This window comes from Actinosynnema sp. ALI-1.44 (assembly GCF_001984155.1).
Classification (GTDB): domain Bacteria; phylum Actinomycetota; class Actinomycetes; order Mycobacteriales; family Pseudonocardiaceae; genus Kibdelosporangium.
This window is the reverse complement of sequence record NZ_MTQO01000047.1, coordinates 346030-458880: the sequence shown is the minus strand read 5'-3', so window position 1 is coordinate 458880 and position 112851 is coordinate 346030. Positions and strand designations below refer to the sequence as shown.

At 68.0% G+C, this 112851-nt stretch carries 112 protein-coding genes and 1 pseudogene (2 of these 113 cut by a window edge); 59 read left to right on the top strand and 54 right to left on the bottom strand.

Annotation, left to right across the window (positions count from 1 at the left end):
* Both ligD (ALI144C_RS27275) and ALI144C_RS27270 read right to left on the bottom strand, forming a co-directional pair.
* Positions 1-437: the 5' end (the start) of a non-homologous end-joining DNA ligase gene (gene ligD / locus ALI144C_RS27275; RefSeq protein ID WP_076989994.1), read on the bottom strand. 997 nt of this gene lie to the left of the window's left edge; 437 of the gene's 1434 nt are visible here — the first part of the coding sequence; its start codon is at positions 435-437; its stop codon lies beyond the left edge, outside the window.
* Positions 438-454: 17 nt separating this feature from the next.
* Positions 455-955 carry a hypothetical protein gene (locus tag ALI144C_RS27270; protein ID WP_076989993.1) on the bottom strand — a complete coding sequence of 167 codons (501 nt, stop codon included), beginning with the start codon at positions 953-955 and terminating at the stop codon, positions 455-457.
* Between the two features lie 195 nt (positions 956-1150).
* Between ALI144C_RS27270 and ALI144C_RS27265 the strand changes: the two genes are divergently transcribed.
* Positions 1151-1600, top strand: coding sequence for a hypothetical protein (locus tag ALI144C_RS27265; RefSeq protein ID WP_076990090.1), 450 nt, complete (start codon positions 1151-1153; stop codon positions 1598-1600).
* Complete coding sequence (locus ALI144C_RS27260) at positions 1597-2376, top strand: SigB/SigF/SigG family RNA polymerase sigma factor (RefSeq protein WP_076989992.1); 780 nt, start codon at positions 1597-1599, stop codon at positions 2374-2376. Before ALI144C_RS27265 ends, ALI144C_RS27260 begins: the two co-directional genes overlap by 4 nt.
* 15 nt (positions 2377-2391) lie before the next feature.
* Here the strand turns inward: ALI144C_RS27260 and ALI144C_RS27255 are convergent, their stop codons facing one another.
* Positions 2392-2631 (bottom strand): hypothetical protein, encoded by a 240-nt coding sequence (locus ALI144C_RS27255; protein WP_076989991.1) that lies wholly within the window; start codon positions 2629-2631, stop codon positions 2392-2394.
* A gap of 290 nt (positions 2632-2921) precedes the next feature.
* Here ALI144C_RS27255 and ALI144C_RS27250 point away from each other — a divergent pair, with 290 nt between their 5' ends.
* The gene (locus tag ALI144C_RS27250; protein ID WP_076989990.1) at positions 2922-3173 is read left to right on the top strand and encodes a hypothetical protein; all 252 of its coding nucleotides are present in this window, start codon (positions 2922-2924) and stop codon (positions 3171-3173) included.
* 8 nt (positions 3174-3181) lie between these two features.
* Here the strand turns inward: ALI144C_RS27250 and ALI144C_RS27245 are convergent, their stop codons facing one another.
* Complete coding sequence (locus ALI144C_RS27245) at positions 3182-3484, bottom strand: WhiB family transcriptional regulator (protein WP_076990089.1); 303 nt, start codon at positions 3482-3484, stop codon at positions 3182-3184.
* Positions 3485-3670: 186 nt separating this feature from the next.
* Here ALI144C_RS27245 and ALI144C_RS27240 point away from each other — a divergent pair, with 186 nt between their 5' ends.
* Positions 3671-4246 (top strand): nuclear transport factor 2 family protein, encoded by a 576-nt coding sequence (locus ALI144C_RS27240; protein WP_076989989.1) that lies wholly within the window; start codon positions 3671-3673, stop codon positions 4244-4246.
* 106 nt (positions 4247-4352) lie between these two features.
* On the top strand, positions 4353-4532 hold the full coding sequence (locus ALI144C_RS27235; RefSeq protein ID WP_076989988.1) for a hypothetical protein: 180 nt from the start codon (positions 4353-4355) through the stop codon (positions 4530-4532).
* Between the two features lie 113 nt (positions 4533-4645).
* Here ALI144C_RS27235 and ALI144C_RS27230 read toward each other — a convergent pair whose 3' ends face one another.
* Both ALI144C_RS27230 and ALI144C_RS27225 read right to left on the bottom strand, forming a co-directional pair.
* The gene (locus ALI144C_RS27230) at positions 4646-4828 is read right to left on the bottom strand and encodes a DUF397 domain-containing protein (protein ID WP_076989987.1); all 183 of its coding nucleotides are present in this window, start codon (positions 4826-4828) and stop codon (positions 4646-4648) included.
* Between the two features lie 6 nt (positions 4829-4834).
* Positions 4835-5683, bottom strand: coding sequence for a helix-turn-helix domain-containing protein (locus ALI144C_RS27225; RefSeq protein ID WP_168211361.1), 849 nt, complete (start codon positions 5681-5683; stop codon positions 4835-4837).
* Between the two features lie 107 nt (positions 5684-5790).
* Here ALI144C_RS27225 and ALI144C_RS27220 point away from each other — a divergent pair, with 107 nt between their 5' ends.
* Complete coding sequence (locus ALI144C_RS27220) at positions 5791-6093, top strand: hypothetical protein (protein ID WP_143230892.1); 303 nt, start codon at positions 5791-5793, stop codon at positions 6091-6093.
* A 114-nt stretch (positions 6094-6207) separates the two neighbouring features.
* Here ALI144C_RS27220 and ALI144C_RS54685 read toward each other — a convergent pair whose 3' ends face one another.
* The 3 genes from ALI144C_RS54685 to ALI144C_RS27205 all read right to left on the bottom strand — a co-directional run bounded on the left by ALI144C_RS54685 (position 6208) and on the right by ALI144C_RS27205 (position 10437).
* The gene (locus ALI144C_RS54685; protein ID WP_143230891.1) at positions 6208-6633 is read right to left on the bottom strand and encodes a hypothetical protein; all 426 of its coding nucleotides are present in this window, start codon (positions 6631-6633) and stop codon (positions 6208-6210) included.
* 412 nt (positions 6634-7045) lie between these two features.
* Complete coding sequence (locus ALI144C_RS27210; protein ID WP_076989983.1) at positions 7046-9208, bottom strand: 3-hydroxyacyl-CoA dehydrogenase NAD-binding domain-containing protein; 2163 nt, start codon at positions 9206-9208, stop codon at positions 7046-7048.
* A gap of 14 nt (positions 9209-9222) precedes the next feature.
* Positions 9223-10437 carry an acetyl-CoA C-acetyltransferase gene (locus ALI144C_RS27205; protein ID WP_076989982.1) on the bottom strand — a complete coding sequence of 405 codons (1215 nt, stop codon included), beginning with the start codon at positions 10435-10437 and terminating at the stop codon, positions 9223-9225.
* Between the two features lie 134 nt (positions 10438-10571).
* On the opposite strand from ALI144C_RS27205, the gene ALI144C_RS27200 reads away from it, so the two are divergent.
* From ALI144C_RS27200 to ALI144C_RS27190, 3 genes are all read left to right on the top strand, one after another.
* Entirely contained in the window at positions 10572-11777 is a 1206-nt protein-coding gene (locus ALI144C_RS27200) for a TetR/AcrR family transcriptional regulator (RefSeq protein WP_076989981.1), read from the top strand.
* Positions 11740-13137 carry a cytochrome P450 gene (locus ALI144C_RS27195; protein ID WP_237774327.1) on the top strand — a complete coding sequence of 466 codons (1398 nt, stop codon included), beginning with the start codon at positions 11740-11742 and terminating at the stop codon, positions 13135-13137. The genes ALI144C_RS27200 and ALI144C_RS27195 overlap by 38 nt, the downstream gene beginning before the upstream one ends.
* A gap of 146 nt (positions 13138-13283) precedes the next feature.
* Complete coding sequence (locus tag ALI144C_RS27190; protein ID WP_076989979.1) at positions 13284-14180, top strand: hypothetical protein; 897 nt, start codon at positions 13284-13286, stop codon at positions 14178-14180.
* 105 nt (positions 14181-14285) lie between these two features.
* On the opposite strand, the gene ALI144C_RS27185 is transcribed toward ALI144C_RS27190, so the two are convergent.
* Positions 14286-14762 (bottom strand): RICIN domain-containing protein, encoded by a 477-nt coding sequence (locus ALI144C_RS27185; protein ID WP_143230889.1) that lies wholly within the window; start codon positions 14760-14762, stop codon positions 14286-14288.
* Between the two features lie 330 nt (positions 14763-15092).
* Between ALI144C_RS27185 and ALI144C_RS27180 the strand changes: the two genes are divergently transcribed.
* Entirely contained in the window at positions 15093-15311 is a 219-nt protein-coding gene (locus tag ALI144C_RS27180; protein WP_076989977.1) for a S1 RNA-binding domain-containing protein, read from the top strand.
* Between the two features lie 36 nt (positions 15312-15347).
* Here ALI144C_RS27180 and ALI144C_RS27175 read toward each other — a convergent pair whose 3' ends face one another.
* The 3 genes from ALI144C_RS27175 to ALI144C_RS27165 are packed head-to-tail and all read right to left on the bottom strand — an operon-like array spanning position 15348 to position 18293.
* Positions 15348-15980, bottom strand: a complete 633-nt coding sequence (locus ALI144C_RS27175; RefSeq protein WP_202819066.1) for a TetR/AcrR family transcriptional regulator — start codon at positions 15978-15980, stop codon at positions 15348-15350.
* Between the two features lie 10 nt (positions 15981-15990).
* Complete coding sequence (locus ALI144C_RS27170; RefSeq protein ID WP_076989975.1) at positions 15991-17148, bottom strand: acyl-CoA dehydrogenase family protein; 1158 nt, start codon at positions 17146-17148, stop codon at positions 15991-15993.
* On the bottom strand, positions 17148-18293 hold the full coding sequence (locus ALI144C_RS27165; RefSeq protein ID WP_076990088.1) for an acyl-CoA dehydrogenase family protein: 1146 nt from the start codon (positions 18291-18293) through the stop codon (positions 17148-17150). Before ALI144C_RS27165 ends, ALI144C_RS27170 begins: the two co-directional genes overlap by 1 nt.
* Positions 18294-18392: 99 nt before the next feature.
* Here ALI144C_RS27165 and ALI144C_RS27160 point away from each other — a divergent pair, with 99 nt between their 5' ends.
* Positions 18393-22589, top strand: coding sequence for an HAD-IC family P-type ATPase (locus ALI144C_RS27160; protein WP_076989974.1), 4197 nt, complete (start codon positions 18393-18395; stop codon positions 22587-22589).
* Here the strand turns inward: ALI144C_RS27160 and ALI144C_RS27155 are convergent.
* The 6 genes from ALI144C_RS27155 to ALI144C_RS27135 form a co-directional block, all read right to left on the bottom strand.
* Positions 22564-23535 carry a sucrase ferredoxin gene (locus tag ALI144C_RS27155; RefSeq protein WP_076989973.1) on the bottom strand — a complete coding sequence of 324 codons (972 nt, stop codon included), beginning with the start codon at positions 23533-23535 and terminating at the stop codon, positions 22564-22566. The two genes, ALI144C_RS27160 and ALI144C_RS27155, sit on opposite strands and share 26 nt — an antisense overlap.
* Before the next feature lie 57 nt (positions 23536-23592).
* Complete coding sequence (locus tag ALI144C_RS27150) at positions 23593-24753, bottom strand: cupin domain-containing protein (protein ID WP_237774326.1); 1161 nt, start codon at positions 24751-24753, stop codon at positions 23593-23595.
* Positions 24754-24783: 30 nt separating this feature from the next.
* Entirely contained in the window at positions 24784-24909 is a 126-nt protein-coding gene (locus ALI144C_RS58495; RefSeq protein ID WP_255356715.1) for a hypothetical protein, read from the bottom strand.
* A 78-nt stretch (positions 24910-24987) separates the two neighbouring features.
* Positions 24988-25869, bottom strand: coding sequence for a pyridoxal-dependent decarboxylase (locus ALI144C_RS27145; protein WP_076989971.1), 882 nt, complete (start codon positions 25867-25869; stop codon positions 24988-24990).
* Complete coding sequence (locus tag ALI144C_RS27140) at positions 25866-26816, bottom strand: LLM class F420-dependent oxidoreductase (protein WP_076989970.1); 951 nt, start codon at positions 26814-26816, stop codon at positions 25866-25868. The genes ALI144C_RS27145 and ALI144C_RS27140 overlap by 4 nt, the downstream gene beginning before the upstream one ends.
* A 34-nt stretch (positions 26817-26850) precedes the next feature.
* Positions 26851-28929, bottom strand: coding sequence for a S9 family peptidase (locus ALI144C_RS27135; RefSeq protein ID WP_076989969.1), 2079 nt, complete (start codon positions 28927-28929; stop codon positions 26851-26853).
* A gap of 78 nt (positions 28930-29007) precedes the next feature.
* On the opposite strand from ALI144C_RS27135, the gene ALI144C_RS27130 reads away from it, so the two are divergent.
* The 4 genes from ALI144C_RS27130 (at position 29008) to ALI144C_RS27115 (ending at position 31883) form a co-directional block, all read left to right on the top strand.
* Entirely contained in the window at positions 29008-29973 is a 966-nt protein-coding gene (locus ALI144C_RS27130; RefSeq protein ID WP_237774325.1) for a S1C family serine protease, read from the top strand.
* Positions 29974-30144: 171 nt separating this feature from the next.
* Positions 30145-30513, top strand: a complete 369-nt coding sequence (locus tag ALI144C_RS27125) for a hypothetical protein (protein WP_143230888.1) — start codon at positions 30145-30147, stop codon at positions 30511-30513.
* Between the two features lie 74 nt (positions 30514-30587).
* Positions 30588-30752 (top strand): hypothetical protein, encoded by a 165-nt coding sequence (locus tag ALI144C_RS55755; protein ID WP_168211360.1) that lies wholly within the window; start codon positions 30588-30590, stop codon positions 30750-30752.
* A gap of 12 nt (positions 30753-30764) precedes the next feature.
* Positions 30765-31883, top strand: a complete 1119-nt coding sequence (locus ALI144C_RS27115; RefSeq protein ID WP_076989966.1) for a M50 family metallopeptidase — start codon at positions 30765-30767, stop codon at positions 31881-31883.
* A 59-nt stretch (positions 31884-31942) separates the two neighbouring features.
* On the opposite strand, the gene ALI144C_RS27110 is transcribed toward ALI144C_RS27115, so the two are convergent.
* Entirely contained in the window at positions 31943-33439 is a 1497-nt protein-coding gene (locus ALI144C_RS27110; RefSeq protein WP_076989965.1) for a CoA-acylating methylmalonate-semialdehyde dehydrogenase, read from the bottom strand.
* The gene (locus tag ALI144C_RS27105) at positions 33436-34752 is read right to left on the bottom strand and encodes an aspartate aminotransferase family protein (RefSeq protein WP_076990086.1); all 1317 of its coding nucleotides are present in this window, start codon (positions 34750-34752) and stop codon (positions 33436-33438) included. Before ALI144C_RS27105 ends, ALI144C_RS27110 begins: the two co-directional genes overlap by 4 nt.
* Before the next feature lie 110 nt (positions 34753-34862).
* On the opposite strand from ALI144C_RS27105, the gene ALI144C_RS27100 reads away from it, so the two are divergent.
* Positions 34863-36488 (top strand): PucR family transcriptional regulator, encoded by a 1626-nt coding sequence (locus tag ALI144C_RS27100; RefSeq protein WP_076990085.1) that lies wholly within the window; start codon positions 34863-34865, stop codon positions 36486-36488.
* 35 nt (positions 36489-36523) lie between these two features.
* Entirely contained in the window at positions 36524-36943 is a 420-nt protein-coding gene (locus tag ALI144C_RS27095; protein WP_076989964.1) for an SSI family serine proteinase inhibitor, read from the top strand.
* A 65-nt stretch (positions 36944-37008) separates the two neighbouring features.
* On the opposite strand, the gene ALI144C_RS27090 is transcribed toward ALI144C_RS27095, so the two are convergent.
* Complete coding sequence (locus ALI144C_RS27090; protein WP_076989963.1) at positions 37009-38475, bottom strand: S1 family peptidase; 1467 nt, start codon at positions 38473-38475, stop codon at positions 37009-37011.
* Positions 38476-38715: 240 nt separating this feature from the next.
* On the opposite strand from ALI144C_RS27090, the gene ALI144C_RS27085 reads away from it, so the two are divergent.
* From ALI144C_RS27085 to ALI144C_RS27070, 4 genes are read left to right on the top strand one after another with little or no spacing between them, the layout of a single operon-like run.
* A complete protein-coding gene (locus ALI144C_RS27085) occupies positions 38716-40266 on the top strand; it encodes an NCS1 family nucleobase:cation symporter-1 (protein ID WP_076989962.1) in 1551 nt (516 codons plus the stop codon).
* On the top strand, positions 40217-41059 hold the full coding sequence (locus ALI144C_RS27080; RefSeq protein ID WP_143230887.1) for a nitrilase-related carbon-nitrogen hydrolase: 843 nt from the start codon (positions 40217-40219) through the stop codon (positions 41057-41059). The genes ALI144C_RS27085 and ALI144C_RS27080 overlap by 50 nt, the downstream gene beginning before the upstream one ends.
* Positions 41059-42444, top strand: coding sequence for a dihydropyrimidinase (gene hydA, locus ALI144C_RS27075; protein WP_076989961.1), 1386 nt, complete (start codon positions 41059-41061; stop codon positions 42442-42444). The genes ALI144C_RS27080 and hydA overlap by 1 nt, the downstream gene beginning before the upstream one ends.
* An 8-nt stretch (positions 42445-42452) precedes the next feature.
* The gene (locus ALI144C_RS27070; protein WP_076989960.1) at positions 42453-43442 is read left to right on the top strand and encodes a TIGR03842 family LLM class F420-dependent oxidoreductase; all 990 of its coding nucleotides are present in this window, start codon (positions 42453-42455) and stop codon (positions 43440-43442) included.
* 54 nt (positions 43443-43496) lie between these two features.
* Here ALI144C_RS27070 and ALI144C_RS27065 read toward each other — a convergent pair whose 3' ends face one another.
* Entirely contained in the window at positions 43497-44324 is an 828-nt protein-coding gene (locus ALI144C_RS27065) for a PPK2 family polyphosphate kinase (RefSeq protein ID WP_143230886.1), read from the bottom strand.
* Between the two features lie 129 nt (positions 44325-44453).
* Between ALI144C_RS27065 and rocD the strand changes: the two genes are divergently transcribed.
* A complete protein-coding gene (gene rocD / locus ALI144C_RS27060; RefSeq protein WP_076989958.1) occupies positions 44454-45659 on the top strand; it encodes an ornithine--oxo-acid transaminase in 1206 nt (401 codons plus the stop codon).
* Here rocD and ALI144C_RS27055 read toward each other — a convergent pair.
* From ALI144C_RS27055 to ALI144C_RS27045, 3 genes are read right to left on the bottom strand one after another with little or no spacing between them, the layout of a single operon-like run.
* A complete protein-coding gene (locus tag ALI144C_RS27055) occupies positions 45631-46329 on the bottom strand; it encodes a ceramidase domain-containing protein (RefSeq protein ID WP_076989957.1) in 699 nt (232 codons plus the stop codon). The genes rocD and ALI144C_RS27055 overlap by 29 nt on opposite strands.
* A gap of 29 nt (positions 46330-46358) precedes the next feature.
* On the bottom strand, positions 46359-47849 hold the full coding sequence (locus tag ALI144C_RS27050; RefSeq protein WP_076989956.1) for a phytoene desaturase family protein: 1491 nt from the start codon (positions 47847-47849) through the stop codon (positions 46359-46361).
* Entirely contained in the window at positions 47846-49465 is a 1620-nt protein-coding gene (locus ALI144C_RS27045) for an ABC-F family ATP-binding cassette domain-containing protein (protein WP_076990083.1), read from the bottom strand. Before ALI144C_RS27045 ends, ALI144C_RS27050 begins: the two co-directional genes overlap by 4 nt.
* Before the next feature lie 63 nt (positions 49466-49528).
* Here ALI144C_RS27045 and ALI144C_RS27040 point away from each other — a divergent pair, with 63 nt between their 5' ends.
* Both ALI144C_RS27040 and ALI144C_RS54680 read left to right on the top strand, forming a co-directional pair.
* The gene (locus ALI144C_RS27040) at positions 49529-50203 is read left to right on the top strand and encodes a phosphatase PAP2 family protein (protein WP_168211359.1); all 675 of its coding nucleotides are present in this window, start codon (positions 49529-49531) and stop codon (positions 50201-50203) included.
* A 191-nt stretch (positions 50204-50394) separates the two neighbouring features.
* Positions 50395-50619 (top strand): hypothetical protein, encoded by a 225-nt coding sequence (locus ALI144C_RS54680; RefSeq protein WP_143230885.1) that lies wholly within the window; start codon positions 50395-50397, stop codon positions 50617-50619.
* 19 nt (positions 50620-50638) lie between these two features.
* Here the strand turns inward: ALI144C_RS54680 and ALI144C_RS27035 are convergent, their stop codons facing one another.
* Both ALI144C_RS27035 and zapE read right to left on the bottom strand, forming a co-directional pair.
* A complete protein-coding gene (locus tag ALI144C_RS27035; protein ID WP_076990081.1) occupies positions 50639-51604 on the bottom strand; it encodes an ABC transporter substrate-binding protein in 966 nt (321 codons plus the stop codon).
* Positions 51605-52011: 407 nt separating this feature from the next.
* Positions 52012-53043 (bottom strand): cell division protein ZapE, encoded by a 1032-nt coding sequence (zapE, locus tag ALI144C_RS27030; protein ID WP_076989955.1) that lies wholly within the window; start codon positions 53041-53043, stop codon positions 52012-52014.
* A 24-nt stretch (positions 53044-53067) separates the two neighbouring features.
* Between zapE and ALI144C_RS27025 the strand changes: the two genes are divergently transcribed.
* From ALI144C_RS27025 to ALI144C_RS27015, 3 genes are read left to right on the top strand one after another with little or no spacing between them, the layout of a single operon-like run.
* On the top strand, positions 53068-53805 hold the full coding sequence (locus ALI144C_RS27025) for a pyrimidine reductase family protein (RefSeq protein ID WP_076989954.1): 738 nt from the start codon (positions 53068-53070) through the stop codon (positions 53803-53805).
* Between the two features lie 24 nt (positions 53806-53829).
* The gene (locus ALI144C_RS27020) at positions 53830-54882 is read left to right on the top strand and encodes an ATP-dependent DNA ligase (RefSeq protein WP_076990080.1); all 1053 of its coding nucleotides are present in this window, start codon (positions 53830-53832) and stop codon (positions 54880-54882) included.
* Between the two features lie 29 nt (positions 54883-54911).
* Positions 54912-55895, top strand: coding sequence for an LLM class flavin-dependent oxidoreductase (locus ALI144C_RS27015; RefSeq protein ID WP_143230884.1), 984 nt, complete (start codon positions 54912-54914; stop codon positions 55893-55895).
* Here the strand turns inward: ALI144C_RS27015 and ALI144C_RS27010 are convergent.
* Positions 55892-56605, bottom strand: coding sequence for a S1 family peptidase (locus ALI144C_RS27010; RefSeq protein WP_076989953.1), 714 nt, complete (start codon positions 56603-56605; stop codon positions 55892-55894). The genes ALI144C_RS27015 and ALI144C_RS27010 overlap by 4 nt on opposite strands.
* An 87-nt stretch (positions 56606-56692) precedes the next feature.
* Complete coding sequence (locus ALI144C_RS27005) at positions 56693-58246, bottom strand: alpha/beta fold hydrolase (protein ID WP_237774324.1); 1554 nt, start codon at positions 58244-58246, stop codon at positions 56693-56695.
* 105 nt (positions 58247-58351) lie between these two features.
* Here ALI144C_RS27005 and ALI144C_RS27000 point away from each other — a divergent pair, with 105 nt between their 5' ends.
* Positions 58352-59263, top strand: a complete 912-nt coding sequence (locus ALI144C_RS27000) for an EamA family transporter (RefSeq protein WP_076990077.1) — start codon at positions 58352-58354, stop codon at positions 59261-59263.
* Here the strand turns inward: ALI144C_RS27000 and ALI144C_RS26995 are convergent.
* The 5 genes from ALI144C_RS26995 to ALI144C_RS54675 all read right to left on the bottom strand — a co-directional run bounded on the left by ALI144C_RS26995 (position 59260) and on the right by ALI144C_RS54675 (position 64119).
* On the bottom strand, positions 59260-60864 hold the full coding sequence (locus ALI144C_RS26995) for a PPE domain-containing protein (RefSeq protein WP_076989952.1): 1605 nt from the start codon (positions 60862-60864) through the stop codon (positions 59260-59262). The genes ALI144C_RS27000 and ALI144C_RS26995 overlap by 4 nt on opposite strands.
* A gap of 7 nt (positions 60865-60871) precedes the next feature.
* Positions 60872-61489: a DUF3558 family protein gene (locus ALI144C_RS26990; protein WP_076989951.1), complete on the bottom strand. Its 618-nt coding sequence runs from the start codon at positions 61487-61489 to the stop codon at positions 60872-60874.
* Positions 61490-61501: 12 nt separating this feature from the next.
* Positions 61502-61912 carry a hypothetical protein gene (locus tag ALI144C_RS26985; RefSeq protein ID WP_076989950.1) on the bottom strand — a complete coding sequence of 137 codons (411 nt, stop codon included), beginning with the start codon at positions 61910-61912 and terminating at the stop codon, positions 61502-61504.
* Positions 61913-62035: 123 nt separating this feature from the next.
* Complete coding sequence (locus ALI144C_RS26980) at positions 62036-63178, bottom strand: outer membrane protein assembly factor BamB family protein (protein ID WP_076989949.1); 1143 nt, start codon at positions 63176-63178, stop codon at positions 62036-62038.
* A gap of 113 nt (positions 63179-63291) precedes the next feature.
* The gene (locus ALI144C_RS54675; protein WP_076989948.1) at positions 63292-64119 is read right to left on the bottom strand and encodes a helix-turn-helix domain-containing protein; all 828 of its coding nucleotides are present in this window, start codon (positions 64117-64119) and stop codon (positions 63292-63294) included.
* A 171-nt stretch (positions 64120-64290) separates the two neighbouring features.
* Between ALI144C_RS54675 and ALI144C_RS26970 the strand changes: the two genes are divergently transcribed.
* Positions 64291-65097: a helix-turn-helix domain-containing protein gene (locus tag ALI144C_RS26970; RefSeq protein WP_083753411.1), complete on the top strand. Its 807-nt coding sequence runs from the start codon at positions 64291-64293 to the stop codon at positions 65095-65097.
* Positions 65094-65252, top strand: a complete 159-nt coding sequence (locus ALI144C_RS54670) for a DUF397 domain-containing protein (RefSeq protein ID WP_143230882.1) — start codon at positions 65094-65096, stop codon at positions 65250-65252. Before ALI144C_RS26970 ends, ALI144C_RS54670 begins: the two co-directional genes overlap by 4 nt.
* Here the strand turns inward: ALI144C_RS54670 and ALI144C_RS26960 are convergent.
* Together ALI144C_RS26960 and ALI144C_RS26955 are read right to left on the bottom strand one after the other, a co-directional pair.
* On the bottom strand, positions 65249-65863 hold the full coding sequence (locus ALI144C_RS26960) for a DUF6319 family protein (RefSeq protein ID WP_076989946.1): 615 nt from the start codon (positions 65861-65863) through the stop codon (positions 65249-65251). The two genes, ALI144C_RS54670 and ALI144C_RS26960, sit on opposite strands and share 4 nt — an antisense overlap.
* A gap of 5 nt (positions 65864-65868) precedes the next feature.
* Positions 65869-66087, bottom strand: a complete 219-nt coding sequence (locus ALI144C_RS26955; protein ID WP_330359614.1) for a hypothetical protein — start codon at positions 66085-66087, stop codon at positions 65869-65871.
* Positions 66088-66126: 39 nt separating this feature from the next.
* Here ALI144C_RS26955 and ALI144C_RS26950 point away from each other — a divergent pair, with 39 nt between their 5' ends.
* On the top strand, positions 66127-67119 hold the full coding sequence (locus ALI144C_RS26950) for a PHP domain-containing protein (protein WP_076989945.1): 993 nt from the start codon (positions 66127-66129) through the stop codon (positions 67117-67119).
* A 79-nt stretch (positions 67120-67198) separates the two neighbouring features.
* Positions 67199-67936, top strand: coding sequence for a class I SAM-dependent methyltransferase (locus tag ALI144C_RS26945; RefSeq protein ID WP_076989944.1), 738 nt, complete (start codon positions 67199-67201; stop codon positions 67934-67936).
* Positions 67937-67983: 47 nt separating this feature from the next.
* On the opposite strand, the gene ALI144C_RS26940 is transcribed toward ALI144C_RS26945, so the two are convergent.
* Positions 67984-68922: an ABC transporter substrate-binding protein gene (locus ALI144C_RS26940; RefSeq protein ID WP_168211357.1), complete on the bottom strand. Its 939-nt coding sequence runs from the start codon at positions 68920-68922 to the stop codon at positions 67984-67986.
* A 337-nt stretch (positions 68923-69259) separates the two neighbouring features.
* On the opposite strand from ALI144C_RS26940, the gene ALI144C_RS26935 reads away from it, so the two are divergent.
* From ALI144C_RS26935 to ALI144C_RS26925, 3 genes are read left to right on the top strand one after another with little or no spacing between them, the layout of a single operon-like run.
* Positions 69260-69520: a Prokaryotic metallothionein gene (locus ALI144C_RS26935; protein WP_076989942.1), complete on the top strand. Its 261-nt coding sequence runs from the start codon at positions 69260-69262 to the stop codon at positions 69518-69520.
* A gap of 25 nt (positions 69521-69545) precedes the next feature.
* Complete coding sequence (locus ALI144C_RS26930; protein WP_237774323.1) at positions 69546-70349, top strand: SAM-dependent methyltransferase; 804 nt, start codon at positions 69546-69548, stop codon at positions 70347-70349.
* A gap of 37 nt (positions 70350-70386) precedes the next feature.
* Entirely contained in the window at positions 70387-71193 is an 807-nt protein-coding gene (locus ALI144C_RS26925) for an SAM-dependent methyltransferase (RefSeq protein ID WP_076989940.1), read from the top strand.
* A 7-nt stretch (positions 71194-71200) separates the two neighbouring features.
* On the opposite strand, the gene ligD (ALI144C_RS26920) is transcribed toward ALI144C_RS26925, so the two are convergent.
* On the bottom strand, positions 71201-72205 hold the full coding sequence (ligD, locus tag ALI144C_RS26920) for a non-homologous end-joining DNA ligase (RefSeq protein ID WP_076989939.1): 1005 nt from the start codon (positions 72203-72205) through the stop codon (positions 71201-71203).
* 84 nt (positions 72206-72289) lie between these two features.
* Between ligD (ALI144C_RS26920) and hisS the strand changes: the two genes are divergently transcribed.
* The 10 genes from hisS to ALI144C_RS26870 all read left to right on the top strand — a co-directional run bounded on the left by hisS (position 72290) and on the right by ALI144C_RS26870 (position 82079).
* Positions 72290-73552 (top strand): histidine--tRNA ligase, encoded by a 1263-nt coding sequence (hisS, locus tag ALI144C_RS26915; protein ID WP_076990076.1) that lies wholly within the window; start codon positions 72290-72292, stop codon positions 73550-73552.
* Between the two features lie 18 nt (positions 73553-73570).
* On the top strand, positions 73571-73864 hold the full coding sequence (locus ALI144C_RS26910; RefSeq protein WP_076990075.1) for a hypothetical protein: 294 nt from the start codon (positions 73571-73573) through the stop codon (positions 73862-73864).
* 19 nt (positions 73865-73883) lie between these two features.
* A complete protein-coding gene (gene msrB, locus ALI144C_RS26905; protein ID WP_076989938.1) occupies positions 73884-74324 on the top strand; it encodes a peptide-methionine (R)-S-oxide reductase MsrB in 441 nt (146 codons plus the stop codon).
* Positions 74325-74440: 116 nt separating this feature from the next.
* Positions 74441-75301 (top strand): TIGR04222 domain-containing membrane protein, encoded by an 861-nt coding sequence (locus tag ALI144C_RS26900; protein WP_076989937.1) that lies wholly within the window; start codon positions 74441-74443, stop codon positions 75299-75301.
* Between the two features lie 75 nt (positions 75302-75376).
* Positions 75377-76267 (top strand): TIGR04222 domain-containing membrane protein, encoded by an 891-nt coding sequence (locus tag ALI144C_RS26895; protein WP_076989936.1) that lies wholly within the window; start codon positions 75377-75379, stop codon positions 76265-76267.
* A 63-nt stretch (positions 76268-76330) separates the two neighbouring features.
* Complete coding sequence (locus ALI144C_RS26890) at positions 76331-77125, top strand: DUF692 domain-containing protein (protein ID WP_076989935.1); 795 nt, start codon at positions 76331-76333, stop codon at positions 77123-77125.
* Positions 77126-77144: 19 nt separating this feature from the next.
* Positions 77145-77492, top strand: a complete 348-nt coding sequence (locus tag ALI144C_RS26885) for a hypothetical protein (RefSeq protein WP_076989934.1) — start codon at positions 77145-77147, stop codon at positions 77490-77492.
* 16 nt (positions 77493-77508) lie between these two features.
* Entirely contained in the window at positions 77509-78006 is a 498-nt protein-coding gene (locus tag ALI144C_RS26880) for a hypothetical protein (RefSeq protein ID WP_083753409.1), read from the top strand.
* Positions 78007-78163: 157 nt separating this feature from the next.
* Positions 78164-81415 carry a S8 family peptidase gene (locus tag ALI144C_RS26875; RefSeq protein WP_076989933.1) on the top strand — a complete coding sequence of 1084 codons (3252 nt, stop codon included), beginning with the start codon at positions 78164-78166 and terminating at the stop codon, positions 81413-81415.
* Positions 81416-81542: 127 nt separating this feature from the next.
* Entirely contained in the window at positions 81543-82079 is a 537-nt protein-coding gene (locus ALI144C_RS26870; protein WP_076990073.1) for a DUF6328 family protein, read from the top strand.
* Positions 82080-82086: 7 nt separating this feature from the next.
* On the opposite strand, the gene ALI144C_RS26865 is transcribed toward ALI144C_RS26870, so the two are convergent.
* Both ALI144C_RS26865 and ALI144C_RS26860 read right to left on the bottom strand, forming a co-directional pair.
* Positions 82087-82602: an NIPSNAP family protein gene (locus ALI144C_RS26865; RefSeq protein ID WP_083753407.1), complete on the bottom strand. Its 516-nt coding sequence runs from the start codon at positions 82600-82602 to the stop codon at positions 82087-82089.
* A 64-nt stretch (positions 82603-82666) separates the two neighbouring features.
* Positions 82667-85402: a helix-turn-helix transcriptional regulator gene (locus ALI144C_RS26860; protein WP_076989931.1), complete on the bottom strand. Its 2736-nt coding sequence runs from the start codon at positions 85400-85402 to the stop codon at positions 82667-82669.
* Positions 85403-85625: 223 nt separating this feature from the next.
* Between ALI144C_RS26860 and ALI144C_RS26855 the strand changes: the two genes are divergently transcribed.
* Positions 85626-85811, top strand: coding sequence for a hypothetical protein (locus tag ALI144C_RS26855; protein WP_076989930.1), 186 nt, complete (start codon positions 85626-85628; stop codon positions 85809-85811).
* Between the two features lie 100 nt (positions 85812-85911).
* Here ALI144C_RS26855 and hemQ read toward each other — a convergent pair whose 3' ends face one another.
* The 7 genes from hemQ to hemE all read right to left on the bottom strand — a co-directional run bounded on the left by hemQ (position 85912) and on the right by hemE (position 93185).
* Entirely contained in the window at positions 85912-86604 is a 693-nt protein-coding gene (gene hemQ, locus ALI144C_RS26850) for a hydrogen peroxide-dependent heme synthase (protein ID WP_076989929.1), read from the bottom strand.
* A 2-nt stretch (positions 86605-86606) separates the two neighbouring features.
* Positions 86607-87191, bottom strand: a complete 585-nt coding sequence (locus tag ALI144C_RS26845) for a GTP-binding protein (RefSeq protein WP_076989928.1) — start codon at positions 87189-87191, stop codon at positions 86607-86609.
* Positions 87172-87543, bottom strand: coding sequence for a DUF742 domain-containing protein (locus tag ALI144C_RS26840; protein ID WP_076989927.1), 372 nt, complete (start codon positions 87541-87543; stop codon positions 87172-87174). Before ALI144C_RS26840 ends, ALI144C_RS26845 begins: the two co-directional genes overlap by 20 nt.
* The gene (locus ALI144C_RS26835) at positions 87540-87959 is read right to left on the bottom strand and encodes a roadblock/LC7 domain-containing protein (RefSeq protein ID WP_076989926.1); all 420 of its coding nucleotides are present in this window, start codon (positions 87957-87959) and stop codon (positions 87540-87542) included. The genes ALI144C_RS26840 and ALI144C_RS26835 overlap by 4 nt, the downstream gene beginning before the upstream one ends.
* 12 nt (positions 87960-87971) lie before the next feature.
* Positions 87972-90536 (bottom strand): nitrate- and nitrite sensing domain-containing protein, encoded by a 2565-nt coding sequence (locus tag ALI144C_RS26830; RefSeq protein ID WP_076989925.1) that lies wholly within the window; start codon positions 90534-90536, stop codon positions 87972-87974.
* A 124-nt stretch (positions 90537-90660) separates the two neighbouring features.
* The gene (gene hemG / locus ALI144C_RS26825) at positions 90661-92118 is read right to left on the bottom strand and encodes a protoporphyrinogen oxidase (protein ID WP_076989924.1); all 1458 of its coding nucleotides are present in this window, start codon (positions 92116-92118) and stop codon (positions 90661-90663) included.
* On the bottom strand, positions 92118-93185 hold the full coding sequence (gene hemE, locus ALI144C_RS26820) for a uroporphyrinogen decarboxylase (protein WP_193441230.1): 1068 nt from the start codon (positions 93183-93185) through the stop codon (positions 92118-92120). The genes hemG and hemE overlap by 1 nt, the downstream gene beginning before the upstream one ends.
* Positions 93186-93364: 179 nt before the next feature.
* On the opposite strand from hemE, the gene ALI144C_RS26815 reads away from it, so the two are divergent.
* Positions 93365-93922, top strand: a complete 558-nt coding sequence (locus tag ALI144C_RS26815) for a DUF3000 domain-containing protein (protein ID WP_076989922.1) — start codon at positions 93365-93367, stop codon at positions 93920-93922.
* Here the strand turns inward: ALI144C_RS26815 and ALI144C_RS26810 are convergent.
* Positions 93919-95067, bottom strand: a complete 1149-nt coding sequence (locus tag ALI144C_RS26810) for a dipeptidase (protein WP_076989921.1) — start codon at positions 95065-95067, stop codon at positions 93919-93921. The two genes, ALI144C_RS26815 and ALI144C_RS26810, sit on opposite strands and share 4 nt — an antisense overlap.
* Positions 95068-95323: 256 nt before the next feature.
* On the opposite strand from ALI144C_RS26810, the gene ALI144C_RS26805 reads away from it, so the two are divergent.
* From ALI144C_RS26805 to ALI144C_RS26765, 9 genes are all read left to right on the top strand, one after another.
* Positions 95324-96040, top strand: a complete 717-nt coding sequence (locus tag ALI144C_RS26805) for a response regulator (RefSeq protein WP_037262141.1) — start codon at positions 95324-95326, stop codon at positions 96038-96040.
* A gap of 59 nt (positions 96041-96099) precedes the next feature.
* On the top strand, positions 96100-97344 hold the full coding sequence (locus tag ALI144C_RS26800) for a ribonuclease D (RefSeq protein WP_076989920.1): 1245 nt from the start codon (positions 96100-96102) through the stop codon (positions 97342-97344).
* A 347-nt stretch (positions 97345-97691) separates the two neighbouring features.
* Positions 97692-98921 (top strand): thiolase family protein, encoded by a 1230-nt coding sequence (locus ALI144C_RS26795; RefSeq protein WP_076989919.1) that lies wholly within the window; start codon positions 97692-97694, stop codon positions 98919-98921.
* On the top strand, positions 98918-101011 hold the full coding sequence (locus ALI144C_RS26790) for a 3-hydroxyacyl-CoA dehydrogenase NAD-binding domain-containing protein (protein ID WP_237774322.1): 2094 nt from the start codon (positions 98918-98920) through the stop codon (positions 101009-101011). Before ALI144C_RS26795 ends, ALI144C_RS26790 begins: the two co-directional genes overlap by 4 nt.
* A 237-nt stretch (positions 101012-101248) precedes the next feature.
* Complete coding sequence (locus tag ALI144C_RS26785; protein WP_076989918.1) at positions 101249-101506, top strand: hypothetical protein; 258 nt, start codon at positions 101249-101251, stop codon at positions 101504-101506.
* A gap of 112 nt (positions 101507-101618) precedes the next feature.
* Positions 101619-101867: a sigma factor-like helix-turn-helix DNA-binding protein gene (locus tag ALI144C_RS26780; RefSeq protein WP_202819065.1), complete on the top strand. Its 249-nt coding sequence runs from the start codon at positions 101619-101621 to the stop codon at positions 101865-101867.
* Between the two features lie 59 nt (positions 101868-101926).
* Entirely contained in the window at positions 101927-103504 is a 1578-nt protein-coding gene (locus ALI144C_RS26775) for a histidinol-phosphatase (protein ID WP_076989916.1), read from the top strand.
* Positions 103505-103530: 26 nt separating this feature from the next.
* The gene (locus ALI144C_RS26770; protein WP_076990071.1) at positions 103531-104337 is read left to right on the top strand and encodes a DUF72 domain-containing protein; all 807 of its coding nucleotides are present in this window, start codon (positions 103531-103533) and stop codon (positions 104335-104337) included.
* A 109-nt stretch (positions 104338-104446) separates the two neighbouring features.
* Positions 104447-104812 carry a peptidase inhibitor family I36 protein gene (locus ALI144C_RS26765; RefSeq protein WP_076989915.1) on the top strand — a complete coding sequence of 122 codons (366 nt, stop codon included), beginning with the start codon at positions 104447-104449 and terminating at the stop codon, positions 104810-104812.
* Between the two features lie 79 nt (positions 104813-104891).
* On the opposite strand, the gene ALI144C_RS54665 is transcribed toward ALI144C_RS26765, so the two are convergent.
* Positions 104892-105365, bottom strand: coding sequence for a hypothetical protein (locus ALI144C_RS54665; protein ID WP_143230880.1), 474 nt, complete (start codon positions 105363-105365; stop codon positions 104892-104894).
* A 161-nt stretch (positions 105366-105526) separates the two neighbouring features.
* Between ALI144C_RS54665 and ALI144C_RS53560 the strand changes: the two are divergent.
* Positions 105527-106036, top strand: a pseudogene (locus ALI144C_RS53560) (transposase); the annotation flags it as partial.
* Positions 106037-106085: 49 nt separating this feature from the next.
* On the opposite strand, the gene ALI144C_RS26755 reads toward ALI144C_RS53560, so the two are convergent.
* Positions 106086-106580, bottom strand: coding sequence for a MarR family winged helix-turn-helix transcriptional regulator (locus ALI144C_RS26755; RefSeq protein WP_076990070.1), 495 nt, complete (start codon positions 106578-106580; stop codon positions 106086-106088).
* A 57-nt stretch (positions 106581-106637) separates the two neighbouring features.
* Between ALI144C_RS26755 and ALI144C_RS26750 the strand changes: the two genes are divergently transcribed.
* Positions 106638-107084 (top strand): MarR family winged helix-turn-helix transcriptional regulator, encoded by a 447-nt coding sequence (locus ALI144C_RS26750; RefSeq protein ID WP_202819064.1) that lies wholly within the window; start codon positions 106638-106640, stop codon positions 107082-107084.
* Positions 107085-107406: 322 nt separating this feature from the next.
* Here ALI144C_RS26750 and ALI144C_RS26745 read toward each other — a convergent pair whose 3' ends face one another.
* Genes ALI144C_RS26745 through dxs form a run of 3 tightly spaced genes read right to left on the bottom strand, consistent with a single transcriptional unit; the run spans position 107407 to position 111142 of the window.
* Positions 107407-108534: a sensor histidine kinase gene (locus ALI144C_RS26745; RefSeq protein ID WP_076989914.1), complete on the bottom strand. Its 1128-nt coding sequence runs from the start codon at positions 108532-108534 to the stop codon at positions 107407-107409.
* Complete coding sequence (locus ALI144C_RS26740; protein ID WP_076989913.1) at positions 108531-109208, bottom strand: response regulator transcription factor; 678 nt, start codon at positions 109206-109208, stop codon at positions 108531-108533. The genes ALI144C_RS26745 and ALI144C_RS26740 overlap by 4 nt, the downstream gene beginning before the upstream one ends.
* Positions 109209-109225: 17 nt before the next feature.
* Positions 109226-111142, bottom strand: coding sequence for a 1-deoxy-D-xylulose-5-phosphate synthase (gene dxs / locus ALI144C_RS26735; protein WP_076990068.1), 1917 nt, complete (start codon positions 111140-111142; stop codon positions 109226-109228).
* A 186-nt stretch (positions 111143-111328) separates the two neighbouring features.
* Between dxs and ALI144C_RS54660 the strand changes: the two genes are divergently transcribed.
* On the top strand, positions 111329-112851 hold the 5' portion of the coding sequence (locus tag ALI144C_RS54660; protein WP_076989912.1) for a hypothetical protein. It continues 109 nt past the right edge of the window; the window shows 1523 of its 1632 coding nt (coding positions 1-1523); the start codon lies at positions 111329-111331; its stop codon lies off the right edge, out of view.

Here is a 112851-nt window from a genome sequence, read left to right as displayed (position 1 = left end):
CGCACGATCCAGCCCTCGCTGCGCTTCAGGAATGTGAAGTGGCCGTCGACCCGGCCGCCGTGCAGGACCACGTCGACCTCGTAGTCCTCCCACTTGAGCGTTTCGTACGTACCCCGGTCCCAGATGGTCATCTTCCCGGCGCCGTACTCGCCCTTCGGGATCACGCCCTCGAAGGTCGCGTATTCCATCGGGTGGTCCTCGGTGTGCACCGCGAGGCGCACGGTCTTCGGATCGGTCGGCAACCCCTTCGGCACGGCCCACGACACGAGCACGCCGCCGCGTTCCAGACGGACGTCCCAGTGCAACTGGCGTGCGTGGTGCTCCTGGATGACGAACGTGTCGTCGTCACCGTGCGGAAGCGCGGCATCGGCTGGTACGGGTTCCGGCGTGCGCGCGGCGTCGCGCTTCTTGCGGTACTCCGTCAGATCGCCCGGCACGTCTCCAACCGTACGCGTCAGGCGGCCAGGCCCGCTCCCCTCAGCCAGTCCGGGGCGTCCACGCCCTGCTCCTCGCACCACTCGAGCATTCCGATTGTCCACAGTAGAGCGTGCACGACCACTTCGAGCGTCGCTTCGAGGTCGATGTCACGCAACGCGAGCTCGAGCTGGAACCTGGTGTCATCCGGATGGCCGTTGAGCTCGGCGAGCAGCGCGCGGATGGTCGCGCGCAGTGGCGGGTCGAGGTGGTCGATCGCCACCGCGTTGTCGGTGTCGTCCCTGATGTCGACGGCGAAGAGGGTGTGCGCGGGGACGTCGCCCGCACGCAGCCCCACCATCTCGACCGCGGCGGTGATCAGCTCGCCGACGACCTGGTGCGGCCCCGGCCCGCCCGCCTCACGCTCGGCCAGCAGCCGGTCGAGCGCGTCGACCAGCCCGGTCGTGTCGCCGTCGCGGGCCATCGCGACCAGGGCTCTCGCGCGGGCCCGAATCTGCACGAGCGGACACTCGTCCCTCATTCGTCCACCTCCCCAGGCGTGCGGTTCACCCGGATGATCGGAGCAGGACCCCCAGTAGTTACCCGCTTCATCTCCGGTTCAACCATTCACCGCATCTACCTGCGGTCGCCGCTACCGACGGTCACACGCGTTTGCCGGAACGGGCGTGTGGTTAACCAGCCGACCAGTTGCCATACCAAACGAGGGGCGGTGATCATGACTGCGGCCAACAAGTCCTTCGTGGACAGTTCGGTTGACGTCGGTGACATCGAGCTGAGAGTTCCGGCCGAGGCGCGCTACCTGCCGATCATCCGGTCGCTGGCGGCCACGATCGCGATGCGCGAGGACTTCGACCTCGACTTCGTCGCCGATCTGAAGCTGGCCGTCGACGAGGCGTGTTCGATGCTGGCCGCCGCCGCGTGGCCGGGCACGGACCTGCGCTGCCGGTTCCGCGTCGCCGACGACGCGATCGCCATGCAGGCCACCGCGCTGTCCACAGTGGAGGGGCTGCCGCTGGACACGAACTCCTTCGGCTGGCGGGTGCTGACCACGCTCACCGACAGCGCCAGCACCAGGGTCGAGCAGGTCCCCGGCGGATACCGGGTGCTCATCGAGCTGAGCAAGCGGGGGCCGCACCCCGCTGATCCAAGGATGGGTGGGGCGTGACGACACGAGCGAGAACCAAGAACAGCTACGAGCACCTGGCGCCCCTGTTCGTCGAGCTCGCCGCGCTGGCCGAGGACGACCCGCGCCGCACGGAGCTGCGTGACGAGCTGGTCACCGGTCACCTGCCGGTGGCCGAGCACATCGCCAGGCGGTTCTCGCACCGCGGTGAGTCGAACGAGGACCTCGTCCAGGTGGCGACGGTCGGCCTGATCAACGCGGTCGACCGGTTCGACCCCGAGCGGGGCACGGACTTCCTGTCGTTCGCCGTGCCGACCGTGATGGGCGAGATCCGCCGGTACTTCCGTGACTCCAGCTGGTCGGTGCGGGTACCGAGGCGGCTGAAGGAACTGCATCTGGCCATCACGGCGGCAGGCAACGAACTGTCGCAGCAACTCGGTCGCGCGCCGACGCCGAGCGAGATCGCCACCCGGCTCGGCATGACCAAGGACGAGATCTACGAGGGTCTCGAGGCGGGCAACGCGTACCACTCGGTGTCGCTGGACGACATGCTGACGCAGGACTCGGACAACACCTCCCTCGGTGAGATGCTGGGTGAACCGGACTCGGCGATGGAAGGCGTGGAGAACCACGAGTCGCTGCTGCCGCTTGTCCGCGAACTACCGGAACGGGAACGGACCATCCTGCTGTTGCGGTTCTTCGGCAACCTCACCCAGACCCAGATCGCCGAGAAGGTGGGCATCTCGCAGATGCACGTCTCCCGGCTGCTCGCGCGGACCCTGCAGAAGCTGCGCGACGGCATGCTGGAGCCCGAGTAACCGTCCCCAGCCGTCTCACCGCGCCGACGCGAGCAGGTTCACGTCGGGAATGGCCAGAACCGCGGCCAACGCGAGCAGTCCGCCGACCGTGCCGACGATCGCGATCGTGCCGCCGACCTGTTGAACAGCCAGCAGGCCCTGGCCGGTGGCCAGACCGGCACTGCCACCGAACTGCTTGATCAAGTTGAGTCCCGCCGTGGCGGCACCGATGTCCCCGCCGGTCGACGGCGGTCTGGGCGACCATCGCGATCCCACCCATCGACGGCGCCGCGCCGATGCCGATGAGCGCCGTACAGACCAGGGTGAACCACAGCGTAATCCCGCTGCACAGCAGCGCGAGCGGCGCTGAACCCACCACGACGAGGACCGCACCGGCGGCCGAACACCTGGTGTCATGTCCCTCCGGCACGCCGTCCTGGCCACGCTGTTGCCCGGCCCGCAGAGCGGGTACGACCTGGCGAAGAAGTTCGACGAGGTCATGCGGGGTGTCTGGTACGGGTGCCGCAACCAGATGTACGGCGAACCGGACGGTCCGGGACGAAACGATGCTCAGGGCGCTCCTGGTGTCCACACTGGAGACCGACGACGGGCTGAAAGTGCTGGCGCGTGAGGCGAACGTGCTGCGGACGGAGCTGCACGCACTGCGCGGCTACCTGGAAACCCTGTCAGCGGAGGCGGAAACGGATCCGATGGTGCTGCTGGGCCTGTCGCTGCGCACGCACTTCCTGGAAGGAATGCTCAAATGGACAACGGACGCGGCCCGGCAGTTCCGGGCCGCGTCCGCTGCGCGGGGGTGAGTCCTGGTTTACGCGGCAGGCTGGTGCTGCTGACGGGACCGCTTGGCGAAGATGGCGCGGCGTTCGTCCTCGTCGAGTCCACCCCAGACACCGAACGGCTCTCGCGCCTTGAGCGCGTGCTGCCTGCACTGCATCATCACGGGGCAGTCATGGCACACCTGTTTCGCCCGGGCTTGTCGCATCCGCCGGGCCGGGCCGCGCTCGTTGTCGGGGTGGAAGAAAACCGCAGACTCCTGGCCACGGCAGTTGCCCTGAAGCTGCCAGTCCCACTGCTCGACCACTGGCTTGGGCAGTCGCTTCGTGTAAGTCATGGTGTCTCTCCCCACCCGGTCAACTCCGTCGTGAGGCCCGGGTACCCAAGCACATGCGAGACCTAACCACCCAAAAACCCAACCGGGTGGTGTGACGCCACCCACGGTAATACCGATCGACCGTCATCGCCGATTGCCGCCCACCGGGCCACCATGGAAGTAGGCGTCGAAACGGAGGTAGCAGCGATGAATGCGCGCGTAGAGGACAAGCAGGCCATCTCGGACCTGATGACCGGGTGGATCCACCGCGACCTGGACGAATGGGACCAGGTGCGCGGGCTGTTCCACCCCGGCGCCAGGATGGAGATCGCCTGGTTCGAAGGCCCGGCGACCGACTTCGTCGACGCCTCGGAGCGGATGAGCCACTCGGACCTGCGCAGCAAACACCTCATCGCCAACCCGGCCATCACGTTCAACGGCGACAAGGCCGTAGTGGAGACCAACGCGATGCTGATCGGCGAGAACATCGCGCTGAGCCTGGGCTTCACCGTTCACAGCCGATTCATCGACCGGGTCGAGAAACGCGACGGCGCATGGGCAATCGTGCACCGCTTCAGCGTCTACGACAACGGGACGTTCACCTTCCCGCTCGGCCTCGTCGACATCGACCAGGCCGTCGTCACGAAGTACCCACGCGAATACGCCGCACTCGCCTACGTGCTGGAGAAGTCCGGTTACCCGATCGACCGCGTGTTCCCCACCAGGGGCAGCGACCTGGAACGCGAGATCAAGGACGCCGCGGCCAAGTGGCTGGCCGCCTGAACTCGTCGCGAAGGCCGCTCCTGCGACAAACCACTCGGCAGTCCTCCCAGTCGTACATACGCGGTGGAGGGATGGCCTTGAGGGCCTCGTCAGCGAAGTCGCCGCCATGCGCACGGCGATGGCGCAGGTCGCCGACTCGGTCACCGGTCCGCGGCACGGCATCGCCGACGCGGAGACCGCGCATGAAGTCGCACCCAAGTACGAGTTCGAAACTTCCCTGCGGGTCATCGTCGACCGCCCCGGCGACCACGAGTCACCGTCGCCGACAAGTTCGGTGCGGACCTGATACTGGGCATCAAGATCAACACAGGGCTCGACATGCGGACCGGCTGTCATCTGACAGCTGTCGCGCACCAGCGCGGCACCCCCACCATTCCGGAGTACGGCGGATAGAACGGATCACTTCACGCTGGTCAGGAACCGCTCCCATGACTGTGACGGAATCATCAGGTGACCGGCCTGCCTGGCCTTGGTGTCACGAACAAGGACCTCACTGGGAGGTGTCGCCACCTCAACGCAGTTGGCCGTATTGGGCGAGTAACTGGACGTACGCCAACGTAAAGAGCCAAGGTAGCTCGTCATGCGCAGTCAACTCCTGTGCTCGCGGATCTTCTGCTTCAGGATCGACATCGACTCGTGGAACCCAAGACTGTTGGCTGTCAACTGGGTCCACGCGTACCGGTACGCGTCGACATCAACCTGATCTTCAAGATATAGGCCGCCAAGCAGCGTGTCCAAGCTAGCAAAAGTTGCACCGTCCTTCAGGTTGTAGAGCGAGAACGGAATGCCCATCGCCGCATGTCCAGGCAAGGACAGGGGCAGAATCTGTACCGTCGCGACACGCTCCTCCACGAGTTGTACGACGTGCTCCAACTGAGCCGCCATCACCTCCTTACCGCCAACCGGGTGCATGAGCGCCGCTTCGTTGATGACAGCCCATACCTCGGTGCCAGCCTCCCGCGCCCTGTCTTTGCGTTCCATCCGTAGATCGCCGCGTTGCTCAAGCTGTTGCTTGTCAACAGTCGGATTGGCCAACTGAAGGAGTGCCTCGTAGTACGCACGGGTCTGGAGCAGACCGGTGATCACGTCGATCGTGAAGACGTTGATACTTCGTGAGTCAGCTTCCAACTCAAGCAGATCGGCCAACTTGGGAGTGAGTTCGGCAAGGTACTGGTGCCACCAGCCACGTCGACGGCTCTGCCGCGCAAGCTCGGCGAGGGAGTTCGCCACGTCCTTGTCGACGCCGTACGCCTCGCACAGCGTCAGAACGACATCACCGGTGATACCCATCTCCGCGCGCTCGGTCCGCGACAGCTTGCCCTTGTCGTAGTCCGTGCGTTCAGCGACTTGGTCGAGCGTGAGTCCGGCCTGCGCTCGCAACCGCTTCAACGCTTCGGCGACTCGTCGACGCCTCAACGGCGGAACATTGGCGGCCACGGCAGCACCCCGATCGAGTGAAAACAAGGCTTGTCGATCCACAACTGTTGCGAATCGGCATCATCAGGGTCAGTCTAGTCCCCAGGCATCGACCGACTGGAGGCCCCGTGTCCACAATGAACCAACAGCTCACCGACGACCTGCGCAACGTCGACTTCACCACGCTGGTCAGCCGGTTCGTCACCGATCAGGCGCCGCGCGTGTTCGCGGTCGTGGTCGAGTACGGCGAACAGACCGACGCGGAGATCATCGGCTGGGGCATGGAACTCCCCTGCGGCGCGTACATGGTGACCACCGACGGTCGGAACCAGTACGTGTTGACCGAACCGGAGCACGCACTTCGCTATGTCCACAGCCGTACGAACACCACCCCGCACCTCGTCTGGGCAACACCCAACCCGGACAAGTGACCAAAAAGGACGGAAACGACCGGGAACGCACTCGTCGAGGACGAACTGGCCATCTCGGGGATGACCTCGAAAAACGGCGACCGTCAACTCGGCGCCGCGACCACCGAACGACGATCAATCCTTTCCTGGTTCCAATCCGGCATCGATTCCAGCATCTTCGTATGCCTTGACCTTCTCAAGGCACAGACCGCAGCCACTGCTTCCGTCACAACGAAAATGGCTGTCCAGAATGACGCTACCAGGCTCGTTCGGGGATCGCGGGATCGGCGCGCCTTGGGTAGTTTCGTTCACAACGCCGCGCAGATCACCCAGGACATTCTGCGCTATCCCTTTCTCGCTGCCGACATCGAGCACCTCGACGAGCTCGTTGCCGAACCGGTTGAACGCGCCGACCAACGGATCTACCACCTCACGCCAGTGAGGCCGATTGGCGGTCCACAGACCAGGGGGAACCCGAAGCCAGTCGGCGCGTTCCACTTCGACTGACTCTTTGACCTCCTCGACTATTTCGCCGCCGACCAGCGAGCTGATAACTCCCACGATCGTGGCACCCGCTGCGCCCGCGAGTCCAGCGGTCGCGGCGAACGGCAGCGCGATCAGGGAACCGATGACGGCGTTCGCGATATCCTTGCGGTTTCGTAGCTCTCAAGTTGACCTTCGAACCGAGCAAGCGCATTTCCCCTGTGCTCCTGAGCCGCAAGGCGCAGTTCTTTCGGGTCCGCGTGGATATCAGGCACAGTGCCTCCCCCTGTCCCGCATGCTGTCCGCCGAATGGAAATGTCCGGTCATGATGCCCGAGACGGGTGGGCCATGCGACAACTCCGCTGACGGCGCCCGACAAATGATCATTCGAGCGACGACCGCCTGATTGATCATGGCGCCGACACGTGCTACCAACAAAACCGCCCCGGCGTCACGAGAAGTGACGCCGGGGCGGTGGTCAAAACCAGGCCTACTCGAAGATCTCGCCCTTCTCGGCCTTCTCGACCAGGGAGGCCGGGGGCTCAAAGTGGGCGCCGTAGCGCGAGGCCAGCTCACGGGACCTGGCGACGAAACCCTTCAGGCCGCCGGGGTAGCCGTTGATGTACTGGATCACGCCACCGGTCCACGGCGGGAAGCCGATGCCCATGATGGAGCCGATGTTGGCGTCCGGGATCGAGGTCAGCACACCCTCGTCGAAGCACTTCACCGTCTCCAGCGCCTCGGCGAAGAGCATCCGCTCCTTCATGTCCTCGAAGGGGATTTCCTTCGAGCCCGAGCCGAAGGCCTCAGCCAAGCCTGGCCACAGACCTGTGCGCTTGCCGTCGGTGTAGTCGTAGAAACCGGCTCCTGTCGAACGGCCCTTGCGCTCGTATTCCAGGACCAGCTTGTCGATCACGGCCTCCGACGGGTGCGTCACCCAGGTTCCGCCCGCTGCCTCGATGCCTGCCTTCGTCTCCTCGCGGATCTTGCGGGGCAGGGTCAGGGTCAGCTCGTCCAGCAGTTGCAGCGGCGGGGCCGGGTACCCGGCCTGGCTGCCCGCCTGCTCGATCGACGGCACCGCGAGGCCTTCGCCGACCATGGCCACCGCTTCGTTGATGAACGTGCCGATCACGCGGCTGGTGAAGAACCCGCGGCTGTCGTTCACCACGATCGGGGTCTTCTTGATCTGCTGCGCCACGTCGATCGCCTTGGCCAGCGCCGCGTCGCTCGTCCTCGCGCCCCGGATGATCTCCAGCAGCGGCATCTTGTCCACCGGCGAGAAGAAGTGCAGGCCGATGAAGTCCTCCTGGCGCTGCACGCCCTCGGACAGTCCCGTGATCGGCAGCGTGGAGGTGTTCGAGCCGAGCAGCGCGTCCGGCGCCACGAAGCCCTCGATCTCCTGGAACACCTTGTGCTTGAGCGACGGGTCCTCGAAGACCGCCTCGATCACCAGGTCCGCGCCCGCCGCGTCCTCGGGCTTCTCGGTCGGGGTGATCCTGGCCAGCACCTCGTCGGCCTTCTCCTGCGTGAGCTTGCCGCGGGAGACGGCCTTGGCGAGGATCTTCTCCGAGTAGGCCTTGCCCTTCTGCGCCGCCTCAAGGGAAACGTCCTTGAGCACGACGTCGATCCCTGAGCGGGCACAGGAGTACGCGATGCCCGCGCCCATCATGCCCGCGCCGAGCACGAGGGCCTTGCGCGCGGTGTACTTCTCGTAGCCGTCCGGGCGGGAGCCGCCGGAGTTGATGTGCTGCAGGTCGAAGAAGAACGCCTTGATCATGTTCTTCGCCACCTGGCCGGTCAGCAGGTCGACGAAGTAGCGCGTCTCGATCAGCGACGCGGTGTCGAAGTCCACCTGGGAGCCTTCGACCGCCGCGGCCATGATGTTGCGCGGCGCGGGCATGTTCGCGCCCTTGAGCTGCTTGCGCAGGTTCGACGGGAACGCGGGCAGGTTCGCGGCGAACGACGGGTTCGACGGCGTGCCACCGGGGATCTTGTAGCCCTTGACCTCCCACGGCTGCACGGCCTCCGGGTTGGCCTTGATCCAGGTCTTGGCGTTCGCGATCATCTCGTCCGGCGTGGCCACGACCTCGTGCACCAGGCCGATCTCCTTGGCCTTGGCGGGCTTGTTGCGCTGGCCCTGCAGCAGGACGTTCAGCAGCGCGCCCTGGATACCCAGCAACCGCACGGTCCGCACGACACCGCCACCACCGGGCAGCAGGCCCAGCGTGACCTCGGGCAGGCCGATCTGGCTTCCCTTGGCGTCCAACGCGATCCGGTACTTGCACGCCAGCGCGATCTCCAGGCCACCGCCGAGCGCGGCACCGTTGATGGCCGCGACCACCGGTTTGGGCAGCAGCTCCAGCCTGCGCAGGTCGGCCTTGCCGCCGTTGACGCGCTCGGTGATCTCGGCCGCGTCGGCCTTGGTGGACTTGCTCATCAGCTTCAGGTCGCCACCGGCGAAGAAGGTCTTCTTCGCCGACGTGATGATCACGCCGGTGACCTTGTCCTGCTCGGCGTACAGCCGGTCGATCGTCTCGTGCATCGACCGGAAGTACGTGTCGTTCATCGTGTTCGCCGACTGGTTCGGGTCGTCCATCGTCAGCGTGACGATGCCGTCCGCGTCCTGCTCCCAGCGAATCATGTTCTCGGTCATCGGTTCGCCGCTCCTCAGACGCGCTCGATCAGGGTGGCCAGGCCCATGCCGCCACCGATGCACAGGGTGACCACGGCCCGGCGGGCTTCGCGGCGTTCCAACTCGTCGACCATGGTGCCGGTGATCATGGCGCCGGTCGCGCCGAGCGGGTGGCCCATCGCGATCGCGCCACCGTTGACGTTCAGCTTCTCGTCCGGGATGGCCAGGTCCTTCTGGAACTTCAGCACGACCGACGCGAACGCCTCGTTCAGCTCGAACAGGTCGATGTCCTCGACGCCGAGACCGGCGGTCTTCAGCAGCTTCTGCGTGGCCGGTGTCGGGCCGGTCAGCATGATCGTCGGGTCCGAGCCGGTGACCGCGGTGGCCACGATCCGGGCCCGCGGGGTCAGGCCGAGGTCCTTGCCGACCTGCTCGTTGCCGACCAGCAGCAGTGCGGCACCGTCGACGATGCCGGACGAGTTGCCCGCGTGGTGCACGTGGTTGATCTTCTCGACCCAGTGGTACTTCTGCAGCGCCACCGCGTCGAAGCCGCCCATCTCACCGATGCCCTCGAAGGACGGGTTCAGCTTGGCCAGGCCCTCGCGGGTGGTGTCCGGGCGCATGTGCTCGTCGTGGTCCAGCAGGACGACGCCGTTGCGGTCCTTGACCGGCACGACGGACTTGGCGAAGTAACCGCCCGCCCATGCCTTGGCCGCGAGTTCCTGCGAGCGCAACGCGTACGAGTCGACGTCGTCACGCGAGAAACCCTCGATGGTGGCGATCAGGTCCGCGCCGATGCCCTGCGGCACGAAGTAGGTCTCGTAGCTGGTCTCCGGGTCCATCGCCCACGCGCCGCCGTCCGAGCCCATCGGCACGCGCGACATCGACTCGACGCCACCGGCGATGATCAGCTCGTCCCAGCCGGACCGGACCTTCTGCGCGGCCTGGTTGACCGCTTCGAGGCCGGAGGCGCAGAACCGGTTGACCTGCACGCCGGCGACGTTGTCCGGCAGGCCCGCGGCGATCGCGGCGGTGCGCGGGATCACGGCGCCCTGGTCGCCGACCGGCGACACGACACCGAGGATCAGGTCGCTGACCCGGTCGGTGTCCAGGTTCGGGTGCCGGGTGCGCAGCTCGTCGATCAGCCCGGTCACCAGCGAGATCGGCTTGACCCCGTGCAGTGAGCCGGTCTTCTTCCCCCGACCGCGAGGCGTTCGGATCGCCTCGTAGATGAACGCTTCTGTGCTCACGCCGAAGTTCCTCTCACCCGCACTGGTGTGGCTAATGCTCATTCACATAATGGAACGAATCCGCTGCTTGTCAAGCACATGACCCTGATCTAGCTTTGTTATGGACCGATTACGAGACGGAGGTCACTCCCGCCGTGAACAGCCGACCGCGAAACCGCAGGGCGCAGCTGACCGACGCTGCCGCCGAGCTGTTCCGCAGGCGCGGCTACCACGGGGTGAGCGTCAACGACATCGCCGCGGCGGCCGGGGTGACAGGCCCGGCCGTCTACCGGCACTTCCGCGGCAAGCAGGACGTCCTGGCGCACGTGCTGCTGACCGGTCTCGACCGGTTCGGCCTGGCCACCGACCAGGCGCTTGCCCAGGACAAGCCGCTGCACGCGCTGGTCGAGACGGTCTCCGCGCTGGCCGTGGAACGCCGGGAGATCACCGCGCTGTGGCGCTGGCAGGGCCGCTACCTGGACAAAGCCGACCAGGTCAAGATCCGCAAACGCGGCGCGGAGCTGATGGGCGACTGGATCACGACGCTGCGCGACGCCCGGCGCGAGTTGCCGCTCGCCGACGCCGAGCTGCTGAGCTGGGCGGCGCTGAGCGTGTTCGGCAGCGTCGCCGACCACCACGTGTCGCTGCCCAAGCGCAGATTCGAGCAACTGCTCGGCCGCCTCGCCTGCGCGGTGCTGCGCAGCACGGTCCCGGCCACGCAGGCGTCGGCGCAGCCGGACTGGCAACGCCCGGCCGCTCCGGTGTCCCGGCGGGAGGAACTGCTCACCGTGGCCACGCAGCTGTTCCGTGAGCGCGGCTACCGCGACGTGAGCATGGAGGACATCGGCGCGGCCGCGGGAATCGCCGGACCGAGCATCTACCGGCACTTCGGCGGCAAAGCGGAACTGCTGGTGGCGGCGGGTTACCGGATGGCGGACCGGTTGCACACGGACGCGCGGCGGGTGATCGCCAACGCGGCCACACCGCACGAGGCGCTGACCGACCTGGTCGGCTCCTATGTGGACATCGTGTCCCGGTCGGACGACCTGTTCTCGGTGTTCGCGGGCGAGCTCGGCAACGTCCCCGACCGCGACCGCAAGGAACTGGTCCGCGTGCAACGCGCGTACGTCGCCGAATGGGTGACGTTGCTGCGAACCGTTGCGCCGGAACTGCCCGAGCCGGAAGCTCGGATCGCCGTGCACGCGGCGCTGACCATCGTCAACGACCTGACCAGAACACCGAGGATCACCACCCGGCCAGGCCTGGTGACCGAGCTGACCGGGCTTGCGATGGCCGTACTGGACCAAGCAGCGGAGGCTGGCAGTGACAACGACGCACGTGCCCGGCGCGACGAGGTTTGACGAGTGGCTGCTGAACAAGCGCTGGCGTAGCAGCGAGTTGACGGACACACCGCACGGTTCCAGCCTGACAGCTGTGCCGGGCGACGGCGGGATACCGCTGGTCGGGCACTCGCTTGAAGCGTTGCGGCTCGGCCTGGACTTCGGGCTGAAGCGCTACGAGACGTACGGCCCGGTTTCCTGGATGAACGTGTTCGGCGTGCGGATGGTCATGGTCACGGGCGGCGACGCGACCCAGGTCGTGATGACCAACAAGGACAAGGTCTTCTCCCAGCGGGGCTGGGAGTACTTCATCGGGCCGTTCTTCCGCCGCGGCCTGATGCTGCTGGACTTCGACGAGCACATGTTCCACCGCAGGCTGATGCAGCAGGCGTTCACCCGGCAACGGCTGACCGGCTACCTCGGTCACGTGGCCGCGGCGGCGGCAGGCGGCGTGAAATCGTGGCAGCCCGGCAGGCTGCTGATGTACCCGGCGCTGAAGCGGCTCACGTTGGACATCGCGGGCAGCGTGTTCATGGCCGCGGCGCTCGGCAAGGAGAAGGACGCGCTGAACAAGGCGTTCGTCGACACCGTGCGAGCGGGAACGTCCCTGATCCGCTTCCCGGTTCCCGGCGGCCGCTGGAAAGCGGGACTCCGGGGCAGGCAGGTCCTCGAGGACTTCTTCCGCCGCACGATCCCGGCCAAGCGGGCAGGCGACTCCGACGACCTGTTCGCGGGTCTGTGCCACGCCCGGACCGACGAAGGTTCGGCGTTCAGCGACGACGACGTCGTCAACCACATGATCTTCCTGATGATGGCAGCGCACGACACGACCACCATCACGACGACAACAGCCACCTACTACCTGGCCAAGCACCCGGAATGGCAGGACCGCGTCCGCGCGGAATGCGTCGAGGCAGGCCCCGGCCCGCTGGACATCGACGCGCTGGAAAGCCTGACAGACCTGGACATGGTGATCAAGGAGTCGCTGCGGCTGGTCGCCCCGGTCCCCTCGTTGGCCCGCAAAACCGTGCGGGACACCGAGATCCTCGGCCACTACATCCCAGCGAACACAATGATCTCGTTGACCCCATGGGTGACGCAGATGCTCCCGGAACTGTGGCCGAACCCGACCCGGTTCGACCCGGAACGCTTCAGCGAGCAACGACGTGAGGACAAGGTCCACCGTTACGCCTGGCTGCCCTTCGGCGGCGGGGCGCACAAGTGCATCGGGCTGCACTTCGGCATGCTGGAAGTGAAGACGCTGCTGCACCAACTGCTGGCGAACTACCGGTTGTCGGTCCCGGAGGACTACGAAGTCCGTTGGGACACAACAGCTCTCCCGGCACCGTCGGATGGTTTGCCGATCACCCTGATGCGGTGACATTCCGGGTTTTCCCCGATCGGCGTAACACCTTGGTGCAACCGCAGAGGGAGATTCGGGCAAGGTCTCCGCTGGGGCGTTGATGCCGATGTCAGCGTTATGTCTTGCTTGGTGTCGCGTAATCCCGACAGCAAGTAGGAGATCCTATGCTGAAGTTCCTGAGGGCAGGGGCGCTTGTGGGGCTCGCAGTCGCGGCGACCGTCGTCCCCGTCACGGGTGCCACCGCAGCCTCACCTTCCACCGGCACCAAGGTCGTCGCTGCTGGGCAGAGCACGACGCAGGTCGACAGCTACTGGACGCCGGAGCGGATCGCTTCGGCCAAGCCATATGTCGCCCCCGAAGCACAGACCAACGCGAGTACCACCACTCGGCGCACGCAGGGCGAGCCCGTGCGAATCCCCGGCACGAGACCCAGTTCCGGGCAGGCGGGCGTCCAGGCCAGTGTGTGGGGAACCATCGGCAGGCTGTATTTCTCCATCGGTGACGGCAACTACATCTGTAGCGCCAATGTGGTGGCGTCCGACAACGGCGACACCATCGCCACCGCACGCCACTGCGGGTTCAACGACAACGGCCAGAACTACCGCTTCGCCCCCGCGTACGACAGGGGAAACGCCCCACACGGCTGGTGGTCGTGGCGGCTCGCCGTGGTCGTGCTGGGCGACGGCGACACGGCGTTCGTCGTGTTGAACACCCAGAACGGCAGGCACGTCCAGAACGTCGTGGGGTCCAGCGGCGTCGCGTTCAACCACAATCCCACCTCGGACTACACGTACCTGCTCGGCCTGCCCGGCGACAAGGACTACGCGGTCTGGTGCCACGGCTGGCCGAAGACCCGGGACAACGGACGGACCGTGGCCCTGAGGGACTGCAACGGAATGGGCGGCGGGGCGAGCGGCGGTCCGTTCGCCTACGGCTACAACTCCGGCACAGGCGACGTCTACCAGAACGGAACGTACCTCGGCAGCTGCGGCGGCGAAGCGTGCGGGCCGTGGTTCGCGAACACCGAACTGGAAGCGTGGCAGGGCGCCAAGGGCGCATGACCACGTGACTCGTGAGTGTTGGGTCCGGTAAGAACCGGACCCAACACTCACGATGTCACACGGCGGAATTCTTCAGAGGTCACGCTCTGGCGCGCGGGTCATGTCTCAGTCCAAGTCGTGCACGAACCAGAGCTGGTTCGCGTGGTCGTCGCCACGGCACCAGTACAACTGCACCCTGGTCCCGTTGCCGACATCAGCCCTGGCGTCAGCGTCCAGGCACAGTTCATGGTTGGCACCGTTGCGGAAGCGCTTGCCGTCCCGCCACCACTTCTGGTGCTCCTTGCCGTTGCAGGGCCACAGCACCACGTCGCCGCCCTCGCGCTTGCTGAAGCCGTCCAGGCAGAGGTCGCCTTGCTTGATCTCACCGGTGTCCCTGTCCAGATCCCACCGCTGGTTGTCGTTCCCGTGGCAACCCCACACTTGAACTCGGATCTGTTTGGTGTCGCCTACTTTCTCGTTGCTGTTGTCCAAACACAGCCCTCGGACACCGTTCTCGACCACCTCGCGGTCGTCGGCCATGGCCGGAGTGGCAGGCAGCAGGCCAAGCGCCGCAACGACTCCCGCCAGCAGAAGGCTCCTCATCCTCACCCGGATCACAATCCTTTCGTCGTGTGCCGTTTGGACACACGGGGGACATTACGCCGGATCTCGATTCGATAAACTGTCCAAACAGGAAATGCACACTGGCGGGTTCGTTCCCCGACACGGACGGAGTAGGAGCCGTGACACGGAGAACAGGGAGTCGCCGACCGGCACGCGGACGTGTTAATGTCACCGACGTGACTACCGGGTCGGCCAAGAGCCAAGCACAGACGGGATCCCCGGTCCTGTCATGACCACCCGGCGGGCCAGAGGCCCGCCACCCTCTCCCACTCAGTCGAACGACCTGGTGAAGGGAGAGGAGGTGAGAACATGACAGAACCCTTCGCACCGTACGTCGCCGCACAGCGCGACGGCACAGTCCTGACCGGACACGTGGTGAGCGAGATGCCCTTCGGCGTCTTCGTCGAACTGGCGCCGGAGATCCACGGCCTGCTGGTCGGAGCCAAGCTGCCGGAAGGCACCGAGGTCCAGGTGAAGATCCTGGACGTCGACGTCGAGAAGCAGCGGATGAGCCTCACCCAGGCATGAGCCGGGTAGCGCTCGCGGCAAGGCGCCTTGCCGCGATCACGCCCTCACCCCGCTGTTCGGGACCGCGCTGCTCGAGACGGCACTGTGCAGTGCGGTGTCGAGGATCTCGGCCCACCGGTCGATGATCCCCGCCCGCCGCTTGCTGTCGTCGGTCAGCAGGTTCGCCAAACCCAGACCACGAGCCATGTCCAGCGTCGCCTGGACGATCTCCCGGACGCCCGGCGTGCTCTCGTCGACGCCGAGCAGTTCCAGCGCGAGTTTGTGCGTCTCCCGCCCGAGGTGGGCTTCGAGCGTCACGACGGACTCGCGCAACTGCGGATCCGACGTCGCCGCGACCCACATGTGCAACGCCGCACGAAAAAGCGGCCCCGTGTACAACCGCACGATCAAATCCACCACCGCACGAGTCCGCTCCGGACCGGTCGGCAGGTCGATGCTGTGCTCCCGCGTCCACAACCGCCGAGCGTCACCGACGAACTCGACGGCAGCGGCGAACAGATCCTCCCTGGTCGGGAAGTGGTGCTGAGCAGCACCCCGGGACACACCAGCCCGTTCAGCGACAACAGCGACCGTACTCCCGGCCCAGCCCAGCTCGGCCAGCGCCTCGATGGCGGCCTCCAGCAGCCGCTGCCGAGTGGCACGACTACGGTCCTGTTGCGGCTGACGCACAGCAATGCTCCTAGTAAGACTTCGGCAACCCCAGCGAGTGCTGGGCGACGAAGTTCAGGATCATCTCACGGCTGACCGGCGCGATCCGGCCGACCCTCGAGGCGAGCACCAGTCCCCCAAGACCGAACTCACTGGCCATGCCGTTGCCACCGTGCGTGTGCAACGCCTGGTCGGCAGCCTTCGCCGCGGCCTCGGCAGCAGCGTATTTGGCCATGTTGGCGGCCTCACCGGCAGCCATGTCGTTGCCCGCGTCGTAGAGCGCGGCGGCCTTCTGCGTCATCAACCGGGCCAGCTCGATGTTGATGTGCGACTCCGCCAAGGGGTGCGACAGACCTTGATGGGCGCCGATCGGCTGTCCCCAGACACTCCGGGTCTTGGCGTACTCAGTCGCCTTGTCCAATGCGAGACGGCCGATCCCTGTGGAGAAAGACGCGGCCATGATCCGCTCCGGGTTCAGACCGGCGAACAGCTGCGCCAGCGCCGCGTCCTCCGAGCCCACGAGCGCGTCGGCGGGCAGCCGCACGTCGTCGAGGAACAACGTGAACTGGCGGTCCGGCGACACCATCTCCATGTCGATCTTCTGGTACGTGAAACCCTTCGCGTCCGTCGGCACGATGTACAGCGCGGGCTTGAGCTTGCCGGTCCTGGCGTCCTCGGTGCGTCCCACGATCAGCACCGCGTCGGCGCCGTCGACCCCGGAGATGAACACCTTCTGGCCGGACAGCACCCAGTCACCGCCGTCCCGGCGGCCGGTGGTGACGATCCTGTGCGAGTTCGAGCCCGCGTCCGGCTCGGTGATGCCGAACGCCATCACCACGCTGCCGTCGGCGAACCGCGGCAGCCACTCCTGCTTCTGCGCGTCCGTGCCGAACCTGGCGATGATCGTCGCGCAGATCGCCGGGGACACCACCATCATCAACAGCGGGCACCCGGACGCCGACAGCTCCTCGCAGACAGCCGCCAGGTCACCGATGCCGCCGCCACCGCCGCCGAACTCCTCCGGCACGTTCACGCCGAGGTAGCCGAGTTTCCCCGCTTCCTGCCACAGCTCGGTGGTGTGCCCGCCTTCGCGCGCCTTCTTGACGTAGTAGTCGTGGCCGTACCGCTTGCCCAGGTCGGACACCGCCTTGCGCAGTGCCAGCCGCTCTTCGGACTCAACAAAGCTCATCAGGTGTATCCCAATCGTTTCGCGGCCAGGCCGGTGAGGATTTCGGTGGTGCCACCGCCGATCCCGAGGATCCGCATGTCACGGTACTGCCGCTCGACCTCGGCCTCGCGCATGTAGCCGATGCCGCCGTGCAGCTGTACCGCCTTGTCGACCACCCATTCGCCCGTCTCGACCGCGGTGTTCTTGGCGAAACAGGCCTCGGCGATCACGTCTTCGCCCGCCAGGTACCGCAGCGCGATGCTGCGGGTGTACGTGCGGGCCACGTCGATCTTGCGTGCCATGTCGGTCAGGGTGTGCTGCACGAGCTGCCGGGAGATCAGCGGACGACCGAAGGTCTCCCTCAGCCGCGCCCAGTCCAGCGTCAGGTCCAATGCCCGCTGTGCGGCGGCGTACGCCTGGACCGCGAGCGAGAGCCGTTCGGTGACGAAGTGCTGCGCGACCTGGATGAACCCGGTGTTCTCCGCGCCGACGAGGTTGCCCGCGGGCACCCGGCAATCCACATAGGACAGCTCGGCGGTGTCGGAGCAGAGCCAGCCCATCTTGTCCAGCCGTCGCGAGACCGTGAAACCGGGGGTGCCGCGCTCGACGACCAGCAAGGAGATGCCGTGTGCGCCCGGTTCGCCGGTCCGCACGACCGTGGTGACGAAGTCCGCCCGGCAGCCGGAGGTGATGAACGTCTTGGCGCCGTTGACGATGTAGTCGTCGCCGTCCCGCTTGGCGGTCGTGGCGATGTTGGCGACGTCGGACCCGCCGCCCGGCTCGGTCACCGCGAGCGACCCGATCATGTCCCCGGCCAGCGTCGGCCGGACCCAGCGCTCGATCTGTCCCGCGTCGCCGGAGGAGATGATGTGCGGCACCGCGATCCCGCAGGTCAGCAGGGACGCGATCAGGCCACCGGCGGCACCGGCGTACAGCAGTTCCTCGGCGATGGTCAGCGCGTCGAGGTAGTCGCCGCCACCACCGCCTGCTTCTTCGGGGAACGCGACCCCGAGCAGGCCCAGCTCACCCGCCTTGCGGTGCAGGTCGCGCGGGAGTTCACCGGCGCGTTCCCAGTCATCCTGATGGGGGATCACGTCGGCCGCCATGAACCGGCGCACGGTCTGCCTGAGCGCTTCGCGTTCGGGCGTGCGGAAGGGATCGCTGATGTCGACACCGCTCACAGCACACACCGTGGCACGACCCCGGGACAAAATCAAGCACGCGTGCTTGTTTTAGGGTGTCGACCACCTGGGAAAACCCAGGGGATGAAGCTCCTCGGTATTCCCGTGCCCACGCCGTTCAGCGTCGCTCGCGCCCTGCTCGACCGCACCAGGCGCGCTGTCTGGTCGTGTCCCGGGCGAGTGCACATCGAGGTCCACGGTGTGCAGGGACCGAGTGGGGCCAGGGTGGCCCGGCGAGTGGAGAAACGGCTGGCCGAACAGCCGGGCGTGGTCTGGGCGAAGGTCAACGCGCCCGCGTCCAGGGCGATCGTCCAGGTCGACGCGGACGTGCGGACCGCCGAGCTGGTCAAGGTCGTCGAGCGGGCCGAATCCGAACCGGACAGCGACGAGGAGCGGATCGCCGAGGACGAGCTGCACCACCCCGCCGACGGCGCCACCGGCACGCGGCTGGTGCAGACGCTGGCGGTGGACGCGTTCGGGCTGGTGCTCTCGGCGATCACGAAGATCTCCCCGTGGGCACCGCTGCCCGCCGAGGTGGCCGGTCTGATGTCGGCGATCGACATGCACCCCAAGCTCAAGGCCAAGCTCGGCCAGTACATGAACGGCCACGAACGCGCGGACTCGGCCACGTCGATGCTCGCGGCGGTCGCACATGGCCTCTCCGCACGCAGCGAGAGCACCATGCTGGACGCCGCACAGCGCGTGCAGCAGTACCGGGAAGCCAAGGCGCACAAGGACGCGTGGTGCGAAGCCGAGGCGAAGCTGATCACCGGCCCCGACGACGCGGGCGCGGATCCCGTCGTGACCGAACGGCCGCGGCCGATCCCCGAAGGCCCGGCGGAACGCTACGCCCACCGGGCACTGGTGACAGGCGCCGCCGCGGGAGCCGTCGCGTTGCCGTTCGCCGGACCTCGACGGGCCATGGGCCTGGCGTTGGCCTCGCTGCCGAAGGCCGTGGGGGTCGGCAGGGCCGCGTTCGCGGCGCACCTCGGCCGGGTGCTGGCCAGGCGCGGCACGCTCGTGATGGACCGGTCCGCGTTGCGACTGCTGGACAGCGTCGACGTCCTGGTGCTGGACACGTCGTCGCTGAGTTCGGACAAGTGGCTGCTCAACGATCTGATCCCGTTGCCGGGCAACGAACCCGCGGACCTGGTCGAGCGCGCGTTCGAGCTGTTCGACCCGGCGGACCCGGACACCGTGCGGCACAACGGCGAGTGGTCGCTGGGACCGGTCGACGACCTCGGGCTGGACGGCCGCACAGGCGCACGGCAGCGCAAGAAGCTGGAGTCCCGGGGCAAGGTTCTCGGTCTGGCCCACGGCGGCCACTTGGAAGGGGTATTGGCCGCGAGCAAGGAACCGTCGCCCGCCGTGCACGCGATCACCACAGCCGCACGGGACATCGGACTGGAACTGGTCACGGTGACCGACAACGCGATCGGCACGACCCGGCAACTGCAGGGCGAGGACCGTGTCGTCATGGTTGTTTCCAGTGACCGCAAGGCCCTCGGCACGGCGGACTGCGGCATTGGCGTGCACGACAACGGCACTCCCCCGCCGTGGGGAGCACATCTGTTGGTGGGCACGGACTTGGACGCGGTCGTGATGCTCGTGGAAGCCACGCAGGCAGCGCGGCTGGTCAACCGGGACGGCATCCGTTTCGCGCAGGCGGCCAGCGGGATCGGCGCGGTCGGGTCGTTGAACTCCCGGCGAACCAGCCCGGCGGAGAGCAGCCTGCGCGCGGTGAACGGCGGCGCGACCCTGGCATTCGTGGACGGCGTGTGGCGGGCACGGCAGGTGCGTGGCAAGAGCGCTCCTCCCGACACGGCACGACCGTGGCACCTGATGCCCGTCGACATGGTGCTGAAAGCCGTCCAGTCCGACCCGGACGGCCTGTCGGCGAGCGAGGCCGAGCGGCGGCGACGCGGGACGTCCACCCGGGACAGCGTGCCCAACACGAGCCTGGGCAGCGCCTTCCTGGCCGAACTGGCCAATCCGCTCACCCCGGTACTCGCAGGTGGAGCGGCGCTGTCGGCGGCGGTCGGGTCACCGGCGGACGCCGCACTGGTCGCCGGGATCACCGGTGTGTCCGCGTTGATCGGTGCGGTGCAGCAGGTCAAGACCGAGCGGTCGCTGGCCGAACTGCTGTCCCGGTCCGCGGTCCGCACCACCGTGGTCCGGGACGGGCAGCGAACACCGATCGACGCGGACGACCTGGCGCCGGGCGACATCGTCGACCTCGACGCGGGCGACGTCGTCCCGGCCGACTGCCGCCTGGTCGACGCCTCGGGCCTCGAGGTCGACGAGTCCTCCCTGACCGGCGAATCGCTGCCGGTGGCCAAGAACCCGGCCCCGGTCGTCGCGGAACTGGCCGAGCGCACGTCGATGCTGTACGAGGGCACGACGATCGCGGCCGGTCACGCGAAAGCAGTCGTCGTCGCGGTGGGAGACGCGACCGAGGTCGGCCGCAGCATGGCCGCCGCGCACAAGGACACGCCGGTCACAGGCGTCGAGGCCAGGCTCGCGGAACTGACCAAGCACGCGCTGCCGGTGGCGATCGGGTCCGCTGCCGCTGTGTCCGGCGCGGGCCTGCTGCACGGCGTGCCGATGCGGGAAAGCCTCGGCGCCGCGGTGAACCTCGCGGTCGCGTCCGTCCCGGAAGGGCTCCCCTTCCTGGTCAACGCCGCCCAACTGGCCGCCGCCCGCCGGTTGGCGGACAAGGGCGCGCTGGTGCGCAATCCGCGGACGATCGAGGCACTCGGCCGGGTGGACGTGCTGTGCTTCGACAAGACCGGAACGCTTACCGAGGGCAGGCTCAGCGTCGGCCAGGTCGACGCGGTGGGCAAGTCGAAGCAGGACGTGCTGACCGCGGCGATGCGAGCGACCCCGCACGCCGACGACCCGGAAGACCTGGCGCACCAAACCGATCGCGCGGTCTTGCAGGGCGCGCGCGACGCGCAGGTGCAGACCAATGGCTGGAAGAAGGTCTCCACGCTGCCGTTCGAGCCGTCCCGCGGCTACCACGCGGCCGTCGGGGACACCGGCCACGGACATGTGTTGAGCGTCAAAGGCGCGCCGGAAGTGATCCTCCCCCGGTGCCGCAACAAACGAGGCATGCTGCGGCGCGCGGAGAAGCTGGCCGCCGCCGGGCATCGAGTCCTCGCCGTCGCCGAAAGGCCCGTCGACTCGGACGAAGTGACCGACGACTGCGTGCGGGACCTGAAGCTGCTGGGCTTCCTGGCGTTGACCGACCCGGTCCGCGACAGCGCGCCACCCGCCGCTGCCGCACTGCGGGACGCGGGCGTGCAGATCGTGATGATCACCGGTGACCACCCGGCCACCGGTGAGGCGATCGCGAGCAAGGTCAACGGGTCGAGTGATTCCACTGTGGTCACCGGCGGCGAGCTCGAAGACCTCGGTGACGAGGAACTGGCCGAGCTGTTGCCCGAAGTGGACGTGATCGCCCGGTGCAGTCCGGCGCAGAAGGTCCGGATCATCCAGGCGTACCGCAAGATGGGCCGGGTGGTGGCGATGACCGGCGACGGCGCCAACGACGCGCCCGCGATCCGGCTCGCCGACGTCGGCATCGCACTGGGACGGCGGGGAACCCCGGCGGCGAAGGCCGCGGCCGACCTCGTGGTGACCGACGACCGGCTCGAAACGATCATCGCCGCCCTGGTCGAAGGCAGGGCGATGTGGGCGTCGGTGCGGGAGGCACTGGGCATCCTGCTCGGTGGCAACGCGGGCGAGATCGCGTTCAGCGTGCTCGGCTCGGTCCTCACTGGACGGTCACCGCTGACCGCGCGGCAACTGCTGCTGGTCAACCTGCTCACCGACCTCGCGCCCGCACTGGCCATCGCACTGTCCCGACCGGACAGCGAGGCGGTGCCGGACCTTCTGCGGGAAGGGCCGAGCGCGTCACTCGGCGCAGCACTCGGCCGTGACATCACGTCCCGCGCGATCACCACGACGCTGGGCGCGAGCGCGGCGTGGACCGCCGCACGGTTCACCGGACGGCAACGCCGGGCGAGCACAGTCGCGTTGGCGGCGCTCGTGGCCACCCAGCTTGGACAGACGGTGATCACAGGCGGCTCAGACCGCACCGTGCTCGCGGCTGGGTTCGGTTCGGCGGCCGTTCTCGGCGGGGTGATTCAGACGCCGGGCGTCAGCCAGTTCTTCGGCTGCACACCGTTGGGTCCGATCGGGTGGGGCATCGCGCTGTCCAGCGCGGCCGCCGCCAACCTCGCGGGTCCGCTCGTCAGTCGGCTACTGCCAGCAGGGTGATGTTCTCGGTGATGTAACCACCGGGGGCGACCATCGCGTTGCACCGGCTCGAGCCGCGGCCGATCACGGCGCGCCGCGAAATCGTGACATCGTAGTGGTGCCGTCCCGCGCGGACCTTGACCACGCGCGCCTCGGACTCGAGGTCGGTTTCCACCGGGTGTTCGGAAACCGCGACCACGTCGTCGATGCCCCGCAAGCCGGTGTGCCGGCGCAGAGCGATCTCGGCGTACTGAGCCCATTGGGTTTCTGCGGCTGTCCGGCCACGGAGGTGTTCGGGGTCGACCTGGCCGGCGAGCGCGGCCTTGACGACGGTGTGCGCCTCGTCGGGATCGAGTTGTCCGTGCAGGAACCCGTCCGGCACGACCAGGAGGTTGCCCGCCCACCGGTCGCCACCGACGTGGCTGACCTCCCACGCGCGGCCCGGGTACGTCGCGCCGAGCGAACTGGCCAGCGGCCTGCCGAGCAGCGCGCAGCACATGTCCTTGGTGCCGTGGGTGCAGACGAGGAACATCGGTCCCTGGTAGGACTTGCCGATCCCGCCCCTGCCGTCGACGATCGCGTCGAGGTCCAGGTCGGCGAGGTCGCTGAGCTCGTTGATCCGGAAGGACTCCATCCAGTGGCCGGACGGCCCGGAGGTCCCGCCGACGAACACACGCCTGCCCGCCAGGTTCGGCTCGCGGGTGTGCCTGCCGGGCTGGCGGATCAGCAGCGGACGCAGGCCACGGGCCCGCACCGCTTCCAGATGGTCGTGGCGTTCGCCGGGAAACGCCTCGGCAAGCGCCAGTTCCAGCGCGTCCGACGGCCACGGACCCGGATACTCGATCAACAGCCAGGCCCGCATGTGGGCCGCTGTGCCCGCCGGGCTGCCACCGAGCATCCGCGCCACGACGGCGCACCCCGGCAGCTTCCCCGCGGAAGCTGCGGCGCCGGAGAGTTGCGCGGTCATCCGACCGCCACCCCCTGGCGCTGCGAACTTATCTTAGGCATGCCTAATCTTACATGGCTAAGCCACCGCGAGCAGCCCCTGGGTGATCAACTCGCCGAGGAGTGCCCGGACGGTGTCGCGATCGAGGGTCGGTTCGGCCATTTCCACGAGTGCCTCGACCGCCGTGGGAGTCCCGCTGAGCAGGGCGGACAGCACCGGACCCGCCGCGGCGGCGAAGGTAAACCTGCTACCGGCTGCGAGAAGAGTCACTGTCGAATCCTGGTGCCGCAGGACCGCCCGCGGGGTCAGCAGTTGAACAGCGACCGTGTCCTGAGGCGGCAACAGGTCCGACGTCGCCGCCCACGGCAGGCCGATCCGGGTGTGCGCCGGGCCGTGCGCGTCACGGTCGGTGAGGAACCGGTCGACCACGTCCGGCGTCAGCAGCGCCTCGATCCCGGCCTTGAGCTCGGCGGCGTGCGTGTGCCGCGCCGACTCCGTGCCGAAACGGGGCAGGTCGCGGCGGAACCGCTCGTCCACGCGCAACTGGTCAGCCAGCCAGTTCACCAGGTCGACCCCGGTGGCCGGGTTGAACCCGATGGTCAGGTGCAGCGACTCCTCGCCAATGGCGGACACGTCGTGCCAGTGACCGCGCGGCACGTACAACGCGTCGCCGTCCTCCAGCATGAACTCCGCGATCGGCTCGGCGGGCGGCTGCGGCGGCGGCTCGACGTCCCGGTGCAGCGGTGACGGCCGGGTGGCGCCGTGGATCCGCCAGCGTTTGCGGCCGGAGATCTGCAGGATGAACGCGTCGTGGTCGTCCCAGTGCACGTCGAAGCCGTGCGTCTTGCCCCAGCCCGCGTACAGGTTCACCTGGACGCGTTCCCGCAGGTCGTGTTCCAGCCGGGCGGTCAGGTCGGCCACCGGGTCGACGAGTTCCTGCACGGCGTCCAGCACCAGGGTGGCGCCGTTGCGCAGGTGTTCGGTGAGCGGCGCGGACAGCAGCTTCGGGATCTGCGGGCCGCGCTTGGGCGTCACCATCTCGGTGTATGTGTGAGCGGGGACGACGTCGCCGTCCATGGCGAGCCGTAGCCGGGGGAAGTCGAGGCGGTGCTGACGGAGCACCGTGTTGAGCGTCGACCACGGCATCAACGAGGAGAACCGGCCTGCGGTTCCGGGGAACCGGTGGTGGGACTGGCCTTGCACCGAACCGAGGAACTGGCTGACCTCGAGCGGTGCCACGAGGTCAGCCAGGGTGAACGATCCGGCCACTCAGTCGTTGCCGTCGTTGTCGGTCACGGCACCGTTGGCCTTGCCACGGTCCACGGCGGTGGTGAGCGGCTCGACGCCGATCAGCAGGCCGCTCGCGGGGGGTGTGTTCGCCTGTTCCTGAGCCATCCGTACCTCACAGAGAGTTAGATCGGACCGGACACTGCGTTAAAACACAAGTCAGATTACGTGATCAAGTCCGCGGTTTCATCGGTCATTCGGGGTCGTTCGCATCACCTTGACGTGATCCATCTCAAGCAGCGCCAGGTAGTCCCGCAACGGCCGGTCGGTGACGGTGATCCGCAGCCACGTCCGACCGTCCACAGTGGTCGCTTCGAGGCCGCCGCCAGCCAGGTCGGCGACCACTTCGTCCGGCGCGTCCGCCGGGCGGAACACCACAGTCGCCAGCGCCGGCTGTTCCCACAACGTGAGACCGGGCCGGGCCACGACCGCTTCGGCGACCGCGGATGCCATGTCACACCGCCGTTCGGCAGCGGGCCCGATGTCGGTCCGGCACGCGCGGAACACCGCGGCGACCTCCGGGTGACCCATCATCCGCACCCCGGTCAACGAGCCGACGTCGCGTACGGCGAGCAAACCCGTCGAAGCCCCCAGTTCGGGCAGTTCGACAGTCACCGAGTCGGCCAGGTCGAGCCCGTCGAGCAAGGGCCGCAACCGATCGCTGAACAGCGCCGCTCCCCCGCCCGCGGCATCCACGTGTAACCAGCTGCCCCGGCGGCGGCACACCCTGCCGACGTCCCGCAACGGATCGATCGACCCGGTGTCGGCCGTGCCCGCCGACGCCACGACCACACTGGCGTCGCGCAGTTCGGCGAGCGCCTCGGCGACCTGCGTGATCGAGTCGAGCACGACCGGCGGCGGCAGTTCCAACTGCTCGGCAGCGGCGGTGACACCCGGCCGCGCGCTGCGGGCGCACACCACCCGCACGGGCGCGCCCGCCGCGTCCTTCTTGGCCAGCAACAACCCCAGCAGAGTGGACTCGGTGCCCCCGTTGGTGATCACCGCGCCGGGCACCCCTCGCGGGAAGCACAGCCGTGCGACGCCGGTCTGGATCGAGGGTTCGATCATTCCGGCGCCAGTGCCCTGACCACCTTGCGCGGGTCCTCGCCGGTCGGCAGCACGTTGATCACCGGGGTGTCCAGACCGGACTCGACGTACTGGCCGACGATCTCCCGGCAGCGCTCCGGACTGCCGTGCACGATCAGCGCGTCGACCACCTCGTCCGGGATGACCTCGTTGGCCCGCTGCCGGTCGCCTGCTGCCCACGCGTCGTGCATGGGTTTGAGCGCGTCACCACGGCCGAGCCAGTCGTGGAACGCCGCGTACACGGGCACGGTCAGGTAGCTGGAGATCAACAGCCTGCCCAGGCCACGAGCCGCGGCCACGTCCTCGGTCGGGCAGACGAACACCCTGGCGACCAGTTCGAAGCCGTCACCGACCTCCGCCCTGACCTTCGGGACATCGGACGGCGCGAGCCAGTTGGTGATCGCGCCGTCGGCTTCCTTGCGCGCCAGCCGGAGCATGCCCGGCCGCAGCGCGGCGAGCATGACCTGGGGCGGCGGCTGCGGCGGCCGTTCGAGGCGGAACTTCGAGATCTCGAACGTCGGGTAGCGCTCGGTGACCTTCTCCCCGGCGAACGCGGAACGCAGGAACCGCAACGTGTCCCGAGTACGCGCGTACGGTTCGGTGAACTCCTGCGCGTTCCAGCCCCGCACGATCACCGGCGACGACGTGCCGATACCCAGCACGAACCGGTCCGGCGCGAGTTCGGCGACGGTGGCCGCGGTCATGGCCAGCAGACCGGGGCCGCGCGTGTACACCGGGGCGATCGCGGTGCCGAGGCGCAGTTCAGGCGCCCACTCGGCGACCAGCGCGAGCGGGGTGAACGCGTCCGTTCCCGCGGTTTCGGCTGTCCACACGTCGGTGTAGCCGAGGTCGGGCAGTTCTCTGACCAGGTCGCGGTGCTCGGCGAGCGGAACTGCGGTCAACGGCAGCGTGATGCCCCAGCGGCCCATTCCCATATTCCCTTCTAGCGCCTGCCTCCGGACCTTACCCAAGTGCGTCCTTCAGCCAGGATGTTTGAAGCAGCAGGAAATTCTCCGCGGAGGCCTCGTCCTGGGGCGTCATGTGCGTCACGTTCGGCAACGGCAACAGCGTGTGCGGGCGCCCGGCGGCCACCAGCGCCGCGGAGAGCCGCAGGGAGTGGGCCACGACGACGTTGTCATCGGCCAGCCCGTGGATGATCATCAGCGCACGTTCGAGGTTCGGCGCGTCGGCGGGCAACGAGTTGCGCTCGTACACCTCCGGGTGAGTGTCCGGATGGCCGAGGTAACGCTCGGTGTAGTGCGTGTCGTACAACCGCCAGTCGGTCACGGGCGCGCCCGCTATGCCAGCCTTGAACACATCAGGGCGCCGCAGCACGGCGAGTGCCGCCAGATAACCGCCGTACGACCAGCCCCGGATGCCCACCCTGGACAGGTCGAGATCGGGGTACAGGTGAGCGGCCGCGTGCAGGCCGTCGACCTGGTCGATCAGTGTGGTGTCGGCGAAGTCGAACGCGATCGCCCGTTCCCACACCGGTCCACGACCGGGCGTGCCGCGGCCGTCGATCACCAGGACCGCGAAACCCTGGTCCGCCAGCCATTGCGAGGTCAGGTAGGCGTTGCGCGACGCCAGCACGCGCTGCGCGTGCGGCCCGCCGTACGGGTCGAGCAGGACAGGCAGTTTGCCGCTGCCCGGCTGGTGCCCGGTCGGGAACAGCAACGCGCCCTGCAGTTTTCGCTCGCCGAGCGTCAACCGGATGACCTCCGGTTCCAGTGCCGGCGTGACCGCGAGCGACTCCACCTTCGCGATCGTCTCGCCGTCGCGCGACACCGTGACTTCCGGGCCGGTGGCGTGCATTCGCCACGACGTCAGCACGGTGACAGCGCCACTGCGCGTCGCCGACGACACACCCTCCACAGAGGACACCCGGTGCACACCGCCCGGCCCGGCCCGGTAGACGTGCACCTGCGCCGGGTCCTCAGCGGACGCCGTGAACAACACGTCGTCGGCCACGTCGAGCACCGAACGGACCTGCAACGGCAGATCGGTGACCGTCTTGCCGTCGACGACCAGGCGGTAGGCGTCGTCCTCAGCCACGACCCTGACCAGCCTGCCGTCGGACGTCCACGCCGGAGCACCGGCGACGATGTCCACCCAGTGCGGGTCGTGCTGCTCGTGCACCAGCTCGGTCTCGCCGGTGTCGGGATCGACCGCACGGATCTGCGTGGTCCGCTGGTCACGGGTCTGCACGCTGATCAGCGGCGGGCCGCCCGCCGACCAGTGCACGGTCGCGAGGTACTCCGTGCCGGTCCAGTTCACCGGGACACGGGAGCCGTCCAGGCCCAGCACGACCAGCTGGACCTTGACGTTCGGCGTGCCCGCGGCCGGGTAGTGCACGATGTGCGGCGCCGCGGCGGGGTCGGCCGGGTCCGAGATGTGCCACCTGCGCACGGCCGAGCGGTCGGTGTGGCTGACGATCAGCCGCTGCCCGTCCGGCGACCACCAGTAGCCACGGGACCGGCCCATCTCCTCGGCCGCGATGAACTCCGCGAGACCGTACGCCCTGTTCTCCCCCTCCGGCTCGGCCAGCGCGCGGTCGCCCGTACCGTCCACATTCACCACACGCAGCGCGTTGCCGGAGACGTACGCGACATGGGTGCCCGTCGGGTTCGGGCGCGGGTCGACCACCGGTGTGGCGGTCTCCAGCTGCCGCGTCTGCCCGGTCAGCGCGTCCGTGACATACAGGTGCCCGGACAGGGCGAACGCGACAATCCTGGCGTCGGCGTCGGTCGCGTTGCCGACGATGCCGCTGGCCTGCAGCCTGCTGCGCTCACGGCGAGCACGTTCCTCGGCGGACAGTTCCTCGTCGCCGTCGGCCAGCAACTCGGCGGGGTCGGCCAGCACGGCCTCCTTGCCGGTGGCCAGATCGAGCTGCCAAAGGCTGTGCCTGCGCTCCTCGCCGGACGGTGACCGCAGGAACAACACGCGGTCGCCGTCCGGCGCGACCTTGATCTCCTTGGGTGTGCCGAGCGTGAAGCGTTGGGTGCGGGCCTGCAGCTGGAGGAATGGTGTCTCGCGGTTCACAGCGAAACCCTAACCTTTCTTGGATTACTGAATGGTGATCCTCAGGCTGTTCTCATACGTGCCACGCACAGTGGTCTCATGACAGCGACGCAGGAACCCCAGCAGCAGCACCCCTACGGCTACGGTCCGGCGCAGTACCCGGCAGCGACACCGCCCCCGCCCATGTACGGCGGCGGGCTACCGCCGACGGGCGGACCGGTCCCGCCGGCGCTGGCCGGACCAGGCAAGCCGGGGAGGGCACGCCGGGGAGCGGTGGCGCTGTCGATCGCCGCGGTGGTGGCGGCGGGACTGGTCGGCGGCGTGACCGGCAGCCTCGTCGGCGGCGACTCGGGTGCCGTGCCGCCTGCGTCGACCCCGATCTCCCAGAACGTCGGGAACAACACGGCGGCGGACGTCAGCGCGGTGGCGAGCAAGGTCCTGCCGAGCGTGGTGCAGGTGAACGTCCGGTCAGGCAACCAGCAGGGCCTCGGCTCAGGGGTGATCCTGACCGCTGACGGGCGGATCCTGACCAACAACCACGTGGTCGCGGGTGCGTCGCAGGTGAGCGTGACCCTCAACGACGGCCGGAAGTTCAGCGCGAAGGTGGTCGGCACGGACGCGGCGAGCGACCTGGCGGTCCTGCAGCTGGACGGCGCGAGCGGCCTGACCCCGGCGGCACTGGGCGACTCGAGCGCGGTGAAGGTCGGCGACCAGGTGGTGGCGATCGGCTCGCCGGGAGGCCTGCAGGGAACGGTGACCACCGGCATCGTCAGCGCGTTGAACCGCGACGTGAACGTCTCGGAGGATGAAGGCGACGGCAACCCGTACGCCAGCAACAGCCGCGGCGAACAGACCACCTACAAGGCCATCCAGACCGACGCGTCGATCAACCAGGGCAACTCCGGCGGGCCGCTGGTGAACTCCGCCGGCCAGGTGATCGGCATCAACTCGGCGATCTACTCGCCCGTGTCCACTCCGGACGGACGCGCCGGCAGCGTCGGCATCGGCTTCTCGATCCCGATCAACGACGCCAAGACCGTGATCGACAAGATCGTCAACAGCTGACCGGCGAACCGGGTCACGCGTCCATCCCGCCAGGTGGACGCGTTCGCCGTGGCCGGCCGAGTTGAACGCAGTAATTCACACGAGGAGCTCCGGAAACCGGATATCCTGACCTTGTCGGGTCGTGGTGGCATCAGCGGATCGGGCATGCTCGCGCTCTGAAGGGAGCGGATCATGATACGACGCGATGTCTACTGGTTCGGAAACTACCGAACCGGCGCAAGGCCATCGACAGCCGTATGCGCGGCCATCGGTACCGTGTCGTTGTCGGCAATATTCGGCGTCGTGGCGGGTGATCTCACCACCCGGATCTGCGGCCTCGCGTTCCTGATGGCAGTGCTCGCAAACTGGGCCAAACTTTCCCAGGCAAGCCTGCATTCGCTGAACAACGAACTGGAAAAGCACAAGCAACTGGTTTCGCGCTATTCCAAGGCCCTCGACGAGTCGCACCCCATGTACCGGGTCATCCACTGGGAGCAGGTCGCCCACATCATCAACAGGCGAGGGGACACCAAGGAATTCATCATATCGCGTACCGTATAGTTCTGCCGCCAGGCTTCGACGCGTACCACGAGCCGATCGGCATCGAGCACGACGAGATGCGGACAATCCAGACCTTGACCGAGGACGGACGGCGGCAATACGTCTTCGAGGCGTTCGACCTGCCGATCATGCATCGCGCCGGAGTCCGGCTGCAGTTGGCGGACCGCACCCGCCCTCCGATCATCGGACGAGGTCAAAGCCCGGATGTCTTCCGCACGCCTGCTTCACCTGCCGGGTGAGACAGTCCTGCCGTGGCATACATCGCCGGGATCGTGCTGTTCGCGCTGTGCGTGTGTCTCTCACTGGCCCTGCACGAGGCTGGGCACATGCTCACCGCGCGTGCCTTCGGGATGAAGGTGCGGCGGTTCTTCGTCGGGATGGGGCCGACACTGTTCTCGTTCCGCCGCCGGGGTGTCGAGTACGGGCTCAAGGCCATCCCCATCGGCGGGTTCTGCGACATCTCCGGGATGACCACGCTGGACGAGAACGTCCGCGACGAGCGACCCATGTGGAACTTCAAGACCTGGCAGCGGACCGCCGTGATGGCCGCGGGGCCGCTCACCCACTTCCTGCTCGGGTTCCTCATCCTGTTCGTGATGGCGATGTCGTTGGGGTTGCCCAACACCGCGAGCAAGCCCGTGCTCGCGTCGACCGAGGGTGGTGCGGCCGCCGCGGCCGGGATCCGGCCCGGTGACGAGATCGTGTCCGTCGCGGGCAAGTCCACGCCGACGTGGCAGGAGATGGTCGGCGTTGTCCGTGCGCAGTCCGGGCCGACGCCGGTCGAGGTCAAGCGTGGCGATCAGCTGTTGACGTTCCAGGTGACCATTCCCCGCGTGCACCGTGACGGCGTCGGGGAGATCGGTGTCATCGGCGCGTCCGTCCAGACGGCTTTCCAGTACGGTCCGGTCGACGCCGTCGGCGCGACCGCCGCGTACACCGGGCAGATGTTCACGCAGACTTTCGAGCGGTTGATCGAGATGCCGCAACGGATTCCGGGTCTGGTGAGCGCGGTGTTCGGCGGGGAGCGGGAGCTGAACTCGCCGGTCAGCGTCGTCGGCGCGAGCAGGCTCGGCGGCGAGGCCGCCGAGGCCGGGCTGTGGTCGATCTTCTTCCTGCTGCTGGCCGGGCTGAACTTCTTCCTCGGCGTGTTCAACCTGCTGCCGTTGCTGCCCATGGACGGCGGCCACATCGCTGTCACGTGGTACGAGAAGATCCGCGACAAGATCAGGGGTCTGCGTGGCCGTCCCGCGCTCGGACCGGTCGACTACACGCGGCTCGCGAACGTGACCATGGCGTTGGTGGTGGTCGGCGGGTTGTTCGTCGTGCTGACCATCACGGCTGACATCGTCAACCCGATCCGGCTCACCTAGACAGGTGCGCGTGGTCAGCGAGCAGGCGGAGCCGCTGACCACGCGCGGGCCGGATCGTCCTAGACGTTCCTGGGGAAGCCCAGGTTCACGCCGCCGTGCGAGGGGTCGAGCCACCTGTTGGTGACCACTTTGGACCGGGTGAAGAAGTGGATCCCGTGCGTTCCGTAGGCGTGCGTGTCACCGAACAGCGAGTCCTTCCAGCCGCCGAACGAGTAGTAGCCGACCGGTACCGGGATCGGCACGTTCACGCCGACCATGCCCACCTCGACCTCGTTCTGGAACCGCCGGGCCGCACCGCCGTCGTTGGTGAAGATCGCGGTTCCGTTGCCGTACGGGTTGCTGTTGACCAGGTCCAGCGCCTCGTCGTAGGAGGGCGAACGCACCACCGACAGCACCGGGCCGAAGATCTCGTCGGTGTAGATCGACATGTCCGTGCCCACCCGGTCGAACAGGGTCGGGCCGAGCCAGAACCCCTCGGCCGCTCCGTCCACCGCGTGGCCACGACCGTCGACGGCCAGCGTGGCCCCCGACGCCACACCGGCCTCCACATAGGATTCGACGCGGTCGCGGTGCGCGCGGGTCACCAGTGGTCCCATCTCGCAACCCGTGCGCCTGCCGTCGCCGATGTGCAGCCCGGACATCCTGGACGCGATCTTCGCCACCAACTCGTCGCCGATCGGGTCCACGGCGACCACGACCGAGATGGCCATGCACCGCTCCCCCGCCGAGCCGAACCCGGCCGACACCGCCGCGTCCGCGGCCAGGTCCAGGTCCGCGTCCGGCAGGACGACCATGTGGTTCTTGGCCCCGCCCAACGCCTGCACGCGCTTGCCGTGCTTGGTTCCCGTCTCGTAGACGTACCGGGCGATCGGCGTCGAGCCCACGAACGAAACGGCTTTCACCGTGCGGTGTTCCAGCAGACCGTCGACCGCAACCTTGTCGCCGTGCAGCACGTTCAGCACGCCGTCGGGCAGACCGGCCTCGGCCCAGAGTTCCGCGATGAACACCGCTGCCGACGGGTCCTTCTCCGACGGCTTCAGCACAACCGTGTTGCCGCAGGCGATCGCGTTCGGGACGAACCACAACGGCACCATCGCCGGGAAGTTGAACGGCGAGATCACCGCCACGACACCGAGCGGCTGCTGGATGGAGTACACGTCCACCTTCGTGGAGACGTTCTCACTGAAGCCGCCCTTGAGCAGGTGCGGGATGCCGCAGGCGAACTCGACCGCCTCCAACGCGCGCTGCACCTCGCCCGCCGCGTCGTCGAGCACCTTGCCGTGCTCGGCCGTCACGATCGCGGCGAGGTCGTCCTTGCGCGCCGCGAGCAGCTCGCGGAACTTGAACAGCACGTTGGAACGCTTGGCCAGCGACGCGTCGCGCCACGCGGGGAACGCCGCCGCGGCCGCCGCCACCGCCGAGTCCACTTCGGACTGCGCGGCGAAGTCGACGCGCCCGCTGACCTTCCCGGTCGCCGGGTCGTAGACCTCGCCGGTCCGCTCGGCGACGCCGTCCCACGGCTTGCCGTTGATCCAATGGGTGATCCGCCCGGTCACGCCTTGTTCTCCTTGTCCACGGTCGCGATCGACTCGGTCAGGATGGCGAGGCCCTCCTCGGCCTCGTCCTCGGTCAGGGTCAGCGGCGGCGCCAGCCTGATCACGTTGTTGCGCAGCCCGCCCTTGCCGACGAGCAGCCCACGCGCCTTGGTCTCCTCCAACAGCCTGCTCGCGGCGGCCGGGCTCGGCGAGCTGCCGTCCGGGCCGACCAGCTCGATCCCGATCATCAGGCCCTTGCCGCGCACGTCGGTCACCACCGGGTGCTCGCTGGAGACGTCGCGCAGCCCGTTGATCAGCATGCTGCCCAGCTTGGCGGCGTTGGCCTGCAAGTCCTTGTCCAGCAAGTAGTCGAGCGCCGCCTTCGCGCCCGCGGTGGAGATCGGGTTGCCGCCGAAGGTCGAGATCGAGTTGGCGGTCAGGCAGTCCATCAGGTCGCCGCGCGCCACGATGCCACCGATCGCGAGACCGTTGCCCAGTCCCTTGGCGAACGTCATCGCGTCCGGCACGACACCGTGCGCCTGGATGCCCCAGAAGTGCTCGCCGGTCCTGCCCCACCCCGTCTGCACCTCGTCGGAGACGAACAGGATGCCGTACTCGTCGAGGACTTCCTTCATCGCGCCGAACAGCCCGTCCGGCGGAACGGTGAACCCGCCGACGCCCTGGATCGGCTCGGCGATCATGCAGGCGACGTCACCGGCGGTGGTCACCTCGATGACCTCACGCAGGTCCTCCACACACGCCGCGATGTAGTCCGCGTCGGAGTACGACGCGAACGGCCCGCGCAGCCGGTGGCCACCGTGTACGTAGCTGACCTTCACCGGCGAGAGCGAACTGGCCGACCAGCCGCGGTTGCCCGTGATGCCCATCGCGGCGAAAGTCCTGCCGTGGTAGGAGTTGCGCAACGCCAGGACCTGGTTGGAGCTGCGGTACTGGGTGGCCAGCAGCAGCGCGGCCTCGTTGGCCTCGGTGCCGGAGTTGGTGAAGAAGACCTTGGCGTCCGGGATGCCGGACAGCTCCGCGATCTTCTCAGCCAGCTCCACCTGCTTGCGGATCAGGTACAGCGTGGACGTGTGCAGCACGCCCGAGTCGACCTGGGCCCGCACGGCGTCGCTGATCTCAGGGATGTCGTAGCCGATCGCGTTGGTCAGGATGCCCGCGAAGAAGTCGAGGTACTCCCTGCCCTGCGAGTCGACGACCCGGCGGCCCTGACCGCTGACGATCTCGATCGGGTCCGCGTAGTACAACGACAGCCACTTCGGCAGCACCGCCCGGTGGCGTTGCAGCAGGTCGTGGTCGGACGCGTGTTCAGGCACCACAAGCCTCCAGGATCCGCGGGTTTCCTGTGTCGAGTGTGCTGGCCAACCGGCTCACCCTCTACGGACAACCTGTACCGGAAATCCGGCGAAGGCCTTACATTGTGTGCGTGTACCCGACGGTTGCCGAAGTGCTCGCCCTGCCCGTGATCAGGGAGGGCAAACCCCGCGTCGTCGCCGCGCACGGCGCGTTGGACCGGCGTGTCCGCTGGGTGCACGTAGCCGAGGTAGCCGATTTGGCGCATCTGCTGCGTGGCGATGAGCTCGTGCTCACCACTGGCATCGCGCTGCCGGACGAGCCGGACGGCCTGACCAGGTACGTCGACGAGCTGGCCGACGTGGGTGTCGCGGGCATCGTGGTCGAGTTGCTGCGGCATTGGAGCGACAAACTCCCACCGGCGTTCGTGGCCGCCGCGGAGCACCGCGGCGTGCCGCTGGTGACGTTGTCCGAAGAGACCCGGTTCGTGACCGTGACCGAGTCGATCGTCGGGCTGATCGTGGACGCCCAGGTCGCGGAGCTGCGAGCGGCCGAGCAGGTGCACGAGACGTTCACGGCGCTGACGGTCGCGGGCGCGGAACCAGCCGAGGTGTTGCGCGAGGTCGCACGGACCGCGGGCCTGCCCGTCGTGCTGGAGACGCTGTCGCACGATGTGTTGGCGTACGACACGGCAGGCGGGAACCCCACCGACCTGCTGCGCGATTGGGCCCGCCGGTCCAGAACCGTCCACGTGACCGACCGGACCAGCTACGACTCCGACGCGGGCTGGCTCGTGACCGTGGTCGGGGCGCGTGGCAACGACTGGGGCAGACTCGTGCTGTTGTGCCCACGGGAGCCACAACACCGGCAGGTCGTGGTCGCTGAACGGGCCGCGTCGGCGTTGGCCGTGCACCGGCTGGTCGCGCGGGACCGCGAAGGCCTGGAACGGCACGCGCACCGGACGCTGTTGACGGAAATGCTGGCCACGCCCGGCGCCGACATCAACGCGCGAGCGGCGGCGTTGGGCGTGCCCTTGGAACACCGGAGGCTTGTCGGCGTCGCGGTGCGGCCACGGACCAGCGTGAACCCGGCGCCCGCGATGGCGACGCAGGAGATCCTGCGTGATCTCGCCGAGGCAACGGCGTTGGCGGCCCGGCGCACGCAGACAGCGGCGTTGGTGGGAGTCGTCGACGACACGAGCGTGCGCGCGTTGCTTTCCCTGCCACCCCAAGCCGAAGTCGCCAACGTCCTGCGCAAGCTCACCAAGGAGATGCACCACGCGGCGGGTGCGACGCCCCGCATGGTGCCGGTCGTGATCGCCGTCGGCACCACGGTCGAACGGATCACGAGCGCCCGCCGGACGCTCGTCGAAGCGGCCCACGTCGCGGACGCGGCCTGGAAGTCCACTTCGGACCGGCTGTACCACCGGCTCGACGACGTGCGGCTGCGTGGCCTGCTGCACCTGCTGGCCAACGACGAACGGGTGCTGGCCTTCACCGATCGTGAGCTGGGTCCGCTGATCGCCCGCGACGCCGCACACGGCAGCCGCCTGGTGGAAACGCTGCGGCACTACTGCGAGCAAGGCGGGAACAAGTCGGCGGCGGCCACGGCGGCGCACATGTCCAGAACCGCGTACTACCAGCAACTTTCCCGGATCGAACAGGTGCTGGGAGTGTCGTTGGAGGACCCTGAATCGATGCTGTCGCTCTACGTGGCGCTATTGACCCTGGACGTGCAAGCACATCACCCGACCGAGTAACACAGAGTTATGACCGCAGGGCCGATAGTCGGGGTATGCAGTCTTCTTCCCTCAAACCCCTCGCCGTCGGTGCCTGCGTCTCGGCACTGGCCACGGCGCTGCTGATCGCCCCGGCGTCAGCGGCGTCTCCCTCGTTCCCTACGCTGACGCTGTCGGTACAGGACGAGCACATGCTGATCATCCCGAGCGTGCGGACCCTCGGCTGTGACCAGTTCCCGGAAGCGACAGCGGGAACGCACCCGCGCCGGGAGCAGTCCTGCACGGAGCTGGCGAAGGTGAACGGCGACTTCAAGAAGTTGCCGACCAACTCCGAGCCCAGGATCTGCACGATGGAGTTCAACCCGGTCACCGCTCGGGCCACCGGCACCTACAAGGGCAAGCGCGTGGACTTCGAAGCGGTGTACTCGAACCCGTGTGTGGCCGCTGCGGACAGCAGCGACATCTTCCGCTGGTGACCTTGCGCTGAAGGGAAGCAGGCCCCCGCCGGCAGGGTAGGCGGGGGCCTGCGATTCCCCCTCACTCACTGAGGCTTGGAGACTCCCAGCGTGTAGGAGCCGGAACCGCTGTACGCGTGCACGCGGTACCGGTAGGTCCCCGCGGTGCCGTTGTAGTTGACGGTCTCCACGTTCTGCGGACTGTCCGACTTGGCGACGACGCTCCACGTCGAACCGTTCCGCTTCTCCAGGTACAGATCGAAATCCGTACCGGCCGGGGCGTTGAGGCACCCGACGTGCGCACCGGAACCGGTTGTGGTGTACGAACCGCCGGTCGGCTGGTAGACGCTCTGGTTCGACGTGAGCGAACCGTTGTAGGTGTTCTGCGGGTTCTGGCAGGTGCCGGGTCCAGGCCCGCCACCGTCGGTCACCAGCGTCAACCCGTAGGTCTGCAGGATCTCGTTCACCGGCTGGAAGTACGTCGTCCCGCCGGAGCGGCAGTTGCCCGATCCACCGGACGTCACGCCCTGAGCCTGGTTGCCGGCCAGCAGGGAGCCGCCGGAGTCACCGGGTTCCGCGCACACGTTCGTCTGGATCAGCCCCGAGACCGTCCCCTGCGGGTAGCTCACCGAGGAGTTGCGGGCACGGATCGTGCCGCAGTGCCACCCTGTCGTCGACCCGGATCGGCAGACGGTCGCGCCCACGGCGGCGTCCTGCGAACCCGCGACGGCGACCGTGCCGTTCGAGTAGTTGTTCACCAGGCCACGCGGGGTGTTGCCCGCCGCGACCTGGACCCAGGCGTAGTCGTTGCCGGGGAAGCTCGACCCGCGGAACGTGCCGCTCGGCTGGGTTGTCGACGCGCCCGTCGTTCCGCAGTGACCCGCGGTGACGAAGCCGCCGTTGACCGAGAAGCCCACCGAGCACCGGGTTCCGCTGCCGATGTAGTAGGCGTTCCCGCCCACGACGTCGATCAGCGGTCGCGGTGACTCGTCGCTCGCCTCGACGCGGACGGCTGTCATGTCCGCGCCGCTGGCCGCGGCGAACTGGTATGCCGCGCGGTAGGCCGACGGCCGGGACTTGACCACGACGCTGTTGCTGGCCGGGTCGACGAACCAGCCCGGCACCGACTTCGGCGCGGCCGTCGCGTTGGCGTCCAACCTGGACTTGACGGCGTCCAGGTGTCCTTCGGTACGCCCGACAAGGCGTGCCTGCCCGCCTGCCGCGCGCACGGCGTCGGCGGACTTCGCGTCGGTGACCCCGACGACGAGTTTGCCCTCGTCGATCCACGCGCCGCCAAAAGTCGACGGCATGCGTTTGCGAAGCGTGCTCCCGGTGTCGCTCGCCACCTTGTCGGCGGCCAGCCGGGCCCTGGCGGCGTCGGGGTTCAGTCCCGTGTCGCGTTGCAGAGCGGTCAGCACTTCAGGAGCGAGGTCCGTCGCCGTGGCGGTGGCTGGGACCGGAGCGGCGTCCGCGGTACCCGTCAGGGTGGCGATCGCCAGCAGCGCGATCGTCGCCATGGCGGTCCGGGACGCACGGGGTAAGAGGTGGGACATGCCGGTATCTCCTTCACGGTGCAGGGTTTGGGATACGGCAGGGCCCCAACGTAACCAGGCAAATCGCCACAACCGACACCGTTCTGCCCATAAGGGTGACTGATGGCGCATCGGTCGAAGGATCAGAACGCAACATACATACTGTTCATCGTATGGTCGAACGGCGCACACAGTGACTCTGCCGTCGTCAGAGCCGCCGCGATGAGATGCCCGGATACCCACGACGCGGGGGAGTGACCAGTGGCTGGATCCCAGTTGACCCATCCCGACGGCAGGGTGGATCTGATCGACTCGTCCGGTATCGCGGCCAGCCGCTTCTACAACCCGGAACTCGCACCCGTGCCGGTCGAGGGCAGGCACTGGTCGACGTACAACTACTTCGCGCTGTGGATGGGCATGGCCCACAACATCCCCAGTTACACGCTGGCGGCCTCGCTGATCGCGCTGGGCATGGACTGGGTGCAGGCGTTCCTGACGATCACGCTGGGCAACCTGATCGTGCTGGTCCCGATGTTGCTCAACAGCCATTCGGGCACCAAGTACGGCATCCCGTTCCCCGTTTTCGCCCGCGCCTTCTACGGTGTGCGCGGCGCGAACCTGGCGGCGCTGCTGCGCGCGTTCATCGCGTGCGCGTGGTTCGGGATCCAGACGTGGGTCGGCGGTGAGGCGCTGTACGTAATCGTCGGCAAACTCGCGGGCAGCGGCTGGATCAACGCGGCCGCGGTCGGTGGCCAGCCGTGGACGCTGTGGCTGTGCTTCGGGTTGTTCTGGGTCGTGCAGATGCTGATCATCTGGCGGGGCATGGAGGCGATCCGGCGGTTCGAGAACTGGACCGCGCCGCTGGTGTCGGTCGGTTTCCTGATCCTGCTGGCGTACGTGGTGATCAAGGCGGGCGGGTTCGGCCCGATCCTGTCCGAGCCGTCCAAGCTGGGCTGGGGTGGCGACTTCTGGAAGGTGTTCGCGCCCGCGCTGATGGGCATGATCGCGTTCTGGTCGACGCTCTCGCTGAACATGCCGGACTTCACCCGGTTCGGCGGCAGCCAGCGCAAGCAGGTCACCGGTCAGATCCTCGGCCTGCCGACGACGATGTCGTTCATCGCGATCGTGGCCATCCTGACCACGTCCGGCGCGATGTCGCTCTACGGCGAGGCGATCTGGGACCCGGCGAAGCTGGCCAGCCGGTTCGACAGCCCGATCCTGGTCGTCATCGCGTTGATCGCGTTGGTGCTGGCGACCGTGTCGGCGAACCTGGCGGCCAATGTGGTCAGTCCGTCGTACGACTTCTCCAACGCCTTCCCCAAGCGGATCACGTTCGCGATGGGCGGCCTGATCACCGGTGTGATCGGCATCCTGATCCAGCCGTGGCGGCTGATCTCGGACCCGAGCATCTACATCTTCGCGTGGCTGGGTTTCTACGGCGGGCTGCTCGCCGCGATCGCGGGTGTGTTCGTCGCGGGGTACTGGACGCTGGCCAAGACCAAGCTGAAGCTGGCCGACCTGTACAAGGACGGCGAAGGCGCGTACTGGTTCAACGGCGGCTGGAACTGGCGGGCGGTCGTCGCGACGCTGCTCGCGGGCCTGCTCGCGATCGGCGGGGCGTACGGCGGGCCGTTCCCCGCGGACGGGCTGATCCCGTTGCTCAAGCCGCTCTACGACTACAGCTGGGTGGTCGGCGCCGTTGTCGGCTACGTCGTCTACCTGGTGCTTTCCGTCAACACCAAGCACACCGAGGAGGAACGAAGTGCCGCAGATCGTTCGAGCCGGATTGATCCAGCAGCGGTGGACGGGTGACAAGGACTCGATGATCGCGGCCGCGGTGGACCACATCGCGACCGCGGCCTCGCAGGGAGCCCAGGTGGTCTGCCTGCAGGAGCTGTTCTACGGCCCGTACTTCTGCCAGGTGCAGGACACGGACTACTACTCCTACACGGAGCGGATCCCCGACGGCCCGACCACCAAGCTGATGCAGGAGGTCGCCCGCAACCACGGCGTCGTGCTCGTCGTACCGATGTACGAGCAGGAGCAGCCGGGCGTCTACTTCAACACCGCCGCGGTGATCGACGCCGACGGCACGTACCTCGGCATGCACCGCAAGAACCACATCCCGCAGGTGAAGGGCTTCTGGGAGAAGTTCTACTTCCGGCCGGGCAACCTCGGCTACCCGGTGTTCGACACCGCGGTCGGCCGGATCGGCGTGTACATCTGCTACGAACGGCACTTCCCCGAGGGCTGGCGGGCGTTGGGCCTGGCGGGTGCGCAGATCGTGTTCAACCCGTCGGCCACGAGCCGTGGCCTGTCGGAGTACCTGTGGCGGCTCGAACAGCCCGCGGCGGCCGTGGCGAACGAGTACTACGTCGGCACGATCAACCGCGTCGGCGTGGAACCGCTGGGTGACAACGACTTCTACGGTCAGTCGTACTTCGTGGATCCGCGCGGGCAGCTCGTCGGGGACGCGGCGTCGGACACCGAGGAGGAAGTGGTCGTCCGCGATCTGGACATGGACCGGCTGGCCGAGGTCCGCGACCTGTGGCAGTTCTACCGCGACCGCAGGCCGGACACCTACGACGGCCTGGTGAAGCCCTGATGCGAATCCTGATCAAGGGCGGGACCGTGCTCAGCTCGACCGGCGCGATCACCGCCGACGTGCTGGTCGACGGCGAGACGGTCGCGGCGCTCTCGGCGCCGGGCATCGAGTGGCAGGCAGACAAGGTGATCGACGCGACCGGCAAGTACGTGCTGCCGGGCGGGATCGACGGGCACACGCACATGGAGATGCCGTTCGGCGGGACGTCGTCGCACGACACGTTCGAGACCGGCACGATCGCGGCCGCGTGGGGCGGCACAACCACGATCGTCGACTTCGCCGTGCAGGCGAAGGGAACCACCTTGCAGTCCACTCTGGACAAGTGGCACAGCAAGGCCGACGGCAACTGCGCCATCGACTACGGGTTCCACATGATCGTGTCGGACGTCGACGACACGTCGCTCAAGGAGATGCAGACCTGCGTCGACCAGGGCGTGAACAGCTTCAAGATGTTCATGGCCTACCCGGGCGTGTTCTACGCGACCGACGGCGAGATCCTACGGGCGATGCAGCGCGCCGAGAACATCGGCGGCCTGATCATGATGCACGCCGAGAACGGCATCGCGATCGACGAGCTCGTGGCACAGGCGTTGCGGGAGGGCAGGACCGATCCGGTCCAGCACGGGCTGACGCGTCCCTCGGCGCTGGAGGGCGAGGCGACGTCCCGGGCCATCACGCTGGCCAAGGTGACCGGATCGCCGCTGTACATCGTGCACCTGTCGGCGGCCGAGGCGCTCGAAGCGGTGGCACAGGCCCGGAACACCGGCCAGAACGTGTTCGCCGAGACGTGCCCGCAGTACCTGTACCTGTCCATCGAGGACCTGGCCAAGCCGGACTTCGAGGGCTCGAAGTACGTCGCCTCTCCCCCGCTGCGCCCCAAGGAGCACCAGGCGTCGCTGTGGAACGGGCTGCGCACCAACGACCTGTCGGTGGTGTCGACCGACCACTGCCCGTTCTGCTTCAACGAGCAGAAGGAGCTCGGCCGGGGCGACTTCTCCAAGATCCCCAACGGGATCCCCGGTGTCGAGCACCGGATGGACCTGCTGCACCAAGGGGTGGTCGCCGGGGAGATCTCGCTCGCGCGTTGGGTCGAGATCACGTCGACCACGCCTGCCCGGATGTTCGGCCTGTACCCGCGCAAGGGAACGATTTCCCCGGGCTCGGACGCGGACATCGTGGTGTACGACCCGGCGGCGAAGCAGACGTTGTCGGTGGAGACACATCACATGAACGTCGACTACTCGGCATACGAGGGCATGGAGATCACTGGCAAGGTGGACACCGTGCTGTCCCGTGGCCGGGTCGTGGTGGAGGGCGACGCCTTCCACGGTTCGGCCGGGCACGGCCAGTTCCTGTCCCGCGACCTCTGTCAGTACCTGAACTAGGAGCCCCGATGGACATCGGCGTCGTACTGCAGACCGATCCGCCCGCGACCGAGGTCGTGCGGCTGATGAAGGCCGCCGACGAGCGGGGCTTCACCTACGGGTGGACGTTCGACTCGGTGGTGCTGTGGCAGGAACCGTTCGTGATCTACTCGCAGATCCTCGCGGCGACGAAGAACCTGACCGTCGGCCCGATGGTGACCAACCCGTCCACACGGGACTGGTCGGTGACGGCGTCGCTGTTCGCCACGCTGAACGACATGTTCGGCAACCGGACGGTGTGCGGGATCGGTCGCGGCGACTCGGCCAGGCGAGTGATCGGCCGGAAACCGGCGACGCTGGCGACCCTGCGCGACGCCATGCACGTGATCAAGGAGCTCGCCGAGGGCCGCGAGGTGGAGCACCACGGCACGCCCGTGCGCATCCCGTGGGTGCGTGACGGCCAACTGGGGATGTGGATGGCCGCGTACGGCCCGAAGGCGTTGCAGCTTGTCGGTGAGCACGCTGACGGGTTCATCCTGCAGACAGCCGACCCGGCCATCACCCGGTGGACGATCGGCGCCGTGCGGGACGCGGCGACGGCGGCGGGCCGGGATCCGTCGGAGATCACCATGTGCGTGGCGGCTCCCGCCTACGTCGGCGAAGACGTCGCGCACCAGCGCGACCAGTTGCGGTGGTTCGGCGGCATGGTCGGCAACCACGTCGCGGACCTCGTGGAGCGCTACGGCGATTCCGGGCCGGTACCGCACGAGCTGACCGACTACATCAAGGGCAGGGAGAGCTACGACTACGCCCACCACGGCAAGGCGGGCAACCCGTCGACCGACTTCGTCCCCGACGGGATCGTCGACCGCTTCTGCCTGGTCGGCCCCGAGTCGGCGCACATCGAGCGGCTGCAGGAGCTCAAGGAGCTCGGAGTCGACCAGTTCTCGCTGTACCTGATGCACGACCAGCGCGACGAGACGCTCAACGCCTACGGCAAGATCCTCGAAAAGCTCTGAAGAAACCTCGTGGGTGTTTCGCCGGGGAGAACCCCGGTGGACACTCACGAGGTCTCACTCGGCTTCTTTCACCCGTTCGAGTTCCGCTTCCACGTCGAACGGCGGCTCGGGGAACTGCGGGTCCATGCTTTCCAGCGTCTCCAGCAGCAGCTGTGAGACCGCCCAGTTGCGGTACCACTTGTGGTCGGACGGGACGACGAACCACGGCGCGGTGTCGGTGTCGCAGCGGCTCAGCGCGTCGGTGTACGCGTCCTGGTAGTCGTCCCACTTGGCTCGGGCGTCGAGGTCCGCGGGGTTGTACTTCCAGAGCTTGTTCGGGCGCTCCAGCCTGGCGATCAGCCGCTTGCGCTGCTCCTCGCGGGAGATGTGCAGGAAGCACTTCACCATCGTGATCCCGCTGTCGGCCAGCTCCTGCTCGAAGGCGTTGATCTGGTCGTAGCGCTTCTCCCACGTGTCCGGCTTGACCAGGCTGTCGACCCTGGCGATGAGCACGTCCTCGTAGTGCGAGCGGTCGAAGACGCCGATCATGCCGGGGGTCGGCAGCCCACGGCGGACGCGCCACAGGAAGTCGTGCTTCAACTCGGCGCGGGTCGGCTTCTTGAACGACTTGATGTGCAACCCCTGCGGGTTGACCAGGCCGCAGGCGTGCCGGATCGTGCCGCCCTTGCCCGAGGTGTCCATGCCTTGCAGCACGAGCAGCACGCTCTGGGACGCACTCGCGTACAGGGCCTCCTGCAACCGGTCGAGCTGGTCGGCGGTGGCCTGCAGTTGCTTCGCCGCGTTCGACTTCGAGGTCGGGCCGACCGGCTGGTCTCCCGGTTCGATGCCGCTTTTCTTGCCACGCCGGAACCGCAGCGCGTCCCGTACACGTCCCATACCCATCCCGGGAGACTATCCAATCTTGAACCAGAACAACGATCGAACGCGAAAACCGTGAATCACGCAACGAATCCTCACTGCAAGCAACGGCCAGCGGATGAAATCGCCGTCAACAGGGCTTAACCTGTCGATATGACTGTGGACGCCGCCACCACCCGTGACTACATCGCCCTCGACGAGCGCTGGAGCACGCACAACTACCACCCGCTGCCCGTGGTGCTCGCCGAGGGCGAGGGCGCATGGATGACCGATGTGGACGGTCGGCGCTACCTCGACTTCCTCGCCGGCTACTCCGCGCTGAACTTCGGCCACCGGCACCCCGACCTCGTCGCCGCGGCCAAGGCGCAGCTCGACCGGCTGACGCTGACCAGCCGGGCGTTCCACCACGACCAGTTCGGCCTGTTCTGCCGCGAGCTGGCCGAGCTGACCGGCACCGAGATGGTGCTGCCGGCCAACTCGGGCGCCGAGGCGGTCGAGTCCGCGGTGAAGGTCGCCCGGAAGTGGGCGTACCAGGTCAAGGGCGTGCCGGACGGCACCGCGGAGATCGTGGTCGCCGGGGCCAACTTCCACGGCCGCACCACGACGATCATCTCCTTCTCCACCGACGCGGACGCCCGCAACGACTTCGGCCCGTTCACCCCCGGCTTCAAGGTCGTGCCGTACGGCGACATCGACGCGTTGCGGTCGGCGATCACCGAGAACTCGGCGGCCGTCCTGCTGGAGCCGATCCAGGGCGAGGCGGGCGTGGTCGTCCCGCCGAAGGGCTACCTCGCCGAGGTCCGACAGATCTGCGACGACACCAACACCCTGTTCATCGCCGACGAGGTCCAGTCCGGCCTGGCCAGGACCGGCTCCATGCTGGCGCTCGACCACGAAGGCATCCGCGCGGACCTGTACACCCTGGGCAAGGCGCTGGGCGGCGGGATCATGCCGGTGTCGGCGGTGGTCGGTCGCGCGGACGTGCTCGGCAGGCTCAAGCCGGGCGAGCACGGCTCCACGTTCGGCGGCAACCCGCTGGCGTGCGCGGTCGGCCGCGCGGTCGTCAAACTGCTGGCCACGGGCGAGTTCCAGGAGCGGTCGCGTGAGCTGGGTGCGTACCTGCACTCGCGGCTGGGCGAACTGGACGGCGTGGCCGAGGTCCGCGGCCGTGGCCTGTGGGCGGGCGTGCAGATCGCCGAAGGCGGCCCGGCCGGGCGCCAGGCGTCCGAGGCGCTGATGAAGCTCGGTGTGCTGTGCAAGGAAACCCAGGAGATGACGCTCCGCGTGGCGCCGCCACTGGTGATCACCCGTGAGGAGATCGACTTCGGCGTCAACGCGATCGCTGAGGTTCTCGGCTAGAGATCTGACGCCAGCGCACGACCGCCGCGTGTGTGACGAGGTACAGCACGATCCCGTTGAGGGTGTGCCAGATGTAGTGGGTGCCGATCGGCACCTCGTCACACAGCGGTTGGTCGAGCGTGCGGGAGGTCAGCGAGACCGCGAAGACCAGCGCCGTGCCCAGGTACCAGGGCCAGTGGACCTTGCGGTCCTCGTGCCGGGAGAACAGCAGCAGTCCCCCGAGGACGACCAGGCCGAGGACCGCGGCCAGGTAGCTGCCCGGCATGCCGATCGGCAGCACCGAGAAGAGCCCGACGAACGCCAGGAAAACAGGTGCCGCGATCCACGCCCGTGACCACGGCAGGTCCCAGTACAACCGGGCCCACAGCACGATGAAGTAGACCATGAACACCCCGATCGACCCGCTGTCCAGCACCAGGCCCCACCGGGTCGCCGTGGTGTGGAACGCGCTGCTGCCGAAGAAGATCACGAAGATCAGCACCGGCAACGCGTACAGTTCGCCCGCTGGTCGGCCCGACGCCTGCCCCGACGCCTGCACTGTCCGGCGGATGACCAGCCACGCGGCGACAGAGGCGATCAGGAACGAGACGTTGCTGACGGCGTTGAGCGGCTCACTCCAAAAAGAACCGTCAGTCCGCTCGCAGTAGTTGTCCACGTACTCGCGCTGCATGCGTCACGAGTACCACGAACAACGCTGTCTCAGCGACTTCTCAGCGCCGACTTTTCCAGCACAGCCATTGCCGCGTTGTGCCCTGGGATCCCGCTCACACCGCCGCCACGCTGCGCACCGGCACCACAAAGCAAAACCCGGTCGTGTGCGGTCTCCACACCCCACGCGCCTTCCTCGCCGTACGGCCAGGACAGGTCCTTGTGGAAGATGTGACCTGCGGGCAGGCCGAGTTCGTTCTCCAGGTCGACCGGAGTCTTGGCCTCGACACAACCCGGCTGCACGCAGTCGGCAATGGGCTCGTCCAGCACGCTGTCCAACGACCGCAACGTCGCCCGCAGGGCCTCCTCACGGGCGTTCTCGTTGTCCTCGCGGAACAACCGGGCGGGCATGTGCAGCCCGAACAGGGTCAGGGTGTGCACGCCCGCCGCTTGGGCCGCCGGTCCGAGGATGGACGGATCGGTCAGGGAATGGCAGTAGATCTCGCACGGCGGCAGGCTGGGGATCCGGCCCGCGGCGGCCTCCCGGTACGCCGTCTCGAGTTGCCGGTAGCTCTCGTTGACGTGGAACGTCCCGGCGAAGGCGGCCCGTGGGTCGACGGTGCTGTCCTTGAGCCGGGGCAGCCTGCGCACCACCATGTTCACCTTGAGTTGGGCGCCTTCTGGTTGCACGTCAGGCGTTTCCCCCATCAGGGCGCTGAGGGTGGCCGGTGCGACGTTGGCGAGAACGTGTCCACCTGCGACGGTGTGTTCGTCGTCGCCGAGCCGGTAGGTCACCTCGCCGTCCGGGTCGATCGCGGTCACCTCCGCGCCGGTCACGATCCGCGCACCCGCTTGTGCGGCGGCCCTGGCCAACTCGGCCGTGACCGCGCCCATCCCGCCGACCGGCACGTCCCAGTCGCCCGTGCCGTTGCCGATCACGTGGTAGAGGAAACACCGGTTCTGCCGCAGCGACGGGTCGTCCGCGGGCGCGAAGGTGCCGATCAGCGCGTCGGTCAGCACGATTCCCCTGATCGTGTCGTCGGTGAAGGTGGACTCGATCACCTCGCTCAACGGCTGCTCGAACAACGCGTTCCACGCGTGGTCGTCGCCGACGCGTTCGCGCAACTGGCTCTTGGTGGGCAGCGGCTCGGTCAGCGTCGGGAAGACCCGCTCGGCGACCGAGCCCGTCATCGCGTAGAACCGTTGCCAGGCATCGGCATCCGCGCCGAGCGACGCCGGGTCGCCGCCGAGGATCCCGCCCGAGCCGACCGGGGTGTACGACGAGACCGTGCGCTTGCGCAATTCGACGCGCAGGCCCAGGTCGTCGACGATCTTGCGGGGCAGCAGCCTGACGAGGTACGAGTAGCGCGACAGCCGGACGTCGACCGACTCGAACGCGCGGAACGACACCGCCGCGCCGCCCACCTCGGCCCGCCGCTCCAGCACGAGCACCGACAGCCCGGCACGCGCCAGGTACGCCGCCGCGACCAGTCCGTTGTGCCCACCACCCACGACAACCGCGTCCACCCCGGCATCGTTCATCGCGCTCGCCGCACCCTCTCCTCGTCCCACACCGGCTCGTCCACTTCGGACACGGCACCGTCCGAGCGGAACAGCACGAACCGGTCGAAGGACCGGGCGAACCACCGGTCGTGCGTCACCGCGACGACGGTACCGGTGAACTCGGCCAGCGCGGCCTGCAAAGCCTCGGCTGAGTTCAGGTCGAGGTTGTCGGTCGGCTCGTCGAGCAGCAGCAGGGTCGCGCCGGACAGCTCCAGCAGCAACACCTGCAACCGTGCCTGCTGGCCACCGGACAGCGTCTCGAACCGCTGGTCGTTCTGCCCCGCGAGGCCGTACCGGGACAGCGCGGCGATCGCCGAGTCGCGGTCGATGCCCGATCGTGTCTCGTCGCCCTGCCACAGGATGTCCACCAACGTCCGGCCCACCCACTCCGGGTGCTGGTGCGTCTGCGCGAACAAGCCCGGCACGACCCGGGCACCGAGCTTGGCCACGCCGTTGTGGGTGACGGGATCCCCCGCGAGCAGCCGCAGGAAGTGGCTCTTGCCCGAGCCGTTGGAGCCGAGCACGCACACCCGGTCGGCGAAGAACACCTCCAGGTCGAACGGCTTCATCAAGCCGGTCAGCTCCAGGTTCTCGCAGGTGATCGCCCTGATCCCGGTCCGGCCGCCGCGCAGCCGGGGCTTGAGCCGTTCCTGCTTGGGCGGCAGCGGCGGCGGGCCCGCCTCCTCGAACTTGCGCAGCCGCGTCTGCGCGGCCTGGTACCGCGACGACATCCCGTCGTTGTAGCTGGCCTGCTGGCGCAACGTGATCACGAGCTGGCGCAGCTGGGCGTGTTTCTCGTCCCAGCGGGTGCGTTGTTCGGCGATGCGCTCCCAGCGAGCCTCCCTGGCCTCGTGCCACGTGCCGAACCCACCCGGATGCACCCACGCGCTGCCGCCTTCGACGGTGACGACGTGTGTGGCGGCGACCGCCAGGAGCTCACGGTCGTGGCTGACGAGCAGGACGGCCTTGGACGTCTCCGCCAGCCGCTCCTCCAGCCACCGTTTGCCCGGCACGTCGAGGTAGTTGTCCGGCTCGTCCAGCAGCAGCACCTGCTCGGGGCCGCGCAGCAACGCCTCCAGCACGAGCCGCTTCTGCTCACCGCCGGACAGCGTCTTCACGCCCCGGTACTTCGCACGGTCATACGGCACGCCCAGCGCCGCGACCGTCACGGTGTCCCATAGGACTTCCGCGGCGTATCCGCCTGACTCGCCCCATGCGGCGAGCGCTTCGGCGTAGCGCATCTGCACCGGTTCGCTGTCGTCCTCCATCAGCACGAGCTCGACGGCGTCCAGTTCCTCCGCTGCCTTCCGCAGCGGGGTCGGCGCCGCCGCGAGCAACAGGTCACGCACGGTCCGGTCGTCGCGGACCGAGCCGACGAACTGGGGCATGACCGCCATTCCGCCCTCGACGCGTACGCCGCCGTCCAGCGCGGAGAGCTCGCCGCCGAGGATCCGCAACAGTGTGGTCTTGCCGACACCGTTCGCGCCGACGATCGCCACCACAGATCCCGCGCTCACGCGAAACGTGACGTCACGGAACAGTTCTCGCCCGTCGGGCAGCCGGTATGCGAGCGCGGTCGCGTCAAGGAATCCCACCGCCGGATGGTGCACACAGTGGTGCCTCGATCGCGAACGGTTTTCGTCCGGCATAGTGGAACGGTGCAGCCGATCACCCGACTCGTTCCGCGCGGACTCGTCCCGCTGATCGTGGTCCTCGCCTCGGTCTGTGCCCTGGTGGTCACCACGTTGGGCCTGATCTTCGCGGGTCAGCGGACCGGCACTGCCGTGGACGACTCCGTCCACTGGGCGGTGTACCGGCAGTTCGTCGGCGAACGGGGCCTGCTGCAGGCGATGCTGACGCCCACAGAGCCCGTCCTCCTGGTCATCGTGATCGGCCTGATCGTGATGGTCGCGGTCGCCCGGGGACGGCCCCGGCTGGCCGTTCTCGCCGTCGCCGCGCCGCTGCTCTCGGCCGTGTTCAGCAGCGCTGTGCTGAAGCCCGCGTTCGGCCGGACGATCAACAACGGGTCACTCGCGTTCCCGAGCGGTCACACCGCCACCATGGTCGCCGTGCTGACCGTGTTGGTGATAGCCACGGTCACGACGCGCACGACTGTGCTCGTGCTGACCGCCGTAGGTGCGCTCGTCGTCGCGGTCATCGGCGCGACGGCGCTCGTGGGCATGAAGTACCACTACGTCACGGACACCGTCGGCGGTGCGTGTGTGGCCATCGCGACTGTGCTCACGGTCGCCCTGGTCATCGACCGTGTCGCCGATCGGCGCGTGCGGAAGTCCGTGCCGGTCGAGCAGCCCGCCACCAGCGGGACGCGGTGAGCCCCACACGTTGACGCCCGCCGAAGGCAAGCTCCGCTACGGCCGTTCCACGAGTCGAGATGACGGCGCAACGGGCATTTACGCACGTTATGGCGCGTATGGTCCTCGTAAAATAGGGGTGGCGCTGTGAGTGTGCTTGCGCACCCGGCGTAACCTTGTCGCATCATCCACGGCGACGGAAGGACGGCGGTGTGACTGATACACCGATCTACGACCAACTCCGCCTCGAACTGAGCTCGCGACGCGCCGTGGCCGACCCTCCACCGCCCCCTCCTGCCAAACAAACCCCGCCCAGGCCGAGAACCCGTGCGGAGCGCGTGCAGGCCGCGCCCACGGTCAGGTCCGCGCCTCCCGCCGAGGAGACGCGCAAACCGGTCTCGGTCTGGACTTTGGTCAACGCCAACCGCAGGAGCTGAGCGCAAGCACAGCAGTGGCTCAGGATGGCGGGTTGATGCTCGCCATCCGAGTGTTGACTTCGATCTTCTGGGTCATGAACTGCTGCTCGAGCATCAGGTCGGCCACCCGCTGCGGCCGGATGGCCAACGTCGTGCTGGGGTAGTTGCCGATGCTCATCAGCTGCGCCACGTTCTTGCTGACCGAGATGTACTCCGGCAGCACGTTCTCCACCAGCGACCGGTCGAGCGCACGCTGCTGCGCCTCGGCGAGCGCGAGTTGGAACGCGCGGACCGTGTTGGGGTTCTTGCGTGCGAAGCTGCGCGCGCACGCGTACCCGGACTGGGGGAAGTCCGCTGTGGGGCCGACAGCCGTGTCGGCGAACAACACACACCCCGCTTCCAGCTGCGAGCGTGTCATGTACGGCTCGACCATCCAGGCCGCCGCGACCTCGCCGTTGCGCACGGCGTCGGCGAGCGTGTCGAACGGCTTCTCCACGTACTTGATGTCCGTCGGCTTCATTCCGCTGGTACGTAACAAACTGTTGGTCAGCAGCACGCCCAGCCCGCGCAGGTTGTTGACTCCGACCGGCTTGGTGGCCAGGTCGGATATCGTGCGCATCCGGGTCTGCGAATTCGCGACGAGTCCGGTGCACCGCGGCGCCGCCTGGTAGGCCTCGCCGAGCACGACCCAGTCCGCGCCGTCGGTGATGTTGAGGAAGATGGTGACCCAGCTGTCGAAGGCCACGTCGGCCTGGCCGCCGACCTCGAGGTCCGGTCGCTGGTCGCCGGTGAGCTCCATGGCGACGAACTTCGGGTTCAGGCCGTACTTGGCGAAGATCCCCTCGCGCTGGGCCACGAACAGCGGGGCGGTGTCGGTCACCTTCAACACACCCAGCCGGATCTCCGGGATCTCGGGCGCCGGGTTGGCGGGCGTCGACGAGGACGAGTCGGTGCAGGCGCTCAGCGCGAAGGCACCCATACCCGCGAGCAGTGTTCGGCGGCTCATCGTGCTGGTTTGCCGCACGGTTTCCAAGGACCGTCTCACCACGCGTTCCTCAATTTTCTGCGACCCCCTCGAATACCGCCAGTCTACGGGCGTGCCCGGACCTTAAACGACAGGCTAACCACCTGTAACCCACTATCGGATGGAGCCAACCGGCACACGCATTGTGGTCCGAGAGTACTAACACACCAACATCAGCAAGCGCAACAGAATCCCGTTCGCGCATGTCAGACCCGCAAGTTGATCTACGTTGGAAACTTTCCACTGTTATTGACCATAACGAAACCGATCAACTGGCACGGTCAATCGAGTGACCAATCGAACACTCTCGGAGTTATTCGGTGATCAGTTTTTGCTATACGGAGAATCCCGTATTGTCACGGATTAGCAAAGCCGCCATACCGGTATCATCACCGGCCGAAAGCAGTACCGGCGTCGCGCGCGAGAGCGGTCAGCCTGCTGATCGAACGAAGGTACTTCTTGCGGTAACCGCCACGCAGCATCTCGTCGGTGTACAAGGAGGACAACGAGTCCCCTGACACCGCGACCGGCACCGCGCGGTCGTACAACCGGTCCGCCAGCGCGACCATGCGCAACGCCACGTCCTGGTCCGGCACCGCGTGCAGACCCTTGATGTGCACCGCGGGCACATCGGAGACCAGCTTGCCGTAGCGCGACGGGTGCAGCTTGGCCAGATGCGCGCACAGCTCGTCGAAATCATCCACCGTGGAGCCGGGGACCGCGGCGGCGCGCGCGTCGATCTCCGCATCGGTCAACGGATCCGGCGCGTCGGGCAGACCGCGGTGCCGATAGTCCGGGCCGTCCACACGCACCACGGTGAACCGCGCGGACAGGGCACGGATCTCCCTGATGAAGTCGTCGGCGGCGAACCGGCCCTCGCCGAGCTTGTCCGGCAACGTGTTCGAGGTCGCGGCCACGTGCACACCCGCGTCGGTCAGCTCGGTCAGCAGCCGGGTGACCAGCGTCGTGTCGCCGGGGTCGTCCAACTCGAACTCGTCGATGGCCAGCAGCCGGTGCGTGGACAGCCGCCGCACGGCCTCAGCGAAGCCAAGCGCGCCAACGAGGTGCGTGATCTCGACGAACGTGCCGTACGACTTCTCGACCGACGGCACGGCATGCCAGACGGACGCCAGCAGGTGCGTCTTGCCGACGCCGAACCCGCCGTCCAGGTACAGGCCCGGCGCCGGGTCGGGCACGCGCTTGCTGAAGATCCGGTTGAACAGGCCCTGCGTGGCGACGGGGCCGATGCCACTGGCGAACCGCTGCCCCGCGGCCACGGCCGCCGCCTGCGTCGGCTCGGCGGGGTTGGGCACGTAGGTGTCGAACCTGACGTCCACGAACCTCGGTGGCGGCACCAGAGCGGCGACCAGCTCCGCCGCCTCGATCTCCGGATGGCGGTCTACCAGGCGTGGAGCGGACATGCCCGGCATGGTCTCATTGCACCCGTGCAGACCCTCTGGCCGGACCCCGGCACCAGTGAGCTGAACGACACCGCGCTGGAAGCGCTCTACGACTACCCCGCGGACCTCGACCGGCCCTTCGTCCAGGTGAACTTCGTGTCCAGCCTGGACGGCGCGGTGACCGTGTCCGGCAGATCCGCCGGGCTGTCCGGACCGGGCGACCAGAAGGTCTTCCACACGCAGCGCGACCTCGCCGACGTGATCATGGTCGGCGCGACGACCGCGTTGATCGAGCGCTACCAGGGCCTCAAGCCCAAGGAAGTCCGCACCGAACGCCGCGAACGGCTCGGCCTCGCGCCGCTGCCGCCCGTCGCGGTCGTCACGGGGAAGTGCTCGATCTCCCCGGACTCGCCGCTGATCACCGAAGCAGCCGTGCCGACGATCGTGCTCACCGCCGAGGCCGCCCCACGACGTGCCGCGCTGGCCGACGCGGGCGCGGATGTCGTCGTCGTCGGCGACGAGCACGTCGACCTGAAGCTGGCGGTCGCCGAACTCGGCCGCCGTGGGCTCAACCGGGTCAACTGCGAGGGCGGGCCGCGGCTGTTCGGCGGGATGATCGCCGACGACCTGGTCGACCAGCTCAACCTGACGCTGTCGCCCCTGCTCACCGCGGGCGACTCCGGCCGGATCGCCAGCGGGCCGGTGCTGGCCGGGACCAGGCGCATGAAGCTCGCGGCGGCGTTGCGGGATGACGACTTCCTGATGCTGGCCTATCGTCGCTGAGTGCTGACTCCACCGGTCAAACCCATGCTCGCCAAGGCGGCGGGCGCGATCCCCGACGGTGCCGACCTGATCTTCGAACCGAAGTGGGACGGGTTCCGCTGCCTGGTGTTCCGCGACGGCGACGACGTCGTGCTGCAGTCCCGCTCGTCGAAGCCGCTCAACAGGTACTTCCCCGAAGTGGTCGAGCGGCTGACCCAGGGCCTGCCCTCCGGCGTCGTGCTCGACGGCGAACTGGTCGTCGGCCGGGACGGGCGCCTCGACTTCGACGCGCTGTCCGAGCGGATCCACCCGGCGGCCAGCCGCGTGACCATGCTCGCCGAGACCACACCGGCCACGTTCGTGGCGTTCGACGTGCTGCAGGTGCCCGCCGGTGAAGTGCTCGACGAGCCAGGGGTCAAGCGCCGCGAGATCCTCCAGGAGCTGGTCGCGGGCACCGACGCGGTCAGCCTCACCCCGGCGACCCAGGACGCGGACCTGGCCAGGGAGTGGTTCACGCTCTTCGAAGGCGCCGGGCTCGACGGTGTGATCGGCAAACCCGCGCAGGGTCCGTACACACCGGACAAACGGACCATGCTGAAGTACAAGCACTCCCGCACCGCGGACTGCGTCGTGGCGGGGATCCGCTGGTACAAGGACACCGAACCGGGCACCGCCGTCGGTTCGCTGCTGCTGGGCCTCTACGACGACAAAGGAACCCTGCACAGCGTCGGCGTGGTCGGGTCGTTCCCGGCCGAGCGGCGCAGGGAACTGGCCGCCGAACTGGCGTACCTCATCCCCGACGGCGCCGAAGGCCACCCGTGGACGGGCGAGATCGCCGAGGGCACAAGGGTTCCCGGCGAGATCAACCGGTGGCGCAGCGCACAGGCCGAGTGGGTGCCGTTCCGGCTGGAGCGCGTGGTCGAAGTGGGCTACGAGCACACCGAAGGCGGCTACCCCAGCCGGTTCCGGCACACCGCGCAGTTCAAACGGTGGCGCCCGGACCGCGAGCCGTCCTCGTGCGACTACTCGCAGCTGGAGGAGCCCGCCCGGTACGACCTGGACGCCGTGCTGCGCGGCGAGGTCCGCACCCGGGAATAAAGCGGAGCCTGCCACCGGTTAGTCCGGGTATGGCCATTCCTTACTCGGTACTCGACCTCGCCACCGTCGGTGAGGGCACCACGTCCGCCCAGGCGCTGCGCGACTCCATCGAGCTCGCCCGGCGCACCGAAGAGCTGGGGTACCACCGGTACTGGGTGGCCGAGCACCACAACATGCCCGGCGTCGCCAGCTCGGCGCCCGCCGTGCTGATCGCGCACCTGGCGTCGGCCACGTCGAGCATCCGCGTCGGCTCCGGTGGCGTCATGCTGCCCAACCACGCGCCGCTCGTGGTCGCCGAGCAGTTCGGCATGCTCGAAGCACTGCACCCCGGCCGGATCGACCTCGGGCTCGGCCGCGCACCCGGCACCGACCCGCGCACGGCGCACGCGCTGCGCCGGTCCCCGCAGCCGCTGTCGGCCGACGACTTCCCCGAGCAGCTCGGCGAGCTGATCTCGTACTTCCGCGGCGAGGCCGAGGGAATCGCCGCCGTGCCCGCCGCGGGCAACCAGCCGCCGGTCTGGCTGCTCGGCTCAAGTGGTTACAGCGCACAGCTTTCCGGGATGCTCGGGTTGCCGTTCGCGTTCGCCCACCATTTCAGCGCGCAGAACACGTTGCCCGCGCTGGCCCTGTACCGGCAGAACTTCCGGCCGTCGGCCGTGCTGGACAAGCCGTACGCGATGGTCGCCGCCGGGGTCATCTGCGCCGACACCGACGAACAGGCCGCCTATGTGGCCGGTCCCGGCGCGTTGTCGTTCCTCAAGCTGCGATCCGGGCGCCCCGGGCTGATCGCCACGCCGGAGGAAGCCGCGGCGTACCCGTACACCGACGTCGAACGGCTCATCGTCGAGGAGCGGCTGTCGACGCAGATCGTCGGCAGCCCGTCGACCGTCGAACGCGGCATCGAGAAGCTGCTGTCCGAGACCGAGGCCGACGAGCTGATGATCACCACCATGGTGCACTCCGCCACCGACCGGCTGCGCTCGTACGAACTCGTCGCCGGACTGCGGTCCTAGACCCCGGTGTGCTGGCGGATCCAGGTGCGCAGGTAGGGCACGTCGACGTGGATGGACGGAGCAGCCCCGCAGGTGGGAGTGCCACGGCCTGTCCGGCTGTACACACCGATCAGCTGCAATGCACCGGAAACGTGCTTGGCCAGCGGGTTGCCGCTGTCACCGCTGCACGGACCCGTGTTGCCCTTGTTGTCGACGCAGATCTCGCTCGGCGGGCGGATACCGCCGCCCGCGCACCGGCTGTCCTCGACGATCGTGCTGGTCAACTGGTGCAGCATGAGTGGCTCGACGCAGGAGCCCGTCGGGCAGGTCCGGCCCCATCCGAGCATCACGACGGGAGTACCGACGGGACCTGACTCGGTCGCGATCGGAATCGGCCGGTGGGTGACCGTGGTCGCCAACCTGAGCAGTTCGATGTCCTCGCTGGGATGCCGGATGGTCTGGGCCACCTGTGTCACTGTGCCGCCGCTGGTGCGGTTCAGGCTGCCGATCCGCACCTGAACCGGCGTGCCGCAGTGCGCGGCGGTGACGACCCACTTCGACGCGATGAGCGCGCCACCGCAGATGTGCCGACCGCCGGACCCTTGTACCGAGACCACGAACGGGTGTGGCTGGCCGACCTGTGTGCCTCCGATGATGGCCGACGCCGTCGCGGGCAGGGCGACCAACGCCAGAGAGGTGGTCAAGAGCAGAAGCAGCAAACGCTTTCGCATGCGATGTCCTCCCCTTGTATAGAGACCCGATGCCGGGTCCGTCACCCAAAGTAGGGGGAACCGCCGCCGCGGAGAACCGCCTTTCGCCTACGGTGGGCAGGCGGTGCCCGCCGCGGGCACCTTGCCGTCGCCCAGGAACCCCCGCACCGCGTCCGTGGCGCAGGGCGACAGACCCAGCGCGCCGTGCCCCGCGCCCTGCCACGAGATCAGCACCGCGCTCGGCAGTTGCTGCGCACTGCGCTGCGTGCCTGGCTGCGGCGTCACCGGGTCGCTGGCCGTGCTCAACACCACGATCGGCGGCAGGCCACGGCCGCTGAGCGACAACGGCGGCTGGGCCGCGACGGACCAAGCGCTGCACAGCACGAGGTTCTGCGCCATCACGCCACCGAACAACGGATACCTGGTGCGCCACTCCTTGCCCGTGCTGTTGAGGCGTTCCAACGCGAGCCTGGTCTTGGTGTCGTTGCAGCCGGTCACCAGCGCGATGTCCAACGCGGTCGGCTGTTCCCTGCTGTCTTCCACGAGCGGCTTGACGTACTTGCTCAACGGGGCACCGTCATTGTCCCGTGCCTTGGCGATCGCGTCGGCCAGCGCGGGCCAGCCCGACCGGTTGGCCAAGCCCGTGAGCACCGCACGGGTCGCGCTGCCTGCCGTGAGCCCGGCGTCGGGCGACGGGATCGGGCTGGCGCGCAGCTTGCGGATCAGGTCGAGGAACGTCTGCTTCGGATCCGGGCCGAGCGCACAGGTGCGGGCCACGCAGTCCTTGGCGAACTCGGCGAACGCGGCCTCCGCGCCGGTCGCGACGCCTTCCATCGTGACCAGCGAGTCGCCGCTGGGATCGGGCAGGCCGTCGAACACCATCCGGCCGACCCGGTCGGGGAACCGGTCGCCGTAGACGCCGAGCACCCGCGACCCCTCACCGACACCGATCGCGCTCAGCCGCTGCAGGCCCAACGCCTCGCGGACCTTCTCCAGGTCGGCGGCGGTGCGCCAGGTGTCCATCGCGTACAGCCGGTTCTCCAGGCTGATGATGCACTGCTGACCGGCCTGGCGGACCACGTCGAGCAGGTCCTCGAGGTCCTCGGACGCCGGGTCGGCGTTGACGATGTCCATCCGGATGTCGTCCTCGATGCACCGGACCGGCTCGGAACTGCCCGACCCCCGGCGGTCGACCCCGATCAGCGAGAACTTGGTGAGGAACTCCGGTGGCAGGCTCGCGGCCAGCCGCGCGGCCTTGACCGTGCCCGGCTCCCCCTGCACATCGCTGACCACCACGATGGGCGCCCGGCCAGTGCCTGCCTTGAGGACAGTCAGCCGCAGCGGGGTGCGACCGGGCATACTCGGCGAGTCCACCACGGTCTGGACGCGAGCGCACTGCACGGGCTGGTCGGGAACGCCGTAGGTGCTCATCCGGGTCTTGACGACCGCGTCACAGTCGCCCCATGTCACGCTGGACCGAGTCGGCTCCTCCAGCGGTGGGACGGGCAGCTGCGCGGCACTGGGCGATGGCGGCGCCGACTGGTCGATCGGGCCGTCGTTGACCACGATCGCGGGGCGCTGCGACGGCGCTGCCGTGCACGCGGTGGTGATGGAGGCAACCGCCGCGAGCAGCACAATCCCCCGTCGCGCCATGGTGCCCATGACCTACACCCTCGCACGGAGTTCGTGAGGACTCCGTGAGGGTCAGCGGTCCCACGTGCTGGAAATCATGTGACGCCCGCCGGGCCGATCGTCGACTATCCGGATATGGCCACCATGCACGTCGACCGAGCCGGACGCGGCCCGTTCCCCCGTTTCAACCTGGTCGCGTTGGCCGGTCGGACCATAGGCGCGATCCCGCCGACCGCCCAGATCCTGGTCGGCATCATCAGCGTGCAGGTGGGCGCGGCACTGGCCAAGAACCTGTTCGGCGCGATCGGCAGCCTGGGCACGGTGGCGGTGCGGCTGTTCTTCGCCGCAGCGGTGCTGATGCTGTGGTGGCGGCCGTCGGTGCGGATGGACCGTCGCAGTTGGGCAGTGGTGCTCGGCTTCGGCGTGGTTCTCGGCGTGATGAACCTGTGCTTCTACCTGGCGCTGGCCCGGATCCCGCTCGGGATCGCGGTGACCATCGAGTTCCTCGGGCCGCTCGCGGTGGCGTTGGCGGGGTCGAGGCGCTGGCTGGACGCGTTGTGGGCGGTGCTCGCGGCAGGAGGCGTGGTCCTGCTGATGGAAGGGCGGGGAGACCTCAACCTCGCCGGGTTCCTGTTCGCACTGGCGGCGGGAGCGTGCTGGGGCCTGTACATCCTGCTGAGCGCGTCGCTGGGCAAGCACACCTCGGAAGGCAACGGCCTGGCGTTGGGCATGACGGTCGCGGCGCTGGTAGCCGTGCCATTCGGCGTGGCAGAGGGCGGAACAGCGCTGTTCCAGCCATGGGTGCTGGTTGTGGGGCTTGGCGTGGCGCTGTTGTCGTCGGTGATCCCGTACTCGCTGGAACTGGAAGCATTGCGCAAGATCCCACCGCGCGTGTTCGGCATCCTGATGAGCCTCGAACCAGCGGTAGCGGCCGTCATAGGCCTGGTTGTGCTGCAGGAGTCCCTGCACATGATGCAGTGGGTCGCGGTGCTGTGCGTGGTGGCCGCTTCGGCGGGCGCCACCCGTGGCGCCCGCCCAGACGTCTAACCGCCGATAACGGGCGGAGCGGTCATCTCATCGGTGCCGAACATGCTGTCCGGGTCAGGCTCGACGAGGTATGAGGGGCGCTGGTGCTCCTCGTCCTCCCCGCCTTCGCCGCGGGCACCGCCCATGCCACCCATACCGCCCATACCCGCGGCGCCAGGACGGCCAGCGGCCCCACCACGTCCTCCGCCAGCGGCAGCCTGCTCAGCGGCAAGACCACCAACACCCGCGGCGTTGCCACCAGGCCCAAAACCACCCTTCGGCCCAGGACCACCGGCCCCCGTACCGGTCCCGGTGCCGCCGGGGTTGTAGCCACCGCCACCACGACCGCCACCGCCACCACCGCCGCCACCACCGCCGGGCCCGAAACCGCCGCCGCCGGGAGGAGGCATGAAACCAGGAGTCATGCCGCTGGTGGACGAGTCGTAACCGGAGTTGTTGCCGAAGTTGTTGCCACGGCCGCCGGGGCCAGGGATGTAGCCCTGACCACTGGTGCCGCTGCCAGGGCCACCGCCCGGCTTGACCCCACCGCCCGTGCCCGTACCGATACCTGGCCCAGGCCGACCGCCGCCAGGACCACCACCAGGGCCGCCGCCGGGTCCACCACCAGGACCAATGCCAGGGCCGCCACCGGGCCCACCACCCGGGCCCCCACCAGGACCGCCGCCCGGCCCGCCACCAGGACCACCGCCCGGCCCACCACCAGGACCGTTCGGGTCATCCTTGCCCGGAGGCCTGGGCGGCGGAGGAGGGGGAGGCGGCGGAGGCGTCGAACCCCCGCTCATCGTGGGCGGAGCCGCGAACGCAGGCATCGTGCTCGCACCACCGAGGGTGCTGTCATACGTGCCCACGACCTGCACGGCCTGTTCCTTGGCCTCCTGCTGCTTGTTGTACTTGGCCATGTAGGTCACGTACTTGGTCATGTACGAGAACGGGTCCGTCGTGCGATCCAGATCCGCGTTCGCCTTGTCCACATCGAAGTCGACCGGCGGCGGCATGTTGTTCTTGGCCGTTTCGAGAGCCGCGCTGTACTGCTGGGTCTGCGTTCCCGCGAGCTGCGCGCTCACGCCCGCCTTACCGACCCAGTTGCCCACGTCCGTCATGAACTGCCGGGCCTTCTCGGCCGCCGTGCCGCGCCACTCCGTCTGGCTGTCGCCGATGGCCTTGACGACATCCGTCTGGAACTCGACCATGTTGTTGCCCGCGTCAAGCCACTTCGCGCCGACCTTGCCGACCTGCCCGGGGTCCACACCCTCTTTGACCATCGTCTCGAGCTGCTGGTGCTCGTAGCTCTGGTAGTTCGTGCACTGCATCATCGGCGGCTGACGCGTCTGCACCCCTTGTTGCAGGGCGGCAGCCTGATCCCGCATCTGCTGGTCGACACGTTCCTGCACGGTGCCTTCCCGTGAGATCTCCGAGAAGATCTTGTCCCACCAGCTCTGATCACGGATCTCCTGGTCGACTTGACCTTCGACCTGCGTCTGCACCTGACCGCGCTTGTCCGACGTCCCCTGCATCTCGACGCCGTGGGTGTCGCCCCGGTGGTTCGACGGGTGGTAGGCCGTCGCTATTTCCGGGTTCTGCTCCGCGTGCCTCGGTGCCATGATCTACTCAGCTCCCACCTGGCAGTTTGGGTTCGACAGCCTTGGCCACCTGTTCCGCCACCTGGCATGCCTTCTTCGTGTCGTTCCCCGACGCGGCTGTCGCGTCGACGCGAGAGGTTTCGGTGACGAAAAGTCCTACGTTGCACTGAGCACCGAACAAGTACTGCACCGCGCGGTGCTTACCGATATCGGGCAGCTTTTTCACTTGCCCCGTGGTGCTTACGTCCTTGACGCCGCGCGAATCGAAAACATTCACCTGGATCGAGAAACTACCTTGGTCCAGCGAATTCCAGGCACAACCTCTGGCGGAATTGTCCAGCCCTTCATGGGTCTTGCCGGAACCTACCCCGAGCGATGTCGCGTCAGCGGAGGTGATCAGCTTGCACGGGTCCAGATCAGCCACAGGGCTGTCACCAGGGGATTGTGAAGAGGACGACTTCCCGGAACCACCCCCGCTGCCCGGGATGGTGGGCCGGCTCGACGCCGAAGGCGTGTCTTCTGGCGTTGGAGACCCGTCGGTTTCACTCTTACATGCGGTCAAGCTCGCCGCCAAAGCAACAAGAGTCGCAGTTGCCAGCACCGAGTTCTTCACTGAACGCCTCACCTGTTCACTGTTCTTCCGCATGGGCAGTTGACTTCACACCGACTCAATACGCCCGAGTGCGGCCTGGTTGGCCTGCTCGGTGGCCTCGTAGTTGGCCATGGCCTTGTTGATAGCTTCTTCAGCTTTGGCCAAAGATTCGTGGAACTGAGCAAGTTGCGTCAGGAAACCTCGCTCGTCGATGGCCACCTGCTGAGCGTAGGGCGCGATCACCTTCGCAGCGTTGGTGCTCCCCAGCGGCATCTGCTGGGCCAAGAAGGCGAGGCTGTTCTGCTGCTGGTTCGCCCATTCACGCATCGTTCTTATGGCGCCGAGCAGGGCATCCCCGCCGGATTTGCTGACCTCGAAGGCGCCGCTGGCGGCCAAGCCTGCGAACTGGTCCATGCTCGCGCCGATGGAGTCCCAGCCGAATGCGCCCTGGCCGCTTGCGTCAACGTCTTCGTACATGTCGATCCCCTCGTCCAGCCTCCCCGAGCCACGGTATCAAGGGGTGACGTGGCCCGTCTTGACTGTGACGGAACTGGGGCCCGGTTGGTTCCGGCGACCTGCTGATTCACCCGTTCAGGCGGGTCAGCCCATGGTGTATATCAGCGGCAGGAACGTGCTGTGGCCGTTGTGGATCGCGTAGGCACGGCCGTCGGCCCAGACGAAGCGGTAGTCCTCCAGCACGCTCGTGCCATCGTGGGGTGGCGAGGGGATGATCGAAGCGACCGAGCCGTCAGTGAGGCTGAACCGTATGAGGCCGACATCGGCGGCCATGACCACCGTCGAGCCCTCAACGGCGACAGGCATGACGATACGAGCGTTCTCGGCATGGGATTCCCAGCGACGTTGGCCTGTCGCGAGGTCATAGGCGACCACCCTGTTCGGCCCGCCCGGATAAGGCACGGTCACGGTGACCAACGTCTGATCCACGACCAGAGTCCTGAACTGACGGATGCCCCCTTCCGTATTCGGTGGTCCGAGGCTGGTCATGGCCAGGTCGGACCCGGTTCCCGTGATGCGGTGCGCGACCTCGAATGTCGGCGAGAGGACGAGGTAGTCCGCGACTCCGGCTGTCTCGTTGTCCAGCACCCAGAGGATCGGCGGCGAGGTCGAGACGAGGCGGCCAGCCATGATCGCGAGACCCGCAGTGGCCTTGGCGTGATCCTTGACCGTTGTCAACCGCCCAGTAGCGCTCACCGAAGCAATAGAAAGATCGGGCAGACCTGGCCCGAGGCAACGAGCGACGAGGTGCAACGACGTCATCGACAGGACCGAGCAGCGGCCCGTGTCGTGCCTCAACGCGATCTTGGACTGTTGCACACCATCGGACATGCGGTGGGTCGACAGGAAGTCGTCCCATCCGACGTGCAGCAGATCACCGTGGATGTCGAGGTACGCCTCATTGGGAGCGCCGTTGATGCCCTCACGCGGGTCACCGATCGCCGTGTGCCACCCGAGCTTGCCGGTGTCCACATCCACCACAGCTGCGTGTGTGCAGTCAACGAACCGGTCATGCGTTTCACTGCCATAGGCCAAGGCAATCCTGCCGCCAACGACGGTCGGGGTCGCCCCGCAGAACAACGGCACACCCGCAACGTCCGTAGGTGGCTCGACGGCCCACTGCTGCGCACCACTGGCCCGCGAGTAGCTGATCACATATCCATCCGTGGCCACGATCAGGGAGTCGCGGTACGCCCACGCGTGCAGCAGGTTTCCCCATGCGGGCATATCCCTGTGAGACAACGACCACGAAGACAGGGCATTCGACATGGGATCCCCCTTCACCACAGTGCTGCAACTGACTGCCAAGGCCGCGACGAGCACGTACATCCAGCGGCGCTTCATCGGTGACCGACGAGCATTTGGTGGAGCATGGCCGCCGAGTCGATTGGGCTCAATGCATGCCTCGCCACATGGTCGAGCACTTGTTTGATGGTTGAGACATGCCCCGGCGCTTGGGCTTCCGCCAAACCGAAGTGGGTCTCGGTGAACACGGTGTCGGGCTCCTTGCCGTCGTCGAAAGTCAGCAGGATCGCCGATCCGCGCTGGCCGAGGTGCATTCCACGGCACTGCGGCACGATCTGGAACGTGACGTTCGGCAGCTGTGAGCATTCCGCCAAGTGAGCAAGCTGCTCCTCGTCGACGCCCTGGTGAAGCGTGGGTTCGTGCACCAACGCACGTAGGCGGAGCGGGCGTTCTACCGAGAACAACCGTTCCTTCTGGTGCATCCGCAACGCCACCAGGTCGTTGCGGGCCGCGCGGTTGGTTACTGCCGTCGCCAGGGACTTGTGCGCATAGGCCGCGGTCTGCAGCAACGTGGGCAAGAAGCCGAGTTGGAACTCGGTCTTCGCCACGGCACGGTCCTCCATGCGCAAGTAGTCGTTGTCGAGCTTGGTGTAGCGACGCCACCAACTCGGCTGCTTGGCGAGTTCCCAGAGATCCAGGTACTGCCGCGTTTCGGCGCAGGCCACGCCGTAGACGTCGAGCAGCAGCGCCAGCTCGTGATACGAGGGCATTTGGAAGAGCTCGATGCGGCTCAGCTTCTTCAGGTCGACGTGTGCTCGCAGTCCCGCCTCACCGAGGGTGAGTCCCGCTTCGACCCGAAGTCTTCTCAGTTCTCGCTGCAACTGCCTTCCGTAGTAGTTCTGCTCGGCTCGATCCCCGGCCATAGCTCCCTCACCTTGACGATCATGAATGCGACAGTCGCGCAACGCTCTCATGTCGCGCGACAGTTACGCAATGTATCGATCGGGCGAAGACTTGTCGCACGAAGTTACCTCTAGGATGCAGGGGTGGGAGTTTCCAGTCCCGGTCTGCCGCGAGCGCGGACATTGGGCGCAGTGCTGAGACAGGCGCGCAAGTCCTCGGGCTTGAGCATGCGAGATGTCGCGCCACAGATCGGTTTGGCGCATTCCACGATCGGGCGGTGGGAGAGCGGCGACATCTTGCCCACTGCCGCAGATGTCGCGGCCCTGCTTGACGTGTTGAAAATCGATCAGGCCGATCGCGACAAGATCATGGCCTTGGCGCAAGACTCGGACAACACGGCCTGGCTGGCTTCCGGCCCGGCGCCCTACGGTGTGTCACAGTCAATGGCTGGGATGCTGGAGTGCGAGCGCACTGCGCAACACATCACCTATTGGTCTCCACTAGTCATCCCGGGCGTGTTGCAGACCAGCGACTACGCCCGCTCGATATTCAGCCAGAGTACTCTGTCGCCATCCAAAATCCAGACGCTGGTGACGCTGCGGATGGGGCGCCGAGACGTCTTCATGCGCGCAGACCCGGCCGAACTGGTCGTCCTGATCGGTGAGCAGGCCATCCACAGTGGCATCGGCGGACCACCGGTCATGCGCGATCAACTCCGGCACTTGCACGCCATGAGCAAACTAGATGCCATCACCGTGCAGCTTGTGCGCATGACCGGCGAATGGCACCCAGGGTTCGTTGGACCGTTCGTGCTCTACAAATTCGGCTTCCAGCCCACCGTCGTTCACATCGAGCATCTTCAGAGCGGCGTGTTCCTTGTCGACGACGAGGACATCACCGCCTACGAGTCCGCAGTGGATGCGATCCGCCAGTGTGTGATGGGGCCCGAGGAGTCAATGGACCACGTAGCCTCCGTTCTCGCCACACTGGAGGCATGACCGAGAACGAGTGGCGCAAGAGCAGCCACAGCCACCAAGCCACCGACTGTGTCGAGGTTGATCGGCATCTTCGGCGGGTGCGCGACAGCAAGAACCCGTCCGCCGTCCTGACCGTCGACGTCCGTTCCTTAGTCGCGCACCTGCGAACCGCCTAAGTCAACTCGTTCAGCGCTCGCCTGGCGGCGTCCAGCTCGGCCTGCAGGAACGCGATCCGTTCCTCGTGCTGCTGCCGCGCCGCCGCCATCACCGCGCTGATCGCTTCTTCCACCTGGTTCGGCAGCTCTTTCGCGATCTTGTGGATCGCCGCCGCCTGGATCGGCATCGAGCGCACGCTCCGCTTCTTGCCCACCACCACGTCCACGGTCCAGTCGCCGCGTGGTGTGGAGTGGAGTGTCACCGTCACTTCGGCGGGCGGCACGGTGCGACGGCGGGGCGCGGCCTTCTTCTTCTCGGCCGGTGCCGCTGGCTCCGGTTGGTAGATCTGCTCGGCCGCGGGCTCGGCTACTGGCGGCGGCGAGGGCTTCTTCGGTGCCGGACGCTGTTTCGGACGGGTCAGGGTCAGTTCCGCCTTCGAGAACGACAGGGTGTCCTGGGAGCCCGTTGGCTTCACTTCTATGAAGTCGCCCTCCGCCGGGTTCGCGAAGGACACCACTTTCCCCGCTTTCCCCGGGTCCACGCCCACTGCCCGTCCTGTGAACCACACTGTTGGGGGCTTGCCTTTTTCCAGCGCGTCACGCAGTTGGGTGATGTCGTTGTCGGAGAGCATGGGCCTTACTCTGCACCACCGCGCAACCGGTACTCGCAGCCGTACTCCACCGCGTAGTGCAGGTCGTAGTGGTGCACGATCTTCGGCCCTCCGTGCAGGTGCACGTGGGTCACCGTTTCCTTCAACGTCGCGGGCAGCTCCGACAGCGTGTCCACGCGTCCGTCCAGCGGTCCGCCGACGTAACGCACGACGTAGTCCTGCGACATCGGCTCTCCCTCCACCATGTGCACTCGATCCATCGTACTAAGGACCATGATGTACGCATGGATCCTGCGAAAGCACTCCGGCAGATCGGGTTCTACCTCGAACGCAAGGGTGAACCCACGTTCAAGGTCCAGGCCTTCCGGAAAGCCGCGGCCATAGTGGACGGCCTGTCCGACGACGAGGTCCGGCTGCGCGCCCGACGCGGCACGCTCACGCAGCTGCCGGGCATCGGGAAGTCGACGGCGGGTGTCATCAGCGATGCCGTCGCCGGCCGCCAGCCCGACTACCTCGGCAGGCTCATCGAGGAGGCGACAATTCCCGTCGCTGGTGGGCATGCGTTGCGTGCCGCGCTCAAAGGCGACTGCCACACGCACTCCGAGTGGTCCGACGGCGGCAGCACCATCCGTGAGATGGCCGAGGCGGCACGGGACATCGGCCACGAGTGGATGGCGTTGACCGACCACTCCCCCAGCCTCACCGTCGCCAACGGCCTCACCGCGGACCGGCTACGCCGCCAGCTCGACATCGTCGCCGAGCTCAACGAGGAGCTCGCGCCGTTCCGCGTCCTTACCGGTATCGAGGTCGACATCCTCCTCGACGGCGCACTCGACCAGGACGAGGATCTGCTTGCGGAGCTGGACATCGTCGTCGCCAGCGTGCATTCCAAGCTGCGCATGCCGTCCGCCGAGATGACCCGGCGGATGATCAGGGCCGTCGGCAACCCGCTTGTCACCATCCTCGGTCACTGCACAGGTCGGATGCGCACCGCGAAACGCGATCGGCCCGAGTCGACTTTCGACGCGAAGGCGGTCTTCGAGGCGTGCCGGGACAACGGTGTCGCGGTCGAGATCAACTCACGGCCCGAACGGCTCGACCCGCCGAAGCGGTTGTTGCGGATGGCCGTGGAGATCGGCTGCGAGTTCGCCATCGACAGCGACGCGCACGCACCCGGTCAACTCGATTGGCTGCCGCACGGCTGTGAACGCGCCGAAGCGTGCGGTGTACCCGTCGAACGCGTCATCAACGCGCGGTCGAATCCAACGACCAAATAGGGCGATCGGCCGTACCGGCGGTGATCGAAACAGCGCTAGCCTCGATGTGCTTTTCGCCACCGACTGGAGGACTCCCCGAATGACGGCTCAGCCCGGATTGGTTTTCGGTGCCGATCCCGCCCACTACGACCAGCACCGCCCCGCCGTGCCGGAACTCGCCGCGGATTGGCTGCTGCCCGCGGACCCCGGTGTTGTCGTCGACGTCGGCGCCGGTACCGGCCACATGACCCGGATTCTGCTGAAACGGGCAGGCCGGGTGATCGCGGTCGACCCGGATCCGCAGATGGTCGCATGGCTGCGGGAAAAGTTCCCCGGCGCTTCCGTGCACGTCGGCAGTTCGGAGGATCTACCCGTTGCGGACGCCCACGCCGACGCCGTTGTTTCCAGCAACGCGTGGCATTGGTTCGATCCGCCCAAAGCGGGCGCGGAAGCCGCGCGGTGCCTGAAACCCGGTGGCGTTCTCGGTGTTTCGTGGCACGACCGCGGCGACAGCGACCTGTGGCTCGACGAAGTGCAGAACGTGATCCTGTCGGCGCACATACCCGGCCAGCCGGTGCAATGGCTACAGCTGCCGCCGGAACTGCCGTTCGGGCCGATCGAGAAACACGTCGTCGACTACGAACGCGAGATGACGCCGGACGAGATCTGCGCGATGCACTTCACCTACAGCGCGACGATCTCGTTACCGGACGATGAACGCGCTGCCCTGCTTGGAAAACTGCGTGACCACCTGGCCGGGCACGCGGCGCGGCGCGGGACGCCGACGCTCGCGATCCCGTTCGTGGCCACGCTGTACCGCACGCACCGCCTGGGCTGACGCCGGACAAGTGCCGGGGAGCCCGCGCTCCCCGGCGCCCCGACTGTCTACTGGGGATCGGTCACCATCGTGCGCATGTCGAGGTCGGTGCCCTTCGGCAGCTCGCCGGTCTCCTTCATCAGGTCGACCACTCGCTGGAAGCGGCGGGCGTCCGTGCTGGACGAGAACACCGGCATCGTCATCAGCGAAGCCACATTCGGCGGCACACCGACGTACTTGACCACCGCGGCCTCGACGGTGCCGCGATCCTGCGCGTCCTGGACCGCCTTGGCCATCGCTCGCTGGAAGGCCGCGAGCGTCTTCGGGTTCTTCTCGACGAAGTCCCTTTTCGCGATCCAGCCGGACGTCGGGAAGTCCGCGGTCGACCCGCTGAACGGCGACAGCAGCTTGGAGACGCCTTTGGCCTGCAACGTCTGGGTGAGGAACGGCTCGTTCATGATCGCCGCCTGGATGTCGTTGCGCTCCAGCGCCGCGGGCATGTCGGCGAACGGCATGGAGAAGTACTGCTCGTTGGTGATGATGACGCCGTTGATCGCCATCTGCGACCGCAGCGCCAGTTCACCGATCCCGCCCTTCGAGCTGACGCCGATCTTCTTGCCGATCAGGTCCTTCACGGTCCTGACCGCCCCGTCCTTCGCCACGACGAGCAGGAACAGGTTCTCCGTCGTGGTCATGGCGTCCGCGACGATCTTGATGTCGTTCTTGCCCTTCACCACCGCCGCGATCGCGGGCGGGTAGCTGGTCAGTCCGATGTCGATGGACCCGCCGATCACGTTGTCGACGTTCACCGAGCCCTTCCCGCCGGTGGTCAGCTCCACGTTCAGGCCTTCGGCCTTGAAATGCCCCTTGTCCACCGCGAGGCGAATCGGCGCGCTGTCGATGATCTTGAGGTCGGCGACCTTGATCGTCGGTTTCTCCAGATCACCGCCGCCCTGCGGTGTTTCGGCGGATCCACCGAGTGCCGCACAGCTCGCTGTTGCCGTCACCAGCGCCATTGTCAAGGCGGTAACGACAAGTCGTTTCCGACGCATGCGAAGTTTGTCCTCTCCCAAGTGCTTCCGTAGCGCAGCACCGCGTTGCTCGAGTAGCGCCGAAGGTTAGTGGCAGACGTTTGCATTGAAAGCCGCCAAATGCAGTACCTACATCGTCTTCTTCTGTGCCAATTTCTGACGGTACACAAAATCGACAATATAAAGTCAGACGATATACAACATTTCCTATCTGCTGCACAGTGGATCGCGCGCGCCCGGACGGTTCTGTCACCCGTTCGAGTCCCGAGTTGCCGCTGCCCCGCCCCCGTCGCACGCTCAGCGCATGCATGAGATGGCCAGGTGCGACGTCTGCGGAAACGACTACTGGATGGCGTTCGAAGTGCGGACCGTCAGCGGCGACGTGTACACGTTCGACAGTTTCGAGTGCGCCATCCAGAAGCTGGCGCCGCGGTGCGAACACTGCGAATGCCGGATACTCGGACACGGTGTCGAGGTCGAGGGCCGCTTCTTCTGCTGCGCCCACTGCGCCAGGCAGGGCGCGAGCGGCCTCGGCGGCCAGATCAGGGACACCGTGGGCGCGCTGCCTGGCTGACGGCCTCTCTGGCAGGATGCGCGGGGTGGATTTCCCGCACATCGACAGCACCAGGCCGAGCGTTGCCCGTGTCTACGACGCTGGATTGGGCGGCAAGGACAACTACGAGGTCGACCGCGAAGTGCTGCGGGCGATCGACGCCGCTGTCCCGAACCACGCGATCGTCGCACGCGACAACCGAGACTGGCTGATCAGGGTCACGCGTTACCTCGCGGGCCAGGTCGGTATCTCGCAGTTCCTCGACCTCGGCTCCGGCCTGCCGACAGCCGAGAACACCCACCAGGTCGCGCAGCGGGTCAACCCCGAGGCGACGGTGGTGTACGTGGACAACGACCCGATGGTGCTCGCACACGGCCGTGCGCTGCTGGAGGAGAACGACCGCACGCACTTCATCTCGACGGACCTGACCAAGCCGCAAGAGGTGTTCGCGAACTCCGACGTGGTGCGCTACCTGGACTTCGCCGAGCCGGTGGCGCTCTACCAGATCGGCGTGCTGCACCACGTCAAGGACACCGACGAGGTCCGCGAGATCATGCGCCAGTACATCGAGCGGCTGGCGCCCGGTTCGTACGTCGCGATCAGCCATTTCCACAACCCGGGTGGCGAGGACGGGCCCGCCGCCGAGGACCTGGAGCGGGTGATGTCCGACGGCCCGATGGGCAGCGGTTACTTCCGCAGCCGGGCGGACATCGAGTCGTTCTTCGGCGACCTCGAGCTCGTGCCACCTGGACTGGTGCTCGCCCCGCGGTGGTGGCCGGACGGTCCACAGGTGAAACCGCTCATCACGCCCCAGCGCCTGTTCCTCGCCGGGCTGGGGCGCAAGGTGTGACCCCGACAAAGACCGGCGGTTCTGGCAGGATGTCGCGATGGACTTACCGCAGATCGACATCACCAAGCCGAGCATCGCACGCGTGTACGACGCCGGACTGGGCGGCAAGGACAACTACGAGGTCGATCGCGCGATCCTGAACGCCATCCTGGAGCAGTCGCCGGACGCCATGCTCGCGGCGCGGGACAACCGCGAGTGGCTGATCCGGGTCACCCGGTTCCTCGCGGGCGAGGCGAAGATCAGCCAGTTCCTCGACCTCGGCTCCGGCCTGCCGACGGCGGAGAACACCCACCAGGTCGCGCAGCGGCTCAACTCCGACGCGACGGTCGTCTACGTGGACAACGACCCGATCGTGCTCGCACACGGCCGCGCCCTGCTCGCCGAGAACGAGCAGACGCATTTCGTCGCGGGTGACCTGACCGATGCGCCCGCACTGCTCGAGCGGTCGGACATCGACCGCTACCTCGACTTCTCCCAACCGGTCGCGCTGTACCAGATCGGCACGCTGCACCACTGCGCCGACCCGGAAGCCATCCGCGAGTTCATGCGGGTGTACGTGGACGCGCTCGCGCCGGGGTCCTACGTGGCCATCAGCCATTTCTTCGACCCGGGCAGCGGCGAGGACAGCGAGTCGGCGCAGCGCACACAGCGGCTGCTCACCAACAGCCCGATGGGCAGCGGGTTCTTCCGCCTGCGGGAGGAGATCGAGTCCTTCTTCGCCGGTCTCGACCTGGTCGAGCCGGGCATCGTCGCGGCGGCCGAGTGGTGGCCGGACGGGCCGAGGGTGCGGCCCCTCGTCCGGCCGCAGCGCCTGATCGTCGCGGGCCTGGCCCGCAAGCCCTGACCCACCGCTAGTCGGTGTCGGGCCGGGCCCTCGACGGCTGAACCCGCTTGGGCTCTCCCGGCATCTTGGGGTAGTCCGGCGGGTAGGGCATCTCGCCGCGAGGGTCGCTCGAGTACAGCTCGAGCAGCGACTCGATGCCGAACACCTCCGCGTCGATGTCGGCGTGCGCGTCCCCTTGCGAGGCAAGCAAATCCGGCACGGTGAAGATGTCGAAGTCGTCCGGGTCCACATCGGACAACTGGTCCCACGTCAACGGCATCGACACCGTGGCGCGCGGGGTGCCGCGCACCGACCACGCCGACGCGATCGTCCGGTCCCGCGCGGCCTGGTTGAAGTCGAGGAACACGCGCTCGCCGCGCTCCTCCTTCCACCACGCCGTGGTGGCCAGGTCGGGGATCCGGCGCTCCACCTCGCGCGCGAGGCCGATCACCGCGTGCCGCACGTCGATGAAGTCCCATTCCGGCCGGATCCGGACCAGTACGTGGATGCCGCGTCCGCCGGAGGTCTTGGGGTAGCCGGTCAACCCGTTGTCCACCAGCACTTCCCGCAGCACCCCGGCGACCTTCACCGCGTCGGCGAAGTCCGTGCCCGGCTGCGGGTCGAGGTCCACGCGCAACTCGTCCGGGTGGTCCACCTCCGGCGTGCGCACCGGCCACGGGTGGAAGTCGAACGTGCCCAGGTTGGACGCCCACGGGATCACCGCCGGTTCGGTCGGGCAGATCTCGTCGGCGGTCCGGCCGGACGGGAACTTGATCGTCGCGGTCCGCACCCAGTCGGGCGCCCCCTTGGGCACGCGCTTCTGGTAGAACCACTCGCCGGTCACGCCGTCGACGTACCGTTTCAGGGTTGTCGGCCTGTCCCGCAACGCCTTGATCAGCGGCTCGGCCACCGAGATGTAGTACTCGACCACCTGGCGCTTGGTGATCTCGCGTTCGGGGAAGTACACCTTGTCCGGATTGGACACGCGAATGGTCCGATCACCGACCGGGAGCTCGACAGCCTTCGAAGCCATGGGGCAACCCTAGTGACAAATGCAGTGGCACGCGCCCGGTAGTTTTGGAGAACGCATCCGACTCGATGAGGACTACCGGTGAAGATGGACAACAGCCCCGCAAGGGGCACTCGTGACCTGCTGCCCGCGACCGTCGCCGTGCGCGATCATGTCCTGGCCCGGATCGCCGAGGTCTACCACCGGTACGGCTACCAGCGCATCGAGACGCCCGCGCTGGAGGACATCGCGCGGCTGACCGGCGGCCAGGGCGGCGAGAACGAGAAGCTGATCTTCAAGATCCTCCGCCGCGGCCTGACCGAGCTGCCCGCGAGCGTCGACGAGCTGGCGGACCTCGGCCTGCGGTTCGACCTGACGGTCCCGCTGACCCGGTTCTACGGCAACAACCACGCCGCTTTGCCGACGCCGTTCCGGTCGTTCCAGATCGGCCCGGTCTGGCGGGCCGAGCGGCCGCAGAAGGACCGCTACCGCCAGTTCTACCAGTGCGACATCGACGTGATCGGCGAGGAGTCGGTGCTGGCCGAGGCCGAGCTGATCGAGGCGACGACGGAGGCGCTGGAAGCCGTCGGTCTGCCCGGCACGACCGTGCGCCTGTCGGACCGCCGGTTCCTGTCCGCCCTCGCCGAAGGCGCCGGAGTCGCGCCCGAGGCGCAAGGCGCGTTCTTCATCACCCTGGACAAGCTGGACAAGATCGGCTGGGACGGGGTGCGCAAGGAGCTGACCGAGCGGGCCGGGTTCAGCCCTGAGCAGGCGGACGGCGTCCAGACGGCCATCACGGCGTTGCAGGGCCTCGACCCGGCCAAACTGGCCGACCAGCTCACCGACGCCGTGCCGAATCTGCCGGAGGGCGTCGCGGCCGACCTGGTGGCGACCACGACCGCGCTCGCCGACCTGGCCGCGACCCGGGAGATCGGGTGGGAGTTCGACCCGACGCTGGTCCGCGGGATGGGGTACTACACCGGGCAGATCTTCGAGGTCAGCCACCCGGGCACGAGCGCGTCGGTGGCCGGTGGCGGCCGCTACGACAAGCTGATCGGCCGCTCGCTGGGCAAGGACGTGCCTGCCTGTGGGTTCTCCATCGGTTTCGAGCGGATCGTGAACCTGCTCGACGCCGCTCCACGCACGGACGCGGTGGCCGTTCTGCACGAGGCCGACGTCACCCCGGCCGAGGTCCTGGCCGTGGCGCGGCGGCTGCGCGCGGAGGGTCGCCAGGTCACGGCGATCAAGCGGCGCGGCAAGTTCGGCGCGCAACTGGGCAGGCTGGAGGAATGGGGGTTCACCTCCATGGTGCACGTCCGCTCCGGCGAGGTGGCGGACGAGCGGGTTTTGGGGAGCCGGGAATCAAGCTGACCGGCTACCGTGTTGTACATGGCAGTGAGCGCGTCCCCTGATGAGCCCGCGTCACAGCGGTTTCGCGAGGACCTCGAGGGTCTTGACCCGCATGACCCCGAGGTGCGTGAGTTCGCGGCCCACCTCGACCGGATCGAGAAGAGCCGGTCGGGGTACACCGTGGAGGGATACCTCGGTGGCATCTCGGACTTCGCGGACTCCGCGAACCGCCTCGGCGGCCACTACCGGATGCTCGCCCTGCTCGTGATCGGCCTGATCCTGATCGGGGTGGGCGTCGCGGCGTGGGACGCGCTGGTGTTCATCCTGTCGTAGGTTCGGAGGCTAGGTGTCCATGAAGCCCGTTACCGGTGTCACGCCTCGCGTGGTCAAGTCCGACCAGGAGTGGCGGCAGGAGCTGTCCGCCGAGGAGTACGCGGTGCTCCGCGAGGCCGGGACAGAACGGCCCTTCACCGGTGAATACACCGACACGAAGACCGTCGGCGTGTACGCGTGCCGCGCATGCGGGGCGGAGCTGTTCCGCAGTACCACGAAATTCGATTCGCACTGCGGGTGGCCGTCGTTCTTCTCCCCGCTGGCCGGGGACAGCGTTATTCTTCGCGAGGACCGCGCACTCGGCATGGTCCGCGTGGAGGTGCTCTGTGCGACCTGTCACAGCCATCTCGGACACGTGTTCGAGGGTGAGGGCTACCCGACCCCCACTGACCAGCGGTACTGCATCAACAGCATCTCGCTGACGCTGCGCCCCGAAGAGGGCGGCGGCGCGGAAGCCTAAGTTACCCCCAACACAACCCTAAATCTTCGTCAAGGCGTCTTGCCGGGTGCCCGTTCGACGAAGAAAGTGGTGTCTCCACTTGATTTCCGGCTCTCTGGGGAGAGAGGGGGAAGATCATGGAAGACACCTGGGAAATACCAGGACCGACGTTCATCGGTATTTATCTGCTCGGGTTTTCCGTTGCTTTGCTGTTTTCGTTCGCTGTTCGAATCCTGACCCGTTCGGGTGCGGTGACCGCACCCGGCGGGTCGTTGACGGCGCTGGACCTGGCCTGCCTGACCGGGGGCAGGCGACGCGTGGTGGAGGCCGCGGTCGCCCAACTGGTCGAGACCGGCCAGCTGCGCGCGGCTCGCGACGGATACCTGGAGGTCGCCGGTCGGGCAGGGGGTACCAACCCGGTCGAGCGCACTGTTCTGGCCGACGTGGTGCGGCACGGCCGGAGGTCCGTCACGATGCTGACCCACCGGCTGGCCGGGTCCGACTCGGTCGGTGAGGTGGCAGCGGGTCTGGTGCGGGCGGGTTACCTCGTCGACCACGAGGTGGCCAGGCACCGCAAGCTGATCAGCGTGGTCCCGGTCGCCGCGGTGTTCGCCGCCGGTGTGGCGCGGTGGATGTCCGGGATCACGGCGGGACGGCCGATCGGTTGGCTGACGCTGGTGCTGATCGGGACGGGGCTGATCGGGTACGCGCTGTACCGGCACCCGATCTGCCCGAGGACGTTCGCCGGGGCCGACGCGGTGGGGACCGCGCCGGCCAGCAGACCGGTCGAACTGGTGGCCGTGGGCGGATTCGCGAGCCACCCCGACCAGCTCATCCGGGCCTCGCTGCTCGGTGGATCCGCACACGGGATCCACGCGGCCAGCGGGCTGGGCGGGGCGATGGTCGCGTCGGCGTGGTTGGCCGGCGATGGAGGCAGTACCGGAGGAGGAGACGCAGGGGGAAGCAGCGGCTGCGGGGGTGGCGGCTGCGGGGGGTAGGAAAAAGAATGAGGGAGACGGGTCGGCCCGGGGATCGTGATCCCCGGGCCGACCCGTACACAGAGGGGAGGGGCGATGAACCCCTGGGGTATTTCGGGTCCGGCGTTCTTATGGCTCTACGGCGGCGGCCTCGCGGTCGCCGTGATCGCGACGCTGTTGCTGCGCGGGCGGCTCCGGGCGGCGGGCGCGACGAACACACGGGATCCGCTGACGGTCGAGGAGACCGCGCTCCTCGCCGGTGGCCGGACCAGGATGGCCGAGTCGGCGATCGCGAACCTCGTCGACCACGGCGTGGTCCGCGTCGACCGCAGCGGGCGGCTGCACGCGGTACGGGGTTCGGTCCACAAGCCCGCGTCGACGTTGGAAGAGCGGCTGCTCAGGGACATCACTGCCCGCCCCGGCCGCATGGTGGACTACTACCAGCTCCGAGTCATGCGCCTGTCGGTGTTCGACGAGGTCGAGTCCGTGCTCGTGCGGCGCGGCCTGCTCGTCGATCACGTGGGACGTGGCACGGTGTTCCTCGCGGCCTCGCCGTTGGTCGTGCTGCTGGTAGTCGGCGTCGTACGAGCGGTCAACGGCGCGAATCTCGGCTCTCCGATCGGCTATCTGACATTGTTGCTCATCGTGACGTGTGTGGCGGCGGTGTTGGCCATGCGCCCGATCAAACGAGGCCCGACCGCAGCAGCGCGCAAGCTGTTGAAGCGTGCGGACACCGGCGGCAGCGGCGCGGCGGCGCTGGTCGCTCACCGCGGGATGGCCGCGTACCCTGATCCGCTGATCTCGAAGCTGTTCCCGGTGCGGCCGAAGGCCAGTTCGACACCACGTCGCCGCGGTGGATCCACCGGCGACGGGTCGACAGTGTTGGTCGGCGGCAGCAGCTGCGGGGGGAGCAGTAGCTGTGGAAGCAGTAGCAGCAGCGGCAGTAGCTGTGGAGGCGGCGGCGGTTGCGGCGGCGGCGGTTCCTGATGGTGGACTCCGCTTTCTCGGCGGCAGCGACAACACCCATATGCGGGTCAGGAGGCTGAGGCGGTGCGTGAACTCGGTGTGGGGATCGGGTGGCGATCGGAGATCGACATCACGGTCGAGCGGCTGCCCGGGGTGGACTTCGTCGAGGTCGTCGCGGAGAACCTGAATCCGGACCAGCTGCCGGAGTCCGTTGTGGTGCTTCGGGAACGTGGCACGCCCGTGCTGCCGCACGCGGTTTCGCTGTCGGTCGGCGGCGCGGAACCCGTTGACATGAAACGCGTCGAGCACCTGGCCAAGCTGGCGTACGTGCTCGACGCGCCGGTGGCCAGCGACCACGTTTGTTTCGTCCGCGCTGGCGGCCTCGACTCCGGGCACCTGATGCCGGTGCCGCGCACGAAGGAAGCGTTGGACGTCCTCGTGGAGAACGTGAAAGCGGTGCAGGCGAACTTGACCGTGCCGTTCGCGCTGGAGAACATCGCGGCGTTGCTGGAATGGCCGGACGCGGAGCTGACCGAGGCGCAGTTCCTCGCGGAGCTGACCGAACGCACCGGTTGTCTGTTGCTTGTGGACGTCGCGAACATGTACGCCAACGCCCGAAACCTCGGCCAGGACCCGGAAAAACTGCTCGACGACCTGCCGTTGGAACGCCTGGCGTACCTGCATGTCGCTGGCGGCGAGGAACACCACGGCGTCTACCACGACACGCACACGCACCCGGTGCTGCCGGAGGTGCTGGACCTGTTGTCGGAGTTGGTGAAACGCACCAGGCCGCCGGGTGTCCTGCTGGAGCGCGACGGCGACTACCCCACCGACGCCGAGCTGGCGGCCGAGCTCCAGGCGATCCGGGATCGGCTGTGACAGGGAAAGGGACGCCGCCATGACACAGCCGCAACGAGACCGGCTCGCCGAACAGCAGGCGCAGCTGCTGCGCGCCCTGCTGGCGGACGGCCCACCGCCACCGGGGTTCGACCCACGACGACTCGATGTGGAGGCGACCGCGCTGCGGTCGAAGCGGCGGCGGGTCGTCGCCATGATCCAGCCGGATGTGTGCACCGACCTCGAGGACAGATTCGTCCCGCTTTTCGCCGAGTACGCCCGAGCACATCCCAGAACGGTCGGGTCACGCGCGCGTGAGGACGCGGCCGGGTTCGTGGAATGGTTGCGGGAGAACGGGCACCTGCCGAGGGTGAAGTGGTGGCGCAGACGTGCAACGAAAAGCCGGTAGGCGCCGTCCCATCGGTGTGAACCGGACTTTCGCCGTCGCCGCGTTGCTGGCCGCCACCGCACTGGTCGCGGGATGTGACTCGCCGATTGAGTGCGGTGGGGCGGCGGCCAGGAAGGGCATCTCGCTCGACATCGACCCCGCGTACTCGCCGAAGGTCGGTTCGGCCCGGATGACCACCTGCTGGAACGGGTCGTGCACCGACACCGCGCTCGAGTTGTACCCGTCGACCGCGGCCCGGCCGATGCCGTGCGCCACGGGCGGACCGGACAGCGCTTGTGGCGCGCGGATGGAACCGACCGGGGGCAAGAACTCCTTCGCCGACCTGCCGACTCTGGTGAGCGAGCCGGTCGATGTCACGCTTCGGTTGATCGATCCAGCCGGTGCCGAGCTGGCCGCTCCGCGCCTGGTGATCACGCCGAAGACCCTGTACCCGAGTGGTCCGGAGTGTGGAGGCGGCACGCCGCAGGGTGGCCTACTCGTCTCCCCCGATGGGGTGCTCAGCGAACGCCTGTAAACACCACGCTGGGGAAATTTACTTTCGAGATTGCTCCACCGGGCACTTGTCACCCCATGGTGGTGCCGATAGCTTGCGATGACCACGGACAGTGGTTCATCGACTTCTCAGCGTCGATGTCTGGGGTGTGCGGAAAACCGATCGGGAGGTTTTTCAGGTGCATTCAGTCAAGAAACGAGCCGCGAGACGCATCGGCGTCGGGGCTCTCGTCCTGGGGGTAGCGCTGAGCACGGCGCAGGTGACAACCGCCGTCGCCGCGCAAAACGCTCGACCAGACGGCAAGTCCGTCACCCTCATCACCGGTGACCGGGTCGTCACCGTCGATGCCGCGTACGACGTGCGCACCATCATCCCCGGCAAGGGCCGGGAGAAACTCGCCTTCTCGACCTACAAACACGACGGCCACACTTTCGTCGTCCCGCAAGACGCTCTTTCCCTGCTCACACAAGGGCGTTTGGATGAGCGCCTGTTCGACGTGACCACATTGGCCGAGTCCGGCTACGACGACGCCCACCGGGCCACCCTGCCCCTGATCATCAGCCACACCACCGGATCCGACAGCGGAGCGCGCATCGCGGGCGCCACCACGACAGCGAGCCTGCCCGCGCTCAACGCCTCGGCGGTCACCGCCGAGAAGACCGGTGCCGCGTGGCAGTCGTTGACCTCGGCGAACGTCAAGAAGGTCTGGCTCGACGGCAAACGCACTGCCTCGCTGGACCGCAGCACCGCGCAGATCGGCGCTCCTGCCGCGTGGCAGGCCGGTTTCACCGGCACGGGCGTGAAGGTCGCCGTGCTGGACACCGGCGTCGACCAGACGCACCCCGACCTGGCCACCCGTGAGGTCACCGAGAAGAACTTCACCGACGCCGCCGACGCGGTCGACCGCGTCGGCCACGGCACGCACGTCGCGTCCACCATCGCGGGCACCGGCGCCAAGCAGGCAGGCAAGTACAAGGGCGTCGCGTACGGCGCCAACATCCTCGACGGCAAGGTGCTCGACGACAACGGCTCCGGCTACGACTCGTGGATCATCGAGGGCATCCAGTGGGCGGTCGACCAGGGCGCCAAGATCGTCAACCTGAGCCTCGGCGCACCGGACACCCCGGAGGTGGACCCGCTCGAAGAGGCCGTGAACACGTTGTCCGCCAAGCACGGCACGCTGTTCGTGATCGCCGCGGGCAACAGCGGCCCGCGCGCGGAGACCGTCGGCTCGCCGGGGAGCGCGGACGCCGCGCTGACCGTCGGTGCCGTCGACCGCGACGACAGCCTGGCACCGTTCTCCAGCCGTGGTCCGAGGGTCGGTGACGCGGGGATCAAGCCGGATGTCACCGCGCCCGGCGTGAACATCGCCGCGGCCAAGGCCGCCAACGGCCGGATGGGAACGCCGGTCGTCGACGGGTACGTCGCCGCGTCCGGCACCTCGATGGCCACCCCGCACGTCGCCGGTGCCGCAGCGCTGCTCGCGCAGGTGCACCCGGACTGGAACGGCGAGCAGCTCAAGGCGGCGCTCGCGGCGTCGGCGAAGCCGAACGCCAAGCTCAACGCGTTCGAGCAGGGCTCCGGCCGGATCGACGTGGCCAAGGCGATCACGCAGGCCGTGATCTCGTCGCCGACCAGCGTCAACCTCGGCACGCAACTCTGGCCGCACGACGACGACCAGCCCGTCGCGAAGGGCGTGACGTACCGCAACGCGGGCAAGACCGACGTCACGTTCGACGTCAAGGTCAACGCTCTTGGCCCGGACGGCAAGCAGGCGCCCGATGGTCTGCTGACCGCGTCCCCCGCCAAGGTGACCGTGCCCGCGGGCGGCGAGGCCAAGGTGACCGTCACGGCCGACACCAGGGTCGACGGGGTCGACGGCGTCTACTCCGGAACGCTCACCGGCACCTCCGGTGACGCGTCGATCAGCACTCCCGTCTCGGTCAACCGCGAGCCGGAGAGCTACTCGCTGACCGTCAACCACATCGGGCTGGACGGCGCTCCGGCGGGCAACGCCCGCACCACTCTGTACGGTCTGGACACCCAGAAGTTCAGCTCCGCCTTCGATCCGGACGGCAGCGCGACGGTGCGCCTGCCCAAGGGCAAGTACGTCGTGGACAGCTCGCTGGCCGCGGCCGACATCAACTGGCTGTCCTACCCCGGGTTCACGCTCACCGAGGACACCACGATCGATCTGGACTTCCGGCGTGCCAAGCCGACCAAGGTGACCGTGCCGGACTCGTCGGCGCGGATGCTGCTGACGGACTTCACGTACCGGCGGACGGCAGGCAAGTCCTCGTTCGGCTACGGCTGGGTGCTGTTCGGTGGCGACATCAGCACGCTGCGCACCGCGCACATCGGGCCGGAACTGCCCCCGCAGGAGCTGATCACCCAGATCAACACCCAGTGGGACAACCCGAGCGGCGAGTACTACGGCGTGGCGTTCTACCAGAACGGCACGGTGCCCACCGGCTTCACCAGGGTGGTGAAGAAAGAGAATCTTGCTCACGTGCACGGCTCGTTCGGCGCGACCGTGCCGGGCAAGTCGGGCCTGCGGTACGCGTTCCCGTACCCGAAGTTCGGTGAGGGACCGGGCGCATGGGCGGCGCTGCTTCCCGTGAAGCTGCCCGGTGACCGCAACGAGTATTACTCCACCGAGGACGTCGCGTGGCGCCCCGGCCTGTGGCAGATGTCCGCCGACGGCAACACCATCGAAGTCCAGCTGACCAGCCCGGTGAAGGCGTTCCAGGCCGGCCGGACGTACGAGGAATCCTACAACCGCGGCGTGTTCGCGCCCGCGCTGCCGCAGACCCGCAGCCCGTGGCAGTACCTCGTCCGGTCGGAGAACACGATCTTGGCGAACATCCCGCTGTTCGGCGACGGCGCGGGCAACTCCGGGTCGTCCGCTGTGGACAGTTCGTCGACCGTGCTGTACCGCGACGGCAAGAAGGTCGGCGAATCGACCGATCCCGGCTACGGCGAGTTCCAGGTCCCGGCCGACACGGGTTCGTACACGCTGACCACGGAAGCGGTCCGCAGTGGCGTCTCGGACGTCTCGACCACGATCCGCGCCGCGTGGACGTTCCGGTCCGGCCCGGCGGGCACCGACCCGGTCCGGCTGCCGCTGTCCACAGTGCGGTACACCCCGGCGTTGGACGCGACGAACTCGGCTCCGGCCGGTGAGTCGTTCATCATCCCGGTCTCCGTCCAGCAGCAGGCAAGCAACCAGGGCACGGTGCCGAAGACGCTGACCGTCGACGCGTCGTTCGACGGCGGGCAGACGTGGACGGCGACGACGATCGTGGCGAACGTGCTCGCCATCGTCCAGCACCCGAACGACGCCACGTCGGTGTCGTTGCGGGCCAAGGCGACCGATCGGGCGGGCAACACCGTCGAGCAGACGATCATCAACGCCTACAAGGTGAATTGAGTGGACTGGGACTGACCGTCCCCAGCGGAGCACCTCCGGGACCGCCCCATCCCGGGGGTGCTCCGCCCCTTACGATCTACGTCAACCGACCGATGTCTTGTGTTCACCTCCGAGTCATTGTGTGTTCATGCACCCCAACCACACCGCCCAGCACCGGGCCGAGCACCGGCTCCTGGACAGCGAGCACGATCGCTGGAACTACGCCGTCCGCGGCGAGAGCCGGATCCAGCGACTCGACCGCAACTACGGCGAGATCCTGCAGGAACTGCGCGTGGCCCAGACCGGGGTGCAGTTGCTGCTGGCATTCCTGCTGACCGTCGCGTTCACCCCCAGGTTCGCCAGCTTCAGCCTCTTCCAGCGGGACGTCTACGTCGCCAGCCTCGTGCTCGGCGCGGCCGCCAACGCGCTGCTGATCGCGCCTGCCGCCTTCCACCGCATGGTGTTCCGCAAGCGGCTGAAGGAACAGCTCGTGCGGTACGCCAACCGCTTCGCGCTGTGCGGACTGGGGTTGCTGATGCTCGCGCTGACTTCCGCCCTGCTGCTCATCCTGACCGTCGTACTCGGCATGAACGCGGGTTCGTGGCTGACCGGCGGCGCCTTGGCGTGGTTCGTGTTCTTCTGGTACCTGCTGCCGTTGTGGAGCAGACTCCGTGCCCCCCGCTAGAGAACACCTACCGCATCGCGGATCCGGCCGTGGGCTTCAGCCTGAGCCCCTTACCGTCACCGGGTTGGATGGAGACGTACATCTTGTCCGCGCGTACCGGCAATCGCGGGTAGGTGTTCTCGGTGACGTAAGGCTCGAAGCTCAAGACCGGATCCGCGACCACGACCGGATCCGGTGAGATGATCGCGGTGTACTGGCCGTGCACAACCTCGGTAGCTGTTTTTCCCAGGAGCCGCAACAGCAACACGTCGTCGGAGTCGATCATCGTGGCGTTCGCCGCAGGACCGTGGGTCTGCCACGCCTCGCCGTGCTCGTAGAACGCCGCCAGCGCCGTCCTGCGGCTTTCCATGTCGGGGAACCCCCGCAGCCACACGAACTTGTCGGGGTTGTCGAGGTCGTGGAACAGGCCGATCAGGGTGATGCCCACAGCCTGCTGGGTGTGGACGAAGTGCCGTTCGAAGATGTCGACGAGCGTGTCGCGCTGCCCCGGTTTGAGGGTGTACTGCCTGAGTTCGACTATCACGCGTGCATCCTCGTGCGCGCGGAGGCGGCGCACGAGTGGCCGAACGGCCGATATCCGCAAGTTTCTAGCCACTGGCGCGACGGCCGGCCTCCCGTGCGATGTCCGTCCGCGAGTGCACACCGAGCTTGTTGAGGACGTGCGACACGTGCGTTCCCACCGTCCGTGGTGACAGGAACAGCCGCGCCGCGATCTGCCTGTTGGTCAGGCCCTCGACCACCAGCGCGGCGATCTTCGACTCGGTCGGGGTGAGGCTTTCCCAGCCGTGCGTCGCCTTCCTGTGCGCGACACGCGGGGCCCGGCGGATCCCGGCCGCCCGCTGCACCGACGCCAGCCGCGCGATGTCCCACGCGGCCCCGAGTTCCTCGTACACCGCGGCCGCCATGGCGAAGGCAGGCCGGGCCGAGCTCAGATCCCCGGCGGCGGCGAAGGCCGTCGCGGCCGCTTCGAACGCCTTGGCCTTCGGGAGCCGCCGGTTGGACTTCCCCGCCGCCGCAAGCAGCATCTCGGGGTCGTCGGCCACCAGGCCGGAGCAGTACAACGCGGCCGCACGCCACCGCGGCGACGACCGCACAAGCGCCTGCACACGAGTGGTTGCCGTCCGTGCCACGTCAAGGTCGCCGACCTGGACGGCCAGCCGGACGGCGTCCGGGAGCATGTCCTCGATCTCGGTCTTGTCCGCGAGGCCGTCGACGAGCTCGGCGAGCGCCGCAGCCGGGTCCCCGGCGTACTCCGCGTCCAGGCTGCGGGCCAGGCACAGCTGGGCGACCGCACGCAGACCGACGTGGTCGGCGAACGGCGCCGCGGCGGCCAGGTGCCGTCGGGCGGCGTCCGGGTCGTCGCGGTGGAAACAGATCGTCGCGGCGATGCCGTGGTCGCAGCAGACCACGCTCGGGTCCTTCACCTCGGCAGGCAACGCGTCGGCCTCGGCGAGGGCGTCGTCCCAGCCACCGGTCTCCAGCAGCAGCTGGCCCATCGCGCTGTGCGCCTGGGTCAGCCGGACAAGGCTGCCGGTGCGTTCGGCCTCCTGGCGCATCCGGCCGGCCACGTCGATGGCCTCGTCGTAGCGGTCCAGGTCGCCGAGTGTCACAGCCTGGTTGATCCGCACCAGCAACGCGAGATCCGTCAGGTCCGGGTCGTCCGACGCGACCGTGAGCGCCCGCTCCAGCAAGGCAAGCGCCTCGTCGCTCGTGCCGCGCATCATCGACACGAGCACCAGCACGTGCAAAGCCCACCCGGTGGCCCACCGGTCCCCGGTTTGCTCCAACGCCTCACGGGCAAGCGCTTCCGCCTCGTCCACCCGGCCGAGCCCGCGGTAGGCCCGTGCTGCCAGGACAAGCAGTCTCGCGTGGTGCACCGGCTGCAGTTCGGGCGCCCGCAACGCGGATTTCAGCGCCGCCAGGGCTTCATCGGACCGCCCGGCGAGCGAACGGCACTGCGTCATGATCCGGTGCAGTTCCACCAATCGGTCGGGCGCGGGGTCATCGAGCAACGCGCGCTCCGCGACGGTGACCGCCTCCGCGGGCTCACCCATCCGGTACAGCGCGTCAGCCAGCAACTCCGGGCAGGTTCCTGTGCGCCGCAACAACTCGACGGCGACTTTGGGCGCGTGCCCGACAAGCACGGGCGCGGCCTTGTCCAGCCACCCCACCACCCAGTCCTCGTCGGTGGCATCCGCGGGCACCAGTTGCCTGGCGATCCGGTCGACCGGGGCACCGGCTCCGATCAGCGCCTTGGCCGCGTCCCGGTGCCACGCCGCCCGTACCGACCGCGGCATCTGTTCGTACAGGGCGGCTCTGATCAACGGGTGCCGGAACGCCAGCGAGTCCCCCGCCTCGGTCAGGATTCCTGATGCGCGCGAGTCCTCGATGGCGGGGATCAGCTCGACCGTGCCCTGGCCCGACACGACGGCCAGGTCGCCGACGGAGAAGTCCGTGCCGAGCAGCGCCGCGGACCGCAGGACCTCGAGCACGTGCGGCGGCAGGAACTCGAGCCGTTCGGCGATCGCGGCGGACAACGACCTCGGTGTGCGCTCGACTGTCGTCTCCACCAGGCCGGTCTCGGTGGTGAACAAGCGCCCGCCGCGTTCGAGTGACCCCAGCAGCTCGGTCAGGTACAGGGGATTTCCGGCCGCACCGGCGGCCAGCCTGCGCAGCCGGTCGCTGGGCTTGCCACCGGCCAGTTCGGCCAGCAGGATCTCGACGTCCGTGTCCGCCAGGCGCGACAACCTGATCCGGTCGGTCGACGGGATGGACCTGCGCAACGAGATGAGCTCGGCGCGCCGGGGCACCGGGCGGGTGATCCCGATGAACAGCAACGGGATCTGCTGCACCAGGCGGGCGAGCCTGCCGCACAGGGCGACGGTGTACCGATCCGCCCAGTGCAGGTCGTCGACCACGAGGACGACCGGTCCGTCCGTGCACAGTTCTTCCAGCAGCGCCAACAGGTGTTCGGCCATCGCGGTGGCGACGTCCACACCGTGGCCGATGGTTTCCTCACCACGCATCAACCGGGCGATCGTCTGCCGCCGCGTGTCCGCGGCCCCGCCGGAGCCGTTGCGGTGCACGCGCAATCCGTCCAGCAACGGCGTCAGCGGCAGGTCCTGGCCGAGTTCGTCGCCCGAACCCCAGTAGACGGGGAACCCGGTCTGCGCGCAGACCGTCCGCACGAGCATCGACTTGCCGATCCCCGGCTCGCCTTCGACGAGGACGCCGTGGCCGCGACCGGTTCCGAGCGCGCGCAGCCAACCGGACAGCCGGGCCAGCTCCGCACCCCGGCCGATGAGCGTGCCTGGCCGCGACATGATCAGGATAATACTGGGTGAACGCGACCTTAACAATACTCGCTCGACAGCCCAACAATGGCCGTAGAATTGTTTCGATTGCTCAGCGCTGTTCACTTTTCGGCGCCGCAACCCATCGTTGGCCAACTATTTACTGCGCGCTCGATTGCCGATTACTGCCGCACTGCCACTCTGTAGGCACATTTTCGTCCGATCTCCACAGAATCGGCGTGCGGAGGAAATCATGCGGACACCCACTCGCATCGTGATGCTGGTCGCGGGCGCGGCGGCAGTCGCGGGACTGGCGTTTTCGGGCGCGGCGGCGGCCGTCGCGGCACCGAGCCCCGACGGCATGGGCTACGACCAGACCTGCCAGAACGGTATGGGCTACGACTGCGGTACCAACACAGACGGCATGGGCTACGACTGATCGAATTCCCACAGCACCACGAAAGCCCGAATGGTTCACCACCATTCGGGCTTTGCGCTACCCAATTAGCCTCGGCGCCCCGGGGAAACGACCGAACTGATCACGGCAAGTTGGTCACGAGCTCGGCCGCGGGCAGCCGCGTGCCGGTGTAGAACGGGATTTCCTCACGCACGTGCCGCCGGGCCGTGCTGCCGCGCAGATGACGCATCAGGTCCACGATCCGGTGCAGTTCATCCGCCTCGAACGCGAGCATCCACTCGTAGTCGCCCAACGCGAACGACGCGACGGTGTTGGCGCGCACGTCGGGGTAGTCGCGGGCCATGTGACCGTGCTCCGCGAGCATCTTGCGGCGCTCCTCGTCCGGCAGCAGGTACCACTCGTAGGACCGGACGAACGGGTACACGCAGACGTACTTGCGGGCTTCCTCACCGGCGAGGAACGCCGGGATGTGGCTCTTGTTGAACTCGGCGGGCCGGTGCAGCGCGACCTGGCTCCAGACCGGCGTGGACACGCGACCGAGCGCGGTCCGCCGCAACCCGGTGTACGCGGCCTGTACCTGCTCGATCTCCTCAGCGTGCCACCAGATCATGTAGTCCGCGTCCGCGCGCAGGCCCGCTACGTCGTACACGCCCCGTACAACGACGCCCTTGTCGTCGAGCGCGTCGAGGTAGGACTGCGCCTCGGTGGCCGCCGGGCCGCGGTCATCGGGGAGCTTGCCCGGTTCGACCCGGAACACCGACCACATGGTGTACCGGATCGTGTCGTTGAGTTCGGCGAAGTTGAGGCGAGCCATACCTACATCGTGGCACGAGCCAACGTCTGCTTGCTCAGCACGTACTCCACCAGTGTGACCAGCACCTCCTTGGCGGACTCCCGGTCACGCGCGTCGCACAGCGCGATCGGCACGTCCTCCCCGACGTCCAGCGCCTCACGCACCTCGGCCATCTCGTAGCGCGCGGCACCCTCGAAGCAGTTCACCGCGATCACGAACGGCACGTCGCGCTTCTCGAAGAAGTCGATCGACGGGAAGCACGTCTCCAGCCTGCGGGTGTCAGCGAGCACGACCGCCCCGATCGCGCCGAAGGCCAGCTCGTCCCACATGAACCAGAACCGGCCCTGGCCCGGCGTGCCGAACAGGTACAGGATCGCCCGGTCGTTGAGCGTGATCCGGCCGAAGTCCAGCGCGACCGTCGTGGTCAGCTTGTTCTCGATGCCGGCGAGGTCGTCGACGCCGATCCCGGCCTCGGTGAGCAGCTCCTCGGTCGACAGCGGGGCGATCTCGCTGACCGCGGCGACCATCGTGGTCTTGCCCGCGCCGAACCCGCCCGCGATGAGGATCTTGACCGCGCTGGGCATCGCCTCAGAGTCGTCGGACACCATCGAGCACCGCCTGCAGTAGTTTCATGTCTGGGACTCTGACATCGCGCGAGGGGTTGCGGGCTATTACTTCCCGCAGTTCGATCAAGTCCGACACCAGGACCTTGACAACCACGATCGGCACGTCCAGCCGGGCGGCGAGCTCGGCGATCGACAGCGGGTGGCGGCACAGTTCGAGGATCGCCACGTAGTCGGCGTCCAGCGTGACCGTGTCGACGTCGTCCTTGGCCGCGACCACGAGCGTGATCATATTCAGGTCGCGGTTCGCCGGTCTCGTCCGCCCGCGCGTCATCGCGTACGGGCGCACCAGCGGCCCGGCCTCGTCGTCCACCCAGTTGTCGCGGCTGGCGATCATGACGTCGGCACGCCAAGGTGTTCGTGTCTCGGCGACGCGTTGAGCACCGATCCGACCTGTTTGACCAGGAGGTTCATCTCGTACGCGATCAGCCCGACGTCGGCGTCCTCCTCGCCGAGCACGGCGAGGCACGTGCCCTGGCCCGCCGCGGTGACGAACAGGAACGCGTGTTCCATCTCCACGATGGTCTGGCGCACCTTGCCGCCGCCGAACTGCCTGCCGGTGCCGCGCGCGAGGCTCTGGAACGCCGAAGCCACAGCCGAGAGGTGCTCACCATCCTCTTTGGACAACGCGGCGGATCGCCCGACGAGCAGACCGTCCGCGGACAGCACGACCGCGTGCCTGGCGCCGACGACCCGGCCGACCAGGTCGTCGAGCAACCAGTCCAGGTCCGCGCCTGTGTTCGCCTTCTTCATCCAGTTCTCCCCTTACCGATCCTCATCCCGTGCACGCCGGGTCTGCTGCTGGAAGGCCGACATGATGCTGCGGATCTCCTCTGGCGAGCGACCGCCTGCCGGGTCGTGGTCCTCCGGCCGCATCGGTGAGGTCTCGCGCAACTGCGGCGCGAGGCTGGCCTGCCTGCGGCGGCGCGGCAACGCGGGTCTGTCGGGCGGGCCCAGGTTCGGGGGCGCTGCCTGCGGGACGCGGGGCGGCGTCGGTGCTGGGTGGCTCAGCCCGGGGGGAGTGTGCACGGGATGCACACTCGGCGTGGGCGGTTCTGGTTCAACCATGTCTTCTTCCGGCCATCGCGGCTCGGTCCCCGGGGACTGGAACTGCTGTGCGTCCGTCGAGTGGGCGTCCGCCAAGTTCGCGGTGCTCGCGGCGTGCTCGCCGTACCAGGTCCCGTCGTCCGAGTCGAAATCCGTGTCGAAACTCGTGCTGTACTCCGCGGCGGCGTCAGCGGTGTGCTCGGCGGGCGGCTGTGGTTCGTCCACCGCCTCGCCCATCGGGTTGAAGAGCGAAACCCGGTACGGCAGCACGTCGTCGTACTCCGCGTCGGGTGACGCCGTCCGCGCCGCCGGCGCCGTCGGGAGCGTCTCGAGTGTGTCCTCGTCGCCTGCCTCGACCAACAGCGGCGCGGGGATCAACACGATCGCCCTGGTGCCACCGTACGAGGACGACCGCAACTCCACCTTGATGCCGTGCCGGGCGGCCAGTCGCGCGACCACGAACAGGCCGAGGCGCGGGTCGCCCTTGAGGGCCATCGACTCGAAGTCCGGTGGATCGGCGAGCACCACGTTGTGCTGGTCGCGTTCGTCGTCGCCCATGCCGAGCCCGTTGTCCTCGACTTCGACGACGATGCCCTTCGCCGCGTGCTCGCCGGACAGCCGCACGTGCGACCGCGGCGGGGAGAACGACGTGGCGTTGTCGAGCAGTTCGGCCAGCAGGTGCATGGTGTCGGCGACGGCCGTGCCGACAAGCAGCACACGCGGCACACCCTGCAGCCGGATTCGCTTGTACTGCGTGGTTTCGGCGACCGCGCCACGCAGGATGTCCGCGAGCAGAACAGGTTTGCGCCACGCCCGGCCCGGCTGCTGGCCGCCGAGGATGATCAGGTTCTCAGCGTTGCGGCGTGCGCGCGTGGCCAGGTGGTCCAGGGTGAACAGGTCGTCGAGCTGCTGCGGGTCCTCCTGCTCGCGCTCCAGCTTGTCGAGGATCTTGAGCTGCCGGTGCACCAGTGCCTGGCTGCGGTGCGCGATGCCGAGGAACACGTTGCGCACACCGGCCCGTGCCTGTGACTCCTGCACTGCCGCTTCGACCGCTGTGGCGTGCGCGGCGTTGAACGCCCTGGCGACCTGGCCGATCTCGTCCTTGCCGAAGTCCAGCACCGGCAGTTCGGTGGTCACGTCGACCTGTTCGCCGCCGCGCAGCCTGCCGACGATCGGCGGGAGCTTCTCCACCGCCAGTTCCAGCGTCTCGTACCGCAACCTGGTCAGTCTGCGCGCGGTGTCCCGCATGATCCGCAACGCGGTGACGATGGTGAGGAGCCCGACGAGCAAGGCGATCGCGCTGCCGATGATCACCGCGGTCAGCCCGGAGCTGGACTCGTCGTCGGCCAGCCTGGCCGAGTCGTCGAACTGGCGGACACCGAGTTGCTCCAGTCTGGTGTAGACCTTCCCGGTGACGTCACGCCACTCCTGATCACTCACCGGAGGCGCGGTGAGTTGCCCCTCAGTCCGGTTGCGCTGCGCGACGACGGTCCACGGACCCTGGCTGATCAGCGTCCCCTCCACCGTTGTCAGCCGTTTCCAGTCGTCGCCGCCGAGTAACTCCTGGTAGGCGGACCGGACATCACGCGAACTGTTTTGTGTGGACAATTCGAGCTGCTGCCGATAGGCGCCGGAGAGCCGGACGAATTCGGCGTGGTCCGCTTGATTGAGAGCACCGGTGGTAATAGCGCCACCGACCACCGCACTCGCTCGTGACATCAGCTCGGCCGCCCGGAAGAGCGAGATCACCTCGGCCCCGCTGAACGCCGTCCGCTGATCCGGCACAGCCCTCGCGAAACTATCGAAAACAGCGATGCTGACATCGGCAACTTTGTTGTAAAAAGCGTACAATTCCGACCGGGTGATCGCCTTCGTGTCCGCTTGGGCGCGGACGGCGGGCAGCTCGTCGAAAGTCCTGACGAAGGTCAGGTGCCGGTCACGCACGGCATCGGGGGCGCTGGGCATCAGCGGCTCGACCAGCTCGCGCACCTCACGCAGCGTTTGGTCGGTCCGGTTGCGGGCGCTGGCCAGCTCGGCTCCCGACCCGGCGGCCGCGAGGCTCTGGGCCCGTTCGGCCTGCACCGTGCTCAGCGCGCGGACGGCCTTCGGCACGATCTCCTGCATCGCGTCGCTGACCTTGCGCAAGTAGATCGCGTCGTACAGCCGGGGCATGGCGACCGCGACCCACATCACCAGCAGAGCGACCGCCGAAAACACCACGACGATCGTGAGTCGCGTCCGGATAGAGCCGTGGCCCTGGTGCCGGTCACCCAGAAATCTCACGTCACTCCACCGGTGTCGAATACTTTTCAAATAAAGCGCGACGCCCGCAAGAGATCCACCACGATGCTCTTTTGTGAGTCACCAGGAAAAAGACCACAACGGTGCCGCACTGTAGCACAGGCGGTTAGTCACCCACTAGGCCACTCGGCGCACCAATTTCGCCCGATCGCGACGCCAGGTAAGCGCCGATCGCCGATGCCGCAGCGGTTGCCGAGTCGATGGTCGCCGGTATACCCACACCTCGCAAAGTAGCACCGGCCACGGCGAGACCAGGGATTTCGGCGACCGTGTCCATGATCACTGCGACGGCCCCGGTGTGCTCGAGTCCGTATTGGGGAAGGCCACCACCCCAACGGGTCACGATTCGCTCGACTGGCGCAACGTCGACTCCGGTGAGTTCGCACAGATCGGACCGCACGTCGGCGACCAGCTCGTCGTCATCCCGTTGCAGGGTCGCGGCTTCGCCGTAGCGCCCGACGGACGCGCGCAACTGCACCGGTTCACCCCTGGTACGGCCCCACTTCCGACTGGAAAACGTGAAAGCCTTTGCAGTAAACGGGGTTCCATCGGCGTGCCGCTCCCCCACGGCCAGCAGCACGCCCGTCGCGTCCGGCAGGACCGCGTCCGGTGGCAACGCCAGGCTCACCACTGCCATCGACGCCACCTCCACTCGCCCGTAAGCGGCGGACGCCACAGGAGCCACGTCCTCAAGCAGCTTGCGTGCGGCCGGAGCGGGAACCGCGAGGATGACGGCGTCGGCGTCGAGGAACCCCGGCGCCGCCGCGCTGCCGATTTCCAGCCGCCAGCCGTGCTGCCCGGTCCGCGTCAGAGCCCGCACGGGCAGACCCAGGCGAACATCCGCCGTGGACCGCTTGGCCAGTTCGTCGACAAGGACGTCCATTCCGCCGCGCAGCGCGCCGAACACCGGGAGCCGAGCGCCTTCCCGTGGCGGCCCGAGAACGCGTCCGACCGCCTCGGTCAACGTCTGACGCGTGCCGACAAGCGGCGCCATGGTGGCGCGCAGACCGAGCATGTCGGCACGGCCCGCGTACACGCCACCCAGCAGCGGTTCGACGAGACGGTCCACCAGTTCCCGGCCGAACCGCTCGGCGATCACCTGCCCCACCGACACGTCGGGCGCTGCCGGGTCCTGCTCCACCGCCAGCGGCGGCAGGTCCCGTTCGGCGGCCACTTTCGCCGTCGCCGACGGGGAAAGCACGTCACGCACCTCGTCGGGCCCGGCAGGCAGGCCGAGGAACGTGCGTTTCGGCAACGCGACCGTGCGCCCCGCGGCGTGCACGGTCGCGGCCGACAGCACCGGGTGCACCAAGCGCTCGCTCAGACCGAGCTCGTCGACGAGGCGGACAGCGGCCGGGTTGCGCAGGATGAACGCCTCCGCGCCGACGTCGACCGCCGAACCGGCCAACTCACGCGTGCGGAGCTTGCCACCGAGCCGCGCCGACGACTCGACGACCGTGATCTCGGCGTCCGGCCGCAGAACCCGCATCCGGTACGCGGCGGCCAGACCGGCTATCCCACCGCCGACGACAACAACTCGAGGAGCGACAACTCGTGCGGACATCAGCGGATGCTGTGGACCAGCTCGACGACTCGGGTCAGCACGGCCGGGTCGGTGTCCGGCATCACGCCGTGGCCGAGGTTGAACACGTGCCCCGCGGCGGCCTTGCCCTCCGCGACGATCCGCCGTACCTCACGCTCGACCACGTCCCAACCCGCGAAAAGCACCGCAGGGTCGAGGTTGCCCTGCACTACCGGCTTCGGTGCGTCCGGGGCGGCGGCCTCGAGCCTGCGCACGGCCTCGTCCAGCGGCAGGCGCCAGTCCACGCCGACCACGTCCGCACCGGCCTCGCGCATCGCGGGCAGCAGCTCGGCCGTGCCGACACCGAAGTGGATCCGCGGCACACCGGCGAACGCCAGCCCGGCGAGCACCCGCTGGGAGTGCGGGAACACGAACTCGCGGTAGTCGGCCTCGGACAGCGCACCCGCCCACGAGTCGAACAGCTGGACGGCGTCGACGCCCGCACCGATCTGGGTACCGAGGAACTCGAGCGTGTAGTCGCCGATCCGGGTCAGCAGCGCGTGCCAGACGTCCGGCTGCGCCTTCATCAACGCCTTCGTGCGCTCGTGGTGCCTGCTCGGGCCGCCTTCGATCAGGTACGAGGCCAACGTGAACGGCGCACCCGCGAAACCGATCAGCGGCACGTCCCCCAACTGCGCGGTCAACAGCCGGACCGCGTCGGCGACCGGGTCGAGGCTGGCCGGGTCGAGCACCGGGAGCGCGTTCACGGCACGCTCGTCACGCACCGGCGAGGCCACCACAGGCCCGGTGCCCGGCACGATGTCCAGGTCGATCCCGGCCGCCTTGAGCGGTACGACGATGTCGCTGAACAGGATCGCCGCGTCCACGTCGTGCCTGCGGATCGGCTGGAGGGTGACCTCGGCGACCATCTCGGGCGTGAAGCACGCCTGGAGCATCGGCACGCCCTCGCGAAGCTTGCGGTACTCGGGCAACGAGCGACCGGCCTGCCGCATGAACCACACCGGCGTGCGCTCAGGGGTCTGACCGCTCGCGGCGGCGAGCAACGGAGCGTTGGCGAGATCCCGGCGGACGGGCGATGCGGTGGTCACCTTCCCCATCGTTCCACACACCGAACCGGCGGAATGACGCCCGACGACCACGCGCGAGCACCACACTTGCGCATGTACGTGGTCACGAACACCGAACCACTTGATCGACCCAACGTATACGGATCTGCTCGGCGTGCCATCCCGGCTCACTGACTCGGGTGGTCCTACAGTTACCTGTCGTGACTGCGTCCCAGGCTCCCGAAGCACCCGAGGTCTTTCGCCAGGCCGTCGCGGCGCTGCGGTCGCTCCGGCCGCGCACCGAGGTCCAGCTCGAGGAAGTCCGCCCGCCGCAGCGGCTGGCGCCGTGGGCCTTCGCGATCACGGCGGAGGTGAACGGCCCGGCCGAGGTGCTGGCCACCGGGCGGCTCGTGCTGCTGCACGACCCGGAGGGCCAGGAAGCGTGGGACGGAGCGCTGCGCGTGGTCGCGTTCGTCCGTGCCGAACTGGACGCCGAACTGGCCGCGGACCCGCTGCTGCCCGCCGTCGGCTGGTCGTGGCTGACCGACGCGCTCGAAGCGTCCGGCGCCCAGTTCACCGCGCTCGGCGGGACCGTCACCGAGACGTCGTCCGCCCGGTTCGGCGACATCGCCGGTCCGGCGAGGACCGACGACCTGGAACTGCGCGCGTCGTGGACCCCCCGAACGGCGGACCTGAAACCACACGGCGAGGCCTTCTGCGACCTGCTGGCCAGCGTGGTCGGGTTGCCGCCGGTCGGGGTGACCCTCTTCAAGAACTAGAACTGCCGCTCGGCGGCTTCCTCCGTCGCGCGGAGCACCCGCATGGCGTTGCGGCCCGCGAGTTTGGCGCAGTCCTCCTCGCTCCAGCCGCGGTCGAGCAGCGCACCCAGCAGGGCCGGGTACTTCGAGACGTCCTCAAGCCCTTCGGGCAACGACGTCACACCGTCGTAGTCGCCGCCGAGGCCGATGTGGTCGATCCCGGCGACCTCGCGCGCGTGGTCGAGGTGGGTGACGACCTCGTCGAGCGTCGCCTTGGGCTCCGCCGGTCCGTTCCAGGTCTCGACGAACTTGGTCCGGGCGTCCAGATCCCGGTAGTCCAGCCCCTCGGCCGCCATCCCCGATTGGACCGATTCGTCCCATTCACGCAAGGACGGCGAGACGAAACTCGGCACAAACGTGATCATGCACACACCTCCGTTCGCTTTCAGCGAGCCGAGCACGTCGTCGGGCACGTTGCGTACATGATCGTTCACAGCGCGGCAGGAGGAGTGCGTGAAGATCACCGGCGCTTGTGACGTTTCAATGGCGGCCCGCATCGTCACCGGGGCCACGTGGGAGAGGTCGACCATCATGCCGATCCGGTTCATCTCGCGCACGACGTCGCGGCCGAAATCGGTCAACCCGCCGTGCACCTCGTCGTCGGTCGCGGAGTCCGCCCACGGCGTGTTGAGGTTGTGGGTGAGGGTCATGTAGCGGACCCCCAGCCGCCTCAGCGCGGTGAGGACACCCAGCGACTCGGCGATGCAGTGACCGCCCTCGGCACCGAGCATCGAGGCGATCTTGCCTGATCGGAAGGCCTCTTCGGCTTCGTCGGCGGTCCTGGCGATCGCGAGTTCGGCGGGGTAGCGTTCCGCCAGTCGGTACACAACCTCGATCTGCTCGAGCACGGCGGTGACCGCGGAATGGCCTTCGAACTGGCACGGGACGTACACCGACCAGAACTGCAGCCCCACTCCGCCCTGCCGCAGCCGGGGGATGTCGGTATGCAACCCCGGTTGCGCAACTGTCAGGTCGGTCGAGCCGACGGCCGTGGCCGGATCCGGACCACCGATCAGCCTCAGTGCCCATGGCAGGTCGTTGTGACCATCAGCCAATTGGGTCGTTCGGAGAAGGGCCACCGCACGGTCGAATCCTGCGGACTTCATTACCCATGACCTCGTTCCATCGCGTTGGGGCATGCTTGCGTTACTTCACCAATACCGGAGTCACCTGATCGTGTGACAACACGTCCAGAAAGTCACAACCCGATCGGATACATACCCGATTGATCGTCCCGTTGACCCGCTTGGGCGGCTAGGCTGCCCTCGTCGACACCACTTTCGGTCCATCAGCGGCGCGGCTGATTGGCGGAAAGTCCCGGTGCCGGTCGGGGGGCACGACCGACTCCAGGGAGGTAGTGACGTGGCTGCCGTCGGCTTAGGTCAGGCCGTTCGAACCACGCCAGCCGGCGCGTTGCCGGCGAACATGGTCCCGCACCCGCGGGAAGAGTTGTTCTCGGTGTTGGTGGTCGATGACCATCCGTTGTTGAGGGAGGCGATAGCTGCTCGGTTGACCCAGATGGGCGCGGGCACGGTGCACGAGGCCGCTTCGGTGGCCGAGGCGAGGGCGCGGGCGTTGGCCACTGGGCCATGCGACCTGGCGATCCTCGATCTCGGGCTGCCCGACGGCTCGGGCATCGAGTTGGTTACGGAACTCCGTAGCCACGGGTGGCCCAGGATCGTGGTGCTGGCGTCGTCCGACGACCCGTACGCCGTGCGTTCGGCCTTCCAGGCAGGGGCCCAGGCCTACCTGCTGAAGTCCGCATCGCCGGTGGTGGTGACCGACGGAGTGCGGCGAGTTCTCGAGGGCGGCGTCTACGCCGACCCGAGTGTCGCTCCCGTGCTCGCGACGGGCACCCGGGTTCCGGGGACCGACAACACACCTCGTGAGTTGTCCGCCCGTGAGGTTGAGGTGCTGCAATTGGTCGCCGATGGCCAGAGCAACAAGGAGATCGGCGAGGCTCTCAACTTGTCCGCACTCACCGTCAAGAGCCACCTGTCGCGCATCGGCAGGAAGCTCGGGACCGGTGACCGGGCCCAGATGGTCGCGCTGGCCATGCGTGCCGGCGTGATCCGCTGAAACGCTGTTCGCCCGAAAGCGTGCGACCGGCGGGTGACCCTGACGTAGGGTTTCCCGCCGTGAGCACACCCGGATCTCCCACAAGCGACCAGCCGGAACCAATTCCTCTGGTCGAACCAGCGGGTGGCACGCCACCTGTGGTGACTCAGCCGGCAGAGCTGCGGCGCGCGGCCGCAGCTCTGGCGGCGGGTCATGGGCCGGTCGCGGTCGACACCGAACGCGCGTCCGGATACCGGTACTCGCAGCGGGCGTACCTGGTTCAGCTGCGCCGCGAGGGCGCAGGAACAGTGCTCGTCGACCCCGTCGCGCTGAACGACGAGGTCGACCCCCTGATCGAGGCCTTGGCCGACACCGAGTGGGTGCTGCACGCGGCATCCCAGGATCTGCCGTGCCTCGCCGAGCTCGGTCTGCGACCGAGCATGTTGTTCGACACCGAGCTGGCCGGGCGACTGGCGGGCTTCGACCGTGTCGCGTTGGGCACGCTGGTCGAGCGAGTCCTCGGTTACCGGCTGGAGAAGGGCCACGGCGCGGCGGACTGGTCGCGCAGGCCGTTGCCACGCGAGTGGCTCAACTACGCGGCGCTGGACGTCGAACTGCTCGTGCCGCTGCGCGACGCGCTGGAAGCCGAACTGTCGTCCCAGGGCAAGCTGGAATGGGCGCTGCAGGAGTTCGCGGCCCTCAGGGACGCCGCACCACCGGAGCCACGCAAGGAGCCATGGCGGCGCACGTCGGGCATCCACAGGGCCCGTGGGGCCCGTGCATTGGCCTTCGTACGCGCCGTGTGGGAAGTCCGCGACAGCATCGCGCGGGAACGGGACGTGGCGCCCGGCCGGGTGCTGCCCGACAGCGCGATCGTGGACGCGGCGGTCGCCGCCCCGATCGACGAAACAGGCCTGGTGAAGCTGCCGGTGTTCCGCGGCCGATCCCAGCGGCGCCTCGCCGGGACGTGGGCACGGGCGCTGAAGACAGCGGCCGACCTGCCCCGCAACGAACTTCCGGACCCGTCCCCGCAACAGGACGGCCCACCCCCGCCCAACCGCTGGGCGGACAAGGACCCGGCCGCCGCCGCCCGGTTGTCCGCGGCAAGGGCGAGCCTCTCGGCGCTGGCGGAATCGCTGCGGCTGCCGGTCGAGAACATGGTCCAGCCCGACCTGGTCCGCCGCATCTGCTGGACGCCGCCGACATCCATCGACGTCGAGGGCACAGCGACGGCGCTGCGCGCGGGCAATGCGCGTGAGTGGCAGGTCGACCTGGTGGCAGAGCCGCTGAGCAAGGCGCTGCACGCGACGCCTCAGTCCGAGTAGCGAAGGGGCACTGGAACCGCTCCCAATCCACCCCGCACCTCCCCCTGCCCGCAAGGGGGACCCCTGATTCCAGGCTACGAGGGTTGGCGGTGGGGAAGGAAGTGCGCAGGGGGACGTCCTGGGGACAACCGCCGCCTGTGGACAACTCCGTACCGGGCCTCCTCACCGGGCTCGCACGTCAACACCCGCGGCGATAACGTGAAATCGAGGGCCGGCGCTCTCTTGACGTACGCGTGACACACACGACAGAGGGACCAAGGTAGTTACTGGCGGGTAACAAGGACTAGAGTTGGCGGCACGGCCGCCCTACCGGCGGGTAACCCACCAGACACGAGGGAGGACTTGCCGTGGCCGCACCAGCACCCACCAGTGCTGCGCGCGCCCTTCGCAATGTGGTCTTCGTCGACGGCGTGCGCACGCCGTTCGGCAAGGCGGGCAAGAAGGGCATCTACGCCGAGACCCGCGCGGACGACCTGGTCGTCAAGGTGATCCGCGAACTGCTGCGCAGGCACCCGCAGCTGCCGCCGGAGCGCGTCGACGAGGTCGCCATCGCCGCGACCACCCAGATCGGCGACCAGGGCCTGACGATCGGCCGGACCGCCGCACTGCTGGCCGGGCTGCCGAAGTCGGTGCCGGGCTACGCCATCGACCGCATGTGCGCGGGCGCCATGACCGCCGTGACCACCACCGCGAGCGGTATCGCGTTCGGCGCGTACGACGTGGCCATCGCGGGCGGTGTCGAGCACATGGGTCGTCACCCGATGGGTGAGGGCGTGGACCCGAACCCGCGCTTCCTGGCCGACAAGCTCGTGGACACCTCTGCGCTCGTGATGGGCCAGACCGCCGAGAACCTGCACGACCGGTTCCCGCACCTGACCAAGGAACGCGCGGACAAGTTCGCCGCGGCCTCGCAGGAGAAGTACGCGGACGCCGTGAAGGCAGGCAAGATCGGCCCCGAGTTCGTGCCCGTCGCCACCCGCTCGGCCGAGCTGGGCTGGGGTCTGGCGACCGAGGACGAGCCGCCGAGGCCGGGCACCACAGTCGAGACCCTGGCGGGTCTGAAGACGCCGTTCCGCCCGCACGGCCGCGTGACCGCGGGCAACGCCGCCGGTCTGAACGACGGCGCGACCGGCGCTCTGCTGGCCGACGAGGCGACCGCCCGTGAGCTCGGTCTGCCGATCGGCATGCGGCTCGTGGGTTACGCCTTCGCCGGTGTCGAGCCCGAGGTGATGGGCGTCGGCCCCGTGCCGGCAACCGAGAAGGCTCTCAAACGGGCCGGACTGACCATCGACGACATCGGCCTGTTCGAGATCAACGAGGCGTTCGCGGTGCAGGTGCTCGCGTTCCTCGACCACTTCGGCATCGCCGACGACGACCCCCGGGTCAACCAGTGGGGCGGCGCCATCGCGACCGGCCACCCGCTCGCCTCGTCCGGCGTGCGGCTGATGACGCAGCTGTCGCGGCAGTTCGCCGAGCACCCCGAGGTCCGCTACGGCATCACCACCATGTGCATCGGCATCGGCATGGGCGGCACCGTGATCTGGGAGAACCCGAACTGGAACGGGGGCACGAAGTGACTGCCGCAGTCTTTCCCGACGAGGTCGTCACCAAGGCGACCACGCGGCTGATCACCGTACCGGGCCTCACCGGCCCGGTCGCGCTGATCACCCTGGACAACGGGTTCGACCACACCAAGCCGAACACCTTCGGCCCCGGCGGCCTGACCAGCCTGAACGCCGCGTTCGAGGAGGCCGTCGCGGCCAAGCCCGCGGCGATCGCGGTGACCGGCAAGCCGTTCATCTTCGCCGTCGGCGCCGACCTGACCGGTGTCGAGCAGGTCGCCGACCGGGCGACCGCGCTGCAGATCGCCCAGCTCGGCCACGACGTGTTCCGGCGGTTCACCGACTCGGAGATCCCGACCTTCGCGTTCGTCAACGGCGCGGTGATGGGCGGCGGCCTCGAGCTCGCGCTGTCCTGCCACTACCGGACGCTGGCGAGCAACGCGGCGGCGATCTCGTTCCCCGAGGTGTTCCTCGGCCTGTTCCCCGGCTGGGGTGGCACGCAGCTGCTGCCGAACCTGATCGGCGCGGACAAGGCCGTCACGGTGATCATCGAGAACGCGTTGAGCCAGAACAAGATGCTCAAGCCCGCGCAGGCCGCGGAGCTCGGCATCGTCGACGTGCTGCTCGAGTCCGCCGACTACCTGGAGCAGTCGCTGCTGTGGCTGGCCGACGTGGTCAACGGCAAAACCACACCGAAACGGCCGGAAATCGACCGCGGCGAGGCATGGGACGCGGCGATCGCCCGCGCGAAGGCCATTGTGGACGGTAAGACGCACGGCGCGTCCCCCGGCGCGTCCAAGGCCGTCGAGCTGCTGGAGTTGGCGCGCCGGAACGATCTCATGGCGGGCTACGCGGCCGAGACCGAGGCGCTGGCCGACGTGTTGATGACCGACGAGCTGCGGGCAGGCCTGTACTCGTTCAACCTCGTGCAGAAGCGCGCCCGGCGCCCGGCCGGTGCGCCGGACAAGTCGCTGGCGCGGCCGGTCACCAAGGTCGGCATCGTCGGCGCCGGTCTGATGGCGTCCCAGATGGCGTTGCTGTTCGCCCGGCGGTTGCACGTTCCCGTTGTGCTGACGGACATCGACCAGGCCCGTGTGGACAAGGGCGTCGGTTACGTGCGCACCGAGGTCGACAAGCTGGCGGGCCGCAAGCGGATCTCGCCGGACGAGGCGAACCGGTTGAAGGCACTGGTGTCCGGCTCGCTGGACAAGGTCGCCTTCGCCGACGCGGACTTCGTGATCGAGGCGGTCTTCGAGAACCTCGAAGTCAAGCAGCAGGTGTTCGCCGAGGTCGAAGAGCACGTCTCGGCAGAGTGCGTGCTGGCGACCAACACCTCGTCACTGTCCATCACGGACATGGCCGCCAAGCTCAAGCACCCGGAACGGGTCGTGGGCTTCCACTTCTTCAACCCGGTCGCGGTCATGCCGCTGCTGGAGATCATCCGCGCCGACCGGACCGACGACGCCACGCTGGCGACGGCGTTCAAGGTCGGCAAGGAGCTGAAGAAGTCCTCGGTGCTGGTCAAGGACGCGCCCGCGTTCGTGGTCAACCGGCTGCTGACCCGGTTCCTCGGTGAGATCACCGCGGCGCTGGACGAAGGTACGCCGTTCGAGGTCGCCGACCACGCACTCGACCCGCTCGGCCTGCCGATGACGCCGATGGTCCTGTTGCAACTGGTGGGCCCGGCGGTGGGTCTGCACGTCGCGGAGATCATGCACAACGCGTTTCCGGACCGGTTCGGCGTGAGCGAGAACATGAAGCGCTTCGTCGAGTCGGGCAAGACCGCCGTGTGGCAGTGGGACGCGCAGGGCAACCAGACGCTGGACCCGGAGGTCGCGGCGCTCTGGAAGCCGGGCGACTCGCCGTCCACGGGCGAGCAGTTGCTCGACCGCACGCTGGTCGCGCTGGCCGACGAGGTCCGCCGCATGCTGGACGAAGGCGTCGTGGCCGAGGCTCAGGACATCGACCTGTGCCTGATCCTCGGCGCGGGCTGGCCGTTCTGGCTCGGCGGCATCACGCCGTACCTCGACCGTGCCGGGATTTCCGAGCGCGTCACCGGCAAACGTTTCCTCGACCAGGGTGTGGCAAGCGTTCCCACGTCCTGAGCGGGTTCTTTCGTAGGGCGGTCGGCTCCGGTCGGCCGCCCTACCGCGTGTCCGGGCCCGATCTCGCAGCGTCTCTGGTCGACCGCCGTACTGGCAGGAATGGGAGAGATCCCCACGTGACCCGAGTCACCACCGCGGCTACTGCGACGCCGCGTTGATCGGACCGACCTCGACCTGGCCGTCGGTGCCGACCGGGCCACCCTTCCACGGCAGCGTGACCAGGTCCGGGCCCGGCAGGTGTCGGGATCGACCGGGACCGGCGTCGACGGCGGTCCGCCTGTGGACGGCGGCGGCGCCTCGCTGGCCGAGCCTCCGATCGACGGCGTGATACCGGCAGTCGGCAGAGGTGTCGCGCCCGGCTGGGTATCCGTGCGCACGTCGGGCCAGCGCTTGTCAGGGTCGGACCGCAAGGCCCGCGAGACCGTCCTGGCAACCGCCTGCGGCATCGGCGTCCCGCCGCTCTCCCCGACGGACGCGCCCGTGAACAGCCGGTGAGCCAGCACGCCGAGGCCGTAGACCTCCGTGCGTTCGTCCACAATCGCGCCCGGCCTGGACTGCTCGGACCCGAGCGGCTGCCCCAGTTCGAATGGCGCAGCAAGGTCAGCACGTGGCTGCACACCGTGGTGAGCAACAACACGATGGACACCTACCGCTCGCTCAAGCGCCGGTCCGCGCGTATCGGCGTCGACGACCAGCTCGCCGCCCGGCCGCCACCTTCGTCCTGCGTGACATCTCACAGCTCAGCTACGCCGAGACCGCCGAGCAGCTGAACATTCCCGAAGGCACGGTCAAGGCACGGGTGCACACCGCGCGACAGGTCGTCAGAGAACTGCTCGACACCACCCGGCACACGTGACAGACGCCGTCAACCTGACGGCCACTAATGATCCACTTCTCCCTCCTACGGTCCGCCGCATGGATCACGACAGAAGAGGCTTCCTGCGACGCGCCGGGCTCGCCGGTGCCGCCGGACTGATCGGCACCACCGCGGCCCAGGGCGAGGCCGCCGCCACACCAGCAGCACCGCTGGACGCCGACATCACCGGTGAGATGGGGCGTCTGCTCGGCCGCGACCGTTACCGTTGGCTCGTAGGCGATCACCACACGCACACCCAGTACTCGTATGACGCGATGTACACGGTGGACAACGTGGTGTCAGGCGCGCGACTCCACGGCGTCGACTGGCTGGTCATCACCGACCACGGTTACCCAGCACACGAGAAGTCCTCCGTCGAGCCGACCAATGTGGACGTCCGAGCCGCCCGCCGCAAGCACCGCGATGTCCTGTTGTGGCAAGGAATGGAGTGGAACGTGCCCGGCGCCGAGCACGCCACCGTCTTCTTCGCCCCAGGTGCCGACGAAGCCGCTCTGCTGCGCACGTTCGAGCGCACGTACGACTCCCGCCTGACCGACTCCGGTTCGGTTTCGCCCGAGAACGAGGCCAAGGCACTCGCCGCCGTCCGCTGGCTACGACAGAACACACGCGACCCCATCGTCGTCGTGAACCACCCCACCCGCAACGGTCGCGTCGCTCCGCATGAGCTACGCGCGTTACGCGACACCGGTCTTGTCATCGGTATGGAAGGCGCACCCGGTGCACAGGCCGACGGCTTCCCCAAGCCCAAGGGGAACGGCGGCGCGCGCGGCGGGTACGGCAACAACCCCGGTGCTGACTCGTGGCCCGGTTACCCGGTCGAGGCGTACCGGACCTACGGCGGCTTCGACTGGATGACCGCGCGACTGGGTGGCGTCTGGGACTCCCTTCTGGCCGAGGGCAAAGGTTTCTGGATCACGAGCAATTCCGACTCCCACTACAACAGGGGCGACGTGCTGACCAGGCCAGCCGTGCCCGATGGCTACTTCGACAAGACCGGGAAATATCCGGACCCGGTCAACTCCGGTGTGCCCCAACTGTTCGCGCCCTACGCCGACTTCTACCCGGGCGAGTTCAGCCGGACTTACGTCGGCGCGACCGCTCGTACCCATACAGCCGTCGCGTCCGCCCTACGCGCCGGCCGGGTCTGGGTAACCCACGGTGGCCTGGTCGACAACCTCGAAGTGGCCGCTCATGGCGATGGTCAGTTCGCCACATACGGCGACCGCATCCGGGTCCGCAAGGGCTCGTCCGTGACTGTCGTCATCGTCGCACGCTTGGCCCGTCGACCCAATGGAAGCGGATCCGTCCCCGCTCTGCGTCGCCTCGACCTGATCCACGGTCAGGTCACAGGCACCGCTGAACCGGATGTGTCCGCTGCCCCCGCGACCAGAGTAGCGCAATCCTTCGAGCCGCGCAGGTGGTGGCCCGGCCACACGGTGGTCTTCCAGCACACCTTCCGCAACGTCAGGGCACCTTTCTACGCCCGCGTCCGCGGTACGGACGGAAACCGCCACGCAGGCGGCGGGATCGAGCCGATCGCCGACGTCATCGGCGCGTCCGACCCGTTCAAAGACCTGTGGTGCTACACGAATCCGGTGTTCGTCGACGTGTGGTGACCGGGTCCGGCGGGTACAACCACCCTGTGATCCGGATCGGAACCTCAGGCTGGTTGTACCCGCCGTGGCGTGGCGTGTTCTACCCGGACGGCCTGCCACACCGGCGGGAACTGGAGTACATCTCCCGCCGTGTCGACTCGGTCGAGATCAACGGTTCGTTCTACTCGCTGCAGCGGCCGGCAAGCTACCTCCGCTGGGCCGAGCAGACGCCTGACGACTTCGTGTTCGCCGTGAAGGGCGGCCGTTTCATCACGCACATGAAGCGACTGCGTGACGTCGAGGTGCCGCTGGCCAACTTCTTCGCGTCCGGTGTGCTCGCACTCGAAGCCAAACTCGGGCCGGTGTTGTGGCAGTTCCCCGGCAACTTCCCGTTCGACGAGGACCTGTTCGCCGGTTTCCTCGGCATGCTGCCCCGGTCGACCGCCGAGGCCGCCGACCTCGCGGCGGGCCACGACTCCAGATTGGACGGTCGCTCGTGGCTCGACGTGATCACGGACCGTCCGCTTCGCCACGCGTTCGAAGTACGCCATCCGAGTTTCGCGGACCCCGCCTTCAGCGCCCTCCTGCGCCGCCACGAAGCCGCGTCGGTCATCGCGGACACCGCCGGAAAGTTCCCCTTCTTCGATGAAATAACAACGGATTTCACCTACATCCGACTCCACGGCGACACGGAGATCTACGCAAGCGGGTACACCGATGCCGCGCTTGATAAGTGGGCCAACAGGATCCGGAACTGGAACACGGACACGTACGTCTACTTCGACAACGACATCAAGGTGAAAGCGCCAGGCGACGCCATAGAGTTACGAAAGCGACTCCCCCGAACACGATAGAGTGATCAACTCAAAAACGGCGGACACCAGCCCCCAACCCGGGCAATCTTGAAGAGCGCGGCCGAACGGTGGCCGCGATCAACGAACGCGTTCACTCAGGGGATCTCACATGTCGAAGTTCATTCAGCGCGCCCTTTTCACCGGCCTGCTCGCCGCAGGCGTCCTCCTACCAGCCCTCCCCGCCAGCGCGGCGGACCCGGCCGCCACCTGCAATCGCGGCGAGTTCTGCCTATGGCCCAAAGAAAACTACGGCGGAACACCCACCAGACACACCTTGGAGACAGCGAACCCGGGCGACTGCCTACCGCTCGACGGCCTGGTAGCACGATCGATGGCGAACCGACTGACGAAGGATGTCACTGTCTACCAAGGAGAAGCCTGCTCGACGGAGGCCGAGTTCACCACGTACCCCAAAGGCGGCACGTTCATACCCGACGCGCCCTTCGTGGTGAGAGCCATCCAGGTCTGGGAATGAGGTGGGAACAGATGAACACAGCCATCAGGATGTGGTGACAGCCCAACACATGTGCACCAAAGAACAGTAGCGCCACGCCTCACCGCCCATGGGCCAGGCGTTCAGAAAGGACACTCCATGCAATGCTGCGACCACACGCCACCACCGTGGTCCCACTCTCCGTTATGACCCAGCCCTTGGCGGCGCGGCCATGATGCTGGCGGATGCGATCGACCGCCAGCATCACAAGGAACGTTGGCCCAAGGCTCGACCTATTCGTGGCGTGCACAGCGAAAACCAGGTCGACACGGTCGATGTGGCTGATCGTCGTTGACGGCACACGGGTCCACGGCCCGAGTGCTGATCCACGACCTGACAACACACTGACCGTGCGGCCGCCCATCGCGACCACAGGAGGGTGAGCACCGCTCACCCTCCGGACCAGGCGAGCGTTGTTCGCCTGGTCCGACTCAGGGTGGTTGGTGGTGACACGATGTTCCGGGAGCATGACCTGCTGGCAAGCCACCAGCAGGTTTCCCAGGTAGTCGTCGGCGTGCGGGTGGCGGCCGAGCAATGCTTGAAACCTGTGGATCGGCTGGGAGGGGGCGCACCTTCCCGGTGATCGAGTGAAGGTTCTCAAGCAGGCCGACGTTGGCGCGTCGGTCGGGAAGGTACGGCCCCATGTTCAGCGTAGTGCCCGACCCGGCAGCAGGTGATGACCGTCCGGTTGGTTCGATGTCGTTGATCGACGAGTTGGTGCGACAGGGTGCGCAGCGGATGCTGGCCGAGGCGGTGCACACCGAGGTCGAGGCCTACCTCGCCCGGTTTCGCGAGGAACTCGACGAGCATGGCCACCGGTTGGTGGTGCGCAACGGCTACCACCAACCGCGGGAGGTGACCACCACGGCCGGCCCGGTCGAGGTGACGATGCCGCGGGTCAACGACAAGCGCGTCGATCCCGACACGGGCGAACGGCAGCGGTTCCGAGACGTGGAAGGCCGGAACAGCACGCGTTCAGCCAGCGGGATCTGTCCGATGTGGACTTCGTGTATCTGTGGGCGGACGGGATCCACATCAACATCCGTTTGGAGGAACACAAACTCTGCCTGCTGGTGATGATCGGCGTGCGCCGACGGCCGCAAAGAGTTGGTCGCCCTGGCCGACGGCTACCGCGAATCGGTCCAGTCCTGGGCGGACCTGCTGCGCGACTGCGCCCGCCGTGGCATGCGCGCCCCGGTCCTCGCGGCGGCCCGGCGGGGAACAAGGCCAGTCCGAAGCAGCCTGACAGGACGCTTCAGCGGGTTACCGCGCCCAGCGATTCCACGAACCTGGTGAGCAGGCGGGCGAATTCAGCACGGTCGCCAGTCGGCCAGCCGGCCATGGCCTGGTCGGCGACCTGCCGCCGGAAGGCATGTACCTCCGCTGACAGACGCCGCCCAGCCGGCGTGCGCACCAACAGGGCACGGCGGCCATCGGCCTGATCGGCCTTGCGCCGCACCAGCCCCGCCGCCACGGCCGTGGCGACCAGCTTGCTGGCACGTGGCTGGTCGATGCCCAGCGCGGCGGCCACGCTGGTGACGGTCGCCGGTTTGCCCGCGTCTTCGGCTTCCTCGATGGCGTCCAGCACGTCGGCACTGGCCCCCGGTGCCGTTGTCCTGCGGTCGCCGCCAGATCCGGCCGGCTGACGTGCGGCGGCAAGACGGGCGAGGGTGCGCCGGCTCTGGCTACGGCGCAGAGCCACCATGGCGCGTTCCACCGCCTCGATGTGCTCATCGCCGTCACGTCCCATGGAGCCCAGCATATGCTCATACAGTTACTTGCTAAACAACATCTACATGGAAGGCGTATGGAGATGGAACGGCCCATCGGCTACTGGCTCAAGTACCTCGACCGTCTCATCGAGGCGGCGTTCAACCGCGTCCTCGCCGCAGAAGAGCTGACGCGGCGGCACTGGCAGGCTATGAACGTCCTGCGCGAGTCACCGCAAGACGCAGTCGCGCTTACCAAGGCGATGCGCCCCTTCTGGGGCCCTGGCGCGATCAACCTCGACGAAACGACCAGCGAGCTGACCCGCCGCGGCTGGCTCACCCAAGACGGCACCGGGCGCTACACCCTCACGCCAGCCGGCCGGGCCGGACACGCCGCAGTCGAAGAAAAAGTGCACGCCATCCGCTCCACCAGCCTTACCGGCCTGACCGAAGACGACTACCACGCAACCGTACGCGTCCTGCAGCAGATGACCGAAAATCTCGAACACACCGCCGGACAGCACTCGGCCACCGGTCCCTCCTAAAGGATCTTGATCCACAGGTCTTGACAATTACTCGTGGCGGCCCCCGGCAAGTCACTGGCCGACCTGCTCACCGAAGCGGCCGAGGCGCACGGCGACCGGTTCGCGCTCGGTTTTCGCGGGCGACGCCAGTCGTGGTCCGGCGGCAGTTGTCTCGGGGCTGGCCCAGGTCTGCGGAGGCTAGGGGCCAGCCAGGGCTGACTGCGGTTACGTGCACAGCGACCAGACCAGACCGTTATCACCGACAATCACCCAGAGATCTCCGCAAGCGCGTAGCCGACCAGAGCTGCGGGCATACCGACCGGGCTCGGGCAGCGATTCTTACTCAGAGTTTCGCGGGGAGGTGGACTTCGACTGACAGGCCGCCATCGGGCACCGGGTAGGCGCTGACTTGGCCGCGGTGCGCGATCACGACGGCCCTTACGATCGACAGGCCCAGGCCTGTGCCGGTGTGGGCCGTGCGGTCGACTCCTCCTCGGCGGAAGGGCTCGAAGAGTTCGCCGACGCGGGCTGCGTCGATGTGCGGGCCGGAGGAGCTCACTCTCAGCGTCGCCCATTCCGGGGTGGCTGACGTTCGGACATCTATCCAACCGCCGTCGATGTTGTGGCGGACCGCGTTCTCCAGGAGGTTGCCTGCTACACGTTCGAGCAGGGCTGGGTCGCCCACTGCTGGTGCGGGGGCGGCGTGGAAGGTCGGGGTGATGCCGCGGGGTTCGGCTTCAGCTCGGACGCCGTGCCAGGCGGTGGCCACCGTGCTGGCGAGGTCGACGGGTTCACGGACGCCTACCCCCATGCCGTCGGTACGGGCGAGTAGGAGCAAGGCGTCGACCAGTTGGCCGGATCGCAGGGTCGCGGCTCGCACAACGCCTGCCATCCGACGCAGTTCCGCTACGTCCGCGTCTGGGTCGACCAGCGTGACGTCCAACTCCGTGCGGATGACCGACAGCGGTGTGCGCAGTTCGTGGCTGGCGTTGGCTACGAAGCGGCGCTGGGATTCGAACGCCGCCTGTAGGCGGGCGAGCATGGCGTCGAAGGTGTCAGCCAGTTCGGCGAGTTCGTCGCGTGGGCCCTCATAGGCGATGCGGGCGCCGAGCGACTCGGCCGACAGCCTGCGGGCCGTCGTCGTGACATCCCGCAGTGGACGAAGGATCCGCCCAGTGAGGGTCCAGGAAAGGAGCGCAGCCGCGGCGACGACCGCCGCGAAGGCGATGGAGCCGTAGACGAGGATTCGTTCGCGCGCGTCGTCCTTGAGCACCTTGGCGAGTTCGGACGCGTCGACCTGCCTGCCACCGACCACGACAGGCGTGTCTCCCGGCAGGCTCGGCACCGAGCCGACCACGTCACCGGCGAGCAACCAGCCGAGCCACAACAACATCGCACTGACCGCTGCCGCCAACCCGGTGGCGAGCAACGTGATGCGGACCCGCAGGCGGAGCCCGCGCTGGGTGGTCACCCCGCTTCGGTGCCGGCCACCGGTACCCGGTAGCCGGAGCCGACCACGGTGTCGATCAGACCGGGTTCGCCCAGCTTCTTGCGAAGCGTCATCACCGTCACCCGGACCGTCGTGGTGAACGGGTCGGCGTTCTCGTCCCAGACGCGCTCGAGCAGTTCCTCGCTGCTCACCACGGATCCGCCCGCGGCCAGCAGGACTTCGAGCACGCCGAACTCCTTCCTGGTCAGTTCGACGGCACGGCCTGCCCGGCTCACCGTGCGCTTGGCCGGGTCGAGCTCGAGATCACCGACGGTCAGCACCGGCGGGGTCGCAGGCGTGGCGCGGCGTGCCAGCGCACGCACGCGGGCCACCAGTTCGGGAAAGGCGAACGGCTTCGCCAGGTAGTCGTCCGCGCCGAGGGACAGTCCCTCGACGCGGTCCTCGACCGTGCCGCTCGCGGTGAGCATCAGCACACGGGTGAGCGCGCCGGAGGAGACGATTTCCTGGCACAGCTCGTCGCCGGACATCCCGGGCAGGTCGCGGTCGAGCACGATCACGTCGTACCGCGTGATCGTGGACTTCTCGTGACCAGCGTCGCCGTCGAGCGCGACGTCGACGGCCATGCCCTCCCGGCGCAGGCCGCGGGCGATCGCCTCGGCCAGCGCCTCTTCGTCCTCGACTACCAGAACTCGCACTGCTTCAGTCCTTGTGCTCAGTCCTTCGTGGACGCTCTGACTTCGTCGGCGGCCGGCTCGCCGAGCCGCCCGGCGGCCCACTCGGTGACCCGCCTGGCCACGTCCTGCGCGGTCAGGCCAAGCTCCGCGAGCACTTCGGCACGCGTACCGTGATCCTGGAACTCTTGTGGCACACCGAGGTCCCGGAGCGGAACGTCCACGTCGGCGTCACGCATGGCCGCGGCGAGCGCCCAGCCGAACCCGCCGTGCCTGCCGCCGTCCTCGATCGTCACCACGAGCCGGTGCCGTGCCGCCATCTCCACGAGCGACGACGCCACCGGTGTCACCCACCGGGGGTCGACCACCGTGACGCCGATCCCGTGGTCGGTCAGACGTTCGGCGGCCGCCAAGCCGAGCTCGGCGAACACACCGACGGCCACGAGCAGGATGTCCTCGCTCTCCCGCGGGCGGCGAAGGACGTCGACGCCGCCGACGCGGTCCACCGCCGGGATCTCGGCGCCGACCGCGGCTTTCGGGAACCGGAGCACGGTCGGGCCGTCGTCGATGTCGGTCGCCTCGCGCAGCAACTCGGACAACGTCCTGGCGTCCCGCGGCGCGCAGACCCGGATACCCGGGATGGTGCCGAGGATCGAGATGTCCCACATGCCGTGGTGGCTGGCGCCGTCCGGGCCTGTGATGCCCGCGCGGTCCAGCACGACCGTGACCGGCTGCTTGTGCAGCGCCACGTCCATCAGCAACTGGTCGAACGCCCGGTTGAGGAACGTCGCGTACACCGCGACCACCGGGTGCATGCCGCCCATCGCCAGACCGGCGGCGGAGGTCAGCGCGTGCTGCTCGGCGATGCCCACGTCGAAGCAGCGGCCAGGGAACTTCGCGGCGAACTTGTCGAGCCCGGTCGGGCCGAGCATCGCGGCGGTGATCGCCACGATGTCCTCGCGGTCGGCGCCCAGCCGGACGAGCTCCTCGGAGAACACCGACGACCAGGTCTTCTTCTTCGGGTTGATCGGCTCACCGGTGATGGGGTCCATCACGTCGGTGGCGTGCATCTGGTCGGCCTCGTGGTTCTCGGCGGGCGCGTAGCCGTTGCCCTTGCGGGTCGCCGCGTGCACGACGACAGGGCCGCCGTACTCCTTCGCACGGCGCAACGCCGCTTCCATCGCGTGCACGTCGTGCCCGTCGACCGGGCCGACGTACTTCAGGCCGAGGTCCTCGAACATCATCTGCGGGCTCAACGCGTCCTTGATACCGCGCTTGGCCGCGTGCAGCGCCGCGTAGATCGGCCTGCCGACGACAGGTGTGTTCTGCAGCACCCGGCGGCCGCCTTCGAGGGCCTTCTCGTACCCGGGCTGCAGGCGCAACGACGCCAGGTGGTCGGCGAGACCACCGATGGTCGGCGCGTACGACCGGCCGTTGTCGTTGACGACGATCACGATCGGCCGTGTGTGGTCACTGGCGATGTTGTTCAACGCCTCCCAGCACATGCCACCCGTCAGCGCGCCGTCACCGACGACCGCGACGACGTGCCGCCGCTGCGAACGCAGCTGGAACGCCTTCGCCAGACCGTCGGCATAGGACAGTGCGGTCGACGCGTGGCTGTTCTCCACCAGGTCGTGTTCGCTCTCGGCACGCGACGGATACCCCGACATGCCTCCGCGCTGGCGCAGCGTGTCGAACCCGGCACCGCGGCCGGTCACGATCTTGTGCACGTAGCTCTGGTGGCCGGTGTCGAAAACGATCGCGTCGTTCGGCGAGTCGAACACCCGGTGCACCGCGAGGGTCAGCTCGACGACCCCCAGGTTGGGGCCGAGATGCCCACCGGTCCTGGCCACCTTGTCCACCAGGAACGAGCGGATCTCGCCGGCGAGCCGGACCACCTCCTCGTCGGCGAGGCGCTTCAAGTCGGTCGGTCCGTGCAGGTTCTCAAGCAGAGTCACTGCTTCCACCTCGTCTGAGTCGCTCCACTCCGTACTCGTCCGCCCGGCTTCCCGCCCCAACCGGCTTCCAGCCAGTCTACGGACGGCGCGCGAGTGCGGCCCGGGCGGCACGAACCTGACCGGCGAACGCCGGTGAAGTTGTAAGGTCCCAGCAGGAACGCTGGGGGTCAGGGAGGACCGGGGGAGATGAGCGTGCCAGAGGGTGATCAGCAGCAGCTGATCAGGCGGATCGGCCGGGCGCTGCTCGGCGCGGTGCCGCCGAACTGGAAGCGGGTCAGGGCGGAATACCGGTCGGCCGGTCGCCACATCGAGGTGGACGTGACGGTGGCGGGCGACGACGGCCAGCCGTACCCGATCCGGCCGCCGATGGACGTGGTCGACCTGTTCGGAGAACTGCGCGCGGCGATGTACCGGCCGGGCAGAGGAACCTGGCTTTCCGGCGTCTACCTGCTGGATCACCCGTCGAAGTTCAGCGCGGAGTTCGAACCGGACACCGAGCCGAGGTGGCGCAGGGTGCCGCCGCCGATCGGCTTCCAGGACGAGCTGCGCCAGTTCCCCCGTGAGGATGCCCACATCCCCGAGTGGCTGAGGGCGAGGGCGGGGCTGCCGCCACTGCCGGACCAGGCCCCGCAGGCCCCGCCGACAGGCCAGCCAGCAGCACCAACAGGCCAGCCGGCACCGGCACCGGTCAACCAGGCCGCGGCACCAGGCCAGCAGCCACCAGCGCCCGGCCAACACGCACCAGCGCCAGGCCAGCAGGGCCAAGGCCAGCAAGCCAGGCCACCGGGTACGCCCGGCGGACCACTGCCTGGCGGACAACCGCCCGCTCGTCCAGCAGGCGCACAGGGCACGACACCTCCCGGCCCGCAAGGACCGGCAGGAGGCCCCGGGGGACCCGGATTCGGCGGCCCACCGGCGGCGCCGCACGGCTCCGCCGGACCAGCAGGCAGCCAGGCGCACACACCTCCTGGTGGCACACCGCTCCCGCCACAAGGCTTCACCGGCAGCCACGCCCCCGGACCAACCGACAACCCACCGACTACACCGCCGGGCGGCACGCCACCCCCACCACAAGGCCACGCGAGTGCCCGCGCAGACAACCCGCCCAACACGCCCCACGGCGAGCCATCACCCCCGCCACAGGGGCTCAACGCCCCGGACCAAGTCACCCCATCCGGTGAACCGCCGTTCAGCGCGGGGAGGCATGGCGTCAGGCCAGCGGACAACCCGCCGAACACGCCACCCGGTGGCACACCTGCCTCATCCCCCGGATTCGCGGGCACCCCGGAACAGGCCAGGCGCGACGAATCCCTGTTCGGCGCGGGCAGGCGCGGCCCTGGGCCCGCTGGGCATTCAGCGTTCGGTGGGCCGTTGTCCCCGACGCTGGGTTTCGACTTGGCGGGCCAGACCACTCCATCCGGTGAACCACCGTTCGGCACCGGCAGCCACGCCGCCGGGCCTGCGAACCCGGCGTTCTCCGCAGGTCAGCCGGGGTCTGCGGGCCAGGGTGGGCCGCAGGGGCTCACCGGCGCCGCGGGCGGCCGGGCCTCGCTTCCGTCGTCGATGGTTTTCGGGCCGGTCGGTGATTCGTTCGGCAGTGGGGGCGCCACCGCCGGAGTTCGCCCCGGGCTTGGCCAGCCGGAGTTCGGACAGCAGGCACAGCACGATCAACAGCCGGGGCAGCAGCCGCCGCTCGTCGGTGGCGAGCC

Excerpts from the sequence above, each read along its gene's own strand:
- ligD (WP_076989939.1), bottom strand. The coding sequence starts at position 72,205 with ATGGCTTCGAAGGCTGTCGAGCTCCCGGTCGGTGATCGGACCATTCGC.
- hemQ (WP_076989929.1), bottom strand. The coding sequence starts at position 86,604 with ATGGCTCGCCTCAACTTCGCCGAACTCAACGACACGATCCGGTACACC.
- ALI144C_RS26810 (WP_076989921.1), bottom strand. The coding sequence starts at position 95,067 with ATGAAGTCCGCAGGATTCGACCGTGCGGTGGCCCTTCTCCGAACGACC.
- ALI144C_RS26900 (WP_076989937.1), top strand. The coding sequence starts at position 74,441 with ATGGAAGACACCTGGGAAATACCAGGACCGACGTTCATCGGTATTTAT.
- ALI144C_RS26870 (WP_076990073.1), top strand. The coding sequence starts at position 81,543 with ATGCACCCCAACCACACCGCCCAGCACCGGGCCGAGCACCGGCTCCTG.
- ALI144C_RS54670 (WP_143230882.1), top strand. The coding sequence starts at position 65,094 with ATGACCGAGAACGAGTGGCGCAAGAGCAGCCACAGCCACCAAGCCACC.
- ALI144C_RS27210 (WP_076989983.1), bottom strand. The coding sequence starts at position 9,208 with ATGACCGAGAACATGATTCGCTGGGAGCAGGACGCGGACGGCATCGTC.
- ALI144C_RS27015 (WP_143230884.1), top strand. The coding sequence starts at position 54,912 with ATGGCCATTCCTTACTCGGTACTCGACCTCGCCACCGTCGGTGAGGGC.
- ALI144C_RS27180 (WP_076989977.1), top strand. The coding sequence starts at position 15,093 with ATGACAGAACCCTTCGCACCGTACGTCGCCGCACAGCGCGACGGCACA.
- ALI144C_RS27240 (WP_076989989.1), top strand. The coding sequence starts at position 3,671 with ATGAATGCGCGCGTAGAGGACAAGCAGGCCATCTCGGACCTGATGACC.
- ALI144C_RS26845 (WP_076989928.1), bottom strand. The coding sequence starts at position 87,191 with ATGGTGTCCGACGACTCTGAGGCGATGCCCAGCGCGGTCAAGATCCTC.
- ALI144C_RS27235 (WP_076989988.1), top strand. The coding sequence starts at position 4,353 with ATGCGCACGGCGATGGCGCAGGTCGCCGACTCGGTCACCGGTCCGCGG.
- ALI144C_RS26840 (WP_076989927.1), bottom strand. The coding sequence starts at position 87,543 with ATGATCGCCAGCCGCGACAACTGGGTGGACGACGAGGCCGGGCCGCTG.
- ALI144C_RS27010 (WP_076989953.1), bottom strand. The coding sequence starts at position 56,605 with ATGCGAAAGCGTTTGCTGCTTCTGCTCTTGACCACCTCTCTGGCGTTG.
- ALI144C_RS26985 (WP_076989950.1), bottom strand. The coding sequence starts at position 61,912 with ATGTACGAAGACGTTGACGCAAGCGGCCAGGGCGCATTCGGCTGGGAC.
- ALI144C_RS27065 (WP_143230886.1), bottom strand. The coding sequence starts at position 44,324 with ATGGGTATGGGACGTGTACGGGACGCGCTGCGGTTCCGGCGTGGCAAG.
- ALI144C_RS27185 (WP_143230889.1), bottom strand. The coding sequence starts at position 14,762 with ATGAGGAGCCTTCTGCTGGCGGGAGTCGTTGCGGCGCTTGGCCTGCTG.
- ALI144C_RS27170 (WP_076989975.1), bottom strand. The coding sequence starts at position 17,148 with ATGAGCTTTGTTGAGTCCGAAGAGCGGCTGGCACTGCGCAAGGCGGTG.
- hemG (WP_076989924.1), bottom strand. The coding sequence starts at position 92,118 with ATGTCCGCACGAGTTGTCGCTCCTCGAGTTGTTGTCGTCGGCGGTGGG.
- ALI144C_RS26885 (WP_076989934.1), top strand. The coding sequence starts at position 77,145 with ATGACACAGCCGCAACGAGACCGGCTCGCCGAACAGCAGGCGCAGCTG.
- ALI144C_RS26895 (WP_076989936.1), top strand. The coding sequence starts at position 75,377 with ATGAACCCCTGGGGTATTTCGGGTCCGGCGTTCTTATGGCTCTACGGC.
- ALI144C_RS27190 (WP_076989979.1), top strand. The coding sequence starts at position 13,284 with ATGCTGAAGTTCCTGAGGGCAGGGGCGCTTGTGGGGCTCGCAGTCGCG.
- ALI144C_RS27245 (WP_076990089.1), bottom strand. The coding sequence starts at position 3,484 with ATGACTTACACGAAGCGACTGCCCAAGCCAGTGGTCGAGCAGTGGGAC.
- ALI144C_RS26935 (WP_076989942.1), top strand. The coding sequence starts at position 69,260 with ATGGCCAGGTGCGACGTCTGCGGAAACGACTACTGGATGGCGTTCGAA.
- hydA (WP_076989961.1), top strand. The coding sequence starts at position 41,059 with ATGCGAATCCTGATCAAGGGCGGGACCGTGCTCAGCTCGACCGGCGCG.
- ALI144C_RS26955 (WP_330359614.1), bottom strand. The coding sequence starts at position 66,087 with ATGGTGGAGGGAGAGCCGATGTCGCAGGACTACGTCGTGCGTTACGTC.
- ALI144C_RS26910 (WP_076990075.1), top strand. The coding sequence starts at position 73,571 with ATGGCAGTGAGCGCGTCCCCTGATGAGCCCGCGTCACAGCGGTTTCGC.
- ALI144C_RS27020 (WP_076990080.1), top strand. The coding sequence starts at position 53,830 with ATGCTCGCCAAGGCGGCGGGCGCGATCCCCGACGGTGCCGACCTGATC.
- ALI144C_RS27095 (WP_076989964.1), top strand. The coding sequence starts at position 36,524 with ATGCAGTCTTCTTCCCTCAAACCCCTCGCCGTCGGTGCCTGCGTCTCG.
- ALI144C_RS54675 (WP_076989948.1), bottom strand. The coding sequence starts at position 64,119 with ATGGCCGGGGATCGAGCCGAGCAGAACTACTACGGAAGGCAGTTGCAG.
- ALI144C_RS26775 (WP_076989916.1), top strand. The coding sequence starts at position 101,927 with ATGGATCACGACAGAAGAGGCTTCCTGCGACGCGCCGGGCTCGCCGGT.
- ALI144C_RS26995 (WP_076989952.1), bottom strand. The coding sequence starts at position 60,864 with ATGGCACCGAGGCACGCGGAGCAGAACCCGGAAATAGCGACGGCCTAC.
- msrB (WP_076989938.1), top strand. The coding sequence starts at position 73,884 with ATGAAGCCCGTTACCGGTGTCACGCCTCGCGTGGTCAAGTCCGACCAG.
- ALI144C_RS27160 (WP_076989974.1), top strand. The coding sequence starts at position 18,393 with ATGAAGCTCCTCGGTATTCCCGTGCCCACGCCGTTCAGCGTCGCTCGC.
- ALI144C_RS27250 (WP_076989990.1), top strand. The coding sequence starts at position 2,922 with ATGCTCAGGGCGCTCCTGGTGTCCACACTGGAGACCGACGACGGGCTG.
- ALI144C_RS26980 (WP_076989949.1), bottom strand. The coding sequence starts at position 63,178 with ATGCCCGCATGGGGAAACCTGCTGCACGCGTGGGCGTACCGCGACTCC.
- ALI144C_RS27145 (WP_076989971.1), bottom strand. The coding sequence starts at position 25,869 with ATGATCGAACCCTCGATCCAGACCGGCGTCGCACGGCTGTGCTTCCCG.
- rocD (WP_076989958.1), top strand. The coding sequence starts at position 44,454 with ATGACTGTGGACGCCGCCACCACCCGTGACTACATCGCCCTCGACGAG.
- ALI144C_RS26855 (WP_076989930.1), top strand. The coding sequence starts at position 85,626 with ATGCGGACACCCACTCGCATCGTGATGCTGGTCGCGGGCGCGGCGGCA.
- ALI144C_RS27130 (WP_237774325.1), top strand. The coding sequence starts at position 29,008 with ATGACAGCGACGCAGGAACCCCAGCAGCAGCACCCCTACGGCTACGGT.
- ALI144C_RS26925 (WP_076989940.1), top strand. The coding sequence starts at position 70,387 with ATGGACTTACCGCAGATCGACATCACCAAGCCGAGCATCGCACGCGTG.
- ALI144C_RS26960 (WP_076989946.1), bottom strand. The coding sequence starts at position 65,863 with ATGCTCTCCGACAACGACATCACCCAACTGCGTGACGCGCTGGAAAAA.
- ALI144C_RS27000 (WP_076990077.1), top strand. The coding sequence starts at position 58,352 with ATGGCCACCATGCACGTCGACCGAGCCGGACGCGGCCCGTTCCCCCGT.
- ALI144C_RS26755 (WP_076990070.1), bottom strand. The coding sequence starts at position 106,580 with ATGGGACGTGACGGCGATGAGCACATCGAGGCGGTGGAACGCGCCATG.
- ALI144C_RS26950 (WP_076989945.1), top strand. The coding sequence starts at position 66,127 with ATGGATCCTGCGAAAGCACTCCGGCAGATCGGGTTCTACCTCGAACGC.
- ALI144C_RS27265 (WP_076990090.1), top strand. The coding sequence starts at position 1,151 with ATGACTGCGGCCAACAAGTCCTTCGTGGACAGTTCGGTTGACGTCGGT.
- ALI144C_RS27050 (WP_076989956.1), bottom strand. The coding sequence starts at position 47,849 with ATGAACGATGCCGGGGTGGACGCGGTTGTCGTGGGTGGTGGGCACAAC.
- ALI144C_RS26750 (WP_202819064.1), top strand. The coding sequence starts at position 106,638 with ATGGAGATGGAACGGCCCATCGGCTACTGGCTCAAGTACCTCGACCGT.
- ALI144C_RS26990 (WP_076989951.1), bottom strand. The coding sequence starts at position 61,489 with ATGCGGAAGAACAGTGAACAGGTGAGGCGTTCAGTGAAGAACTCGGTG.
- ALI144C_RS27125 (WP_143230888.1), top strand. The coding sequence starts at position 30,145 with ATGATACGACGCGATGTCTACTGGTTCGGAAACTACCGAACCGGCGCA.
- ALI144C_RS27035 (WP_076990081.1), bottom strand. The coding sequence starts at position 51,604 with ATGAGCCGCCGAACACTGCTCGCGGGTATGGGTGCCTTCGCGCTGAGC.
- ALI144C_RS27055 (WP_076989957.1), bottom strand. The coding sequence starts at position 46,329 with ATGCAGCGCGAGTACGTGGACAACTACTGCGAGCGGACTGACGGTTCT.
- ALI144C_RS27230 (WP_076989987.1), bottom strand. The coding sequence starts at position 4,828 with ATGACGAGCTACCTTGGCTCTTTACGTTGGCGTACGTCCAGTTACTCG.
- ALI144C_RS26860 (WP_076989931.1), bottom strand. The coding sequence starts at position 85,402 with ATGTCGCGGCCAGGCACGCTCATCGGCCGGGGTGCGGAGCTGGCCCGG.
- ALI144C_RS26765 (WP_076989915.1), top strand. The coding sequence starts at position 104,447 with ATGTCGAAGTTCATTCAGCGCGCCCTTTTCACCGGCCTGCTCGCCGCA.
- ALI144C_RS27155 (WP_076989973.1), bottom strand. The coding sequence starts at position 23,535 with ATGACCGCGCAACTCTCCGGCGCCGCAGCTTCCGCGGGGAAGCTGCCG.
- ALI144C_RS27140 (WP_076989970.1), bottom strand. The coding sequence starts at position 26,816 with ATGGGCCGCTGGGGCATCACGCTGCCGTTGACCGCAGTTCCGCTCGCC.
- ALI144C_RS27005 (WP_237774324.1), bottom strand. The coding sequence starts at position 58,246 with ATGGGCACCATGGCGCGACGGGGGATTGTGCTGCTCGCGGCGGTTGCC.
- ALI144C_RS26835 (WP_076989926.1), bottom strand. The coding sequence starts at position 87,959 with ATGAAGAAGGCGAACACAGGCGCGGACCTGGACTGGTTGCTCGACGAC.
- ALI144C_RS26945 (WP_076989944.1), top strand. The coding sequence starts at position 67,199 with ATGACGGCTCAGCCCGGATTGGTTTTCGGTGCCGATCCCGCCCACTAC.
- ALI144C_RS58495 (WP_255356715.1), bottom strand. The coding sequence starts at position 24,909 with ATGGCTCAGGAACAGGCGAACACACCCCCCGCGAGCGGCCTGCTGATC.
- ALI144C_RS27270 (WP_076989993.1), bottom strand. The coding sequence starts at position 955 with ATGAGGGACGAGTGTCCGCTCGTGCAGATTCGGGCCCGCGCGAGAGCC.
- ALI144C_RS27070 (WP_076989960.1), top strand. The coding sequence starts at position 42,453 with ATGGACATCGGCGTCGTACTGCAGACCGATCCGCCCGCGACCGAGGTC.
- ALI144C_RS27090 (WP_076989963.1), bottom strand. The coding sequence starts at position 38,475 with ATGTCCCACCTCTTACCCCGTGCGTCCCGGACCGCCATGGCGACGATC.
- hisS (WP_076990076.1), top strand. The coding sequence starts at position 72,290 with ATGGACAACAGCCCCGCAAGGGGCACTCGTGACCTGCTGCCCGCGACC.
- zapE (WP_076989955.1), bottom strand. The coding sequence starts at position 53,043 with ATGTCCGCTCCACGCCTGGTAGACCGCCATCCGGAGATCGAGGCGGCG.